Origin of the sequence: Arachnia propionica, from assembly GCF_003859805.1 — a bacterium.
Taxonomy (GTDB): Bacteria; Actinomycetota; Actinomycetes; order Propionibacteriales; family Propionibacteriaceae; genus Arachnia; species Arachnia propionica_C.
Genome location: NZ_RQZG01000003.1, coordinates 1 through 113893, shown reverse-complemented (window position 1 = coordinate 113893; position 113893 = coordinate 1). Strand labels below are relative to the sequence as shown.

General features: G+C 68.1%; 102 protein-coding genes, 3 tRNA genes, 2 pseudogenes and 1 riboswitch (1 of these 108 cut by a window edge). Of the genes and pseudogenes, 63 read left to right on the top strand and 44 right to left on the bottom strand.

The features are described 5' to 3' along the window. The 4 genes from EII34_RS16465 to EII34_RS04080 all read left to right on the top strand — a co-directional run. Positions 1 to 443, top strand: the 3' portion of a protein-coding gene (locus EII34_RS16465) for an AAA family ATPase (RefSeq protein WP_260425048.1). It extends 55 nt beyond the left edge of the window; only the last 443 of its 498 coding nucleotides appear in the window; its start codon lies beyond the left edge, outside the window; the stop codon is at positions 441 to 443. Positions 444 to 470: 27 nt separating this feature from the next. Further along, positions 471 to 1199 carry an ATP-binding protein gene (locus tag EII34_RS16460; protein ID WP_260425047.1) on the top strand — a complete coding sequence of 243 codons (729 nt, stop codon included), beginning with the start codon at positions 471 to 473 and terminating at the stop codon, positions 1197 to 1199. Between the two features lie 69 nt (positions 1200 to 1268). Then, complete coding sequence (locus EII34_RS04085; protein ID WP_124843197.1) at positions 1269 to 1598, top strand: transcriptional regulator; 330 nt, start codon at positions 1269 to 1271, stop codon at positions 1596 to 1598. Beyond that, entirely contained in the window at positions 1595 to 2257 is a 663-nt protein-coding gene (locus tag EII34_RS04080; RefSeq protein WP_124843195.1) for a nucleotidyl transferase AbiEii/AbiGii toxin family protein, read from the top strand. The genes EII34_RS04085 and EII34_RS04080 overlap by 4 nt, the downstream gene beginning before the upstream one ends. A gap of 7 nt (positions 2258 to 2264) precedes the next feature. Here EII34_RS04080 and metB read toward each other — a convergent pair whose 3' ends face one another. Then, on the bottom strand, positions 2265 to 3434 hold the full coding sequence (gene metB, locus EII34_RS04075) for a cystathionine gamma-synthase (RefSeq protein WP_260425046.1): 1170 nt from the start codon (positions 3432 to 3434) through the stop codon (positions 2265 to 2267). Positions 3435 to 3569: 135 nt separating this feature from the next. On the opposite strand from metB, the gene EII34_RS04070 reads away from it, so the two are divergent. After that, positions 3570 to 4367 carry a class I SAM-dependent methyltransferase gene (locus tag EII34_RS04070; protein WP_124843191.1) on the top strand — a complete coding sequence of 266 codons (798 nt, stop codon included), beginning with the start codon at positions 3570 to 3572 and terminating at the stop codon, positions 4365 to 4367. Further along, entirely contained in the window at positions 4367 to 4969 is a 603-nt protein-coding gene (locus tag EII34_RS04065) for a helix-turn-helix domain-containing protein (protein ID WP_124843189.1), read from the top strand. The genes EII34_RS04070 and EII34_RS04065 overlap by 1 nt, the downstream gene beginning before the upstream one ends. Here EII34_RS04065 and EII34_RS04060 read toward each other — a convergent pair whose 3' ends face one another. The 5 genes from EII34_RS04060 to EII34_RS04040 all read right to left on the bottom strand — a co-directional run bounded on the left by EII34_RS04060 (position 4970) and on the right by EII34_RS04040 (position 8295). After that, the gene (locus tag EII34_RS04060; protein WP_124843187.1) at positions 4970 to 5353 is read right to left on the bottom strand and encodes a VOC family protein; all 384 of its coding nucleotides are present in this window, start codon (positions 5351 to 5353) and stop codon (positions 4970 to 4972) included. It abuts the gene before it with no gap. A 67-nt stretch (positions 5354 to 5420) separates the two neighbouring features. After that, on the bottom strand, positions 5421 to 5810 hold the full coding sequence (locus EII34_RS04055) for a type II toxin-antitoxin system VapC family toxin (protein WP_124843185.1): 390 nt from the start codon (positions 5808 to 5810) through the stop codon (positions 5421 to 5423). Continuing rightward, complete coding sequence (locus EII34_RS04050) at positions 5807 to 6052, bottom strand: type II toxin-antitoxin system VapB family antitoxin (protein WP_124843183.1); 246 nt, start codon at positions 6050 to 6052, stop codon at positions 5807 to 5809. Before EII34_RS04050 ends, EII34_RS04055 begins: the two co-directional genes overlap by 4 nt. Before the next feature lie 289 nt (positions 6053 to 6341). Then, positions 6342 to 6869, bottom strand: coding sequence for a Panacea domain-containing protein (locus EII34_RS04045; RefSeq protein ID WP_124843181.1), 528 nt, complete (start codon positions 6867 to 6869; stop codon positions 6342 to 6344). Between the two features lie 328 nt (positions 6870 to 7197). Then, positions 7198 to 8295, bottom strand: coding sequence for an ABC transporter ATP-binding protein (locus tag EII34_RS04040; protein WP_124843179.1), 1098 nt, complete (start codon positions 8293 to 8295; stop codon positions 7198 to 7200). Positions 8296 to 8438: 143 nt separating this feature from the next. Between EII34_RS04040 and EII34_RS04035 the strand changes: the two genes are divergently transcribed. Further along, positions 8439 to 9155: a DedA family protein gene (locus EII34_RS04035; RefSeq protein WP_260425045.1), complete on the top strand. Its 717-nt coding sequence runs from the start codon at positions 8439 to 8441 to the stop codon at positions 9153 to 9155. Here EII34_RS04035 and EII34_RS04030 read toward each other — a convergent pair. Continuing rightward, a complete protein-coding gene (locus EII34_RS04030; RefSeq protein WP_124843177.1) occupies positions 9121 to 10005 on the bottom strand; it encodes a helix-turn-helix transcriptional regulator in 885 nt (294 codons plus the stop codon). The two genes, EII34_RS04035 and EII34_RS04030, sit on opposite strands and share 35 nt — an antisense overlap. A gap of 65 nt (positions 10006 to 10070) precedes the next feature. Here EII34_RS04030 and EII34_RS04025 point away from each other — a divergent pair, with 65 nt between their 5' ends. Both EII34_RS04025 and EII34_RS04020 read left to right on the top strand, forming a co-directional pair. Next, on the top strand, positions 10071 to 10667 hold the full coding sequence (locus tag EII34_RS04025) for a TIGR03086 family metal-binding protein (RefSeq protein WP_124843175.1): 597 nt from the start codon (positions 10071 to 10073) through the stop codon (positions 10665 to 10667). Between the two features lie 91 nt (positions 10668 to 10758). After that, positions 10759 to 11721 carry a restriction endonuclease gene (locus EII34_RS04020; protein WP_124843173.1) on the top strand — a complete coding sequence of 321 codons (963 nt, stop codon included), beginning with the start codon at positions 10759 to 10761 and terminating at the stop codon, positions 11719 to 11721. Here EII34_RS04020 and EII34_RS04015 read toward each other — a convergent pair. The 3 genes from EII34_RS04015 to manA form a co-directional block, all read right to left on the bottom strand. Beyond that, positions 11703 to 12326: a class I SAM-dependent methyltransferase gene (locus tag EII34_RS04015; protein WP_124843171.1), complete on the bottom strand. Its 624-nt coding sequence runs from the start codon at positions 12324 to 12326 to the stop codon at positions 11703 to 11705. The two genes, EII34_RS04020 and EII34_RS04015, sit on opposite strands and share 19 nt — an antisense overlap. A gap of 51 nt (positions 12327 to 12377) precedes the next feature. Beyond that, positions 12378 to 12453: transfer RNA gene (locus EII34_RS04010), tRNA-Thr, on the bottom strand. A 39-nt stretch (positions 12454 to 12492) separates the two neighbouring features. Next, positions 12493 to 13671, bottom strand: coding sequence for a mannose-6-phosphate isomerase, class I (gene manA, locus EII34_RS04005; protein WP_124843169.1), 1179 nt, complete (start codon positions 13669 to 13671; stop codon positions 12493 to 12495). A 139-nt stretch (positions 13672 to 13810) separates the two neighbouring features. Here manA and EII34_RS04000 point away from each other — a divergent pair, with 139 nt between their 5' ends. The 3 genes from EII34_RS04000 to EII34_RS03990 are packed head-to-tail and all read left to right on the top strand — an operon-like array spanning position 13811 to position 14939. Further along, entirely contained in the window at positions 13811 to 14077 is a 267-nt protein-coding gene (locus tag EII34_RS04000) for a DUF3263 domain-containing protein (RefSeq protein ID WP_124843167.1), read from the top strand. A 4-nt stretch (positions 14078 to 14081) separates the two neighbouring features. Continuing rightward, positions 14082 to 14474: a YchJ family protein gene (locus EII34_RS03995; protein ID WP_124843165.1), complete on the top strand. Its 393-nt coding sequence runs from the start codon at positions 14082 to 14084 to the stop codon at positions 14472 to 14474. Positions 14475 to 14480: 6 nt separating this feature from the next. Next, positions 14481 to 14939: a macro domain-containing protein gene (locus EII34_RS03990; protein ID WP_124843163.1), complete on the top strand. Its 459-nt coding sequence runs from the start codon at positions 14481 to 14483 to the stop codon at positions 14937 to 14939. Here the strand turns inward: EII34_RS03990 and EII34_RS15885 are convergent. The 4 genes from EII34_RS15885 to EII34_RS03970 are packed head-to-tail and all read right to left on the bottom strand — an operon-like array spanning position 14881 to position 16268. Beyond that, positions 14881 to 15495: a hypothetical protein gene (locus tag EII34_RS15885; protein WP_185711164.1), complete on the bottom strand. Its 615-nt coding sequence runs from the start codon at positions 15493 to 15495 to the stop codon at positions 14881 to 14883. The genes EII34_RS03990 and EII34_RS15885 overlap by 59 nt on opposite strands. Then, positions 15383 to 15727, bottom strand: a complete 345-nt coding sequence (locus EII34_RS03980) for a hypothetical protein (protein WP_124843161.1) — start codon at positions 15725 to 15727, stop codon at positions 15383 to 15385. The genes EII34_RS15885 and EII34_RS03980 overlap by 113 nt, the downstream gene beginning before the upstream one ends. A 24-nt stretch (positions 15728 to 15751) precedes the next feature. Next, positions 15752 to 16009 carry a Txe/YoeB family addiction module toxin gene (locus EII34_RS03975; RefSeq protein ID WP_124843159.1) on the bottom strand — a complete coding sequence of 86 codons (258 nt, stop codon included), beginning with the start codon at positions 16007 to 16009 and terminating at the stop codon, positions 15752 to 15754. A 1-nt stretch (position 16010) separates the two neighbouring features. Next, complete coding sequence (locus EII34_RS03970; protein WP_124843157.1) at positions 16011 to 16268, bottom strand: type II toxin-antitoxin system Phd/YefM family antitoxin; 258 nt, start codon at positions 16266 to 16268, stop codon at positions 16011 to 16013. 230 nt (positions 16269 to 16498) lie between these two features. On the opposite strand from EII34_RS03970, the gene groL reads away from it, so the two are divergent. From groL to EII34_RS03935, 9 genes and pseudogenes are all read left to right on the top strand, one after another. Then, positions 16499 to 18127 (top strand): chaperonin GroEL, encoded by a 1629-nt coding sequence (groL, locus tag EII34_RS03965; RefSeq protein WP_124843155.1) that lies wholly within the window; start codon positions 16499 to 16501, stop codon positions 18125 to 18127. Positions 18128 to 18410: 283 nt separating this feature from the next. After that, positions 18411 to 19559, top strand: coding sequence for an AAA family ATPase (locus EII34_RS03960; protein ID WP_124843153.1), 1149 nt, complete (start codon positions 18411 to 18413; stop codon positions 19557 to 19559). Positions 19560 to 19718: 159 nt separating this feature from the next. After that, positions 19719 to 19880, top strand: a pseudogene (locus EII34_RS16775) (hypothetical protein); the annotation flags it as partial. A 49-nt stretch (positions 19881 to 19929) separates the two neighbouring features. Further along, positions 19930 to 20202 (top strand): DUF4276 family protein, encoded by a 273-nt coding sequence (locus tag EII34_RS16230; protein ID WP_221620192.1) that lies wholly within the window; start codon positions 19930 to 19932, stop codon positions 20200 to 20202. An 80-nt stretch (positions 20203 to 20282) separates the two neighbouring features. Then, a complete protein-coding gene (locus EII34_RS03950; protein WP_124843151.1) occupies positions 20283 to 20480 on the top strand; it encodes an antitoxin VbhA family protein in 198 nt (65 codons plus the stop codon). Further along, a complete protein-coding gene (locus EII34_RS16455; protein WP_260425044.1) occupies positions 20473 to 20850 on the top strand; it encodes a Fic/DOC family protein in 378 nt (125 codons plus the stop codon). The genes EII34_RS03950 and EII34_RS16455 overlap by 8 nt, the downstream gene beginning before the upstream one ends. Next, positions 20828 to 21250 (top strand): Fic family protein, encoded by a 423-nt coding sequence (locus tag EII34_RS16450; protein WP_260425043.1) that lies wholly within the window; start codon positions 20828 to 20830, stop codon positions 21248 to 21250. Before EII34_RS16455 ends, EII34_RS16450 begins: the two co-directional genes overlap by 23 nt. 61 nt (positions 21251 to 21311) lie before the next feature. After that, positions 21312 to 22028: a copper homeostasis protein CutC gene (locus EII34_RS03940; protein ID WP_124843149.1), complete on the top strand. Its 717-nt coding sequence runs from the start codon at positions 21312 to 21314 to the stop codon at positions 22026 to 22028. After that, the gene (locus EII34_RS03935; RefSeq protein WP_185711163.1) at positions 22025 to 22546 is read left to right on the top strand and encodes an NUDIX hydrolase; all 522 of its coding nucleotides are present in this window, start codon (positions 22025 to 22027) and stop codon (positions 22544 to 22546) included. The genes EII34_RS03940 and EII34_RS03935 overlap by 4 nt, the downstream gene beginning before the upstream one ends. Here the strand turns inward: EII34_RS03935 and EII34_RS03930 are convergent. Then, a complete protein-coding gene (locus EII34_RS03930; RefSeq protein ID WP_124843145.1) occupies positions 22530 to 23228 on the bottom strand; it encodes a hypothetical protein in 699 nt (232 codons plus the stop codon). The genes EII34_RS03935 and EII34_RS03930 overlap by 17 nt on opposite strands. A 157-nt stretch (positions 23229 to 23385) precedes the next feature. On the opposite strand from EII34_RS03930, the gene nagB reads away from it, so the two are divergent. The 6 genes from nagB to EII34_RS03900 all read left to right on the top strand — a co-directional run bounded on the left by nagB (position 23386) and on the right by EII34_RS03900 (position 31121). After that, positions 23386 to 24174 carry a glucosamine-6-phosphate deaminase gene (nagB, locus tag EII34_RS03925; protein WP_124843143.1) on the top strand — a complete coding sequence of 263 codons (789 nt, stop codon included), beginning with the start codon at positions 23386 to 23388 and terminating at the stop codon, positions 24172 to 24174. Between the two features lie 80 nt (positions 24175 to 24254). Next, entirely contained in the window at positions 24255 to 24638 is a 384-nt protein-coding gene (locus EII34_RS03920; protein ID WP_124843141.1) for a cold-shock protein, read from the top strand. Between the two features lie 2 nt (positions 24639 to 24640). Beyond that, positions 24641 to 25408 carry a DUF3027 domain-containing protein gene (locus EII34_RS03915; RefSeq protein WP_124843139.1) on the top strand — a complete coding sequence of 256 codons (768 nt, stop codon included), beginning with the start codon at positions 24641 to 24643 and terminating at the stop codon, positions 25406 to 25408. Between the two features lie 62 nt (positions 25409 to 25470). Then, the gene (locus EII34_RS03910; protein WP_124843137.1) at positions 25471 to 27009 is read left to right on the top strand and encodes an NCS2 family permease; all 1539 of its coding nucleotides are present in this window, start codon (positions 25471 to 25473) and stop codon (positions 27007 to 27009) included. A gap of 128 nt (positions 27010 to 27137) precedes the next feature. Further along, positions 27138 to 27623 carry an aromatic ring-opening dioxygenase LigA gene (locus EII34_RS03905; RefSeq protein WP_124843135.1) on the top strand — a complete coding sequence of 162 codons (486 nt, stop codon included), beginning with the start codon at positions 27138 to 27140 and terminating at the stop codon, positions 27621 to 27623. 96 nt (positions 27624 to 27719) lie between these two features. Further along, positions 27720 to 31121 carry a pyruvate carboxylase gene (locus tag EII34_RS03900; RefSeq protein WP_124843133.1) on the top strand — a complete coding sequence of 1134 codons (3402 nt, stop codon included), beginning with the start codon at positions 27720 to 27722 and terminating at the stop codon, positions 31119 to 31121. A gap of 3 nt (positions 31122 to 31124) precedes the next feature. On the opposite strand, the gene EII34_RS03895 is transcribed toward EII34_RS03900, so the two are convergent. After that, on the bottom strand, positions 31125 to 31715 hold the full coding sequence (locus EII34_RS03895) for a hypothetical protein (RefSeq protein WP_124843131.1): 591 nt from the start codon (positions 31713 to 31715) through the stop codon (positions 31125 to 31127). Positions 31716 to 31760: 45 nt separating this feature from the next. Between EII34_RS03895 and EII34_RS03890 the strand changes: the two genes are divergently transcribed. Next, positions 31761 to 32720 (top strand): NHL repeat-containing protein, encoded by a 960-nt coding sequence (locus tag EII34_RS03890; protein WP_124843129.1) that lies wholly within the window; start codon positions 31761 to 31763, stop codon positions 32718 to 32720. A 52-nt stretch (positions 32721 to 32772) separates the two neighbouring features. Here EII34_RS03890 and serC read toward each other — a convergent pair whose 3' ends face one another. After that, positions 32773 to 33867 (bottom strand): phosphoserine transaminase, encoded by a 1095-nt coding sequence (gene serC / locus EII34_RS03885; RefSeq protein WP_124843127.1) that lies wholly within the window; start codon positions 33865 to 33867, stop codon positions 32773 to 32775. Positions 33868 to 33935: 68 nt separating this feature from the next. On the opposite strand from serC, the gene EII34_RS03880 reads away from it, so the two are divergent. The 11 genes from EII34_RS03880 (at position 33936) to EII34_RS03830 (ending at position 50637) form a co-directional block, all read left to right on the top strand. Continuing rightward, complete coding sequence (locus tag EII34_RS03880; protein WP_124843125.1) at positions 33936 to 35054, top strand: N-acetylglucosamine-6-phosphate deacetylase; 1119 nt, start codon at positions 33936 to 33938, stop codon at positions 35052 to 35054. 88 nt (positions 35055 to 35142) lie between these two features. Beyond that, on the top strand, positions 35143 to 35838 hold the full coding sequence (locus tag EII34_RS03875; RefSeq protein ID WP_124843123.1) for a metal-dependent transcriptional regulator: 696 nt from the start codon (positions 35143 to 35145) through the stop codon (positions 35836 to 35838). 88 nt (positions 35839 to 35926) lie between these two features. Then, the gene (trxA, locus tag EII34_RS03870) at positions 35927 to 36283 is read left to right on the top strand and encodes a thioredoxin (RefSeq protein WP_124843121.1); all 357 of its coding nucleotides are present in this window, start codon (positions 35927 to 35929) and stop codon (positions 36281 to 36283) included. A gap of 33 nt (positions 36284 to 36316) precedes the next feature. Continuing rightward, positions 36317 to 38008, top strand: coding sequence for an NAD(P)-binding protein (locus EII34_RS03865; RefSeq protein WP_124843119.1), 1692 nt, complete (start codon positions 36317 to 36319; stop codon positions 38006 to 38008). Next, positions 38008 to 41595, top strand: coding sequence for a pyruvate:ferredoxin (flavodoxin) oxidoreductase (gene nifJ, locus EII34_RS03860; RefSeq protein ID WP_124843117.1), 3588 nt, complete (start codon positions 38008 to 38010; stop codon positions 41593 to 41595). Before EII34_RS03865 ends, nifJ begins: the two co-directional genes overlap by 1 nt. Beyond that, on the top strand, positions 41583 to 42596 hold the full coding sequence (locus EII34_RS03855) for a dihydroorotate dehydrogenase-like protein (protein WP_124843115.1): 1014 nt from the start codon (positions 41583 to 41585) through the stop codon (positions 42594 to 42596). Before nifJ ends, EII34_RS03855 begins: the two co-directional genes overlap by 13 nt. 280 nt (positions 42597 to 42876) lie before the next feature. Further along, the gene (locus EII34_RS03850; RefSeq protein ID WP_124843113.1) at positions 42877 to 44046 is read left to right on the top strand and encodes a DUF4303 domain-containing protein; all 1170 of its coding nucleotides are present in this window, start codon (positions 42877 to 42879) and stop codon (positions 44044 to 44046) included. Between the two features lie 141 nt (positions 44047 to 44187). After that, complete coding sequence (locus EII34_RS03845) at positions 44188 to 44724, top strand: DUF4303 domain-containing protein (protein ID WP_124843111.1); 537 nt, start codon at positions 44188 to 44190, stop codon at positions 44722 to 44724. 70 nt (positions 44725 to 44794) lie between these two features. Then, a complete protein-coding gene (locus EII34_RS03840) occupies positions 44795 to 46156 on the top strand; it encodes an SWIM zinc finger family protein (protein ID WP_124843109.1) in 1362 nt (453 codons plus the stop codon). Beyond that, on the top strand, positions 46153 to 48411 hold the full coding sequence (locus tag EII34_RS03835) for a DUF6493 family protein (RefSeq protein ID WP_124843107.1): 2259 nt from the start codon (positions 46153 to 46155) through the stop codon (positions 48409 to 48411). Before EII34_RS03840 ends, EII34_RS03835 begins: the two co-directional genes overlap by 4 nt. Before the next feature lie 138 nt (positions 48412 to 48549). Continuing rightward, complete coding sequence (locus tag EII34_RS03830) at positions 48550 to 50637, top strand: DUF6493 family protein (RefSeq protein WP_185711162.1); 2088 nt, start codon at positions 48550 to 48552, stop codon at positions 50635 to 50637. A gap of 123 nt (positions 50638 to 50760) precedes the next feature. On the opposite strand, the gene EII34_RS03825 is transcribed toward EII34_RS03830, so the two are convergent. Next, the gene (locus EII34_RS03825; protein ID WP_221620190.1) at positions 50761 to 53004 is read right to left on the bottom strand and encodes an FAD-dependent oxidoreductase; all 2244 of its coding nucleotides are present in this window, start codon (positions 53002 to 53004) and stop codon (positions 50761 to 50763) included. Positions 53005 to 53244: 240 nt separating this feature from the next. Between EII34_RS03825 and EII34_RS03820 the strand changes: the two genes are divergently transcribed. The 5 genes from EII34_RS03820 to EII34_RS03800 all read left to right on the top strand — a co-directional run bounded on the left by EII34_RS03820 (position 53245) and on the right by EII34_RS03800 (position 56571). Continuing rightward, a complete protein-coding gene (locus tag EII34_RS03820; RefSeq protein ID WP_124843101.1) occupies positions 53245 to 53463 on the top strand; it encodes a CsbD family protein in 219 nt (72 codons plus the stop codon). Between the two features lie 69 nt (positions 53464 to 53532). After that, a complete protein-coding gene (locus tag EII34_RS03815; RefSeq protein ID WP_124843099.1) occupies positions 53533 to 54360 on the top strand; it encodes an ABC transporter ATP-binding protein in 828 nt (275 codons plus the stop codon). Next, positions 54357 to 54998, top strand: coding sequence for an ABC transporter permease (locus EII34_RS03810; RefSeq protein WP_124843097.1), 642 nt, complete (start codon positions 54357 to 54359; stop codon positions 54996 to 54998). The genes EII34_RS03815 and EII34_RS03810 overlap by 4 nt, the downstream gene beginning before the upstream one ends. Beyond that, positions 54995 to 55678, top strand: a complete 684-nt coding sequence (locus EII34_RS03805) for an ABC transporter permease subunit (protein ID WP_124843095.1) — start codon at positions 54995 to 54997, stop codon at positions 55676 to 55678. Before EII34_RS03810 ends, EII34_RS03805 begins: the two co-directional genes overlap by 4 nt. Next, a complete protein-coding gene (locus EII34_RS03800; RefSeq protein WP_124843093.1) occupies positions 55675 to 56571 on the top strand; it encodes an ABC transporter substrate-binding protein in 897 nt (298 codons plus the stop codon). The genes EII34_RS03805 and EII34_RS03800 overlap by 4 nt, the downstream gene beginning before the upstream one ends. Positions 56572 to 56590: 19 nt before the next feature. Here the strand turns inward: EII34_RS03800 and EII34_RS03795 are convergent, their stop codons facing one another. Beyond that, the gene (locus EII34_RS03795; protein ID WP_124843091.1) at positions 56591 to 58813 is read right to left on the bottom strand and encodes an FAD-dependent oxidoreductase; all 2223 of its coding nucleotides are present in this window, start codon (positions 58811 to 58813) and stop codon (positions 56591 to 56593) included. 82 nt (positions 58814 to 58895) lie between these two features. On the opposite strand from EII34_RS03795, the gene EII34_RS03790 reads away from it, so the two are divergent. From EII34_RS03790 to EII34_RS03780, 3 genes are read left to right on the top strand one after another with little or no spacing between them, the layout of a single operon-like run. Continuing rightward, complete coding sequence (locus EII34_RS03790) at positions 58896 to 59501, top strand: TetR/AcrR family transcriptional regulator (protein ID WP_185711161.1); 606 nt, start codon at positions 58896 to 58898, stop codon at positions 59499 to 59501. A 52-nt stretch (positions 59502 to 59553) separates the two neighbouring features. Further along, positions 59554 to 60720: an LLM class flavin-dependent oxidoreductase gene (locus EII34_RS03785; RefSeq protein ID WP_124843089.1), complete on the top strand. Its 1167-nt coding sequence runs from the start codon at positions 59554 to 59556 to the stop codon at positions 60718 to 60720. Beyond that, positions 60717 to 61307, top strand: coding sequence for a CE1759 family FMN reductase (locus tag EII34_RS03780; RefSeq protein ID WP_124843087.1), 591 nt, complete (start codon positions 60717 to 60719; stop codon positions 61305 to 61307). Before EII34_RS03785 ends, EII34_RS03780 begins: the two co-directional genes overlap by 4 nt. A 5-nt stretch (positions 61308 to 61312) precedes the next feature. Here the strand turns inward: EII34_RS03780 and EII34_RS03775 are convergent. Beyond that, positions 61313 to 61388 (bottom strand) — tRNA-Arg (locus tag EII34_RS03775). Positions 61389 to 61486: 98 nt separating this feature from the next. On the opposite strand from EII34_RS03775, the gene EII34_RS03770 reads away from it, so the two are divergent. Further along, complete coding sequence (locus EII34_RS03770) at positions 61487 to 61771, top strand: DUF2249 domain-containing protein (RefSeq protein WP_124843085.1); 285 nt, start codon at positions 61487 to 61489, stop codon at positions 61769 to 61771. A 16-nt stretch (positions 61772 to 61787) separates the two neighbouring features. Next, a complete protein-coding gene (locus EII34_RS03765) occupies positions 61788 to 64454 on the top strand; it encodes a multicopper oxidase domain-containing protein (protein ID WP_124843083.1) in 2667 nt (888 codons plus the stop codon). A gap of 7 nt (positions 64455 to 64461) precedes the next feature. Here EII34_RS03765 and EII34_RS03760 read toward each other — a convergent pair whose 3' ends face one another. Next, on the bottom strand, positions 64462 to 65826 hold the full coding sequence (locus tag EII34_RS03760) for an SH3 domain-containing protein (protein WP_185711160.1): 1365 nt from the start codon (positions 65824 to 65826) through the stop codon (positions 64462 to 64464). Between the two features lie 360 nt (positions 65827 to 66186). Here EII34_RS03760 and EII34_RS03755 point away from each other — a divergent pair, with 360 nt between their 5' ends. Together EII34_RS03755 and EII34_RS03750 are read left to right on the top strand one after the other, a co-directional pair. Then, entirely contained in the window at positions 66187 to 67632 is a 1446-nt protein-coding gene (locus EII34_RS03755) for a patatin-like phospholipase family protein (RefSeq protein WP_124843079.1), read from the top strand. A 42-nt stretch (positions 67633 to 67674) separates the two neighbouring features. Next, entirely contained in the window at positions 67675 to 69546 is a 1872-nt protein-coding gene (locus EII34_RS03750) for an amylosucrase (protein WP_124843077.1), read from the top strand. 6 nt (positions 69547 to 69552) lie between these two features. Here the strand turns inward: EII34_RS03750 and EII34_RS03745 are convergent, their stop codons facing one another. Next, positions 69553 to 71787, bottom strand: a complete 2235-nt coding sequence (locus EII34_RS03745) for a RecQ family ATP-dependent DNA helicase (protein ID WP_260425042.1) — start codon at positions 71785 to 71787, stop codon at positions 69553 to 69555. A 42-nt stretch (positions 71788 to 71829) separates the two neighbouring features. Further along, the gene (locus tag EII34_RS03740) at positions 71830 to 72204 is read right to left on the bottom strand and encodes a winged helix-turn-helix transcriptional regulator (protein WP_124843075.1); all 375 of its coding nucleotides are present in this window, start codon (positions 72202 to 72204) and stop codon (positions 71830 to 71832) included. Positions 72205 to 72300: 96 nt separating this feature from the next. Here EII34_RS03740 and EII34_RS03735 point away from each other — a divergent pair, with 96 nt between their 5' ends. Further along, entirely contained in the window at positions 72301 to 72696 is a 396-nt protein-coding gene (locus tag EII34_RS03735) for a nuclear transport factor 2 family protein (RefSeq protein ID WP_124843073.1), read from the top strand. 42 nt (positions 72697 to 72738) lie between these two features. Here the strand turns inward: EII34_RS03735 and EII34_RS03730 are convergent. Then, positions 72739 to 72811 (bottom strand) — tRNA-Lys (locus tag EII34_RS03730). A gap of 69 nt (positions 72812 to 72880) precedes the next feature. On the opposite strand from EII34_RS03730, the gene EII34_RS03725 reads away from it, so the two are divergent. Both EII34_RS03725 and EII34_RS03720 read left to right on the top strand, forming a co-directional pair. Beyond that, complete coding sequence (locus EII34_RS03725) at positions 72881 to 73459, top strand: TCP-1/cpn60 chaperonin family protein (protein ID WP_124843071.1); 579 nt, start codon at positions 72881 to 72883, stop codon at positions 73457 to 73459. Between the two features lie 69 nt (positions 73460 to 73528). Next, on the top strand, positions 73529 to 74416 hold the full coding sequence (locus tag EII34_RS03720; protein WP_124843069.1) for a cation diffusion facilitator family transporter: 888 nt from the start codon (positions 73529 to 73531) through the stop codon (positions 74414 to 74416). Here EII34_RS03720 and EII34_RS03715 read toward each other — a convergent pair whose 3' ends face one another. From EII34_RS03715 to EII34_RS03705, 3 genes are read right to left on the bottom strand one after another with little or no spacing between them, the layout of a single operon-like run. Further along, positions 74417 to 75295 (bottom strand): pyruvate, water dikinase regulatory protein, encoded by an 879-nt coding sequence (locus tag EII34_RS03715; RefSeq protein WP_124843067.1) that lies wholly within the window; start codon positions 75293 to 75295, stop codon positions 74417 to 74419. A gap of 20 nt (positions 75296 to 75315) precedes the next feature. Then, positions 75316 to 78897, bottom strand: a complete 3582-nt coding sequence (gene murJ, locus EII34_RS03710) for a murein biosynthesis integral membrane protein MurJ (protein ID WP_124843065.1) — start codon at positions 78895 to 78897, stop codon at positions 75316 to 75318. 13 nt (positions 78898 to 78910) lie between these two features. Next, complete coding sequence (locus EII34_RS03705; protein WP_124843063.1) at positions 78911 to 80833, bottom strand: DUF6049 family protein; 1923 nt, start codon at positions 80831 to 80833, stop codon at positions 78911 to 78913. A 120-nt stretch (positions 80834 to 80953) separates the two neighbouring features. Then, a riboswitch (TPP riboswitch) is annotated at positions 80954 to 81056 on the top strand. A gap of 64 nt (positions 81057 to 81120) precedes the next feature. Between EII34_RS03705 and EII34_RS03700 the strand changes: the two genes are divergently transcribed. From EII34_RS03700 to EII34_RS03695, 3 genes and pseudogenes are all read left to right on the top strand, one after another. Next, entirely contained in the window at positions 81121 to 81741 is a 621-nt protein-coding gene (locus EII34_RS03700) for an ECF transporter S component (protein ID WP_124843061.1), read from the top strand. A 77-nt stretch (positions 81742 to 81818) separates the two neighbouring features. Then, positions 81819 to 82232, top strand: a pseudogene (locus EII34_RS16880) (energy-coupling factor ABC transporter ATP-binding protein); the annotation flags it as partial. 15 nt (positions 82233 to 82247) lie between these two features. Then, on the top strand, positions 82248 to 83924 hold the full coding sequence (locus EII34_RS03695) for an ATP-binding cassette domain-containing protein (RefSeq protein ID WP_464115342.1): 1677 nt from the start codon (positions 82248 to 82250) through the stop codon (positions 83922 to 83924). A 3-nt stretch (positions 83925 to 83927) separates the two neighbouring features. On the opposite strand, the gene EII34_RS03690 is transcribed toward EII34_RS03695, so the two are convergent. The 7 genes from EII34_RS03690 to EII34_RS03665 all read right to left on the bottom strand — a co-directional run bounded on the left by EII34_RS03690 (position 83928) and on the right by EII34_RS03665 (position 91339). Then, positions 83928 to 86525 carry a LysM peptidoglycan-binding domain-containing protein gene (locus tag EII34_RS03690; protein ID WP_124843057.1) on the bottom strand — a complete coding sequence of 866 codons (2598 nt, stop codon included), beginning with the start codon at positions 86523 to 86525 and terminating at the stop codon, positions 83928 to 83930. 22 nt (positions 86526 to 86547) lie between these two features. Next, positions 86548 to 86724, bottom strand: coding sequence for a hypothetical protein (locus EII34_RS15880; RefSeq protein ID WP_185711159.1), 177 nt, complete (start codon positions 86722 to 86724; stop codon positions 86548 to 86550). 80 nt (positions 86725 to 86804) lie between these two features. After that, complete coding sequence (locus EII34_RS03685) at positions 86805 to 87689, bottom strand: hypothetical protein (protein ID WP_124843055.1); 885 nt, start codon at positions 87687 to 87689, stop codon at positions 86805 to 86807. Further along, the gene (locus EII34_RS03680) at positions 87686 to 88540 is read right to left on the bottom strand and encodes a type II secretion system F family protein (RefSeq protein WP_124843053.1); all 855 of its coding nucleotides are present in this window, start codon (positions 88538 to 88540) and stop codon (positions 87686 to 87688) included. Before EII34_RS03680 ends, EII34_RS03685 begins: the two co-directional genes overlap by 4 nt. Next, positions 88528 to 89955, bottom strand: coding sequence for a CpaF family protein (locus tag EII34_RS03675; RefSeq protein WP_124843051.1), 1428 nt, complete (start codon positions 89953 to 89955; stop codon positions 88528 to 88530). The genes EII34_RS03680 and EII34_RS03675 overlap by 13 nt, the downstream gene beginning before the upstream one ends. Before the next feature lie 5 nt (positions 89956 to 89960). After that, positions 89961 to 90740 carry a hypothetical protein gene (locus EII34_RS03670; RefSeq protein ID WP_124843049.1) on the bottom strand — a complete coding sequence of 260 codons (780 nt, stop codon included), beginning with the start codon at positions 90738 to 90740 and terminating at the stop codon, positions 89961 to 89963. Then, positions 90740 to 91339: an SAF domain-containing protein gene (locus EII34_RS03665; protein ID WP_185711158.1), complete on the bottom strand. Its 600-nt coding sequence runs from the start codon at positions 91337 to 91339 to the stop codon at positions 90740 to 90742. The genes EII34_RS03670 and EII34_RS03665 overlap by 1 nt, the downstream gene beginning before the upstream one ends. A 275-nt stretch (positions 91340 to 91614) precedes the next feature. Here EII34_RS03665 and ptsP point away from each other — a divergent pair, with 275 nt between their 5' ends. The 4 genes from ptsP (at position 91615) to EII34_RS03645 (ending at position 102858) form a co-directional block, all read left to right on the top strand. Further along, on the top strand, positions 91615 to 94200 hold the full coding sequence (ptsP, locus tag EII34_RS03660) for a phosphoenolpyruvate--protein phosphotransferase (protein WP_260425041.1): 2586 nt from the start codon (positions 91615 to 91617) through the stop codon (positions 94198 to 94200). A gap of 10 nt (positions 94201 to 94210) precedes the next feature. Continuing rightward, on the top strand, positions 94211 to 96043 hold the full coding sequence (locus tag EII34_RS03655; RefSeq protein WP_221620189.1) for a PTS transporter subunit EIIC: 1833 nt from the start codon (positions 94211 to 94213) through the stop codon (positions 96041 to 96043). 206 nt (positions 96044 to 96249) lie between these two features. Beyond that, complete coding sequence (locus EII34_RS03650; protein ID WP_185711157.1) at positions 96250 to 99489, top strand: S8 family serine peptidase; 3240 nt, start codon at positions 96250 to 96252, stop codon at positions 99487 to 99489. 174 nt (positions 99490 to 99663) lie between these two features. After that, a complete protein-coding gene (locus EII34_RS03645) occupies positions 99664 to 102858 on the top strand; it encodes a S8 family peptidase (RefSeq protein ID WP_311767281.1) in 3195 nt (1064 codons plus the stop codon). Between the two features lie 55 nt (positions 102859 to 102913). Here the strand turns inward: EII34_RS03645 and EII34_RS03640 are convergent, their stop codons facing one another. Then, a complete protein-coding gene (locus EII34_RS03640) occupies positions 102914 to 103360 on the bottom strand; it encodes a hypothetical protein (RefSeq protein ID WP_124843043.1) in 447 nt (148 codons plus the stop codon). A gap of 127 nt (positions 103361 to 103487) precedes the next feature. Between EII34_RS03640 and ppdK the strand changes: the two genes are divergently transcribed. Then, positions 103488 to 106142: a pyruvate, phosphate dikinase gene (gene ppdK / locus EII34_RS03635; RefSeq protein WP_124843041.1), complete on the top strand. Its 2655-nt coding sequence runs from the start codon at positions 103488 to 103490 to the stop codon at positions 106140 to 106142. A 50-nt stretch (positions 106143 to 106192) separates the two neighbouring features. Here the strand turns inward: ppdK and EII34_RS03630 are convergent, their stop codons facing one another. Continuing rightward, positions 106193 to 106828, bottom strand: a complete 636-nt coding sequence (locus EII34_RS03630) for an isochorismatase family protein (RefSeq protein ID WP_124843039.1) — start codon at positions 106826 to 106828, stop codon at positions 106193 to 106195. A 74-nt stretch (positions 106829 to 106902) separates the two neighbouring features. Here EII34_RS03630 and EII34_RS03625 point away from each other — a divergent pair, with 74 nt between their 5' ends. Next, positions 106903 to 107853, top strand: coding sequence for a GlxA family transcriptional regulator (locus EII34_RS03625; protein ID WP_124843037.1), 951 nt, complete (start codon positions 106903 to 106905; stop codon positions 107851 to 107853). On the opposite strand, the gene EII34_RS03620 is transcribed toward EII34_RS03625, so the two are convergent. The 8 genes from EII34_RS03620 to EII34_RS03585 form a co-directional block, all read right to left on the bottom strand. After that, a complete protein-coding gene (locus EII34_RS03620; protein WP_124843035.1) occupies positions 107843 to 109183 on the bottom strand; it encodes a DUF222 domain-containing protein in 1341 nt (446 codons plus the stop codon). The genes EII34_RS03625 and EII34_RS03620 overlap by 11 nt on opposite strands. Before the next feature lie 147 nt (positions 109184 to 109330). Then, a complete protein-coding gene (locus tag EII34_RS03615; RefSeq protein ID WP_124843033.1) occupies positions 109331 to 110458 on the bottom strand; it encodes a hypothetical protein in 1128 nt (375 codons plus the stop codon). Next, positions 110455 to 111309 carry a hypothetical protein gene (locus EII34_RS03610; protein WP_124843031.1) on the bottom strand — a complete coding sequence of 285 codons (855 nt, stop codon included), beginning with the start codon at positions 111307 to 111309 and terminating at the stop codon, positions 110455 to 110457. The genes EII34_RS03615 and EII34_RS03610 overlap by 4 nt, the downstream gene beginning before the upstream one ends. A 35-nt stretch (positions 111310 to 111344) precedes the next feature. Next, positions 111345 to 111578, bottom strand: a complete 234-nt coding sequence (locus EII34_RS03605) for a hypothetical protein (RefSeq protein ID WP_124843029.1) — start codon at positions 111576 to 111578, stop codon at positions 111345 to 111347. An 11-nt stretch (positions 111579 to 111589) separates the two neighbouring features. Continuing rightward, the gene (locus tag EII34_RS03600) at positions 111590 to 112324 is read right to left on the bottom strand and encodes a hypothetical protein (RefSeq protein WP_124843027.1); all 735 of its coding nucleotides are present in this window, start codon (positions 112322 to 112324) and stop codon (positions 111590 to 111592) included. 32 nt (positions 112325 to 112356) lie between these two features. Then, the gene (locus EII34_RS03595) at positions 112357 to 112650 is read right to left on the bottom strand and encodes a hypothetical protein (RefSeq protein ID WP_124843025.1); all 294 of its coding nucleotides are present in this window, start codon (positions 112648 to 112650) and stop codon (positions 112357 to 112359) included. Beyond that, positions 112647 to 113129 (bottom strand): hypothetical protein, encoded by a 483-nt coding sequence (locus EII34_RS03590; protein ID WP_124843023.1) that lies wholly within the window; start codon positions 113127 to 113129, stop codon positions 112647 to 112649. The genes EII34_RS03595 and EII34_RS03590 overlap by 4 nt, the downstream gene beginning before the upstream one ends. A gap of 24 nt (positions 113130 to 113153) precedes the next feature. Then, positions 113154 to 113570: a hypothetical protein gene (locus EII34_RS03585; RefSeq protein WP_124843021.1), complete on the bottom strand. Its 417-nt coding sequence runs from the start codon at positions 113568 to 113570 to the stop codon at positions 113154 to 113156. Positions 113571 to 113893: the final 323 nt, after the last annotated feature.

The following is a 113893-nucleotide window of genomic DNA, read 5'->3' as shown; positions in this document are numbered from 1 at the left end:
GCCCCGTCGTGGTGGTCGAGGGGGCAAGGCAGGTGGGCAGGTCAACGCTGGCGGCCATGCTGGGGGGCGAAGGAAACACGATGCAGGTGACCATGGATGATCCTCTTGCACGGCAGCTGGCCCGTGAGGACCCCATGGGCTTCCTGCAGCAAGCCGGGGAACGCAGACTCGTCATCGATGAGGTGCAACGGAGCCCCGAACTGGTGCTGCCGTTGAAGTACGTCGTGGACTCCGACCCGCGGCCGGGCAGGTTCATTCTCACCAGGTCGGCCAACCTGCTGCGTGTCCCCGGCACCGAGGACTCCCTTGCGGGACGGGCTCTGACCGTGCGGCTCCAGCCATTCTCGCAAGGAGAGGTGGAGCAGCGCCGTGACGACTGGGTCACCGTCGTCGCCGGTGTGCCCGAGATGCAGTCACCGGGAGACAGGGCGGAACTCGTGTGACGGGTCGCCGTGGGCGGTTGCCCCAGGGTGCAACAGCTGTCCGAATCCTCCCGTCAGACCTGGTTGAGGGACTACGTCGATCGGCTGCTCGAGCGGGATTCGGCCGATCTGGGGACGCTTCAGGTTCCCGTACTGCGTCGGCTCCTCGGGCTGATCGGGAGTTCTGTCGGTGGTGAGCTGGTCCAGGAGCGGCTCGCGGAGACACTGGGAATCTCGCGCCCAACGGTCCGCCGCTATCTGGATGTCCTGGAGTCCTTGTTCCTGATACGTCTGATCCCGGCATGGTCGCGTAGCCTGACTCGTCGTCAGGTGAGCCGCCCCAAGATTCAGGTCACCGATTCAGGACTCGCGGCCGCGCTCCTGGGGCTGGGCGCCGAACACCTGGCCGCGATGAGCGGGGCTGAGCATTTCGGGATGCTCCTGGAGTGTTTCGTCGTGAATGAGTTGCTGCGCCAACAGGGCTGGGGCACCACCACGTTTGAACTCTCCCACTACCGCGACCGGCACGGGGGCGAGGTGGACCTCATCATCGAGACCCCGACGGGGATCATCACCGTGGAGGTCAAGGCGGCTGTCAGCCCGACCCAGGCCCATTTCAGGCATCTCATCGCGCTGCGGGAGCGACTGGGGGGACGAGTTCCTGGCCGGTGTGGTGCTGAACTCCGTCACCTCGGCCAGGGCGGAGGATCGACTGTGGGCGCTGCCGGTTGCGTCGTTGTGGGAAACGGGCGGAAAGCAGAAGGGCGAAACCGGTAAACTCAACTCAGATGCGTGATCTCAAGATTGTGCTCGGTGCTGACACACTGATATTGGAGAGGAGATGACATGACGAATGAAGCTCGGGTTCACTTCCGGGACATCAAACCCTATGCGGTTCCCAAGAGCTTGGCGGATCTGCGTGGCCCCAGGAACGGGCTGGTTGAACTGCGTCACTCAGTGCTCTGGGCGCCGGGAAGTCGGCACATCGACCTGGAGGAGCCAGGCGGGGTGGGCTTGGCCTATCGGGCTGTCATATCAGAGGGTACCGTTGCGGATCAGATTGCAGTGCTCAACAAAGAGCGGCTGATCGAGGTGTGGAGTGTTCTGCTGCTTCCTCGACGTGCCAAGGACCTCTGGGAGGAGCGTTTCCCGGAACTGTGCCAGGGGGCGGCATGACCTCGGTCAGTCGGGCTCAACAGGAGGTGACCCGGATAGCGCTTCACGGCGTGAAGGAAGCCGGGTTTGCGCTGGCAGGCTCGGGTGCCATCCGTGCGCACGGACTCACAGAGCGGCCGACGGAGGATGTGGACTTGTTCACCTCAAACACGGAGCCAGAAACCTTCGACAACGCTGTGGATCAGGTCATGAGAGACCTGCGGCAGGCCGGTTGCGTGGTCGAAGTGGAGCGGCGAGCAGCAGGATTCACGCGCCTTCAACTCCGAACGCCGGATGGAGTGGACCTCGACCTTGACATGGGCATCGACTGGCGTGAACGAGAGCCTGTCGCCCTCGAAGTGGGGCCAGTGCTTGCTGTGGAGGATGCTGTCGGCAACAAAATTTCTGCCCTCTACTCACGGGCTGAGCCCCGAGACTACCTTGATGTTGACTCAATCCGTCAGGCAGGGCTTTTCACAGATCAAGAGCTGTTGGAGGCAGCAGCGGAAAGGGACCCGGGCTTCGATTCCCGGATGTTTGCCACCCAGCTGGCAGCGGTTCAGCGGGTCACCCCTCGTGATGTGGTGGCCTACGGTGTCTCAGCAACCGAACTGGAAGCACTGAAAGAGCGCATCAAGCGTTGGGTGGTGAGCTTGGAAGGGAGCGAAGAGCTCAGTTGATGGGGCCTCAACAGGGAAGTTCTTGCGCTGCCCGGTCCAAGGCCTCGCGGATGGCCCGGGCCAGGTCCTCGGGTGACTCCAGGCCGATGCTGAGGCGCACCAGCCCGTCGGTGATGCCCGCTCTCGCCCGGGCTTCGGCGGACATCCCGGCGTGGGTCATCGTCGCGGGATGACAGATCAACGACTCCACCCCGCCCAGGGACTCGGCCAGGTGGAAGATCGGCAGGCCGTCCAGGAACCGTTCGACCGCCGCGCGGCCACCGGCCAGGTCGATGCTGATGAGCGACCCGAAACCCGACTGCTGACGCCCGGCCACCTCGTGCCCGGGATGCTCCGGCAGACCGGGCCAGTGCAGGGTCGCGACCGCCGGGTGCCCGAGGGCCGCCTCGATGACCGCCTCGGTGCCGAGCGCGTGCATCCGGATCCGTGCATCAAGGGTGCGAAGCCCCCTGAGCGTGAGGTAGGAGTCGAACGCGCCTGCGGTCAGTCCCAGCACGTTCGCCAACCAGCGGAGATGCTCGGCCTGCTCCGCGTCCCCCGCGATCACCACGCCGCCCACCACGTCGGAGTGGCCGTTGATGAACTTCGTGGTGGAGTGCAGCACCAGATCGGCCCCCAGCTCCAGGGGGTGCTGCAGCAGTGGCGAACAGAACGTGTTGTCCACCGCCAGCAGAGCGCCTGCCGCGTGGGCGGCCTCGGCGGTGGCCCGGATGTCGGTGATCCGGAGCAGCGGATTCGACGGGCTCTCCGCCAGCACCAGCGACGCGCCGTCGAGAGCCCGGGTGAAGGTGGTGGGATCGCCCACGTCGACGAAACGCGCCTCCAGTCGGCCCTTCCCGGCCAGGTGGTCGAGCAGCCGCCAGGTGCCGCCGTAGCAGTCGTGCTGACACACCACCACGCCGCCGACGGGGACGACTCCCTCCACCAGCAGCGTGATGGCTGCCAACCCCGTCGCCACAGGGACCGCCCCGGCCCCACCCTCGAGCTCGGCCAGGGCCTCGGCGAGCAGGTCGCGGGTGGGGTTGCCGGCGCGTGAGTAGTCGTAGCGGCCCGGCTCATCGGGGGCGGCGAAGACGTAGTTCGTCGACAGGTGGATGGGCGGCACCACCGCCCGGTGCGCGGTGTCGGTGCCCAACCCGGTGCGCATCGCGCGTGTCCAACGTCCCAGTTCTGCCACGATTCCTCCCGAAGATCCGCTCCAATGTAGCGGCATCGATCGAGGTACGGGGTTTTCTGCCACTCCTCGGCCGTTGCTGAGCCCTTGGGCGTGAAGAATGGCAGAAAACACCGGGATTCGTCCCAAGGAGCAGAGATGACCTACACCCACGGCCACGGCGAGGCGGTGCTGGCCTCCCACGCCAGCCGCACCGCGGAGAACTCCGCCGCATACCTGCTGCCGTACCTGAGGCCCGGCCAGCGGGTGCTGGACGTCGGCTGCGGTCCAGCCACCATCACCGCCGACCTGGCCGAACTCGTCGCGCCCGGTGAGGTCATCGGGCTGGACAACGTCGAGGCGGCCCTGGATGCGGCGCGAGCCACCCTGCAGGCCCGGGGAATCGACGGGGTGAAGCTCGTCCAGGGGGATGTCCACGAGCTGCTCTGGCCCGATGAGTACTTCGATGTCGTCCACGCCCACCAGGTCCTCCAGCACCTGCCCGATCCGGTCACGGCGCTCAAGGAGATGCTATGGGTGACGAGGCCGGGTGGCATCGTCGCGGCCCGGGATGCGATCTACTCCGCCATGACCTGGTACCCCCAGTACGAGGGGATGGCTGCCTGGCAGGAGATCTACATCGCGACGGCGCGGGCCAACGGTGGGGAACCTGACGCCGGGAGTCGCCTCAAGGCCTGGTGCCACGAGGCCGGGTTCGACGAGGTCACAGCGTCGGCCAGCACCTGGTGCTACAGCACCGATGAGGAGCGGGCGTGGTGGGCGGAGACCTGGGCGGAACGCTGTGTGACCTCCTTCGGCCCGCGCGCAGTCGAACTGGGACTGGCCACCCGCGCCGATCTGGAGCAGATGGCCGCCGACTGGCGCCTCTGGGCGGAGAGCAGGGATGGCTGGTTCGCGGTCGTCCACGGCGAGGTGCTGGCGCTGGCGGGTAACTGATGAAGCCGCTCCCGTTGGCCACGGCATGGGAAACCGTTGGTGCCACACAGCCGGGCATCATCCCGGCCGATGGCTGCATGGACCTGGTCACCGACGGCGAGACGGTGATGGTGGCAGGCCCCGATTCACGGGCTCGCCGCTTCGTACCCAGGGCTCATCGCCCACTCTGGGGGGTTCGGTTCCACCCGGGGCTGCTTCCCCACCTGTTGGGGGTTCCGGCGCAGCAACTCCTGGACCAGGTCGTCCCTCTTGCGGCGGTGTCCCGGCTGGAGATCACCCCGACTCAGCTCAAAGCCCCGAAGACCTTGCTCACCCTGTATGACGCAGAGGCCGACAAGGCCATGCGAGTGGCGCGGGCACTCGCCGACGGGGAGTCCGTGGTGAGCGTCGCGGAGGGGGCCAACTGGTCCACCCGACAGCTTCGGCGGTTGTGCGCGAGCTGGTTCGGTTACGGCCCGAAGCATCTCCAGCGGGTCCTGCGTCTCAGGGAGGCGGAGGAGCGGCTTGCCCAAGGGATGTCGATGACCGATGCCGCTGCCTGCTCGGGATACGCCGATGCCTCCCACCTGTGGCGGGACCGTCGCGATCTGGGGCCGGACTGATCAGAGCGGGCAGAACAGGTCCACCTGGTTGCCGTCCATGTCGAGCACCGATGCGTAACGCTGTCCCCAGAAGGCGTTCCATGGCTGCTGTTTGGCCTTGGCCCCGAGCGTCGTCAGTGCCTCGAAGAGGGCATCGACCTCAGCGGGGGCGGAGCACTGGAAGGCCAGGGCGATGGCGTGCCCTCCCGTGGGACGTCGCCATGTGGGGTCCAGCTGCGAGATCAGGGTCTCGGTGTCGAGCATGAGCCGTACGCCCTCGCCGTCGAACTCGACGTGGTCGTCGGTCGGGCCGCCGGAGGCCAGGCGCAATCCCAGACAGGAGTAGAAGTCGATGGCCGCCGCCATGTCGTGGGTGACGACGGACACTGCTGCGAAAGAGGTCATGCCTGACATGATGCTCTCCCCGATGCGATCCTGGCATGGACGAAACGGCCATCATCAGGTGGAGGGTTCACACCGCAGGTATCAGATCCGTGTGGGTGAAGTCGTCCCCCTTGAACAGCAGCGGTTCATCCCGGTCCTTGGCCAGCGCATAGGTGATGCAGTCACCGAAGTTCAGCCTGGCGGGGTGCCCACTCCCGCGACCGAACCTCTTGTGGGCCTCCTCGGCGATCCGGACCTGTTCTGGGGTGAATGACGCGATCTCTATGCTGAGACCCGCGAGCAATGCATCAAGTGTGGCGCTCACCTCTGACACCCCTCTGTTGCGCAGCACGATCGCCAGTTCCAGGCGGCTGGGCGCTGACATGAGCGCACCGCGCTGTTCCAGCAGCGCACGGAAGTGTTCCCGCTCCGGCTCCCGGAAGAGGATGGCGGCGATGGCTGACGGATCGACGATCATCGCGGTAGTCCTGTGTCAGGGTCATAGAGCGAGTCGAAGTCCAGTGGACCGCCTGTTGCGGTCAACTCCGCATGAACCCGGTCCAGGAGCTCATCCAGCCCGTGACGCGCCTTTTCAGTCGCAAGGCGTCCCAGCAGGTCGCTGACAGCTTTCTCCACCACACGGGTCTGGCTGAGCCCGGTCCTCGAGGCAGCTTCGCGCACCATCTCATGGATGCGTTCGTCCTTGATGTTGAGACTCATGGAGTAATTCTACCCTCTGGTGCCAGTTTTCCACCTTCACGTTGAGGAATCGCTGAGGCGCACGCACCGCCCAGGCCACTGGGTCAACTCAGGCACTGTCAAGGACACCGTGTGCTCACCCTCGTGCCGCGTGCCGCTTTCTCAACGAGTGTCGGGAAGGCTTCTTGATCCCCGAAACCGGTGAAAGGCGCGGCCACGGCTGTCTCCAGCAGACCTCTGTCCCGCAAGATTCCAGCGTTGATCTCCGTCTCGTGGATCTGAAGGCAGAGATCAACGCTGATGACGACCGTCACTCGGCGAGGAGGGCCAAGGTGTGGCTCCACCGTCGACTCGCCCTGGATGCCAGCTCCAGCACTGAGTCCGAGTCCGGCTCCCGATGAGGCAGGGGAGGCTTCTTGGGGCCCTGTCCTCGCAGGGACTGCGCGGTGAACTCCCAGAGCATCGACTCCCGGGTCACCTCGGCGGTGCTTCGTGCGCCCTCGGGGAGGGGGCCCCGGGCCTCCAGCCATGGGGATTCGCGATGTGCCCTGTCGCTCAACTCACCGCCCGTCCATGCGCGGTAGTGGTCCACGACGGCATCGATCGTGGCACGCCGCTCAGGGCTCAGGTCGGAAGGTCCGTTGACGTGGCAGCTGGAACGCACCGTGGGCACGACAGGACCCATGGCCCAGGCCTCGATCCGGTCCTCGAACATCGGAGTCCCGTGCCAGGCCAGCGACCATCCCTGCACGTAGTACAGCCACTTCTGGTACTGCGCCTCGTTCAGTGGGCTGTGCTTCTCGTTGATGTACTTCAGGACGTCCAACGCCGTGGTCATGTTGGCCCACCTCCTTCATGCGGCCATGTCGGCTGGTGTCAGCATGGTACGTCGTGGATGGGCTGGGGGCCTCGTCCACCATGAGCCGTGATCAGCCGACGCTGCAGCCAGGAGGGCTGAACAGCTGCCGGGCATGAACTGGCGGGTCACTTCATTCCGAAACGTTTCAATCGGGGTTTCGTGCAACCAGAACGGCGATTCGTGCCCTGTGAGGGGTGCCTGGTGAGGGGGTGAGGGGCGGCGCGGTGGGGAGAGGGCGTCTGGTTCGTCGCTGCGCACGAAAGGGGGCTCCCGCGCCAACTGCGGGAGCCCCCTTTCGAGGAGACGATCAGGAGATGCGCTCCTGGGTCTCGTTGCTGAACACGTGCACCGACGACGGGTCGGCCGCGAGGCGGACCACGTCACCCTTGGCAGGCGACTGGCGGGCACCGATGCGGGCGACGATCTGCTGAGCGCCGACCAGCTGGTCCTCGGGCAGACCGGCCAGGGTGCCGTACAGGTAGGAGTCGGCGCCGAGCTCCTCGACCACCGCGACGTCCAGACCGATGCCGTTGCCGTCGGCCGCGATGTGCAGGGCCTCGGGACGGATGCCGAGGGTGAGGGTCTTCTCGCCCGGGGCGCGGTCCAGGATCTCACGGGCGACCGGCACCACGTAGTCACCGATCTTGACGCCACCGTCGACGACGGTGCCCTCCATGAGGTTCATGGCGGGGGAACCGATGAAGCCGGCCACGAAGAGGTTCTTCGGGGTGTCGTACAGGGCCAGCGGGGAGTCGACCTGCTGCAGGATGCCGTCCTTCATCACCGCGACGCGATCCCCCATCGTCATGGCCTCCACCTGGTCGTGGGTGACGTAGACGGTGGTGACGCCGAGGCGACGCTGCAGAGCGGCGATCTGGGTGCGGGTGGAGACGCGGAGCTTGGCGTCGAGGTTCGACAGCGGCTCATCCATGAGGAAGACCTGCGGCTGACGCACGATGGCGCGACCCATGGCCACGCGCTGACGCTGACCACCGGAGAGGGCCTTCGGCTTGCGGGACAGGAAGTCCTCCAGGCCGAGAAGGTGGGCGGCCTCCTTGACGCGCTGGTCGCGCTCGGCCTTCGGCACGTTCTGCATCTTCAGGGCGAAGCCCATGTTGTCCGCCACCGTCATGTGGGGGTACAGAGCGTAGTTCTGGAAGACCATCGCGATGTCGCGGTCCTTCGGGGGAAGGTCGGTGACGTCACGGTCGCCGATGAAGATGTTGCCGGAGTTGACCTCCTCGAGGCCGGCGAGCATGCGCAGCGAGGTGGACTTGCCGCAACCCGACGGGCCGACGAGAACCATGAACTCGCCGTCGGCGATCTCGAGGTTGAGCTTGTTGACCGCTGCACGGTCGGAACCGGGGTAGACGCGCGAGGCTTCGCGGTAGCTGACGGTGGCCATGCCACATTCCTTTCCACGGGCAGGTACGTGCCCGACGATCCGTAGTGGTGGAAGGGTCCTTCCGATTGACAAGGCTAACAGCTCGGTTTCGCTCGGCGGAAGCCCCCCGGTGAATTGTCGCGGGGTCGCGTACCATCGCTCAGGTGAGCGACGAGCAGGAACCCCGGGGCGAGGACACCGAGGCCACCGAGTGGTGGCAGGACGAGGGCATGCCCTGGAAGCAGAAGCCGGGCCGGGCCGACATCGCCTGCATGACGTGGTTCGGCCTCGTGGCGGTCTACGGCCTGGTGATGCTGCCGCTTCGGGCCTGGTTGATCGTCCGCGCCCCCGACGTCCTGGCCATGATCTCCGGCAGCCGAACCGCCATCGCCACCGTCGGGGCGCTCTCCTCCCAGGGGGCGATGCCCCATGCGCTCATCGTGTTCGCCGTCGCCGCCGTGGCCAGCATCAAACTGGACTGGATCTTCTGGTGGGCGGGCCGACTGTGGGGGCGCGGCATGATCGAGGTCTGGGCCGGGCGCAGCGCACGCGCCGCGAAGAGCTACGCCGTCGCTGAACGGTGGGCCCACAAACTGGGGCCGTTCGGGTTCCTCATCGCCTACGTCCCGATCCCGCTGCCCATCATGCAGGTGGTCTTCGTGCTCTCCGGTGCCACCGGACTCAAGCTGTGGAAGTTCCTGCTCTACGACTTCCTGGCCAGCACCGTGTGGCTGGGGCTGTACTACAACCTGGGATGGATGTTCGGGGAGCCCATCGTCCAGGCCCTGGAGTACTACGCCAAGATCGCGGGCTACATCTCCATCGCCCTGCTGATCTTCGTCGTGTTCAGCGTCTCGAGGCGGCAGGGTCGGAAGGGGTGAGCACGGTCACCGAGGCCGCATAGCGGGAGGGGGGCATCCCGATGGTGGCGGAGAACTCGCGTGACAGGTGCGCCTGGTCGGCGTAGCCGAGTTCGGCCGCCAGCTCTCCCCACGAGGGTGGATTTCCGGAGCGGGCCGCATCGGCGGCGTCGATCAACCGGTATCGACGGATCATCCACGACGGCGTGACCCCGGCATGCTGCCGGAACATCCGCTGCAGGGTACGCGGGTGGAAGGCGACGCAGCGCGCCAGGTCGGTGACCCCTCGGATGCCGCGGTCCCGTGCGATCCGTCCCGCGATCCGGGCACACTCATGGGCTGCCTGCAGGCGAGCCGCATCACGCGAGGCGAGCACGGTGCTGAGGATCTCTCCCAGCCGGGCGGCCCGCGAGGCGTTGTCGGCCATGATCTCGAGGTCACGGGTCAACCCGACAGCATCGAGGTCCAGCACCTGACCCATCGGGACGACCCGGTTCGTCAATTCAGCCGCATCCATCTCCAGGAAGGCCCCGAGAGCTCCCGGTTCGAGCTTGGCGGCGACGTTCCAGCCATGTCCCCGGAGTCGGCGGTGGTCCACCCGGGTGGCCACCCCCACGACCGTGGCCTCGACGGTGTCGTCGTCAAGGCCCCGGGTGGAACGTGGGCCGACGCTGAGGTTCCCACACGGATGGGACAGCACCGGCTGGGTGAACTCGATGCCCTTGGGCAGGTCCCACGTCACCGCCCAGAACCACTGGACGATCCCCTCCAGTGGCCTCGGCGGATCGAACCGGGTGAAGTCCACGAACTCCCGCATCCGGCCGGGATCAAGGATCCCACGGCTGTCCTGGATGATCGGGTCCGTGGTCATGCGGTCACGCTACCGTGTCGCCTTTGTTCAAGACGTGACCTCGTGGTGACGCCACGCTGGGAGGCATGAACACGACCATTCAACGGACCCTTGATCACCTGGTGCCGGTCCTCGACGCCCTGGCCGTCGTGACGCAGCGCATCGCGCCCGGGCAGGAGAGTGCGCCCACACCCTGCTCCCAGTACGACCTCACGGCTCTGCTCGGGCACGTCGTCGGTTGGCTGGAGGCCTTCGCGGTGGGCTACGCCAGCAGTGACGGTGAGGTTCCGGCCGGTGATGCCGACGAGGTGTGGGTCACGCCTGCCGAGGCTGCGCAACGGATTCGGAGGGCGTCGGTGAGGTTGGTCGATGCGGTGCGTGGTGGGGCCGCGGATCGACCGTTTCGGATCGGCGGTGAGGGGATGCCCGGGGAGATCGCGCTGGTGATGATCCTCGGCGAGTACCTGGCCCACGGCTGGGACATCGCCATCTCGACAGGACAGCAGTGGCGCCCCGACGAGACGGCGGTCAGGGCAGCCCATGAGGTCCTCCGGCAGGTGGTGACCCCCGAATCACGGGGCGGCGACTGGTTCGGTGAGGAGGTCGTCGTCGCTGACGACGCCCCGCAGCTGGACCGGTTCCTCGGGTTCACGGGCCGGGAACCTTCCTGGAGACCGATCTGACCGATGCCCTCCCGCCACCGTTGCTGCGCGGTTCTGCGTCACCGACGCCGCTGAGCACTATGCTGCCCCTGGCTGATAGGGGGACAGCAGGATGTTCAATGACGTGGTGGCGGGCATCTGGGACTCCGTGGGAGGGGTCCTGGCGCCGGTGCTGTGGGTGGGGGCGGTGCTGCTCGGTACGGTCGCAGTGGTGTGGGTGGTCACGCTGCTCGCGCGGGCGATCCGTCGTCTCCAGGCGACACGGGAGCTCGGGGTCCGGATTCCACGCGGCTTCCGGGTGCGGCGGGCGAGGCCGGAACGCGACCAGGGGACGTTCGTGCTGGCCTATCCCCGTTGGCAGGTGGCGAGGAAGGACGGGACGCGCAACCGCAGGTACCGCACCAACGAGGTCGTCGAGGACTTCTCGACGCTGGAGTTGGGGCGGTGGCGGCTGTCCTCCCGGTCGGTGATGAGGTTCTACGACCTCGTCGTGGCACTGCGTGGACGCGGTCACGTGATCGCGTTGTCCGGGGAGGAGGCGGAGAAACTCGCCCTCCTCAACGAACAGGAAGGGCTGCGGGTCTGCGGGGCGAGCCGCAACCACATCTACCACCGTTTCGCAGCCGAACCGACGCGTTTCGAGCAGTTCTGTGCGGAGCTGTACCGGGAGCTCGGACACCGGGTGGAGGTCACCCCAGCGATCGCCGATGGTGGTTTCGACCTCAGGATGTTCGGGCCCGGTGGCAAGACACTCGTGGAGTGCAAGTGCTTCCACCCGGCCCAGTCAGTGGGACGGCCGGTGCTGCAGAAACTGTTCGGGGCAGGGGCCGTCGAGGGTGCGGACCGACTGCTCGTGGTGACCACGGCGACCTTCAGCAAGGAGGCGCTGGCCTATGCCGAGGCCGTCGGGATGGACCTGGTCGACGGCGACGCCCTGGTGACGCTGTGTGACCGGGCGTGGGGGTGTCGTCCGCCGGCACAGGGCCCGACGGTCCAGGAGGTCCAGCTCACCCTCGAGGACCACCTGGCCCACATGCCTGCCGACATCCGCGAGCGTTACGCCGCGTTGGTGTGAGCAGCCCCGAAGACGGCGACCAGGAAGGTGCTGTCAGGCTGGAACGGGCGCAGGTCCCAGGTGGAGTAGGCCTGCTGCGCCACCAGACCGGCGGTCTCGGCGTCGCCCATGAACTCGGAGAAGTCGTAGCCACGTCCCGCGCCGAAACCGATCACGACGCGGCCATCGACAGCGAGATGGGCTCCCAGACGGCGCAGCACCTCGATGCGGGTCGACGGCGCGAGGAATCCCATGACGTTGCCCGCGCTGAAGATCAGGTCGAAGTCGGCTGTGATGCCGTGGCCGGCCAGGTCGAGCTCGGCCAGGTCTCCCACCACGTAGGTGGGACCCGGGTGGTCCTGCCGGGCGGCGTCGATCAGCACCGGGTCGAGGTCCACCCCCACCACCTCGTGCCCACGCTCGTGGAGCCAGCCGCAGTGCCTGCCCGGGCCGCAGCCCGCGTCCAGGATGCGTGAGCCGCGGGTGGCCATCGCGTCGATGAGCCGGGCCTCGCCGTAGAGGTCGTGCCCCGCGGCCTCCATGTTCTTGAAGCGTTGGATGTAGCGGTGGGAGTGGTCGGGGTCGGCCGCGATCATGCGGGCCCACTGGCTCGGCTCAGGCGTCATGGTCCGTCATTGTGCCCGTGCTGCCTCGCCCCTGTCGAGCACTCGCCGTCGTGGAGCCCCCGGAGGGAGTCGAACCCTCGACCACTCGCTTACAAGGCGAGCGCTCTGGCCGCTGAGCTACGGAGGCAGTCGCTACATTGTGCCCGCGGAAACGGGGGTGAACAAGTCACACCCCCGAAGCCGCGATGAACATCTGCCCGTGACCGGTGGCCCCGACCACCTCGTGGGCGGGGATGAACACCGCGTGGCCGGGGCTGAGTGTCACCTGGTGCTGTTCGGTGCGCAGCCGGAACTCGCCGGAGGTGACCAGCGCGATCCGGGCGGAGTCGTCGCGAGGCACCTGGAGCTCGTTGCAGGAGGTCGGCTGCTGCAGCCACAGCTCGAACTCCTCGAAGCGCGATGGGAACACGTAGGTGCCGTCGGAGCCGTGGGGGGTGTCGACGGTGATCGGCACCGGCTCGAAGTTCACCACCTGCAGCAGGCCGTCCACATCGATGTGCTTGGTGGTGAGCCCGCCACGCAGCACGTTGTCGGAGTTGGCCATCACCTCCACGCAGGTGCCCCTGAGGTAGCTGTGCATGATTCCCGGGGAGAGGGTCAACGACTGCCCGGGCTCCAGGCAGAAGTGGTTGAGCAGCAGGGCTGCGAGGATCCCGGGATCGGAGGGGTGGGACTCGTCGATCTCGACGGCGGTGCGGGCGAAGACCCCGAGCTCGCCGGGGGCGTCGAGGTGCTTCACGGCGGCTGCCAGGACCTCGTTGACCAGGTGCTGGCGTTCCCCGAGGCTCAGCACGTCGAGGAACACCTCCTGCAGGGCGGGGGCACCCTCCCGGTCCCGCAGCGGCCTGATCACCGAGGCCAGGGCGTCGCCCACGCCGAGGGCCTCGAACAGGTCGGCGGTCAGGTGGGGGTCACGGAAACCGACCAGTGCCTCGAACGGACTCAACGCGACGATGGTCTCCGGCTTGGGCCAGTCGTCCTTGAAGGAGCGCTCGGCTGCGGACAGCGGTACCCCCAGCAGCGACTCCCGGGCGTGCCCTTCCCGGGCCTGCTCCCGTGACGGGTGGGCCTGCAGGCTGAGTGGCGTCGCCGCTGACAGCAGCTTGATGAGGAAGGGCAGTCGCACCCCGAAGGTGTCGATGCAGGCCGTTCCCAGATGATCCGGTCGCCGGGCCAGGTGCCCGGCCAGTGTCTCGCCGTCGGCGGTCGGGGAGTCCCCGAACGGGTGCGCGCCGAACCACTGCTCCGCCCAGGGAGCACCGTCGCTCTCCTGGCCCAGCAGGTGCGCGATCCCGTCGGTGGTACCCCAGGCGTAGCTCTGGCGCACTCCGCTCAGCTCAAGCATCTGTTCCTCTCAGTGGTCGTGCCTCAAGTGAACCGGCTCCGGTGGACCTTCTCAAGCCGGACCACCGAACGGAGGACACCGAGGTCCACGGGAATGACACCGATGTGATTCGTGCCCACGGTGGCGTAGGCTTCATGGCATGACTGAGGCCGCCATCCAGACCACCCTGAGTGAACGTGACGCCGCGATGCTGGACTTCGAGGAACGCTGGTTCACCTTGGACGTGCCGAAGGACCAGGCCATCATGGAGCGGTTCGGCTGCTCCGCCACCCGCTACTACCAGCGCCTCAACGAACTGCTCGACGACCCCGCCGCGTTGGAGCACAAGCCGCTGCTCGTGAAGCGGCTGCGCAGGGTCCGTTCCCAGCGTCAGGCCGCGCGTTCGGCCCGTCGCCTCCAGGGGTGAATCCATGTCCGAGGCCTGCCACTGCGACACCGGCCGCCCCTTCGACAGGTGCTGCGGTCCGATCCTCGACGGTTCGCGTCCGGCCGCGACCGCCCTCGCCCTGATGCGTTCCCGCTACACGGCCTACGTGCTGCGTGACGAGGCGTACCTGCTGGCCAGCTGGTACCCGGAGACCCGCCCAGAGCGGATCGATTTCGGCGGGGCGAGGTGGACCGGGCTGGTCGTCAAGGATCGCACGGATGGTCGGGCCTGGGATCGCGCCGGATCGGTGGGCCTCGTCGCCCACTACGAGGAGGACGGCGAGGCCCGGGTCCTGCAGGAGGTCAGTTATTTCATCCAGGAGGATCAGCGCTGGTACTACCTTGAGGGAGTGCATGGTCCCTTCGGGGCGGAGTGAGACGACGTGAGGACCATCACGGGGGACCTGATCGGGCTCGCCCTCGCCGGGGAGTTCGACGTCATCGTGCACGGCTGCAACTGTTTCGTCACGATGGGAGCTGGCATCGCCAGGGCGATCAAGCAGCACTTCCCCGAGGCGTGGCAGGCTGATCTGGCCACCGAACGCGGCGACCGGGGGAAACTCGGCACGTACTCCAGCGCCCTCGTCGAACGCGACGGCGTGAGTTTCACCGTCGTCAATGCCTACACCCAGTTCACCTATCGGGGCAGGGGACCGAAGGTCGACCACGACGCCATGCGCTCGGTGTTCCGGGCGGTGGCGCGTGATTTCCCGGATGCTCGGATCGGCTACCCGCTGATCGGGGCCGGGTTGGCAGGCGGAGACTGGGACACGATCGCGGAGATCATCGACGAGGAGCTCGTCGGAATGCGGCACGCACTCGTCCGACTGCCCGGCTGGTGAGCCGTCGCAGCTCCCGCAGCCCGTCGCGGAGTGGCCGTGTGGGAAGCTCCCGGTAGCCGCCCTCGACCAGCCCGGCCTGCACCTCGAAGTGGTTCGCAGCCGCTCGGTCGCCGGTGCGCAGCCACGACCACGCCATCGTCATCAGGTAGGCGGGGATGAACGGCAGTCCGAGGCAGTAGGCGTACTGCCAGGCGTGCTCCGACTCGTGCCCCACCACCTCGGGGTTCCAGGCGATGAGATCGTCCAGGCCCTGACGAGGGATGAGCACCACCGAGCCGACGGTGATCGCCCCGGCGGGCAGCGGTACGTGGGCGTGCTCGGCCCAGATCAGGCCCTCTGCCCTCCGCAGCCGCCCCCGGAAGGCGACGGCGAGCACCAGCCCCAGCGGGGTGCTGAGGTTGGCCAGGTTGGCCAGGTTGCGCAGCCAGATCGTGGTGTCCCCTTCAGTGCCTCGACCTGTGCCGCCGACGGGCGGCCCGGCGGAGCCTGGTGGAAACGCTGCGACGGGGCTCAGCGGCATCCCGGGAACGACGCCGGAGTTTTCGATCGATCGCATCCGCCAGGGTCTCCCCGGCCCACTTGTGCATCGCCTCGCGACGGATCGCGCCCGGCTCGGCGTCGACCCCCAGCCGTAGCTCAGCGCTGACCCGTCGACGATGGGCCTTCTCGAGTCGCCGTCGCCTCAACGGGATGTTGCGGCGCGACGACTTCTGGTTCTCGCCCCACGAGTCGATCCGCCGTCTGCGGTCGAGAGCCTTCTTCTCAGCCGGGGCCTGCCGCTTCGTCATGCTCGGATGGTACTGCTCGGCTGCTCAGCCGTAGTGGTAACGGCAGGCGGCGATTCCCACATGGTCGGCTTCGATCCGGTACACGAGCCGGTGCTCGTCGGTGATCCGACGGGACCAGTGGCCAGTCAGTCCGTGACGCAGCGCCTCGGGTGTGCCGATGCCTTCGTTGCCGTTGCGCTGGATGTCTCGCACCAGCTGGTTGATCCGCTTCAGGACGCGGCGATCCTGCGCCTGCCACCAGAGGTAGTCCTCCCACGCGGTGTCGTCCCAAGCGAGGTCCATCTCAGTCGTCCTCGAGCAGGTCGTGCACCGTGCCACCGCCGGACTCCAGCCGCTCCACCGCATCCAGCAAGCGGCGTGCGTTCGCGGGGGAGCGGAGCAGCATGGCAGTTTCGCGGAGTGATTCGTACTCGGCCAGGGAGACGGTCACCACCGGGTCGTGAGTGGAGCGTGTGATGACGATCTCCTCGCGGTCGTCCACCACGGCGTCGAGCACCTCTGCGTACCTGGCTCGGGATTCCGTGCAGGTCAAGGTTGTCATCCTGCACCTCCTGCTGTACAGAAAAGTGTGCATGTCCTCCGGAGGTGCCATGTGTTGGCACTCTTTGGGTTGAGTGCTAACTTGGGTGCTGGCACTCATCCCACATGAGTGCCAGCGGAAGACTGGTGAGGTCCCTTGGGGCCGTCCGTCGCGGGCACCGTGCCTTCCCAGGAACTGTGAACAGGATTCCGGGGTCACCCCCGGCTGGACGGGAGGACTCCCGAAGCACCATGGCAAAGCTGATTGAATTCAACGAAGAGGCCCGCCGCGGGCTGGAGCGGGGCATGAACACCCTCGCCGACGCGGTGAAGGTCACCCTCGGCCCCAAGGGCCGCAACGTCGTGCTGGAGAAGAAGTGGGGCGCCCCCACCATCACCAACGACGGTGTCTCCATCGCCAAGGAGATCGAACTGGACGACCCCTACGAGAAGATCGGCGCCGAGCTGGTCAAGGAGGTCGCCAAGAAGACCGACGACGTGGCTGGCGACGGCACCACCACCGCCACCGTCGTGGCCCAGGCGATGGTCCGTGAGGGACTGCGCAACGTCACCGCCGGTGGCAACCCGATCGCCATCAAGAAGGGCATCGAGACCGCCGTCGCCGCCATCGCGGCCGAGCTGTCGGAGATGGCCATCGACGTGGAGACCAAGGAGCAGATCGCTGCGACCGCGTCCATCTCGGCCGCTGATCCGACCGTCGGCGAGATCATCGCCGAGGCGATGGACAAGGTCGGCAAGGAAGGCGTCATCACCGTCGAGGAGTCGAACACCTTCGGGCTGGAGCTCGAGCTGACCGAGGGCATGCGCTTCGACAAGGGCTACATCTCCCCCTACTTCGTCACCGACGCGGAGCGGATGGAGGCCACCCTCGATGACGCCTACGTGCTCATCGTCAACTCCAAGATCTCCTCGCTGAAGGACCTCCTGCCGGTGCTGGAGAAGGTCATGCAGTCCGGCAAGCCGCTGCTGGTGGTGGCCGAGGACGTCGAGGGCGAGGCCCTGGCCGGTCTGATCGTCAACAAGATCCGGGGCACCTTCAAGTCCATCGCTGTCAAGGCCCCGGGCTTCGGTGACCGCCGCAAGGCCATGCTGGCCGACATCGCCATCCTCACCGGCGGCCAGGTGGTCTCCGAGGAGGTCGGCCTGTCGCTCGACGGCGTGACCCTGGACCTGCTGGGCACCGCCCGTCAGGTCATCGTCACCAAGGACGAGTGCACCATCGTCGACGGTGGTGGCGAGCAGGCCCAGATCGAGGGCCGCGTCGCGCAGATCCGCAAGGAGATCGAGAACTCCGATTCCGAGTACGACCGCGAGAAGCTGCAGGAGCGGCTGGCCAAGCTGGCCGGTGGTGTGGCCGTCATCAAGGTCGGTGCCGCCACCGAGGTGGAGCTGAAGGAGCGCAAGCACCGCATCGAGGATGCCGTGCGCAACGCCAAGGCCGCTGTCGAGGAGGGCATCGTGCCCGGCGGTGGCGTCGCGCTGCTGCAGGCCGCGAAGGCCGCCAAGGTCGAGGGGCTGGACGACGACGAGCTGGTGGGTGCCAACATCGTCTTCGCCGCCGCCCAGGCCCCGCTGCGCCAGATCGCGCTGAACGCCGGCCTGGAGGGTGGCGTCGTCGCGGAGAAGGTCGCGGGGCTGGAGAAGGGGCACGGCCTCAACGCCGCGACCGGTGAGTACGTGGACATGGTCGACGCCGGGATCATCGATCCGGCCAAGGTGACCCGTTCCGCTCTGCAGAACGCGGCCTCCATCGCGGCCCTGTTCCTCACCACCGAGGCCGTCATCGCGGACAAGCCGGAGAAGGCTCCCGCTGCTGGCGCTCCCGGCATGGACGAGATGGGTGGCATGGGCGGCTTCTGATCCGCTGAACCCAGACGACGGGGCGGTCCCACCCGGGGCCGCCCCGTCGTCTGGGCACTCGCTGGGAGGACGCGCGAGGACACACGAGGGTGCGCGAGGACGCACGAACAGCGCCGCTAGCTGCCAACTCCCCCAGCCCCTCCCCATGGGCACGAATCGCCGTTCTGCCTGCTCGAGGCCCCCTGTGAAACGGTCCAAAATCAAGCAGAACGGCGATTCGTGCTCAGGGGTGCGCGGTGATGACAGTCCTGTGACCCATCCGCGCACCCGCTAAGGTGAGGGGATGACCACTGCGAGGTTGGGACGGCTCGTCATCGAGGGTCTGGGCTCGGTGAGGGAGCTGGACCTGGAGGTCACCACGGATGTCACGGTCCTGATCGGGGCCAACGGCTCGGGCAAGTCGAACGTGATCGGTGCCCTGGAGCTGATCTCCCGCATCTGGGACGACTCGTTCCAGCAGCAGATCCTCAACCGAGGTGGGATGGACGGGCTCATCTTCGAGGGGACCGACGGCAGGGCACCCGTCTCGCGGATCGAGGTGCACTCCACCCCTGATGAGCACAACTGCACCTGTGGTTACCGGGTGGAGCTGAGGCCCGCGGATGACGATCGGGCCATGCTGAAGGAGTGGTTCTTCCTCGATGATCGAGAGCTCAGGGTGCGTTTCCACGACGGGGTGCCCGTGGAGGCAACCAGCAGCCGGGCCCGCCGTGTGACGGAACAGGCCGAGGACGAGTGGCAGCGCAACTTCGCCCGCCACGTCACGCAGCTGTTGGCCGGGTGCCGGGTCTTCCACTTCGACGATGTCAGCGCAGGTGCCCCGGTCAAGGGCTGGTCGACGGTGGGCGACGACATCGCGCTCAGATCGGATGCCGGGAACATCGCGGCCTACCTGCTGCGCGTCAAGCAGCAGCACCCGCAGCACTACCGAGACATCGTGACCGCGGTCCGGCACGTCACCCCCTTCTTCGACGACTTCGTGCTGGAGCCCAATCCCGGCACGGAGCGGATTCGTCTGCGGTGGCGTCAGCAGGGCATGGACCGCACCTTCATGGCCCGGGAGGCCAGCGACGGCACCCTGCGTTTCATCTGCCTGGCGACCCTGCTGCTGGGGCCGGACCTGCCCAGCACCGTCGTGCTGGACGAACCGGAGCTGGGCCTGCACCCGGCCGCCATCACGGTCCTGGCCGAGATGGTGCACATCGCAGGCCGCACCGGGCACCGCGTGATACTTGCCACCCAGTCGGTTCCTCTGCTGTCCCACTTCGACCTGGCGGAGGTGGTGGTCCTGGAACGCCGGAACGGGGCCACCGTCGCCACCCGACCGAACCCTGAGGAACTCGCTGGTTTCCTGGAGGATTTCTCCGTCGGGACCATGTGGGAGATGAACCTGCTCGGCGGGCGGCCCTCGGTTCTGGAGGGGATCAGATGAGGCAGATCGCCCTGCTGGTGGAGGGGCAGACCGAGGAGCGGGTGGTGGCTCAGGTGCTGGCTCCGGCGGCCCGGGAACACGGCATCGTGCTGCAGCTCATCGTGGTGTGCACCTCAGGGACATCACGGCGGTGGGTCGTGGCGCCACTACCACGACAAGCTGCGACCGCTGCTGGAGGAGAAGCACTGGGCGGCGGTGGGCCTGCTCGTGGACCTCTACGGATACCCGAAGAGAGCTCCTGGGCGCTCAGGGGATCAGCTTCAGGATTGGGAAAAAGTGACGGAGGCCCTGCACGCTGAGTACGCCTCCTCGAGGTTCAACCCCTTGGTGGTTCCGCACGAGACGGAGGCCTGGGTGCTCGCGGCCATTGATGCCGGTGCCGGGAGGGGACTGGCTCAAGCCCAAGCAGATTGCCTCACTGCGCGCCGCCATCGACGAAGCAGGAGGGCCGGAGAAGGTGAATTCACGACCCGACCTGGCGCCGTCGAAGCGACTGCTTGCCATCCGCTCGGACTACTCCAAGGTGCTTCACGGGCCGCAGTGGATAGCAGAGGTCGGTCTGGGGGCGATCCTGGAACGATGCCCCGTCTTCGCTCACTGGTGGGGCTCACTGTTGAGCTCTGCTGAGCAGACCGAGGCGTGAGAGGGGCGGCGGTCTGGAGCCCCGAACTCCTGTCCCTGCACTCTCTAGAATGGACGTGGTACCGAGCAGGAGGAGCACCTGTGGCCACCGAATCAGCGACCACCACCACGACCGAAGCCGAGCGCGAGCGGTACGTGGCCGAGGCAATCCACAGCAATGAGATGGAAGGGCTGTCAGTGAGCCAGGCCTGTCGTGAGGATGCCCAGGAGTACATCGCTGGCCGCATCGACTCCGACGAGCTGGTGGCCCGTGCCCGGGCGCGCTACGGCCTTGACTGAGTTCGTCGACCCGTATCTCGACCCTGAGACGGGACTGCTGAGGAACAAGGTCGGCGCACGTACACAGCAGGCTCTCGACCTGATGGAGGGCGATCTTTCGTTCACTCGCCTGGTGCAACTCATGGAACACCCGGTGCCGCCGACCAGCGATCTCAACGAGTTGCGCGCGATCCACCGTCACCTGTTCCAGGACGTCTACGACTGGGCTGGTGAGCTGCGCACGGTCGACATCCGAAAGAACGTCGAGGGAGCCCAGTTCTTCCTTCCCGTGTCGATGATCGGACGCGCATCCGTGTACTGTGCGGAAGAGCTGCGCGCTGATGGCGAGCTGCGGGGTATGACGGGGTATGAACAGAGAGCAGTTCATTGAGCGTCTTGCTCATCACTACGATCAGTTCAACTACGTGCACCCGTTCCGTGAGGGGAACGGTAGAGCACAACGAGTGTTCTGGAACCGTGTCGCCCGTGACGCCGGGTGGCAACTCGACTGGCGTACCGTGCACGGCGCGACCAACGATCAGGCGAGCCGAGCGGCAGCCGAGCAGCAGGACTTCGGGCCGCTGTGTCAGATGTTCGATCAGATCGTCAGCTCGGCGGCTTCGCCGGAGGAACGAGACGCTGCGTGGCGTGCCGCAGAACGTGCCCGGTTGTCGTTCCCCACACGTGCTGCTGAAGCGGTACAAGGTGCCAAGAGCAGCCCCTCGAGTGCATCTCAGGCGCGCACCGGCATCAACAGACCGAGACAAGGGAGCCGTGGGATTGGAACATGACAGTGTGCGATGCGATCTCACCGGGTCAGCTCGGAACGGTCGTGTGAGGCAGACTTGTCCCATGAGCCTGTTGGAAGTGATTGCGCTCCATGCCGACGACGCGCGTCGGGCCGAGGAGGGCGGGGCCGACCGCGTCGAGTTGCTCGGCACCATGGACCACGACGGTCTGTCGCCCGAGCCGCGCATGGTTGCCAAGGCCAGGCGGGCCACCTCCATCCAGATCCGTCCCATGGTGCGCCTTCGGGAAGGTTTCCGCACCGACGGAGGGGAACTCACCCGCATGAAGGGGCTGATCTCCGCCTACCTGGGGGAGGGAGCCGACGGGGTGGTGTTCGGTTTCCTCAACGGTCACGCCGGGGTGGATCTGGAGGTCTGTGGCGAGCTGCTGGAGACGGGGGAGTGGCCCTGGACCTTCCACCGTGCCATCGACCACTGCCTCCAGACCGATGACGCCTGGGCCGATCTGCTGGCGATGCCCCGGCTCGACCAGGTGCTCACGGCTGGTTCGGTGCGCGGTGTCGAGCACGGCCTGGACGACCTGCTCCGGCGTGCCGGTGCCAATCCCCGGATCGCCGCCCTCACCATGGCCGGAGGAGGACTGCAACCCGAGCACGTGCCGTGGCTGGTGCGTTCCGGGGTGAGGGCCTTCCACATCGGCAGCCCGGCCAGGCCCGGCGGCAGTTACAAGGCGTGGGTGGACTCGGACCTGGTGCGGACCTGGCGTGATCTCATCGACGAACAGGTGGCCCACGAACGGGAGCGCACAGCGTGCCAGTGAGACCGATCAAGTTCCGGCACGGTGTGCGGGTACTGCTCCTGGCCGGGACGGAGGTGCTGCTCATCAACGACTCCGACCCCGGCGTCCCGACCTCCAGTTGGTGGGTGGTGCCGGGCGGCGGCATCGACGACGGCGAGCCCGCCCTGGAGGCCGCCTGCCGTGAGGTCGCCGAGGAGACCGGCTTCGAGCTCACCTCGTCACAGCTCGTGGGTCCGGTCGGTGGTGGCGTCGCCGTGCACGGCTACTCGGACCGGATCCGGGTCCAGCAGGACGTGTTCTACCGGGCGGTGGTGCCTCGCTTCGTCCCTGATCTCAGCGGCTGGACCCCGTGGGAGCGGCAACGCATGAAAGGTGCGGCCTGGCACCGGTTGGACCACCTCCCGGATGCCCTGTGGCCGAACCGACTGCCGGAGCTGGTGGCAGCGATACCCGGGTGCCCGACGGACCTCGGGACCCGGGAGGAATCGACGGTGCCACTCACCGATGCCGAGTGGCAGAGGGTCAGGGGCGACGGTTGAACGCCCACACCAGGCAGGTGATCCCGAAGCAGGCCCCCACCCAGCGCACCAGATCGGCTGCGATCGTCGCCGCACCGACGAAACTGGCGATCCAGGTCAGCAGGGCGATCCCGAAGGCCGCCCAGGCGAACTGCCGACCCTCACGGGAGGTGCGCAGCAGCATCACCCCGGCGGTGGCGAACAGGTAGGGCGCGGCGACCGGCACCAGCATCGTCAGCAGGAATGCGCACCCCGCGATCGTGATGAGTCCTCGCTGCGCATGGAGCCGCTCCGGAGTCAGTTGAGCCGGTGCGCCGTAGGGGCCGTAGGGGTGGGCCGGGGCTGCCATGAGCTCGCTGGGATCGGGGGGCATGAGGGCTGGCTGCCCCGGTGCCGAGAGGGAGGTGGTGATCTGGAACGGCGCCCGTGGATCCCGGTGGCCACCGAGGTCAGGGGTGGCGGTGAGCAGAGCGGAACGCACCTCGAAGGGCCGCCCCGGGTCGCGGGTCACGGACACCGGGACCCCGAGCTCGGCCAATGCGGGGGCGGGGGGCATCGGGGCGAAGCCGCTGGGTGGGGCGATCGCCCCGGCGGTGACGGCCGGTGTCGGCTCGGCCCGGGGCAACGGATCGGCCAGGGGCTCGGCGAAACCGTCTGGTCGTGTCAGCGGCGCGTACGCCGCACCGTCGGTCCAGGAAGCCATGGGACCTACAGTATCGCGCGCTGCGCGCACCCCGGTTGAGCATTTGTCCGTCGAACCTCCTGCTGGGGATGCTGCACAGTTTCCGGCTGCGTAGTGTTCATTTTGCGTCCCACATGAACAATTCTGTGGGTGGAACCCGTTCCCCAGGAGGCCAACGATGGAAGTTGTCATCTGTTCCGACGAGCGTCAGGTCGGCGAGATCGCGGCGGATCGGGTGATCGACTGGCTCTTCGGCCTCCCCACCCCGGTGCTCGGGCTCGCGACGGGCAGCTCACCGATCGCCCTGTACGAGGAGCTGGCGCGCCGCGCGGTCCTGGGGGACATCGACTTCTCCCACGCCATCGGGTTCGCCCTCGACGAGTACGTCGGCATCGATCCCGAGCACGAGCTGAGCTACAAGCAGACCATCCGACGCACCGTCGTCGAACCACTGCGCATGAACCCCGCCCGGGTGCACGTTCCCGACGGCAGCGCTGAGGACCTCGCAGCGGCCGCTGCCGAGTACGACCGGGCCATCAAGGACGCCGGTGGTGTCGACGTCCAGGTGCTCGGCATCGGCAGCAACGGGCACATCGGTTTCAACGAACCCACCTCCTCCTTCGCCTCCCGCACCCGGGTCAAGACCCTCACCCAGCGCACCCGCGACGACAATGCGCGTTTCTTCGCCGAGGGTGAGCAGGTTCCGACCCACTGTGTCACCCAGGGCCTCGGCACCATCATGGAGGCCAAGCACCTGGTGATGGTCGTCACAGGCGAGCACAAGGCCGATGCGGTCGAGGCGATGGTCGAGGGTCCGGTCTCGGCGATGTGCCCCGCATCCATCCTCCAGTTCCACCCGAGTGCCCTCGTGGTGCTGGACGAGGCAGCGGCCTCGAAGCTCCACTACGCGGACTACTTCCGACACATCGCGGCGAGCAAGCCGGACGTCGCCGAGCAGGGGCGCTGAGCCGAACCTCGGCCCCGTTGGTCCTGGTCGGCGGGCACGCTAGACTGGCCTGCCATCAACCAACCAGAAAGACCAGTGCCATGCCCACGGGAAAGGTCCGTTTCTTCGACGCCGACAAGGGCTTCGGTTTCATCTCCAAGGACGGCGGCGGCGACGTCTACGTCCGCGCCGGTGTGCTGCCCGACGGTGTGACCACCCTTCGGGCAGGACAGAAGGTCGAGTTCGGTGTGATGGAGGGGCGTCGTGGTGAGCAGGCCCTGTCCCTCAGACTCATCGATCCACCTGCGTCACTGTCCAAGGCCACCCGCAAGAAGCCGGAGGCCATGGCGGTGATCGTCGAGGACCTCATCAAGATGCTGGACTCGCTCGGCAACGGCTACCGGCGTGGCCGCCATCCCGATGACAAGCACGGGGCCAAGGTCGCGGCGGTGCTGCGACGTGTGGCCGACGAGCTGGAGCTGTGACCATGGCCGGGGTGAAGCTGGACTCCGTGACGGCCGCCGCGGTGGACCTGGCCCGAGCGGCCGCAGTCGAGACCGGCGGTGCGCACTCGGTCGGGGACCACATCAAGGTGGTGGCCGAGGACGAGCGAGTCGTCACGCATTTCTTCGCCTGTCTGCTGCCCGGCTATCGGGACTGGCGCTGGGCGGTCACCCTGGTCAGGGCCTCGCGTGCCAGGGTCGCCACCATCAACGAGGTGGTGCTGCTGCCGGGTGAGGATGCCCTGCTGGCCCCCGCCTGGGTGCCGTGGGAGGAGCGGATCCAGGCCGGGGACATCAGCCCCGGCATGCTCATGGCCACCCCGGACAACGACCCCAGGCTGGAGCCCGGCTTCGCCGCCACGGATCTCCCGGCCGACGCCGACCCGGCAGAGTGGTCCCAGCTCCGCACCACCGTCGCGGAACTGGGACTGGGCCGGGAACGGGTGCTGTCCCGGGCGGGGCGGGACGCCGCGGCCGAGCGCTGGCTGGCCGGTGCCCCGGGATCAGAGGACGACGGCAGCCGTCACGCCCCGGCCGGTTGTTCCTCCTGCGGTTACTTCGTGCCGCTCAGAGGATCGCTGGGCACCCTGTTCGGCGCGTGCGCCAACGAGTACTCACCCTCCGATGCCCGGGTGGTCAGCCTCGACCACGGGTGTGGTGGCCACTCCGACGTCGTCGCGGGCGAGCGGGCCCGGGAACTGCCCGCACCGGTCTTCGACACCATCGGCATCGACCAGCAGCTGTTCGACTGAGTCCTGGCCGAAGGTGGGCAGGACTGGGCCCGTGGGCAGGGTCTAGAATCCCGCTCGTGGTCATGAAATCCCCGAAAGCTGCGCGCCGCGACGACGGTGCTGACACCCCGAACAACGCGTCCTGGCTCGAGCGGCACTTCGGTGTCGCTCGACGTGGTTCCACCATCGCACGCGAGGTGCGCGGTGGTCTGGTGACGTTCTTCGCGATGGCCTACATCATCGCGCTCAACCCCCTGATCATCGGTACCGCCGCCGACCGTGACGGCATGCTGATCTCCGGCGCCCCGAAGTTCCTGGACGCGGCGATGACCCAGGAGAACGGCGCCGCGATCGCCGCCTCCATCGGCATGGTCGCGGCGGCGACGGCGCTCATCGCAGGGCTGATGACCATCCTCATGGGGGTGGTCGGACGATTCCCGATCGGCATCGCGACGGGGCTCGGACTCAATGCGCTCGTCGCCTTCGCCCTCGCCCCGCAGATGACCTGGCCCCAGGCGATGGGCCTGGTGGTCTGGGAGGGCATCATCATCGCCGTGTTGGTGCTGACCGGATTCCGCACCGCCGTGTTCAAGGCCGTGCCGAAGACCCTGCGCACCGCGATCTCGGTGGGCATCGGCCTGTTCATCGCCTTCGTCGGGCTCATCAACGCCGGGGTGGTGCGCAAGCCACTCGGTGCCCCGCCCGTCGAGCTGGGCATCGGGGGGTCCCTGTCGTCGTGGCCGATCCTCGTGTTCATCATCGGATTCTTCCTGCTGGTCGCGCTGCACGTGCTGAAGGTCAAGGGCGCGATGCTCATCTCCATCATCGCGGCCACGGTGCTGGCCGTCGTCATCGAGGCCATCGGCCATCTCGGCCCGCACATCGGCACCGAGAACCCCACCGGGTGGGCGCTCAACGTGCCGGCCCTGTCCAATTTCTCGCTGCCGGACCTCGGACTGCTGTTCCGGGTGGACATGGTCGGGGGCTTCTTCGTGGACGGGAAGTTCTCCTTCCCGACCTTCCTGGCGCTCATGGTGCTGGTGTTCTCGCTCCTGCTCGCGGACTTCTTCGACACGATGGGCACCGTCGTGGCCGTCGGCAGTGAGGGCAGGCTGCTGGACGAGCAGGGCATGCCGGAGAACGTCACCGGGATCCTGCTGGTGGACTCCTTCGGAGCCGTGGCCGGAGGGCTCGGGTCGGTGTCGTCGAACACCTGTTACATCGAGTCGACGGCGGGTGTCGGTGAGGGGGCCCGGACCGGACTCGCCTCCGTCGTGACGGGGCTGGCCTTCCTGGCCTCGGTGCTCATCGCCCCGTTGGTCAACATCGTTCCCTCGGAGGCGGCCGCCCCGGTGCTGGTCTTCGTGGGCTTCCTGATGATCGCCCAGGTGGTGGACGTGGACTGGACCGATCCGGAGGTCGGCATTCCTGCCTTCCTGACCATCATCTTGATGCCGTTCTCCTACTCCATCACCGTCGGCATCGGGATCGGCTTCCTCGCCCACGTGTTCATCAAGGTCATCCGAGGACATGCGCGGCAGGTCCACACCCTGATGTACGTCGTGGCGGGGCTGTTCATCATCTACTTCCTGCAGGGACCGTTGCTGGCCCTGATCGGGTGAGTTCTCGCGGCTGCCGTGTCGGCCGAATGGCCATGGGGGTTGCGTCAGCCCGTGATGTGCGGGACTGTTGTGGGGCAAGTACTTGAAAAATCATCCATTTCGTTCCGCCGTCGAAAGCAGGCACAGTCATGAAGTCACCGAAGATCATCGGGTTGCTCGTCCTCATCGCAGGGGTCGTCATGGTCCTCTCCGGAGCCCTGACCTGGGGGCTCACGTCCTCCCAGCTGGCCTCCGAGAGGATCACCGTGGCCCCGGATGCAGACAGCTTCGCCGGGGCCGAGGTCAAGGGGCCGTTCACCGCGTTCGCCCAGTCCGAGGCGGTCAAGAAGCACATCATGGACGCCTCCGGGGGGCGCACCTATGCGGAGCTCGGGACTGAGGTCCGCAAGGCCACGGAGGCGGGGGACACCGCCAAGGCCGAGGAGCTCCAGAAGACCCGCACGATGGTCGAGACCGGGAACTTCGTGCGTTCCTCGCTGCTCACGTCGGTGATGGCCTTCGGGGTCTCCGCCCTGGTGATGGGGGTCGGGCTGCTGTTCGCCTTGGTCGGGTGGGCGCTGACCCGGGTCAAGCTCCCTGCTGTCGCGGTCGAGGAGAGCGCCGCGAAGGCCTGATCTTCGCTGCAAACGTGCGGAGCGTTGCGGTTGGGAGCGTTCTCAGCCGCAACGCTCCGCACGTTTGCAGCGGCGGGCATGCCCTAGTCTTGGTCCATGTTTGAGAAGGTCCTTGTCGCCAACCGAGGTGAGATCGCCGTCCGTGCCTTTCGCGCCGCCTACGAGCTCGGTCACCGCACCGTCGCGGTGTTCCCCTACGAGGACCGCAACGCCGATCACCGGGTGAAGGCCCACGAGGCCTACCTCATCGGTGAGGAAGGGCATCCGGTCCGGGCCTACCTCGACATCGACGAGATCATCCGGGTGGCCCGGGAGTCCGGTGCGGACGCCATCTACCCCGGTTACGGATTCCTCTCCGAAAACCCCGACCTGGCGGCGGCCTGCGAGGCCAACGGCATCACCTTCGTCGGTCCCTCCGCCGAGGTGCTGGAGATGGCCGGGAACAAGGTGCGTGCCCTGGAGCAGGCCAAGCGGGCCGGAGTGCCCATCCTCCAGTCCACCCCGCCCTCCACCGACGTCGATGAGTTGACCCGCGGGGCGGAGCAGATCGGTTTCCCCGTGTTCATCAAGGCGGTCGCCGGTGGCGGTGGGCGCGGGATGCGCCGCGTCGACGACCCCGCACGGTTCCGCGAGGAGCTGGGATCAGCGATGCGTGAGGCCGAGGGGGCCTTCGGTGACCCGACGGTGTTCATCGAGCAGGCCGTCGCGGCACCCCGCCACATCGAGGTGCAGATCCTGGCCGACACCCAGGGGGACATCGTGCACCTGTTCGAGCGGGACTGCTCCATCCAACGCCGCCACCAGAAGGTGGTGGAGATCGCACCGGCACCACACATCTCCGACGAGCTGCGGGAGGCGCTGACCACCGATGCGGTGAAGTTCGCCCGGGCCATCAACTACACCTGTGCCGGCACCGTCGAGTTCCTGGTGGAGACCAGTGGGCCAAGAGCCGGGTCCCACGTCTTCATCGAGATGAACCCCCGCATCCAGGTGGAGCACACCGTCACCGAGGAGATCACCGACGTCGATCTGGTCCAGGCGCAGCTCAGGATCGCGGCGGGGGAGTCACTGGCCCAGATCGGCATCCGGCAGGAGGACCTGCGCATCCGCGGCGCCGCGCTGCAGTGCCGCATCACCACCGAGGACCCGGCCAACTCCTTCCGCCCCGACACCGGGGTGATCCAGGCCTACCGTTCCGCCAACGGGGCCGGCATCCGGCTCGACGGCGGCACCACCGGCACCGGGGTGGAGATCAGTCCCCACTTCGACTCCCTGCTGGTGAAACTGACCGCCCGGGGCCGCACCCTCGCCGACGCCACCGCCCGGGCACGTCGCGCACTCGCCGAGTTCCGGGTCCGGGGGATCGCCACCAACATCGCCTTCCTGCGTGCGGTGCTGGACGACCCGGACTTCGCCCGGGGTGGGGTGACCACCTCCTTCATCGATGAGCGACCCTATCTGCTCAGCGCCCGGACCCCGGCTGACCGGGGAACCCGGCTGGCCCGCTACCTGGCCGATGTCACCGTGAACCAGCCGAACGGGGTGGCCCCGACGAAGATGGAGGCCGCCACGAAGTTACCGAGGCTCAGCCTGGCCGACGAACCGCCCGCAGGATCACGTCAGAGGCTGTTGGAGCTCGGGCCCGTCGAGTTCGCCAGGGCCCTGAGACAGCAGCGGGCCGTCGGCGTCACCGACACCACCTTCCGTGACGCCCACCAGTCGCTGCTCGCCACCCGGGTCCGCACCCGCGACCTGCTGGCCGTGGCCCCGTACCAGGCACGGATGCTGCCGGGGCTGTTCTCGGTGGAGTGCTGGGGAGGCGCCACCTACGACGTCGCACTGCGGTTCCTCGGCGAGGACCCGTGGGAACGGCTCGCGAAACTCCGCGAGGCGATGCCCAACCTCAACCTGCAGATGCTGCTGCGCGGACGCAACACCGTCGGCTACACCCCGTACCCGACGGCGGTGACCCGGGCCTTCGTCGCCGAGGCGGCCTCGACCGGTATCGACATCTTCCGGATCTTCGACGCCCTCAACGACATCGAGCAGATGCGCCCGGCCATCGATGCGGTGGTCGAGGAGACCGGGTCCGTGGCGGAGGTGGCGCTGTGCTACACCGCAAACCTGCTCGACCCTGCGGAGCAGACCTACGGCCTGGACTACTACCTCCGGCTCGCGGACCAGATCGCATCGGCCGGGGCCCACATCCTGGCCATCAAGGACATGGCCGGGCTGCTGCGTCCCGCAGCCGCGAGTCGACTCGTGACCGCGCTCAGGGAGCGTTTCGACCTGCCGGTCCACCTGCACACCCACGACACCACCGGTGGCCAGCTGGCCACCCTCATGGCCGCCATCGAGGCGGGGGCGGACGCGGTGGACGTCGCGAACTCGGCGATGGCCTCCACCACCTCCCAGCCCCCGATGTCGGCGTTGCTCATGGCGCTGGAGGGCAGCGACCGCGCCCCCGAGCTGGACCCGCAGGGGGTGCTGGAGCTGGAGCCGTACTGGGAGGCCGTGCGCAAGGTCTACCAGCCGTTCGAGTCGGGGCTGCCGGCACCCACCGGGCGGGTCTACAGCCACGAGATCCCGGGCGGTCAGCTCTCCAACCTGCGCCAGCAGGCCATCGCGCTGGGGCTCGGGGACAAGTTCGAGGCCATCGAGGAGATGTACGCCGCGGCCGACAAGATCCTGGGGCGTCCGACCAAGGTCACGCCGTCGTCGAAGGTGGTGGGGGATCTGGCCCTGCACCTCGTGGCGGTGGGGGCCGACCCGGCGGAGTTCGCCGCCGATCCCAGGCGTTTCGACATCCCGGACTCGGTGATCGGGTTCCTCAACGGGGAACTCGGGACCCCGGCCGGGGGCTGGCCGGAGCCGTTCCGGACCCAGGCGCTGGAGGGGCGTCGTCAACCTCCGCGCGTCACCGATGTGGCCCCGGAGGACCTGGAGGCCCTCCAGAGTCCCGGTGTGACGCGGCAGCAGACGCTCAACCGGCTGCTCTTCCCCGGGCCGACGAAGGAGTTCCAGCAGAAGCGTGAGGACTTCGGTGATGTCTCGGTGCTGCCCACCATCCCCTACCTGTACGGCATGGAGCCCGGCCAGGAGTACCCGGTCACCCTGGAGAAAGGGGTCACGCTGCTGCTGGCCCTGGAGGCCATCGGTGCTGCTGACAAGCGCGCCAAGCGCACCGTGATGACCCTGCTCAACGGCCAGCTGCGCCCCGTGCGCGTGCAGGACCAGTCGCTGACCTCGGAGGTCGCCTCCGCCGAGAAGGCGGACCCGAACCTTCCCGGCCATGTCGCGGCCCCGTTCGCGGGGGCGGTGACCCCGACGGTGGCGGTCGGCGACGAGGTGGCGGCAGGGGAGCAGGTGGCCACCATCGAGGCGATGAAGATGGAGGCGGCCATCAACGCCCCCGTCGCGGGTGTGGTCAGCCGCGTCGTGCTGCCGGGCACCACCCAGCTCGACGGCGGGGACCTGGTGCTGGTGATCGACGCCTGAGCCTCAGACGTCGATCACGACGACGTCCGCGTCGCCCTCCAGCCCGGACAGGAAGTCCAGCAAGGGGACGACCAGCGTGCGGGTCCTCTCCTGGAGTGTGTCCTGGTCGATGCCGGTCAGGGCCGTGCGGGTGGCGACGGCGTGGGCGTGGTGGCTGTAGCCGGTGTGCATGCCCGGCTCGTTGCCGAGGGGGATGCCGAGGCTGCGTTCCCCCAGCCGCCGGATCGAGTGGGTGGACGGCAGGCCGCGCCGGGCGAGGTCGAACTCGATGTTGTCCAGTGACTCGTGGGTGATGGTGGTGTGGGTGCAGGAGAGCTCCTCCAGCCACGCCTGCAGCAGCTGCCAGCTCTGCGGCAGCCGGTCGGGGGCGACGAACTGCCCGGCGAGCAGGGCATCGACATCGCTGCTCAGCGGTCTGGTGGGGTCCACCTCGAGGGCAGGTTCCCGTTTGAACAGTCCCCATCGTCGTTTCGCGGTTGGCGCTGGGAAACGCGCGGCAGCCACTCTTCGGAGCTGCTCCGCCCTCTCGGGCGGGGCCCCGAAGATGTCGCGGACATCGTCGATGGCGATTCCGTAGAGCTGCATTGCTCGCATGGGTCAAGCCTACATTCGCGGCCCCGCGTTATGCTGACATCCACCATGAGTAGTTTTCGACGCGTCGCCGCCCTGGCCCTGGCGGGCCTGGTCGTCTCGTTGGCCGGGACCCCGGCAGCGGCCGATGACCTGGAACTGCCGGATGCCGGTGCCGCCGTCACCGGTGTGGCCTGGGACGACGACGCCAAGCACCTGTTCGCGGTCTCCGAGGCCCATGGGGCGAGCATCCTCGTCACCGACGACAAGGGTGAGAAGGTGGGCAACCTCGACTTCGGGGCGCAGCCGGAATCGGTCCAGGCGCTGGCCCTCCACAAGGGACATCTCTACGTCGGCGACATCGGGGGGAACCGCAAGGAGATCGTGGTGCACCGGGTCAAGGCCGCAGTCGGGGAGCAGAAGCACCGCAGCTACGAGTTCGCCTACCCCGATGGTTCACACGAGGCGCAGGCACTGCTCGTCTCGGGCAAGGGGCGCATCTACGTCATCACCTCCGGGGAGAACGCCGGCATCTACCACTCCGAACTGGAGTTGTCCAAGGACTCGGTGAACAAGCTGACCCGCGCCACCGATGCCCCGGCCGGGGTGACCGACGCGGTCTTCCTCGCCGATGGTTCAACCGTGGTGCTGCGCAGCGCGAAGGGGCTGGAGGTGATGGACGCCTACTCGTGGGACACCACGGCCACCGCCACCTACGTCGGGGCGCCGGAGGGGGAGTCCGTCACGGCCAGGGGCGATGACCTGCTCGTCGGGTCACAGGTGCTGCGTCAGGAGCAGGTGCCGAGTGGCGACGTCGAGCGCGTGATCGGGGCCGAGAGTCCACCGCCGTCAGAGGAGACCACCCCGGAACCGACTCCCCAGGAGACCACACCTGCCGAGGAGGCCCCCGTCGTCGAGGAGCCGGAGCCCAAGAAGTCCCCGATCTTCGGCGGCACCAAGCTTGCCCTGGGGGCCGCCGCCGTCCTGGCCCTCGGTTGTGGTGTGCTGGTGCTGCTCCGCAAGGAGTGAGGACTGGGCACCGGTTCCGGGAACCGTGTGTTCCCCCACCCGGATCCGACCTTCAGAGACGCTCCACCACGTGGTCGATGCACGCGGTCAGGGCCTTCACGTCCTCCGGGTCCACGGAGACGTAGCAGCCGATGCGCAGCTGGTTGCGCCCGAGCGCCCGGTACGGGTCGACGTCCACGATCCCGTTGGCCCGCAGCGTCGCGATGACCCGCGTGGCGTCGATCTCGTCCGCCAGGTCGACGGTGGCCACGACGGGGGAACGGTGCGCAGGCTCGGCGACGAACGGCGTGGCCCAGTCCCGCTGCCCGGCCCAGGCATGGACGTGGTCGGTCGACCGGCGGCACCTCGCCTCCGCCGCGGCCAGCCCACCCAGCTCGATGAGCCAGTTGATCTGGTCCTCCAGCAGCAGCAACGTGGCCAGCGCCGGGGTGTTGAGGGTCTGCTGCTTGCGGGAGTTCGCCGCGGCGACATCGAGGTTGAGCATCTCCGGTGTCCACCGGTCGCCCCTGGTCAGTCGCCCGGCGCGTTCCAGTGCTGCAGGCGAGACCAGCGCGATGAACAGCCCACCGTCGGAGGAGAAGTTCTTCTGCGGGGCGAAGTAGTAGACATCCGTCTCGGTGATCTCCACGTCCATGCCCCCGGCGGCGGAGGTGCCGTCGACGAGCACCAGCCCCTCACCGATCCTCCTCACCGAGGCGGCGGCCCCCGTCGAGGTCTCGTTGTGGGCCCAGGCCACCACGTCGGCGTCACCGGGGGTCGGCAGCACGACGGTGCCGGGTGCGCTCTCCGTCACCAGCGGGGGTTCCAGGAAGGGTGCCTTCCCCGCCGCGGTCGCGAACTTGCGGGTGAACTCCCCGAAGACGGCATGCGAGGAGCGTCGCTCGATGAGGGAGGCCACCGCCATGTCCCAGAACAGCGAGGCCCCGCCGTTGCCGAGCACCACCTCGTGACCGTCCGGCAGCCGGTACAGCTCCGCCAGTCCCTCCTGCACCGCACCGACGAGCTGCTTGACCGGGGCCTGTCGGTGCGAGGTGCCGAGCAGGTCGCTGCGCATCGACAGGTACTCCAGGGCCTCGGCGCGCACCTTGGCAGGGCCGGAACCGAACCGGCCGTCAGCGGGCAGCAACTCTTGCGGGATCACGATCACGTGAGCATTCTTCCATCCCGGGTGCAGGCTGCTCGCCCGTGTCCGAGCCCTGGTGGTTGGATGTCCCCATGACGCAGTTGCAGGTGGGGCGGGCAGTGACACCGAGCGGGATCGTGGACGATGCCGTGATCGAGATGGAGGGCGGCCGGATCACCGCCATCACGGAGGGCGGGCAGGAGAGGACGGGCTGGGCCGTGCCCGGTTTCGTCGACACCCACTGCCACGGGGCCGTCGGGGTGAGTTTCGGGGTACCGGATCGTGAGGCCAACCTCCGTGCCATCGCGTACCACCGCTCCCAGGGCAGCACCACCTTGTTCGCCTCCACCGTCACCGAACCCATCGAGAGGCTGGAGGAGCAGTGTGCGGTGCTCCGGGAACTGGTGGAGGCCGGGGAACTCGACGGCATCCATCTGGAGGGCCCCTTCCTGGCGGAGGCCCGGAAGGGGGCCCACGACGCGGCCCTGCTGCGGGACCCGGAACCGGAGCTGGTGGAGCGGCTCATCGCGGCCGGTGGTCCGGCACTCAGGATGATCACCCTCGCCGTCGAGCGGACCCACGGTGAGGCCGCCACCCGTCGTCTCACCGAGGCCGGGGTCAAGGTGGCCTTCGGGCACTCCGACGCCGACGAGGCGACGACGGCGGAATCGATCGGTTGGGGGGCCTGCATCGCCACGCACCTGTTCTCGGCGATGCGCTCCATCCACCACCGTGAACCCGGACCGGTCCCGGTGCTGCTGTCCGATGAACGGGTGATGAGCGAGCTCATCTGCGACGGCATCCACCACCGCCCGATCATCGCCCGCATGGCCATCGATGCCGCCACGCCACAGCGGATCTGTCTGGTCACCGACGCGATGAGCGCCACCGGGCAGGGCAATGGTCGCTACCTGTTGGGAGAGCTCGAGGTGGAGGTCGAGGACGGCACCGCACGGCTGGTCACCGCCGACGGCTCCCCCGGCGCGATCGCCGGCTCCACCCTGACCATGGCCAAGGCCTTCGAGTTCGTCGTCGGTGAGGTCGGCTGCTCCATCGAGGAGGCGGCCCTTATGGCGGCGACCACCCCTGCGCGGTGGCACGGCCTGACCGAGGTGGGCACCCTCGAGGTGGGCAAACTGGCCGATGTCTGTGTCGTCGACGACACGGGTCGGTTGCAGCAGGTGTGGCGCAGGGGAGTGCGGGTCGCGTGAGCCCCCTTGACACGCTGCGACGAGCTGTCCCCAAAACGCTCCTCGGGCTGAAGGAGCGCACTACGATTGACCCGGAGGAGGAATCCGCATGAGCGAGCTGATCGACACCACAGAGATGTACCTGAGGACCATCTACGAGCTGATCGAGGAGGGGGTGCCACCGCTGCGCGCCCGCATCGCCGAGCGTCTCCACCAGTCCGGACCGACCGTTTCCCAGACCGTGGCGCGGATGGAGCGTGACGAGCTGCTCATGGTCTCACCCGACCGGATCATCAAACTGACCCCGAAGGGGGCGAAGCTGGCGCGGGACGTCATGCGCAAGCACCGGCTCGCCGAGTGCCTCCTCACCGAGGTGATCGGCCTGGAGTGGGACAAGGTGCACGAGGAGGCCTGCCGCTGGGAGCACGTCATCTCGGAGGACGTGGAACAGCGGTTGGTCCAGATCCTCGGTGAGCCCACGTCGTCGCCCTACGGCAACCCGATCCCGGGGCTCACCGACCTCGGGGCCAAGCGGGACGGCGAACCGTTCCGCGACGGCGTGGTCCCGTTGTCCCAGGTGGTGCCGAACCGGGGTGAGGTGACGGCCACCCTGCAGCGGATGAGTGAGAACCTCCAGGCCGATCCGGAGATCCTCTCCGCCATCGCGGCGCTCGGGCTGCGGCCCGGCATGGAGTTCACGGTGCGACGTGCTGGGGTGGATCTGCGGCTCGTCGTGGGCAAGGAGGCCGTGACCCTCGACGAGGCGGTGGGAGAGTTGCTGTTCGTCACGACGCCCGGGGACTGAATCCGGAGATACCCCCGGGGGAATATCTCCGGGATGGTTGACGTTGGTGACGGTGAAAGCATTTCAGCCGACGACCAAGGAGAACGCTGTGTCCACGATCGATCTCTCAAAGGAAACCTTCGCCTCGACCATCGACGACAACGACATCGTCCTGGTGGACTTCTGGGCCGCCTGGTGCGGGCCCTGCCGTCGGTTCTCCCCGATCTTCGACGAGGCCTCGGAGCGCCACGAGGGCGTCGTCTTCGCCAAGGTGGACACCGAGGCGGAGCAGGATCTGGCCTACGGGCTGCAGATCCAGTCCATCCCCACCCTGATGGCCTTCCGCTCCGGGGTGCTGGTGTTCCGCCAGGCGGGACTGCTCAACGGCTCGCAGCTGGATGACCTCGTCGCCCAGGTGAAGGCTCTCGACCCGGAGGAAGTCAAGGCGGCCTCCAAGGAGTCCTGATTTGGCCATGATCGTGTAGCGCATTTGTGCGACATGGCGTCCGGGGATCGGCCTACTATGGCTCGTAGTGGCCGCATCCAAGGAGGGGACGCCATGCTCGAGCGCAACGACGTGACCGGTCTGCCGGATCTGAGGACGACGACGGGCCGAGTGGCCCCTGTCCGGTCCCGCAGACCCATCTACCTGGACATGCTCCCGCCCTGCAACGCCGGGTGCCCGGCTGGGGAGAACATCCAGGAGTGGCTGCGGCTCATCAAGGTCGGGCAGCAGGAGGCGGCATGGCGGCAGCTGACCGCCGACAACCCGTTCCCCGCCATCCACGGCCGCGTCTGCTACCACCCGTGTGAGACGGCCTGCAACCGCAAGGATCTGGATGCGGCCGTCTCCATCCACTCCGTCGAGCGCCATCTCGGCGACCTGGCCCTGGAACAGGGGTGGGCCTTCGAGGCACCGTCGTACCGTTCCGGGCGACGGGTGCTCATCGTCGGTGCAGGGCCGTCCGGACTGTCCGCGGCCTACCACCTCAGAAGGCTCGGCCACGAGGTGGAGATCCATGACTCGGCGGAGCTGCCGGGCGGGATGATGCGCTACGGCATCCCGGAGTACCGGCTGCCCCGCGACGTGCTGGACGGTGAGATCCAGCGGTTGATCGACCTGGGGGTGGTGATCCGGGGAGGGACCACCGTCACCGATCTGTTGGCCACCCAGGCCGAGGGCAACTTCGACGCGGTCTTCGTGGCGGTGGGAGCACACCTGTCCAAACGGGTGGACATCCCCTCCGCCGACGCCTCCCGCATGGTGGATGCGGTCTCCTTCCTCCGGGACGTGGCGAAGGGGGAGCGGCCGGTGATCGGCCGCCGCGTGGCGATCTACGGCGGCGGCAACACGGCCATGGATGCGGCCCGCGTGGCCAGGCGGCTCGGGGCCGAGGAGTCCGTCATCGTCTACCGACGCACCATCGAGCAGATGCCCGCGCACCAGGAGGAACGCGAGGGGGCCGAGCGTGAGGGTGTGAGGATGAACTGGCTGCGCACCATCACCGAGATGGGCTCGCAGGACCTCACCGTCGAGATCATGGAGCTCGACGAGGACGGTCGGGCCCGTGGCACCGGGCGGTTCGAGAAACTCGCCGCCGACACCGTGATCCTCGCCGTCGGGCAGGAGGCCGACACCAGTTTCCTCAAGGCGATCCCCGGAATGACCTTCGACGACGACGTCGTGCGGGTCGACCCCGTCACCCTCATGACGGACGTCGAGGGGATCTTCGCGGGCGGCGACATGGTCCCCTCGGAACGCACCGTCACCGTCGGGGTGGGACATGGCAAGAAGGCGGCCCGCTGCATCGACAAGTGGCTCAACCAGGATCGCAGTCGACGCCCCGCCAAGCACCCCGTCGTCCACCTCGAGGACATGAACCTGTGGTACTTCGGGGGCCATGCGCGTCGCCAGCAGCAGGAACAGGCCCCTGAGGAACGCATCAGTGACTTCGGGGAGATCGTCGCGGGACTGAGCCCTGAGGAGGCGGCCTTCGAGGCCAGACGATGCCTGTCGTGCGGCAACTGTTTCGAGTGCGACGGCTGCCTCGGTGCCTGTCCGGAGGATGCCGTGATCAAACTCGGCCCGGGCAACCGCTACCGCTTCGACTACGAACGGTGCACCGGTTGCGCGACCTGCTTCGAGCAGTGCCCCGTGCACGCCATCGAGATGATCCAGGAGAACCAGTGATGAGCCAGCGCACCATCATCGACGGCAACGAGGCCGCAGCGGATGTCGCCTACCGGTTGAGTGAGCTGTGCTCGATCTACCCGATCACCCCCAGCTCCACGATGGCGGAGCTCGCCGACGAGTGGTCCTCACACCAGCGTCGCAACATCTTCGGCACCGTTCCCACCGTCATCGAGATGCAGTCGGAGGGCGGGGCCGCGGGTGCCATGCACGGCGCGCTCCAGGGTGGGGCACTGTCCACCACCTTCACCGCGTCGCAGGGCCTGCTGCTGATGATCCCGAACATGTACCGGATCGCCGGGGAGCTGACCTCGACGGTGTTCCACGTCGCCGCGCGGTCGCTGGCCACCCAGGGGTTGTCCATCTTCGGTGACCACCAGGACGTGATGGCCGTGCGCCAGACGGGATGCTGTCTCATCAGCTCGGCCTCGGTGCAGGAGGCCCACGACATCGCGGCGATCTCCCACCTGGCCACGCTGCGCACCAGGCTGCCGTTCGTGCACTTCTTCGACGGGTTCCGGACCAGCCACGAGCTCAACACCCTGACGAAGCTGAGTGATGACCAGTTGCGGGAGCTCGTCCCGGCCAGCCTGGTGCGGGAACATCGCGCCCGGGCCCTGTCCCCGGCCAACCCGTTCATCCGTGGTACCGCCCAGAACCCGGACACCTACTTCCAGTCACGGGAGACCGCGAACCCGTTCTACGACGCCGTGCCCGGCATCCTCACCGAGGTGATGGAGCGTTTCGCGGAGATCTCGGGGCGGGCCTACCGGCTCGTCGAGTACCACGGCGACCCGGAGGCGGAACGTGTCGTGGTCATCATGGGGTCGGGGATCGAGACCGTGGTCCCGGTCGTCGAGCACCTGCGGGCCTCCGGTGAGAAGGTGGGGGCGCTGTTCGTGCGGCTCTACCGGCCGTTCCCGAAGGAGGCCCTGCTCGCAGCGCTGCCGCCGACCGTGCGTCGGGTGGCGGTGCTGGACCGCACGAAGGAGCCGGGTGCCGGGGGAGAGCCGCTGTTCCTGGACGTCTCCTCGGCCATCGCGGAGGCGGTCGCCACCGGGCGGCTGGATCGGATGCCGGTGATCATCGGGGGACGCTACGGCCTGTCCAGCAAGGAGTTCACCCCGGCGATGGCCAAGGCCGTCCTCGACGAGCTGGCCCTGCCGGAGCCCCGTCCACGCTTCACCGTCGGCATCAACGACGACGTGACGCACCTGTCGCTGCCGGTCGATCCGGCCTTCGAGCTGCTGGACGAGAGAACCCACCGGGCCGTGTTCTACGGGTTGGGCTCGGACGGCACCGTGGGTGCCAACAAGAACACCATCAAGATCATCGGGTCCGACCCTGAGACCTACGCGCAGGGTTACTTCGTCTATGACTCGAAGAAGTCCGGGTCGCGCACCGTCAGCCACCTGCGGTTCGGTCCCAATCCGATCAGGGCCCCGTACCTGGTGACCAGGTCCAACTTCATCGGATGCCACCACTGGTCGATCCTGGAGCGGGTGGACGTGCTGGAGTTCGCCCGGCCTGGCACCACCCTGCTCCTCAACTCGCCGTATCCGGCGGATGAGGTGTGGCACCAGCTGCCGCGTTCCATGCAGCAGCGGATCGTGGAGCTGGGCATCGACCTGTACGTCATCGACGCCACCGCCGTCGCCCGGGCCGCGGGGCTCGGATCGAGGACGAACACCATCCTGCAGACCTGTTTCTTCGCCATCTCGGGGGTGCTGCCCCGTGAGGTGGCCGTCGAGAAGGTGAAGGAGGCGATCACCAAGACCTACGCCCGCAAGTCGATGGCGATCGTGAAGAAGAACCACGACGCGGTGGATGCCTCCCTGGCCCATCTGCACCGGGTGACGGTGCCTGACCGGGCAACGGGGGAGCGCGAGCTCATCGCGCCGGTCCCCTCCGATGCGCCCGACTTCGTCCGAGACGTCACCGCGTTGATGCTGGCGGGCCGGGGCGACGAGCTGCCGGTCTCCGCGATGCCCGTCGATGGCTCCTACCCGTCGGGCACAACCCGGTTCGAGAAGCGCAACATCTCCGAGATCATCGCGGTGTGGGACAACGAGGCGTGCATCCAGTGCGGCAACTGCTCCTTCGTCTGCCCGCATGCCGTGCTGCGGGCGAAGTACTACCCGAGCGAGTTGGCCGATGGTGCGCCGGAAGGATTCCTCACCCAGCCCATCGACGCGGCGGGGCTGCCGGAGACCAGTTACACGCTGCAGGTCTACGCGGAGGACTGCACCGGCTGCGGGCTCTGTGTGGAGGCGTGCCCCGTCAAGCCGATCGGGCAGCCGAATCGTCGCGCCATCAACCTGGAACCGGTGCTGGAGAGGTCCAGGGAGAAGGAGGCGGTGAAGTTCTTCGAGACCATCCCGTTGAACGACCGGCGCGACGTCGATTTCGGGACGGTGCGTGGCACCCAGTTCCTGGAGCCGCTGTTCGAGTTCTCCGGGGCCTGCTCGGGGTGCGGCGAGACCCCCTACCTCAAGTTGCTGACGCAGCTGTTCGGGGATCGCGCCACCGTCGCCAATGCCACGGGTTGCTCGTCGATCTACGGTGGCAACCTGCCGACCACCCCGTGGGCCCGGAACGCCCAGGGGAGAGGACCGGCGTGGTCGAACTCCCTGTTCGAGGACAACGCCGAGTTCGGGCTGGGGCTGCGACTCGCCGCCGATCTGCACCGTGACATGGCCCGTGCTCTGCTGGAGGAGCTGCGTTCCGAGATCGCCGACGACGAGCTGGTCGACTCACTGCTCGCGGCGAAGCAACGCATGGAGTCCGGGCTGGCGCGGCAGGCGTTGCGAGTCCAGCGGCTGAAGGATCGGTTGGAGCAGCTGAGTGGCCCGAAGGTCGAGGACCTGAAGAGCGTGTGCGATCACCTGCTGCGTCGCTCGGTGTGGATCGTCGGCGGGGACGGCTGGGCCTACGACATCGGGTCGGCCGGTGTGGATCACGTGCTGGCCTCGGGGCGCAACGTCAACGTGCTGGTGCTGGACACCGAGGTGTACTCCAACACCGGCGGGCAGGCCTCGAAGTCCACTCCGCTCGGGGCCGTCGCGAAGTTCGCCGCTGCGGGCAAGCACACGAACAAGAAGGACATGGCGATGCAGGCCATGGCCTACGGGTCGGTCTACGTGGCGCGCGTCGCGATGGGGGCGGACCCGCAGCAGACCCTCAAGGCGTTCCGCGAGGCGGAGGCCTACGAGGGGCCGAGCCTCATCATCGCCTACAGCCACTGCATCGCCCACGGCATCGACATCCGCAGGGGGCTGGAGCAGCAGTACAAGGCGGTGAACTCGGGGCACTGGCCGTTGATGCGCTACAACCCGGTGATCCGGGAACGCGGGGGCAACCCGTTCCTGCTGGACTCGCCCCGGCCGAGGGTGACGCTGAAGGAGTACCAGAGTGCCGAGCTACGCTACAAGGTGCTGCACGCAGCGGACCCTGAGGAGGCGGAGCGGATCCTGGAGATCGCCCAGGCGCAGGTGGATCGCCGCTGGGCCGAGTACGAGGAGTTGGCGCTGCGTGGGGCGGAGAAGTTCGCAGCTGACCCGCGCAAGGAGGAGTCATGGCAGATCTGAGCACCCGGTACCTGGGGCTGGAGCTGAGGAACCCGGTCATCGCCTCGGCGGGGCCGCTGTCCCAGCGGTTGGAGGACATCCGGGCCCTGGCCGACGCGGGTGTGGGTGCCGTGACGATGTTCTCCCTGTTCGAGGAGCAGGTGGCCCGTGAGGCCGAACGGCAGATCATGCTGGAGGAGAGCTACGAGGAACTGTTCCTGGAGGCGACGAGTTTCTTCCCGAACGTGCCGCAGGCGACGGGTGATGCGGTCTCCAGCTATCTGCGGCTGGTGGAGGAGGCGGCCTCCAGCATCGACGTGCCGCTCATCGCGTCGCTGAACGGGGCCTCGCACGGTGGGTGGACCCGGTCGGCGAAGCGGATCCAGGACGCGGGGGCCTCGGCGATCGAGCTGAACATCTACTACGTGCCGGGTGATCTCACCACCACGGGGCAGCAGGTGGAGCAGCGGCACCTGGACATCCTGGGTGCGGTGAAGCGGGAGGTGAGCATTCCGGTGACGGTGAAGCTCAGCCCCTACTTCTCGTCGGTGGGGGCGATGTGTCGGCACCTCGACGAGGCAGGGGCCGACGGTCTGGTGCTGTTCAACCGGTTCCTCCAGCCGGACATCGACCTGGAGCGGGTGGAGGTGACCAGTGGGGTCACGCTCAGTCATCCGGATGATGCCCGCCTGCCCCGCACGTGGATCGCGGTGCTGCACGAGCACCTGAGGGCCTCGCTCGCTGCCAGCTCCGGGGTCGACCAGGCGGGGGACGTGGTGAAGTACATCCTGGCCGGGGCGGATGTCGTCGGCACCACCTCGGCGTTGGTGCGGCACGGCATCCCGCACGCCACGACGCTCATCGACGGGCTGGACCAGTGGCTCGACGGGCACCAGCTGACCCTCGCCGAGGCGCGAGGCATGCTGGCGGTCCCCGCCGAGGCGCACGCCGCGGCCTACGAGAGGGCGGGCTACGTCTCGGCCCTGGAGAAGGCGAAGACCACCTACGGCTCGCTGGTCTGAGGCCCCTGGCCGAGCTTCAGCGTCCGACGGTCGAGACCACCCCTGTTCTCTGCTGGTCGTGAGCCGTCGTTTCCCCGGCGGTTCACGACCCTTCAACCCGCCCTGCCCCAGCGCGCTCATGTGGGCACGAATCGCCGTTCTGCTTGCTCGAGGCCCACTGTGAAACGTTCTAAAATCGAGCAAGCCGGCGATTCGTGCTCGCATCTGTGCCCCCAGCCTGGACTTGCCGAGCCGGGAGGTTCTGGCAAGGATGGCCTGAACGGCGTCGTGAGGAGTGAGCATGGCCAAGGTGGACCTGGGGTCGGTGGAGCAGGCTGCTGTGGAGCAGGTGCTGCGGGAGGTGCGTCGGGTGCGTGCCGAGCATCCCGATGAGCGGATCTACGCAGCGATGTTCCACGTGTTCTACGGTGACGGGGAGGACATCTATTGGCCGTGTCTCTCGGTGGGCACCGAGGAATCCCTGAAAACGGTTGAGGCCAGATATCTGGAGAGGGACCCCGACGACGATGTCTCCAGCCTGCGGTTCTCCGGGGCGGATCTGCCCTACATGGTGGAGGCCACTGAAGCGGAGATGGCTGTGGCTGAGGGAGTCAATGAGTACGGCCTGTCGTTGGGTGGCGAAGATGCCTGGGACGAGGTGTATCAGCAGTTCCTGGAGGTGTTCCCGAGGGCGGCGAGGAAGGCGCGGAAGGCCGCGATTGATGAGGGACTGGTGGGCGAGGAGTTCATCGTCGTGGCGCTGGACGAGGCGATGGAGCTGGTGCCCGCCTGCCTGACGAGGGAACAGTTGGAGCGGCACTTTCCGGAGTTGGTGGCCGGGCAGCGGGAGGAGCAGCGCATCCTGGCCCTGCCGGAGGCGGAGCGGGTGCAGGCATTGCTGGACATCTCCTTCAGAAGGATCGAGGGGTCGCCGCTGTGGTGGGAGCGGACCGACCCGTTGCTGTTCCGGGAGGGCGCGGCTGCGGTGCCCGGTCTGGTGGCGGTGCTGGAGGGCCGCGCCGAGGGGGAACGCTGGACGGCGGCGAGGCTGGCGGCCGGCGTGAACCACGCCACCCCGGAACTCATCGCCGCGTTGGAGCGGGTGCTCGACGATGAGCAGGGGGAGGAGGCCACCAAGGGCTGGGCCGCCTCCGCGCTGTGTGCCCTGGGACGGATGGAGCTGCTGGCAGGGCGGATCGGCAGCCTTCCCGAGGCGACCATCATCCAAGGCCTGAGCCATCCCTTCGGGCCGTTCCGGGACCAGGGCAATCATGCTCCGTTGGATTACCGGCCCTTGGAGGCGGTGCTCGAGGTGCACCCGGAGTTCGACGAGAAACTGCTCAACCACAGCGGTGGTACCTGCGAGATCGACGAGGCCGAGGTGGCGGAGGCCGAACGCGGTACAGCGTCGAAATGGAAGTTCATCCGCGACCACGCTGAGGACGTGCTGGAGCGATACCGCGCAAGGTGATCCCCCGCTACCGCCGCTGGTCGAGCTGAGGGCGCTGTGCGCCCGATTGTCGAGACCCGGCGAGAGTTCGCTGGGACTGTTGCGCGAGGTCCCGACACGGACGGCTCGACCAGCGGGAAGAGAGTCGTGAAGAATGCCCTCATGATTGACCTCGCATCAGTGAAGTGTCTTGCTGAGGAACAGATGGTGCGGGAACTGCGTCGGGTGCGTGCCGAGTATCCGCAGGAGCACATCTACGCGGGTATGTTCTTCCTGTTCTACGGTGACGGGGAACGCCTCTACTGGCCGTGTGTGGCCGTCGGCACGGAGGAGTCGCTGGCGAAGGTGCAGGAACAGTACCTGGCCCGGGGAGGCGACGGCGACCCGGCGACTCTGCGGTTCTCGGCCGCGGACCTGCCCCACATGGCAGAACCCGACGAGAAGGAGGCCGGACTCGCCGTCGAGGCATCCAACGAGGCAGCTGCCCTGGGTGATGAAGACGCCTGGGGTGAGTACTACGACCGGTTCGTCGCGGTCTTCCCGGAGGCCGCCCGCGCGGCCAGGCGTCGCGCCGTCGCCGAGGGGCTCATCGATGAGGAGTGCGTGCTGCTCGCTCTCGACGAGGACCTGGAACTGCTCAGGGCCAGCCTGACCCGGGAGCAACTGGCCAGCCACTTCCCGGAGCTGCTGGACGCCTGAGTGACAGATCGGCAGGGAGAAATGTCGGTTCCACCCGATAGCGTTGCGGCACTGGAACGAGGAGGCCCTGATGACTGAGCTTGCCTACGACTACGCCGGGCAGTCCGAGCTGCACACCGTGGCCGGGAGGTCCGATCTGGACCTGGCCACCAGCGGTGGCCTGACGCCTGAGGGGCGGGTGGCCCATCCGCACTTCTTCTCCGGTTTCGTGGAGCACCCGCCCGCCGTGGCGGCCGCCCTTCTCGTCCTGGCGCGGGTGGCCAGGACCCGGTTCTACGTGCCACCCGGCATGCTCGCGGCCATCCTTCGCGCCGCCGACCCAGTGGTCACCTCCAGCCAGGAGGGCCTGCGCTTCGAGTCGTTCAGCGCCTGCTGCGGGGTCTATGCCCGGCTCGACCTCGATGCGACCTCCCTCGACGCCGAACATCTCGGCATCGGCGTCACCAACGTGGACTTCAACCCTCCGGTCCGTCAGGCCCTGTCCGGGCTGAACGCCGTCGACCCGCTGCACCTGAGTGTCGGTCACGATCACGTGAGGGTCCGCACCCTCGACCACGACGTGGTGGAGGAGAAGGTGAAGCTGCCGTCCCGGTGGTTGCGCAGCTTCGCCGAGACCCAGGCCATCCTCGCCGGGATGGAGCCGCAACTCGACGTGGACAGGCTCGGCGCCACCCGCCTCATCCAGGCCCTGCCGAGGAACTCCGCCACCAAGTCGGTGTCCTGGGTGACGCCGACCGGGCGGGGACACCGGCTGGCCACCCGCCCCACGACGGGGTCGGTGTGCCTGGCGGGGCCGGAGCGGCTCCGGGTGCTGGAGCCGATGCTTAGACACGCCACCCGGCTGCGGGCCTGGTGCGCCCCCGTCGACGCCACATCCACCCCGAGGGCCAGCGCCTGGGCCCTCGACATCCCCGGGGGCCGCATCAGCGTCGTGCTGAGCCCGGACAAGTCACGCGGCTTCTCGGGGGAGGGCGCCACCCTCGACGATCTGCGTCGCGACCAGGTGGAGGCCGATGCCGACCTCATCAGCGCTCTGCTGGCCTTCGAGCCGCGGATCGACGTCGCGGCCCTCGCAGCAGGCGCGGGGTTGCAGCGCGACAAGGTGCTGGGCGCCCTGTCGCTGCTGGCGGCGTCCGGGCAGGTCGGCTACGACCTCCACGCGGACGCCTACTTCCACCGGCCGCTACCGATGATCGACGGTGTGCTGAAGGCCCACCATCCGAGGCTGGTCAAGGCCCGGGAGCTGGCCGCGGCCGGGGCCGTTGAGATCGTGGCCCCCGGGCTGGCGCAGGTCACCTCGAAGGACACCCGGCACGAGGTCCGCTTGAAGGATGGTGAGAGCTGCAGCTGCCCCTGGTACGCCCGACACAGATTGGACCGTGGCCCCTGCGCCCACATCCTGGCCGTGCGCATCGTGAAGGAGGAACGATGAGTTTGTTCTGGTGGAATCGGAGGCAGGAGCTGCAGCAGCTCTTGGCTGATCCGGCCCTCACCTTGGAAGGCCTTCACCGGGCTGAACAGGAGTACGTCCCGGCGGAGGACCCGCAGCCCATCACCCGTGAGACGGTGGAGTGGATGGCGCAGGCTTGGCCGCAGAGCGCGGACTTCGTGCCGCTGCGGCTCGCCGAGCTGTTCGAGGGGCTGGAGCTGGACCACGACGACACCTACGTGCTGGCGATGGTCTCCGCGCTGGGGGAACGCTATGAAACCAATATCCGGGAGTTCATGCTCCGCCACGACCACGATCTCAGGGAGAACGTCTTCTGGCGGGTCTTCGAGGTGGAGGGCGGCGGGGAGGTCTCGCTGGCCAACGTCGACAAGTTCTCCCGCGAGGAGGCGGGCTGGCAGGCCAGCGTGCTGACCCTCGTGGGTGAGGGGACTCTGGATCGTGCCCGGGTGTTGCGATGCTGCCTGGAGGCGCTCACCCGGGATTTCTCGTCGTATCGGGCGGGATGGTTCTCCAGGACCTGGGTGGCGCTGACGCCGAGCATCGAGGAGGCGGCTCAGGATCAGGACCTGTTGCTCAGGTGTCTGGGGACGGGGATCACGGCGACGGTGTCGCTGGCGATCAAGCAGCTGGCCCGGCTGGCCAAGGCCGGGCTGCTGGATGGTTCGGGTTTCGTAGCGGCTGCTGCTCCGGCGCTGACGGCGGGGAAGGGGACGGCCCTGACGGTGGTGAAGCTGCTGGAGCCGCTGCCGGACGCGGCCGAGGTGCTGGCCCAGGGGCTGACCCATGAGCACGTGGATGTGCAGCGGGCGGTGGTGACGGCCCTGAAGCGCCTGGGGCGGGACGACCTGGTGGCCGCGGACCTGGTGAGCCCCTCACTGGCGGCGGAACTCGGCCTGTCCCGCGAGCGGGTGGAGGCGACGCCTCAGATGGAGCTGCCGGACCGGTCGGCCCGCCCGGTGGTGCCATTCACCGACGAGGACGCCCTGGAGCGGGTCGCGTGGCTGCTGGAGGATGGCCGCGACCCGGTGGAGCTGGAGCTGCTGTTGGCGTGGCTCGCCACGGCTGAGAACCCCGCGGAGCGGCTGGCCTCGCTGCTCAAGCGCGTGAAGAAGGCGTCGGAGCCGGACAGGGACCCTGACATCCTGGGGCCGCTGCTCCGGGCGGTGTTCGCGCTCCCGGAGGACAAACGGAGAGGGAAGCCCAAGCAGTGGCGCTTCAAGGAGGTGCCAGCGGGTGCCCCCGAGGATGCCGAGGGGCTCTGGCGTCACCGTGTGCTCGAGGTGACGGAGATCCTGACCGGACAAGCGCCGAGGCGTGTGCTGCTGGCCACCCCGACCGACAGCCACGGACATCTCCCGGGCGAGGTGTTCCTGACGCGCGTGGCCGAGGCGCAGGAACGGTTCGGCGTCGACGCGGCGGAGCTGAAGGAACGCTGCCCCGGCGATCTGGTCCAGGCCGCGATGCGGCTGAGCGTCCCGGATCGGGGGCAGGCGGAGCAGGTCCTCGGGTTCAGCCTCCCGCAGCCCTCCGAGCGGGTGCAGCTGGAGTGGTACCGGGTGGACAGCGACGAGAAGAAACCGAATGGGCAGCCCAGGTGGGTCTGGTGGCGCTCAGAGGTGCTGTGTGTCCCGAACCCGGGCCAGAAGATCTCGGGAGGACGGCGCAGGGGACTGTACGGTCCTGAATCGACACCTGTGTTGTTGATGGACCCTCATGGCACCGCCTACATCGTTGCGCAGGGGATCCGCACCGCCGAGTGGGCCGTGGAGGACACCTGCCACCGGGAGATCGACGACGTCCTCAAGGCCTTGAGCGAGCTGGGCGGCACCTGGACCCCGGAGACCGCGCAGCTCGTCGGGATGGGGCTGTCGGGGAGCCGTCAGGAGACCCGCTCGCTGGCCGCCGAACTCCTCGCCGAGGCGGTTCCGGCCCGGCTCTCCGTCCAGCAAACGGCCGAGGGAATGGCCGCCTGCGTGGTGGGCTGCAAGGTGAACCGCTGGGTCTCGTCGCTGACCGATGCGGCTGGGTTGAATCCGGGGATGGTCGTCGATCTGCTGACCGCGCTGTTGCCCAGGGTGGATCGGGGGCTGCGTGGCATCGGTGGGCTCATGCAGCTGTTGTTGGACGAGCAGCTGCGTGTGGGGCGTGTCATCGAGGACGGGGCGCTCAGGGCATGGCTGGCGGGTTTCACCGGTTCCTCGGCTGCGGCGAAGACCGCGAAGAAACTGCTGGGGTGAGGGATGCAGGATTTCAACCACACGCACATCGATGAACTCAGCCGGATCGTCTCACGGCCTGGCGGCACCTTACGAGACCTGTACGACCTGCTGTTGCTCCGGGAAGCCGAACCATGGCAGACACACTCCGCGCGGGAGATGATCGAGTGGCAGGCCACCCGGTTCAGCTCGTGGGACCACTTCACCCCGATCCGGCTGGCGGAGTTGTTCGACGGCCTGCAGGTTCCTCACGATGAGGCCTACGTGCTGGCGATGGTCTCGGCGACGGGTGCGTCGCACACTCCCGGCCTCAGGGAGTTCCTGCTCCGCCACGACGAGGATCTGAGGGAGAACGTCTTCTGGCGGATATTCGAGGTGGAGGGTGGCGGTGAGGTGTCGCTGACCAACGTGGACAAGTTCTCACCGGAGCCGATGCGCTGGCGCACCACCGTTGTCACCCTCGCCGGAGAGGGGGTCCTGGACCGAACCAGGCTGCTGCGCAGCTGCGTGGCAGCGCTGAACCGCGACTTCTCGTCCTATCGGGCCGGATGGTTCACCGGCACCTGGACCGCGCTGGCGCCGACCCCCGTAGAGGTCGCGGCCAACCAGGACCTGCTGCTTCGGGCCCTGGGTTCGACGGTCGCGGCCACGGTGTCCTTCGCCATGAAGAACCTGGGGATCATCCACCGGGCGGGACAGTTGGATGTCAGCGCCTTCGTCGATGCCGCGGGTCCTGCTCTGGCCGGAGGGAAGGCAACCGCGGCCGCCGCGCTGAAGGTGCTTGCCTCACTTTCCGGCACGAGCGAGGTCATCGCCCACGCGCTCACCCACCCCCATGAGGACATCCAGCTGATCGCGGCTCGCATCCTGGCAGGACAAGGGCGTGGTGACCTCATCGACCCTGCTCAGCTCAGCCCGTCGGTGGCCGAGGAGCTGGGGCTGCGCCGTGAGCCTGAACCGGACGCGCCGCCCATCAAGCCCACCGCCGGCATCCGGGCCCCTGAGGCCATCCTGCCCGTCACCGATGACGACGCCCTGACACGCGTCGCAGCCCTCATGGAGGACCCCGGCGATCCGTTGGAGCTTGAACTCGCGCTGTCGTGGCTCGCCAGTACTCCTGACGCCGCGACTGTGCTGGAGCCCCTACGACAACGCGCCCGCAGCCTGGGGCGTCCGAACAGGCAGGACCTGTTTCCCCAGCTGATCCTGGCAGCTCTGAGCCCCACCCAGGAGAGGGATGCCTCGTGGAACGAACCGTCCAGACGGTGGGAATTCGGATGGCTACCCGCCAGCAGCATGAGACATCTCGACTGGTTCCTGCTGTCACGCCTCGCCGAGGTCGCCGACATCCTCACGGGGCGGGTCCCGCACCACGAACTGCTGGCCACACCCACTGACAGCCACGGAAATCTGGATGCAGACGCCTTGCTGAGGCGACTCGACATGGCAGCAGCGGCGTTGGGGGTAGCCACGCGAGAGCTGCCAGCGCATCGTCCCGCCGACCTCACCCAGGCGGCGATGCGGTTGAACGAGGCGGATCGGAAGCGGGTCTCCCAGGTCGTCGGAGTGGAGCTGCCTGCTCCCACCCGGCGGGTGCGTATCGACTGGGAGGTGAGACAACAGGAGGTGGTTCGTCCCGATGACGACCGTGAGCTTCCGAATCCACCGCCCTGGTATCAGATTCTCGTGCCGAGCCGTTACTCGGCACTGACAGCTCTCATGGACCCGGCTGGCACCTGTTACCTGGTGGCCAGAGGGTTGGCCCCGCATGAGCTGATCGACTACGGCAGCCACCTCGCGGAGGTTCTGCCACAGCTGCTGGGGCATCCGGGAGCCTGGACCCCGGAGACCGCCCAACTGCTGGCCTTCGCCCTCGGCGGAAAGTCCGAGATCCAGGCACTCGCGGTGGAACTGCTCGTCGCCGTGGTACCCGGTCGGCTGGGTGTCGAGGACACGGCAGCGGGTATGGCGGCGGCTGCGCCGGTGTGTGTCCTGAACCGCTGGACCTCGTCGTTGACGGATGCGGCGGCGTTGAACCCGGGGATGGTGGTGGATCTGCTGACCGTGTTGTTGCCCAGGGTGGATCGGGGGCAGCGTGGCATCGGCGGGTTGCTGCAGCTGTTGTTGGACGAGCAGCTCCGGCTGGGGCGCAACTCCCAGGACCCGGCCCTGCGGGAATGGTTGGCGGGGTTCACGGGGTCGTCGGCTGCGGCGAAGACCGCGAAGAAACTGCTCGCAGCGTCCTGAGGTGAGCATGAACTTGCGGGTTGCTTGCACGAGCCGACGGTGCTGACGCTGCCGGACAACCAACACAGCGGTTCGTGCCCACAAGGGGCGGCGACGGTGGGCAGTCAGGGCGAGCGGGCCCGGTCAGTACGGCTCGGTTCGTAGGAACGTGACCCCCTTCTGGTGCAGCAGCCGGGTGGCGTCGACGATCATCGCGTCCGAGCCCGACAGGTACACCTCAGTCCTCCGCCAGTCCAGGTCCAGCTTCGACAGCTCCGTGGTCACCCGGCCGTGGCGGGCACCCGGTACCGCCTCCCGGCTGATGCAACGGATGGTGCTCGGCAACGGATCGGTCAGCAGCGTCGTCAGGTCCTCCGCCGCCGTCCGGCACCCGAAGACCAGCAGGTCGTCCTCCTGCATCAGGTCTGCGAACATCGGCAGGAACGGGGCCAGGCCCGTCCCCGTCGCGACGAAGAGTCGTCGTCGGTTCGAGGGAAATGCCTGGAACCGGCCCAGGGGCAGCTCCACCCGCAACGGGGTCCCCGGCCTCGCCGAGGCGGCGAACCGCGAACCGAGCCCTCCCGTGGCAGTGCTGATGAGCAACCGCAGCCGCCCTTCCTCGAGCCCGACGATGGAGTAGTCACGCCACTCGTGAGGGGCCACCAGCAGCCGGGCGAACTGGCCGGGCACCCAGGTGCCCACCTCGCCGTCGATCTCGACGGTGAGCTCCTGCACGCTCGGCGTCAGCTCCCGGCTCAGGACGACCCGGGCACGGAACCTGCCCTGTGGCAGCGGCCCGTCCGTGCGCAACGGAGCCCGCCCGGCCCTCACCGCCTTCATGATGCGGGGGTAGCCCCTCGATCCCAGCACCTGGCTGGCCGCAGCCACCCCTCCCATCATCGCGCCGACGACACCCAGGCTCATCGCGTCCTGCCCGGCCAGGTACAGCCCCGGAATCGGGGTCCGCGGCCCCAGCGGTTTCATCCGCAACCGGTCAGGGGTGGCCGGGAGCCCGAAGAACGCACCCCACGGATGGGAGGTGTAGTGCTCGGCCGTCAAGGGGGTGGAGACCTCCACGTGCTCCACGAGATCCCTGAAGCCCGGGAGCACCCGGTCCGCCAGCGCCACCAGACCATCCCCGATCCGCTGCTTCAACGCGTCGTAGTCCGCGCCCCGGTTGCGGACCCCCCTCTTCCGCCACTGCTGGAACGCCGCATACGGGGCACTCGTGACGATCTCGGCGGTGTGGACGGGCTGCCCGGCCTTCACCGACGGGAACGAGATGAACCCCTCCGTGGCGCGCCCGTCGAGGAGGTTCTGGACATGCGTGGGCGTGTCGTCGTGGTGGTGATCCCCGAAGACCCGGATGCTGGACCCGTCCACCCCGATCACGCGGGGGTCCTCCCGGAACCGGATGTAGGCCACCACGGCGGAATCGCCCACCCCCAGCTGATCCACCTGGTCGCGCAGCGGGGCCGTCAGGTGCTTGGTGTCGTGGGTGCTCGGCATCAGCTTGTTGAAGGTGTTCCTCGCCCCGACGGCGGAGATGACGACCGGCGCCAGGTAGGTCTGCTCGTGATCATGGGTGTTGCTGCGCAGATCCCGCACGTGGACACCCGTGACCCGGCCATTCTCGACGCGGATGTCGATCACCTCCTGCTCCACCCTGACCGCGCCGCCCGCCGCCTCGATCCCGGCCTCGAAGGTCCGGGCGATCCGGGAACTGCCCCCGGCGGGGAACCACGCCCCCTTGAGGTAGTGGTCGAAGATCAGGGCGTGCATCGCGAAGGCACTCTTGGCGGGCGGCACCCCGTAGTCACCCCACTGACTGGCCAACAGCGCCTTGAGTCGCACGTCACGGACATGCTGGTCCAGCCACCCCCTGGTCGTCATCGTGCCCAGTCGGCCCGTCAGCCGCTGCGCCAGTCGCATCTTGGCCGCCGCCCGGGCGGGCAGCATCTGGGAGACGAAACCGAGCTGCAGCCACCGACGTGCCTTCTTGACGTCGGTGAACCAGCGTTCAATGGCCTGCTTCTCCGCGGGGAACAGCTCCACCAGGCGGGAGAAGTACTCGGTCTCGTCCGCGATGGGCCGCAGTTCGAAGTCCGGGTAGACGTAGCGGTCGAACTCCTCGGGCATCCGGTTCCACCCCAACTCGCCTGCCGACAAAAAGTCCGACAACAGCCGAGGATCCTCCCCGGGGGACATCGCCCCCACGTAGTGGACCCCGACATCCCACGACGCACCACCACGTCGGAAGGTGTGCGTCTGACCACCGGGTTCACTGTGTTTCTCCAGCACCAGCACCCGCTTGCCCGCCACCCCTGCCAGGAGTCCTGCCGCTGTCAGGCCGCCGATGCCGGAGCCGATCACAATCACGTCATACATCACGGGACCTCCTTGTTCAGCCCGGCACCGCCCGGCCCACTTGAGTCGGCAGGTATCGTTGCACCATCTGCTGAGGGCAACCTAGTGAGGTTCCGGGATGGGAATCAAGACCCAGACCGTGGCCGCCGGGGACCAGCAGGGGCGAGCACCGCTCACATGACGGTGTCAGCTTCGGGCCATCGGTCCGCGCCCACGTCATCAGGGAACTCGCCCTGGTGGTCAGCTTGTGAGGAGCAGAACATGGGTATCGAGAACAACATCCAGGAAGGCGTCGGCAAGGCCAAGGAAGCCGTCGGCGAGGCCATCGGCAACGAGGAGCTGCGCAGGGACGGTGCCGCTGATCGTGCCGAGGGCGGCCTCGGGCAGATCGTCGACAAGGCCAAGGAGGGTCTGGGTGACCTCGCCTCCGGCGTTGCTGACAAGGTCGAGGACATCAAGGACAAGTTCACCAACAAGTGATCCCCAGATGGGGTGGCGCCACGAGGTGGCTGCCACCCCATCCCTCGGACCTCTCATGAGGGGGATGAGATGATCCAGTTCGACACAGTCACCAAGACCTACCCGGACGGCACCGTCGCCGTCGGGGGAATCAGTCTCGACATCCCCGCAGGCTCCACCACCGTGCTGCTCGGCTCCTCGGGATCCGGCAAGAGCACCCTGCTGCGCATGGTCAACGCCATGGTCCGCCCCACCTCGGGTCGTGTCCTCGTCGACGGCGACGACGTCGCCGACCGCGATCCGGTGGCTCTCAGACGCTCGATCGGTTACGTGCTGCAGGATGGTGGCCTGTTCCCGCACCGCCGCATCATCGACAACATCGCCACCGTGCCGCTCCTGGAGGGGACCCCCAGGGCCGCCGCCCATGCCCGTGCCATGGAGGTGCTCGAGGTGGTGGGCCTCGACCCGGCGCTGGCGAGGCGATTCCCCTCCCAGCTCTCCGGTGGGCAACGGCAACGTGTCGGGGTGGCGCGGGCACTGGCCAACAACCCCCGCATCCTGCTCATGGACGAACCCTTCGGGGCGCTCGACCCGCTGGTCCGTGCCGACCTGCAGCAGGAACTGATCGCCCTGCAACAGCGGATCGGTGCCACCATCGTGTTCGTCACCCACGACGTCGACGAGGCCTTCCTGCTGGGTGACCAGGTGGCGGTGCTCCGGCCCGGCGGGATCCTGGCCGCGGTCGGCACCCCGGCCGAGCTGCTGCTCTGCGACGACGAGTTCGTCTCCCGCTTCGTCGGCACCCATGCCCGTCACCGTCGCCTCACCACGGTGGAACGTGACGGCCGGGTGCTGGTCCTCGACGGTGGCGGGCGGGCCATCGGGACCCTGGCGCCCGACAGTGAGGTGCGCCCTTGAGGTGGCTGCCCCAGAACTGGACGTTGACCGCCGAGCTGCTCGGTGCTCACGTCCTCCTCGCGGGAGCGGCCATCGTCGCTGCCGCCCTCATCGCCGTCCCGCTGGGACGGCTGGCCGTCGCAGGCGGGCGGGCCGGTGGGGTGCTGCTGACCCTGCTGTCGCTGATCTACGCGGTGCCCTCCCTGCCCCTGCTCGTCATCGTGCCCGTGCTCATCGGCATCCCGGTGCGTTCCCCCCTCAACATGGTGATCGTGCTGACCCTCTACGGCATCGCGGTGCTCGTCGCCCAGGCGGCCGAGGCCTTCCGGGGACTGCCCCGGGACATCACCTGGTCCGCTGACGCGTTGGGGCTCGGGCGATGGCGACGCTTCTGGGGGGTCGAGCTGCCCCTGGCGGTGCCGGTGCTGGTGGCAGGGCTGCGCGTGGTCTCGGCCTCCACCGTCTCGCTGGTCACCGTCGGAGCCCTGGTCGGGGTCCGCTCCCTGGGATTCCTGTTCACCGACGGGTTCCAGCGCCGCATCGTCGAGGAGCAGGTCGTCGGCGTGGTGGCGACCCTGCTGCTCGCGCTGGTGTTCGACCTCGTCATCGTCCAGGTCGGGCACCTGCTGACCCCGTGGAACCGGAAGGCGACGACGTGAGCATCATCCTCGACGCCCTGCGGTGGCTGCTGGCTCCCGACCACACCCCGGTGATCGTGCGACGGCTCTGGGAGCACCTGCTGTTCACCCTCGCCGTCGTGGGCGCGGCGGCCGTGATGGCGCTGCCTGCCGGGATCGCCATCGGCCACACCCGTCGTCTCGCCGTCGTGATGCCACTGGTGACCTCCTCGGCGAGGGCCCTGCCGACGCTCGGTCTGCTCACCCTGGCCGGGTTGTGGCTGGGCATCGGGGTCCAGGCACCCTTCCTGGCCCTGCTCGTGCTCGCGTTGCCCCCGATGCTGGCCGGGGCCTATGCGGGAATCGCCTCGGCGAACCCGATCACGGTGGATGCGGCCCGGGCCATCGGGTTGAACGGCCGCCAGCTCCTGACCCAGGTGGAGCTGCCCGTGGCGGCCCCATTGATCGTCGAGGGGATCCGCTCCACCACACTCCAGGTCGTCGCCACCGCGACGCTGGCCGCCTACACCGCTGACGTGGGACTCGGCCGATTCCTGTTCACCGGGCTCAAGACCCGGGACTACGCGCAGATGCTCGCCGGAGCGGTGCTCGTGGTCGCGCTGGCGCTCGTGCTGGATCTGCTGCTGATCCTGGTCAAACGCGCTGCCATCCGCCTGGCTGACCCCAGCTCGGCGACCCAACCGGAAGGGGGACCCCGATGAAGACCACCACCTGGCTGACCAGTCTGGCCGTCGTCCTCGCGATGACCGCCTGCGGAACGGCCGCCGACCTGGAGGGAGAGGGAGGAGACGAGGCGCCGCAGCGACTCGTCATCGGCTCCCAGGACTACTACTCCAACGAGATCCTCGCCGAGGTCTACGCCCAGGCCCTCGAGGCGGCAGGCCACCCCGTGGATCGGCAGCTGCGGATCGGGCAGCGCGAGGTCTACATCCCGGACCTGCAGGTCGGCAGGATCGACGTCTTCCCCGAGTACAGCGGGAACCTGCTCCAACACCACATTCCCGGCACGACGGCCCGGCTCCCGCAGGACGTGGCGACCGAGCTCGCCGTGGCGCTGCCCGAGGGGCTGCGGGCCCTGGAGTTCGCACCTGCCACCGATCAGGACTCCTACGTGGTGACCAAGGAGTTCGCCGAGCAGCACGGGCTCAGCAGCATCGCCGACCTGGCCGATGTCGACGGCGTGGTGCTCGGTGGCAACTCCGAGTTGGAGACCCGACCCTACGGACCGAAGGGACTGGCCGAGCTCTACGGGGTGGAGGTGACCTTCACCCCCGTCGAGGACTCCGGCGGGGCACTGACGGTCAAGGCGTTGCGCTCCGGGACGGTGAACCTGGTGGACATCTACTCCGCCGACCCGGTGTTGACCGATCCCGACCTCGTCGTGCTGGAGGACCCGAAGGGGTTGTTCCTCACCTCGAACGTCGTCCCCGTCGTCTCCGACAAGGTCGACGCGAAGGCCGAGGCGGTGCTGAACAAGGTCTCGGCGGCCATGTCCCCGGAGGACCTGCGCGGGATGAACCAGCGTTCGGTCACCGACCAGGCCCCTGCCGCCACCATCGCGGCCGACTGGCTGAAGTCGGAGGGGCTGGCCTAGAACTGCCCGACGGTGCCGTTCAGTAGGGCTCACTCAAGATGTGGAGTGCACCTCGCCGTCTCAGCACGGCGGAGGCGTCGGCGACCATCGCGGCCGAGCCGCACAGGTAGAACTCGGTTGCATCGACCTCGAGTCCGGCCAGGACCTCGGTGACCCTGCCCCGCCGCGCGCCCGCGGCCTCCTCGCCCGTGATGCAGCGGATGGTCTCGGGCAGTGGGTCGTCCAGCAGCCGGGTGAGGTCCTCGGACGTGTGACGGCAGCCGAACAGCAGCAGGTCACGGGGGTCGTTCCTGGCCGCCATCATGGGCAGCAGTGGGGCCAGCCCCGTCCCCGTCGCGACGAACACCCGACGCCTGTCTGAACCGGTACTGGTGAACTGTCCCAGCGGCAGCTCCACCACGACCGAGGTTCCCGGCGCCGTGGTGGCGACGAGCCGGGAACCCGATCCGCCGGTTCGGGTGCTGATGAGGAACCGCACCTCGTTGCCCTGGACAGCGACGATGGAGTAGTCGCGCCAGATGGTCGGTGCGACCTCCAGCCTGGCGAACTGACCCGGTGCGAAGGCTCCGACGCCAGGTACGTCGAGCACCAGCTCCCACACCGTGGGGGTGAGTTGCCGGGTGCGTTTCACACTCGCCTGGTGCTTGCCCTCCGGCAGCCTCGCGGACAGGGGCTGGGGGGCCTGGCCGAGCGCGGCCTGGATGCTCGGGAAGCCACGCGGCCCGAGCACCTGACTGGCTGCCGCCACCCCAGCCATGAGGGAGCCCCCGATGCCACTGCACACCACGTCCTGCCCCGTCAGGAACAACCCGGGCACCGGGGTGGCAGGACCGATCGGACCGCCCTTCAGCCGCTCCGGGGTCCCGGGCAGGCCGTAGCAGGTGCCGCCGGGTTGGGAGATGTAGTGCTCGATGGTCAACGGGGTGGACACGTCGATGTGACAGATGTGCTGCCGCAGCCCGGGCAGCACCGTCTCGGTCAGGGAGATCAGTCCCTCGGCGATCTGCTGCTTGAGCTCGTCGTAGTCGCGTCCCCGGTTGTGCAGTGGCCGCCCCGCCCAGTGCTCGAAGGCCGCAGCCTGGGTGAAGGAGACGATCTCCAGGGTGTGCGCTTTCTCCCCGGACTTCACGGAGGAGAAGGAGACGAAGGCGTCGCGGGGTTCGCCGCGCAGCAGGGAGTTGTCGCCGATGCCGGAGTCGTGGTCCTGGTTGCGGTAGATCCACAGGTTCCCGCCACCGGCCCCGATGACGTCGGGGCGCTGGTCCAGTTCCAGGTGCACCGAGACCGCCGAGGTGCTGCGACCCAACCCGAGCACGTGCTCCCGCAGCCTGGCGGTGGCCTGAGCGACAGCGTCGTCGGTGGGCAGCAGCCGGGTGAGGGTGTTCTCTGCCCCGGCGTCGGAGATGATGACGGGGGCGAGGAATTCGCGTTCCTCAGGCAGCGGAGCACGCCGGTCGATCACCCTGACCCCGACGGCCCGGCCCTGCTCGACGAGGATCCCGGTCACCTCCTGGGCGACACGCACCGCCCCGCCCCGATCCTCGATGACCTTCTCGATGGTTCGGGCGATCCGGGCACTTCCCCCAGCCGGGAACCAGGCGCCGTCGAGGTAGTGCTCGACGATGGTGGCGTGGTTGGCGAAGGCGCTCTGCGACGGCGGCAGCCCGTGGTCCCCCCACTGGCTGGCCAGCAGCGCCTTCAGCTCCTCGCTACGGAACCGGGCATCCAGCTGGGAGCGGAGGGTGGATGTGGCCAGCCCGCGGGTGAGCCGCTGGAACCCCCGGATCAGTGGCGCCAGCGGCCGCGGCACCAAGGTCTGGACGTAGCTGAGGGTGAGCCAACGGGCCGCTCGACGGGTGTCGCGGAACCACCTGCGGATCGCCCGCTCCTCGGCGGGGAACAAGGCGCTCAACCGGGCGATGTACGCCTCGCGTCCGGTCGGAACCGGGAAGTCCAGGCCGGGGTAGCAGAACCGGTCGTAGGGTTCGGGCAGCGGGTTCCAGTCGAGTTCACCGTTGCTGAGCAGGTCGAAGTAGCGACGCAGGGTGGTGCCCTCCGCCATCTGCCCGATGTAGTGGACCCCGGTGTCCCAGGTGGCGCCGTCACGGCTGAAGCTGTGGGTGAGCCCACCGGGTTCGGTGTGTTTCTCCAGCACCAGCACCCGCTGCCCCGCGACCTTGGCGAGCAGCCCGGCGGCGGTGAGCCCGCCGATTCCTGATCCGATGACGATGGCGTCGTACATCCATTCCTCCTGACAGTGTCAAATAACTATGGGCCAGAAAATGGACGCTGTCAAGTAATGGGGGGTCCGCTACAGTGGGGTGATGGCAACCAGGGGGAGGGGAAGGCCGCGGGCGGCCGAGGGGCGGGACCTGCGGGCGGAACTGCTGCGCGTCAGTCGCCAGGTGCTCGACGAGGGAGGGCCTGCGCTGCTCAGCCTGCGCGAGGTGGCGCGCCGTGCCGACTGCACCCACCAGGCCCCCTATCACCACTTCCCGAATCGAGAGGCCCTGCTGGCGGCCCTCGTGGCCGAGGGCTTCGACCAGCTGGCCGCCATGCTGCGTCGGGCCCGCGTCGAGGCCGAAGGGGACGTGTTGGAGGCCAGCGCCAACGCCTATGTCGAGTTCGCCCTGCGCAACCCCGGGGTGTTCCGGGTGATGTTCCGGGTGGATGTCTGTGACCCGAAGCGGTATCCCGAGGTGCAGGCGTCCGGGGGACTCGCGCGCGAGGAGCTGCGGCTCGTCGTGGCGGCGGATGGCGCGGCCGGGGGTGACCTCGCGGAGTCGGCGTGCTGGGCCCACGTGCACGGCCTGGCCACGTTGCTGCTGGACGGGCCGCTGGGCCTGGAGCACGTGACGCTGGACCAGCGGCTGAGTCATGCCGGGCGGGTGAACCGGGCCTTGCGGCGCCCCGAGGAGCGCGTGGAATAAACGGGACGGTAAAGTAGTTTACTGTTCAAACACTTTGTCTCAGGAGGACATCATGCAGTTCGGCATCTTCAGCGTCGGTGACGTCACCACCGACCCGACGACGGGCCGTACCCCGACGGAGCACGAGCGGATCAAGGCCACCGTCGAGGTCGCCAAGCTCGCCGAGGAGGTGGGCCTCGACGTCGTCGCCCTCGGGCAGCACCACAACCCGCCCTTCGTGGCCAGCTCGCCCACCACCACCCTGGCCTACATCGGTGCGCAGACCAAGAAGATCCTGCTGTCCACCGCCACCACGCTGATCACCACCACCGATCCGGTGCGCATCGCAGAGGACTACGGCACCCTCCAGCACCTGGTCGACGGACGCATGGACCTCATGCTCGGCCGCGGCAACACCGGCCCCGTCTACCCCTGGTTCGGCAAGGACATCCGCGACGGCATCCAGCTGGCGGTGGAGAACTACGCCCTGCTGCGTCGCCTGTGGGACGAGGAGGTCGTGAACTGGGAGGGACGCTTCCGCACCCCGCTCCACGGCTTCACCACCACCCCGCAGCCGCTCGACGGCGTCGCCCCGTTCGTGTGGCACGGCTCCATCCGCAGCCCCGAGATCGCGGAGCAGGCCGCCTACTACGGTGACGGCTTCTTCTCCAACCACATCTTCTGGGGACCCGGCCACACCCAGCGGATGGTCGAGCTCTACCGCCGCCGGTTCGCCCACTACGGCCACGGCACCGAGCAGGAGGCCATCGTCGGGCTCGGCGGTCAGGTGTTCATGCGCAAGAACTCCCAGGACGCCGTGCGCGAGTTCCGCCCCTACTTCGACAACGCCCCGGTCTACGGTGGTGGCCCTTCGCTCGAGGAGTTCACCGAGCAGACCCCGCTGACCGTCGGCAGCCCCGAGCAGGTCATCGAGAAGACCCTCCACTTCCGCGACTACGTCGGCGACTACCAGCGCCAGCTGTTCCTCATGGACCACGCCGGACTGCCGCTCAAGACGGTGCTGGAGCAGGTCGAGATGCTCGGCACCGAGGTGGTTCCCGTGCTGCGTCGTGAGTTCGCGGCGCTGCGTGCGGACGGTGTCCCGGACGCCCCCACCCACGCCGCTCGGGTCGCCGCCAAGGGTGGCTCCGACGAGCCCAAGGAGGGCACCCCCGCCGTCGACAAGTGGACCGGCACCCGGGCCGAAGAGGACAACGCATCCGCAGCGGGGCGACTGTGACCCGCATCGTCGTCGTCCACGCCGGACTGAGGGTTCCCTCGACCACCAAGTTGCTGGCGGACAGCTTCACCAAGGCGCTGGCGGGGGACGAGGTCCAGGTGGTCGCCCTGCGTGACCATGCCCACGCCATCGTCGACGCGATGCTCACCGGTTTCCCGGCCGGTGAGCTGGTCGACGCGATCAAGGCCGTCACGGAGGCCGAGGCCCTCGTGGTGATCACCCCCACCTTCTCCGCCTCCTACTCGGGGCTGTTCAAGAGCTTCGCCGACATCCTGGAGCCAGGGGTGCTGAAGGGGCGTCCCGTGGTGCTCGCCGCCACGGGGGGCACCTCCCGGCACTCGCTCATGCTGGACTTCGCGATGCGACCCCTGCTGTCCTACCTGGGGGCCCTGCCCGCCCGGACCGCCGTGTTCGCCGCGACGGAGGACTTCGGCGGGTCAGGAGGTGCCGAGGTGCAGCGACGTGTCGAGGAGGCGGTGGCCGAGCTGCGCTCGATGCTGACCTGCGCACCAGAGCGCAGCAATCGCGACGAGTTCGACGAGGTCACACCCTTCGAGAACCTGCTGCGGGACCTGGGGGGCAACTGAACAACTGGCGACCCCGGTTGGATTCGAACCAACGACACCCGCTTTAGGAGAGCGGTGCTCTATCCCCTGAGCTACGGGGCCAGCTGTGACAGCCTATCTCATTCCGGCCGTCACGGCTGCATCCCGTGGGGGACAGGGCGTCGCCTTCCAAGGGCGGTCATGTGACGTAGGCTTCCCGCATGAACGAACTGCCGATCACCGAGAAGTCCTCCTGCGGATGTGGCGAGCACGACGCCGCCCTACCGGAACTCGACGTTCGGGTGATCCCGCACGCCATCCGACACGCCGCCATCCACGGTGTGGTCAACTCGTTGCAGACGGGGGCGGCCTTCGTCCTCATCGCCCCGCACAACCCCCTGCCCCTGCTGGCCGAGATCCAGCAGGGGCACGGTGATGCCATCCGGGTGACCTACCTCGAGGAAGGTCCACAGTCCTGGCGGCTCAAGCTCGAACGCGTCCGATGAGTCGTCCGAGGTGAGGATGGGATCACGACGCACCGGCGGTCAGGACAAGGGCAGGGCACGCGGCTCACGGGGTCCGGGGGCCGGCAGGCGCTCGGCGCGTGACCACACCATCGTCGTGTGGCTGCTCGGGGCGCTTGTCGTCGCCGCCGCGCACCGGGTGGTCCCGGAGGCCACGTGGCTCATGGTGCACCTCGTGCTGCTCGGAGCCCTCACCCACTCGGTGTTCGTGTGGAGCCAGCACTTCGCGGCCGCACTCCTCAAGACCCGTCCCGACGAGACCGCGACCCGGCAGCAGGGCCGGCGACTCAGCCTGCTGGGCATCGGCTCACTCGCGGTCTTCATCGGCGTGCCCGCCACCTGGTGGTGGCTCGTCGTCACCGGAGCCGGACTCGTCTGTGTGGCGGTGGTCTGGCACGGCTGGTCGCTCTGGAGGCAACTCCGCGTGGCCCTGCCCGGCCGGTTCCGGATCTCGGTGTGGTACTACGTCCTCGCCGCGGCCTTCCTTCCCGTCGGTGCCGGTCTCGGGGCAGCACTGGCCCTCGGGCTGGACAGCACCTGGCACTGGCGGGTGCTCGTCGCCCACACCATGGCCAACCTGCTCGGCTGGATCGGGTTGACGGTGGTCGGCACGCTGGTCACCTTCTGGCCGACGGTGCTGCGCACCCGCATGGACGATCGTGCCGAGTCCCTCGCCAGGGCGGCCCTGCCCTGGTTCGTCGGAGCCATCGCCGTGGTCATCACCGGCGCCCTGACCGGGGTCCGGGCGGTGGCCGTCGCCGGACTCGTCGGTCACCTGGCAGTCCTGCTGTTCTGGGGGCGGAGCCTGATCCGGCCACTGCGCACCCGGCCACCCCGGGAGTTCGCCGCCGCCTCCATCCTCGCGGCCATGGCCTGGGGGGTGATCGCGCTGACCGTCACCGGATGGGTGGTGCTCTTCACGCCGGTCTCGGGATGGAGCGCCTCGGCGACGCTCCTGGCAGCCGTGTGGGCGGGAGGCTTCGCGGTGCAGCTCCTCACCGGGGCGCTCAGCTACCTGCTGCCCTCGGTGCTCGGTGGCGGACCTCGCGTGGTCCGCGCCGGAGCCGCCTGGTTCGACAGATGGGCCACCTTCCGGCTCGTGGTCATCAACGGTGGTCTCCTGCTGTTCCTGGCACCCGTCACCCAGTGGGTGAAGATCCTGGCCGCCGGATGCGGCCTGCTCGGGGCGGCGATGTTCCTGCCCCTGATGTTCCGGGGCATCCGGGCCAGCATCACCGAGCGGCGTGCCGTGGCGGCTGAGGCGGCGGGTGGTCCCGGGGCGACGACGGGCAGGAACACCGAACGGCCCTCGGCCATCACGATGAACGGTCTGTTGGCCGGGGTCGTGGCCCTGACCGTCGCGATCTCGCTCGGGGTGGGTCTGGAGCCCGCCGGAGATGGCTCCCGGGCAACCCGGACGGTGAGTCCGACCGGAAACACCGTGCGGGTCCAGGTCAAGGCCGAGGGCATGCGATTCGTCCCCGACTCCGTGGCGGTGACGGCGGGGGACCGGGTGATCATCGAACTGGTCAACACCGATCCCACCATGATCCACGACCTCACCCTCGCCGGGCGGACCACACCCCGGCTGGCAGTCGGCGAGACGGCGGAGCTCGACCTCGGCGTGGTCGCCGAGTCGAGTCAGGGTTGGTGCACCGTCGTCGGGCATCGGCAGGCCGGGATGGTCCTCGCACTCGAGGTGGCGGGCAGCACGCCGACGGGTCAGGAACAACCGGCACCGACCGGGCACAACCATGCCCCGGCGCAGGCAGACTCGGCCCGGCTGCAGAACGTGGTGGACCCGGTCGCCCCACCACTGAGTGACGAGAAGGTCCACCACATCGAGATGCGGGTGACGGAGGTGCCGCTGGAGGTGGCACCCGGGGTGTGGCAGCGTCGTTGGACCTTCAACGGCAACGCCGTCGGGCCCACACTGCGTGGTCGCGTGGGTGACGTGTTCGAGGTCACACTGGTCAACGACGGCACCATGGGGCACTCCATCGACTTCCACGCCAGCAACCTGGCCCCCGACGAGCCGATGCGCACCATCGCCCCGGGCGAGAGCCTGGTCTACCGGTTCACCGCGATGCGGGCCGGGATCTGGATGTACCACTGCGGGACACCACCCGTCAGCTCACACATCGCGGCCGGGATGCACGGCGCGGTCATCATCGAACCCGAGGAGGGGTTCCCGGCGGTGGACCGCGAGTACGTCGTGGTGGCCTCCGAGATCTACCTCGCCGACGGCACCGGGGACAGTCCCGGGACCGCCGCCGACGTGGACTCGGCCCAGGCCCAGACCGAGATCCCGGACCACTCGACCTTCAACGGGATCGCCTACCAGTACGTGCAGCAGCCGTTCCGGGCGAAGGTGGGGGAGAGGGTGCGGTTCTGGGTGCTCGCGGCAGGTCCGAACCTCAGCACCAGCTTCCACGTCGTCGGGGCCCAGTTCGACACGGTCCACCTCGAGGGCGCGTACCTCCTGAAGGACCGCACTGACCCCTTCGGGAACACCTCGGGCGGCTCCCAGGCTCTCGGTCTGGAAGCCGCCCAGGGGGGATTCGTCGAGATGACCTTCCCCGAGGCGGGGCACTACACCGCGGTCGACCACGCCTTCCTCGATGCGGAGCGTGGCGCCATCGGCATCGTCGAGGTCACGCCGTGACGGTGCCTCAGTTGTCGTAGCAGGTGATGTGGACGTGGTCCTTGTGGTTGGCCGTGTCACTGCCACGGCTGGCCATGTTCCGCCAACCCTCCTTGTCGCGGGAGATGTTCCAGATCTGCTGGTTCCAGATGATGTAGTGCACCCGGAACTCCTTGTGGTTCGCCTTGAAGAACTCCGCGATCCGCTGGCCGAGAGCGTGGTTCGAGCGGTAGTTGGGAATCATGATGTCCACCGCGCGTCCAGCCGGGTGATCCGGGGTGACGTCGCGACGCCAGCCGTACATCGTCTTGATCTCCGGGATGTTCGCCCAGACGTGGCGGACGATCTTCTTGATGTTGGCATTGGTCTGGTCGAGCCCGCTGGACCAGCCCTTGTTGAGGGTGCCGCCGCTGTCCCCGGAACCTGATGAGTTGGGTGGTGTGGCACTGACGTACCGCGCGGTCACCCAGCGTGCCGCTCCCTTGTGCATGATCTGGGCACGGGCGTTCTCCACCACCCCGGTCACCTGGAGCTCACTGCCCTTGCTGATCGTGCCGGTGTAGTTCTTGCCGGTGGAGGAGTGCCAGATGTTGAGCTCCGCGGTGGCGTACTTCGTGGTCGTCGCGGGTTGGGGCGACGGCGCCGGGGCCGCGGTGGCATTGACCTCCACGAGGAATTTCCCGTTGAACCACCGCACGTTGCCCTGATGGATGGCCTGGACCATGCCATTGGTCACGACGTGGGTGCAGTCCAGGATGGTGCCCCGGGGCACGTCACCCAGCGACTTGTAGGAACGGTCGGGTGTGGTGCGGATCATCAGGGCCGTGGTGGCCCGCATCCTGCGGGTCGGTGTCGGCAGGTCGGCGGGTGCACTCGCCGCCTGCTCCGAGAGGTATCGGGTGGCCGCCCACAGGTTCTCGCCGTGCCAGGTGACCTGGGTGAAGTCGCCACTCCTGCTGCCGGTCAACGACAACTTGGTGCCCTTGCGGGCGATGGTGCGCACCCGGGAACTCAGGTTCGGGGCGGTGCGGAGGTTGAGGTTCACCGTCGTGAAGGCCGTTCCGGCGGAACCGGGGACGGGAGCGGTGGCCTCGTCCCCACCGACGGGGGTGAGGTAGCGGGAGAACACGAAGGCCGGGGCCCCCTTGTACTCCACCTTGGTCCAGCTCCCCTCGGTGCCGGTGGCGACGATCCGGTCCCCCTTGCGCAGCATGCCGAGCCGGGTATGTCTGGTGCCCGGCCCCTTGCGTACGTTGACTGAGGTGGTGGCCTGCATGGTCACGTTTGCTGCGTCTGCCCCCGCGACGAAAGCCAGGGAGCCCACCGTCTGCAGAATGCCTGCGGCCATGCCGGCAGCCAGGACCACCCGCCTGGTTTGCACGATCCGGTTCACGATTCCTCCGAGTTGTTCTTTCATCCATGCCGGTGGGCCGCTTCCCCAAGGTTTCTCAACCTCCGGCCGCACCGACGTCCTCGAGACTAAGAAGTCCAAATCGACTCCCACAAGCCTTGTGATCGCCGATCTCATCGGCCGGGTGGAGAAATTCGGGAATGGCCAAGGCCGAACGACAAAGGTGTAATTCCAGGCCTGTGATTCCGGTGAGGGCACTCTGACAAGGGGCGATGTCTGTCGTACTTCTGGTTGACGGGCTCGCACGATGTTCCTGAGTGCAGCCTGAAAAAACCACGGTCGCGAGGGGGCCAACTCACCTCAAGTGTCACTTCAGGTTCAGGGTCCCTAGACTTTCCCTCCATGGCAGGCAGAGGGTGGTTCGGGATCCCGTTCTTCGACCGCCAGCCCCAGGCGACGACCACCGGGTGCGTGCTCTCGGGTGGTGGCTCGAGGGCGAGTTTCCAGATCGGTGCCCTGGGCTACCTCTACGCCAATGACCCCGATTTCGTGCCGACGACCTTCATCGGCACCTCTGCCGGGGCGATCCTCGCAGCAGGTCTGGCCCAGTACGGTGACGTGGCCGGACAACGACGCTTCCTGGCCCGCATCGATGAACTCTGGTGCGGGATGCGTGACTTCGAGGAGATGTTCACCCCGCGCCCCTGGCTCGCACGTATCCTGGCCGAGGCCCCCGCCTGGATGGAACTGGTGGGGCAGAACGGCAGGACACAGGAACCCCAGCGTTCCTGGTTGCCCCTGCGCCGTCGCCGGAGTGGGACCGTGGAGCCGGAAGGCGCCGAGGATCCTGTGACGGAGGCACTCACCCCCGATGAGGAGCCGGAGTCGGCCTCCTCACTCGGCCTCATCGCCCAACTGGCCGGGAACCTCGGACGCCTCCCGAAACTGGGTGGCGACCTCGTGGCGGCCCGGGCCGGGCTGGAGCAGTCCCGTTCGATGTACCGGCCGGGGCCGGTCCTGGCACAACTCCTCGACCCCGAGACCTTCGACCCCGAGCGGGTCCGGAGCTCCGGGATGGAACTGCGCATCGCGATGGTGGCGCTGGAGTCCGGTCACCTGCACTTCATGCGGCAGGACGGCGCGATGCTGAACCGGGAGAACCAACTCCTCGACCCCGGACCCCACCACCTGACCCGCGGGGTGCTCGCCTCCTGCGCCCTGCCCGGGGTGTTCCGGCCGGTCCCGATCGGGGCCGAGACCTACATCGACGGCGGGGCCCGGGAGAACCTCCCGGCGGAGATGGCGATCGGGCACCTCCAGCTGGGACGCACCTACGTGGTGTCCTCGCAGCTGGACGGAGTGCCCCGTCGGGCCTCGATGGCCGAGTCCGACATCTTCCAGGTGGTGATGAGGGCCACGGAGATCCTCATGGACGAGTCCTGCCGTGATGAGCAGGCCTATGCGCACTCCGCAGGGGCCATCGTCATCGCGCCCGAGGTGGACGTCCACGATGCGATGACGGTGGAGCCGGGGCTGCTGCGGATCTTCCGGGACCACGGCTGGTCCCGTGCCGCCGCGGTGATCCAAGGAGTCGGACCGGAGGACGCGATGCGGGCCAACCGGGTCACCGAACTCAGGGTGCAGGCCCTGCGCCGTGAGGAGGACTGGCTGGAGCAGCCCGGTGAGCGGCGTCGCCTGGTGGAACTGAGCAGCGCCAAGTTGGAGCTCAGGGACGCCATCGCCCGGTGCCCTGCAGACCTGCTGAACCAGGATGCGGTGTGCAGCTGGCGGGAGTTCGAGGCTCACCGACAGTCCCCGGGGGTCCCCGCCCCGTGGCTCGATCGATGAGGCGCCGATCCACCGGTGACCGGCTCCCTCTATGCTGATCGCATGGGTGAGATCGAGGAGCTGCTGGAGCTTCGCTGGGAACGCTATGGGGACGAGCTGAGATCGGCACTGAACGATGTCTACCCCGAACATCGTCACCTGCCTGAGCGGGTGCGTGACCTGATCCGACAGGCGATGGAACAGCGCCCTGCGGAGCTGCGTCGGCTGGACGAGGCCCGACTGCTGCGTCCCGACTGGCTGCAGCGTCCCGAGATGACCGGCTACGTCTGCTACACCGACCGGTTCGCAGGAACCCTCACAGGCATCGCCGACCACCTCGACCACCTGCAGGACCTCGGGGTCACCTACCTCCACCTGATGCCACTGCTGCAGCCCCGCGACGGGGCGAACGACGGCGGTTACGCCGTCGTCGACTACCGGGCCGTACGCAGGGACCTCGGCACGATGGCGGATCTCGCCGCTCTGGCAGGAAAACTCCGAGACCGGGGCATCTCGCTGGTGGTCGACCTGGTGCTCAACCATGTCGCGAAGGAGCACGAGTGGGCGATGCGGGCGCGTGCCGGGGAACAGCGGTACCGCGACTACTTCCTCATCCATCCGGACCGGACCGTCCCGGACCGTTACGAGCAGAGCCTGCCCGAGGTGTTCCCGGACTTCGCGCCCGGCAACTTCACCTGGGACGACGAGGTGAACGGGTGGGTCTGGACCACGTTCAACGACTACCAGTGGGATCTCAACTGGGCCAACCCCGACGTCTTCTGCGAGTTCCTGGAGATCATCTTCAACCTCGCGAACCATGGTGTGGAGGTGCTGCGGCTGGACGCCATCGCCTTCATCTGGAAGGTCATGGGCACCGACTGCCAGAACGAGCCGCCGGTCCATGACATCGCGGCCGCGCTGCGAGCCGCACTGCGCATCGTCGCCCCGGCCTGCGCGTTCAAGGCGGAGGCCATCGTCGGCCCGCGTGATCTCATCGCCTACTTCGGGCAGGGGCGCCACCACGGCACGTTGTCGGACCTGGCCTACCACAACTCGCTCATGGCACAGCTGTGGTCGTCGCTGGCCAGCAGGGATGTGACCCTGCTCCGGCAGGCCCTGGACGGTTTTCCCGCCAAACCCGGCAACGCCACCTGGGGCACCTACATCCGGTGCCACGACGACATCGGCTGGGCCATCGACGACCGTGACGCGGAGGCCGTCGGCATCAGCGGGGCCGAACACCGTCGTTTCCTCTCCGACTTCTACTCCGGTGAGTTCCCGTTGTCCTTCGCGAAGGGGCTGGTGTTCCAGGCCAATCCGGTGACCGGTGACCGCCGCATCTCGGGGACCCTGGCCTCCCTCGCCGGTCTGGAACAGGCCCTGGAATCGGGCGATGAGGTGGCCACCCGGCTGGCGGTGCGACGTGTCGGACTGCTGCACGCGGTGATCTGTGGTTTCGGTGGGGTCCCGCTGATCTACATGGGTGACGAGATCGGGATGCTCAACGACTACGCCTTCGACCAGGATCCGGATCACGCGGCCGACAACCGTTGGGTGCATCGCCCGAGGATGGACTGGGATGCCGTGGCCGCACTGGCCTGGCGGCCCACCAGTCCGGCGGCCGAGATCAATGCCTGGCTGCGGCACGTGCTGCAGGTGCGCAGGCGCACCCCGCACCTGCACGCCAGCATCGAGTCCAGGACCCTCGACGTGGGGGACCGCAGGGTGTTGGCGCTGCGTCGTGACCATCCCATGGGTCCCATGATCCAGCTGTACAACATGTCGGAGGAGCATGTCACCCTCCCCATGGGAGTGCTTCGGACCCCGTTCGGGATGACGGCTCGTGAGTTGCTCGACGATGCCGTCTGGGATCTCACCCCATCCGGCCTCGAGCTGCCGCCCTACGCGGTCAGATGGTTCACGCACGGCTCCTGAGACGGCTCAGCCGACCAGCCCCAGCGCGAAGGGAAGGACCGCCGTGGCACCGTGACGCCGGAGCAGCCGTCCGGCGACGGTGAGGCTCCACCGGGAGTCGACCAGGTCGTCGACCAGCAGCACCGGCCCCGTCAGTCCCGGCAGGCGTGCCGAGAGGTCCGGTGGTATCTCGAAACGTGACCAGACGTCGCGAAGCCGGTAGGCGCTGTTGGTGGAGCGGTCGAGGGGGCGCGCGTCGCCCGCCAGGGACAAGGGAGGCAGCAGCTCCAGCCGCCCGGCAGAGGCGATGCCCGCAGCCAACGAGGAGACCAGGGTGGGCCGGCCCAGGCTCGGCAGCCGGGTCACGGCAACGGGGCGGCTCTGCCAGTCCCACTCCTTGAGGGTCCGCAGGCAGGCGTTGACCAAGGAGGAGGGCACGGGGGCATCCACGGCCCGGCCATCGTCGTCGACAGCGAACAGCTGCCGCAGTGAGGTGCCGTGCCCGAGATCGCTCAGCCGAGCGACGACACGCCCCGGCTCACAACGCTCCGGGACGGGGATGCGACCCGTGAGGGGGACCCCCAGGCTCGACATCCCGGTCGGCCACTGGGACCGGGGCTCGATGACCACCCCGACCCGGTGCAGCGCGGTGCGGGCCGCTGCTGTGCTCTCCGGCGTGACCTCGGTGGGATACCAGGCGTCGGTGCAGGTGTCGCAGCGACCACAGGGACTCGAGGAGGGGTCGTCCAGTGCGGTGGTGAGGAAGGCCATCCGGCACTGCCCCGGCTGCAGTGACTCATACCGGAGCATCGCCTCCTGCTCGGCGAGCCGGGCGGCCTCGATCCGGTCGTAGCGCTGCTCGTCATGGATCCACGGCTCACCGGTGCTGACCCAGCCCCCCGCGACCTGCCGGACGGCGCCCTCCACCGCGAGCACCTTCAGCAGCAGCTCGAGCTGGCCCCGTCTCAGGTCGACCCGGGCACCCAGGGCGGGAATCGACAGTGCGACATCGGACAGCTCGGCCAGCACGGCCTCCGCACGTGCCCTGGTGGGCATCGCGTTGGTGGCGAAGAAGTGCCAGATCTCCGGATCCTCGTGGCCGGGGAGCAGCAGGACGTCGGCCCGGTCCGTCGCCCGACCGGCTCGACCGACCTGTTGGTAGTAGGCGACGGGGGAACCGGGCGCTCCCAGATGGATGACGAAACCCAGGTCCGGTTTGTCGAAACCCATGCCCAGCGCCGAGGTGGCCACCAGGGCCTTCACCTCGTTGCGTTTCAACGCCTGCTCGGCACGTTGTCGGTCATCGGGGTCGGTGCGGCCGGTGTAGGGGAGCACCGGGTACCCCGCCTCGGCCAGGAAGGCAGCGGTGTCCTCGGCGGCCGAGACGGTCAGGCAGTAGATGATGCCGCTGCCGGGCAGGGAGCCCAGGTGTTGACGGAGCCAGGCCAGGCGTTGTGAGGAGGAACCCAGGTGCAGCACCCCGAGCCGCAGTGATTCCCGGGTGAGCGGGCCGCGCAGGGTGAACACCTCGTGCCCGCCGGTCCCCAGCTGCTCCACCACGTCGGTGACCACACGCTGATTGGCGGTGGCGGTCGTCGCCAGGACGGGGACCCCGGCGGGGAGATCAGCGATGAGCGAACGGATCCGACGGTAGTCGGGACGGAAGTCATGTCCCCAGTCGCTGATGCAGTGTGCCTCGTCGATGACCAGCAGCCCCAGCCGTGGGATGAGCCGCGGCAGCTGTTCGGCCTGGAAGCGTGCATTGACCAACCGCTCCGGGGAGATCAGGAGCACGTCCACCTCGTCGCGCTCCAACGCCTCGGCCACCGTCGCCCACTCGGTGGCGTTGGCGGAGTTGATGCTCTCCGCCCGCACCCCGGCCCGGGCGGCGGCCTGCACCTGGTCCCGCATCAGTGCCAGCAGGGGAGAGACGATGAGGGTCACTCCGGCACCGAGCCGACGACGCAGCAGGGCAGCGATGAAGTACACCGCGGACTTGCCCCATCCCGTGCGCTGCACCACCAGTGCACGTCGCCGGTCGGCAACCAGCGCCTCGATGGCCTCGAACTGGCCCGGGTGGAACCGCGCATCAGCCCGCCCGGTGAGTTCTCGGAGCACCCCGAGTGCGGCGTCGTGCAGGGACTCCCCTGCCGATCTGCCCGGCTGCGGTTCCGGGGCAGGGCGTGCCAGGTGGAGGTCCTCCGGAGGTTCCCACATCGGATCAGGGGGTGGCTCCCGGTCCGCGACGTGCCGATCACTCATGACGCCACGATGCCAGATGACACTGACATCTTCTGTCGGGACTCATCGGGCAGCCCGACGGTCGTAGTCGTCCCGGGCGCGTTCGACCTCCACGACGTGGGCCTCGGCCCATCTGGCCAGGGCGGTCAGGGGTTCGCGCAGGGTCTGCCCGAGTGGGGTCAGCTCGTAGACCACCCGGGGTGGGATCTCGGCGTGGGCGGTTCGCAGGACGAGCCCGTCACGTTCGAGGGCACGCAGCGTCTCGGTGAGGACCTTCCCGCTGATGCCGTCGACGTGCTGCCGGATCTCGACGAACCTGAGCGGTCCGCTGCTGAGCGCGATGACGATCATCGCGGTCCACTTGTTCGCGATCCGGGCCAGCGATGTGCGCGACGGGCAGGAGGCCACCATCACGTCCCATCTCGGAGCGGACGTCATCACACCACCTTCCAGTTACGTTGAGGTAACAGGTTACCAATTGAAACCATTGTCCCGGGTGGCGATCCACGCTGCCCGGAAAGGCAAGGAGAAGAGATGAGCGAGCAGACTCCGGCAACCGTGGCCGAGAACTGGTTCGAGGCGCTGGGACGAGGCGACGTCCCGGCCGCGATGGCCCTGCTGGACCCCGAGGTCGTGTGGCACCAGCCGGGGGCCAACCGGTTCAGTGGGAAGCACACCGGCATCGCGGGTGTGGGGAACCTGATCAGCGGGATGATGGAGGTCAGCCAGGGCAGTTTCCGGCTCACCGTCACCGGGCCGTCGATGGTCAACGGCGACCTGGTCGCCGTACCCGTCCGCTTCAGTGGTGAGCGTGCAGGTGAGTCGATGGACATGGCAGGGATCGACCTGCTGACCGTGGTGGGAGGGCGGATCACCGAGTTCCACCTGTTCTCCGAGGATGCGGCCACCGAGGACAGGTTCTGGGGCTGAGGTCCCCTGCTCGGACCGAGCGACGGCACCCCTCGTCAGCTGTGCCCCCAGCGGGGATCGAACCCGCGACCCGAGGATTAAAAGTCCACTGCTCTGCCAGCTGAGCTATAGGGGCGGAAGAAGTCTAGTACGGCCTCGTGTGGACTGGCCAGTGGAGACCACGGTTGCGTGGCAGGCTTGAGGGGTGGGTGACTGGATCGGACTCGTCGTGGCACTCGTGGTGGGGCTGCCGTTGCTCGGTGCCGCGGTGTGGCTCGACGTGCGCCGTCGTCGCCGTCTGGAGGGGCCGACCACGGGGCAGGAGGGCTACGTGACGGCCTCGGAGGTCGATGCGATGCCTGCCCCACCCGCTGAATCGCCCCGGGAGCAGGAGGGGGCGACGGTGGTGCCGTTCGGTCTCGCCGATCCCGGGTTCGCCAGCGCGGACGGGAGTGCGGAACTGGTGGATGCGCGGGTGCTCGTGGTCGAGGGCCGGGGGGCGACGATGCGCGAGCTGATGATCCCCATCGCCAGGCACAAGCCCTTGGTCGTCGTCGCCAAGGATCTGGACCGTGAGGTGATCGATACCCTGGTGGCCAACCGCAAGGCGCTGCGACTCCCGGTGCTGGCGGTGCTCACCCCGGACATCGAGGAGATCGCGGAGCTGACCGGGGCCGAACCCCTCGACGTCACGGACCTCAAGGCGGGCCACGTTCCCGAGGCGGCCCTCGGCCGGGTGACCAGATGGGTCAGCGATGCCACACGCAGCCATGTCCTCACATGAGGGGCACGATCAGGGTCGGGGCTTGCCACGAAGCAGCCCAGGCGCGACGATGGGTCGGTGAGCCAAGGGATGCATCAGGACCTGAGTCGGTACGGGTGGATCGCCGTCGGTGCGGCGCTGGCCACCATCACCCTCAAGGCCGGGGCCTGGCTGGTCACCGGGTCCGTGGGTCTGCTGGCGGATGCCGCCGAGTCCATCGTGAACCTGGTGGCCGCCGTCGTGGCCCTCATCGCCCTCAAGGTGGCGGCGAAACCCGCCGACAAGAACCACCACTTCGGACACACCAAGGCCGAGTACTTCTCCGCCGGCGTGGAGGGTCTGATGATCTTCATCGCGGCGGCCTCCATCATCTTCTTCGCGGTGCAACGCTTGCTCGCCCCCCAACCGTTGGAACAGGTGGGCATCGGTCTGGCGATCTCCCTGGTGGCCTCCGCCATCAACGGTGGGGTGGCGCTCGTGCTGCTGCGGGCCGGGGCCAGGCACAACTCCATCACGCTCAGGGCCGACGGCAAACACCTCATGACCGATGTCTACACCTCCGCGGGGGTGCTGGTCGGGATCGTCCTGGTGTGGGTGACGAAGTGGAACTGGCTCGACCCGGTGGTGGCCATCGCGGTCGGGATCAACATCCTCATCGCGGGCTACGGGTTGGTCAAGGAATCCACCGAGGGACTGATGGACATCTCCCTGCCGAAGGAGGACAACGACCGACTCCGTCAGCTGTTGGCCTCCCGCCTCGACGAAGGCATCGACTTCCACCAGATGCGCACCCGTGAATCCGGCACCCTCCAGTTCATGGAGTTCCACCTGCTGGTCCCGGGTTCCTGGACCGTCAAGCAGGGGCACGACTTCCTGGAGGACCTGGTGGACGAGATCGTCGCCGAGTTCCCACGGATGAGCGTCACCGGGCACCTGGAACCCATCGAGGACCCCCGCAGCTACGAACACCCGCTGTGACTAGGGCGTGATCCGCAGCTGTCCGGCTGGACGACGCAGCTGGGAGCCGGCCTTGCGGGCCCGTTCGTCCACGATGTCGATGATCCGGGCCGCCGCCTCCTCCAGGGCCAGGCCCGTGGTGTCGATGATGGGGGCACCCAGCCGACGCTGGATCTTGCCCACCTCGTCCAGCTCGTCGTAGATCTGCACCAGGTCGGCATAGCCGTCGCGGGTACCGAACCCGCCGAGCCCCTGCACCCGGCGGGAGCGGATCTGGAGCAGCCGCTCCGCATCGATGGTGAGCCCGACGATGCGCCACCGATCGATCCCGAACAGCTCCTCCGGAGGCTCGATGCCGGGTACCAGCGGCACGTTGACGGTCTTGTAACCGAGATAGCCCAGGTAGATCGACAACGGGGTCTTGCCGGAACGTGACGCCCCGATCAGGCAGATGTCGCACTCCCGCAGCGCCGCCGGCATCGCACCGTCGTCGTTGCGGATGGCGAACTCCATCGCCGAGATCCGCACGAAGTAGTCGGCCTCCACCCCGACGGGACGCATCGGCACCTCATCGGCGGTGTGACCGGAGATCTTCTCCAGTGCCGCCAGCGCGTCTCCCATCAGGTCGGTGTAGGGAAGTCCCAGATCAGTGCAGGCGTTGATGACCAGGCTCCGCAGCTCCGCGTTGACCAGGGTGAAGAACACCGCGATGGGGCGGTCCGAGCGTTCCTTGAGCGTGTTGAGGGCCTTGACCATCGCGTCCATCCGCCCGAGCCTCGGATGACGGATGATCTCGAACGGGGCGTCGGGGAACTGCGCACGGGCCGCCCGCGCCAGCCGTACCGCCGTCTCTCCCGTCGAATCGGCCAGGACATGGATCTCCAGATCGCCTTTGGTCATGACCCAACGGTACTGGGGGTTCAGCCCTGGTGCACGACCACCTCGTTGACGGTGGCGAGGAAGCGGGACTGCTCCACCTTCGGCAACTTGGTGAGATACAGCAGGACGAAACGGGTCCTCACCGGCTGATCCGGGGTGAGGTTCACCACGGTGTCCGTGTCGGTGGCCGAGGCGACGACCTGCCACTGGTCCTGACGCTCCATCGGGGCCTCCTCGAGCCCTTCCTGGAGGGGGACCCGCAGCTCCACGTTCTCGCCGCCATCCGCGAACGTGACCTCCACCGAGGCGACGCTGGCCTCCACCCCCAGATCCAGCACCAGGCCGACCCCGGGTTTCTGACCACCCAGCTCGGGATTGTTACGGTACCGGGCCGTCGACCACCCGGTGCCGGGGTCGCCGTCGACGGCGAAGGCGGTCTCCTCCGGGTTCTCGTCCCCGGAGCCGTTGTCGCTCTTCGGGTCGAACGACGTGGCCGTGATGGTCAGCTCCACGGGTGCTTCCCGGCCGGACGCCTCGCCGACGGGTGAGGCACCCGTCGACTCCTCGCCGGGAGAGGTGACAGGTGTGGACTGTGTGCCACGCAGCGCCGCGATCACCAGACACACGATGAGGGTGCAGATCGACAACGCCAGGACCGTCAGCACCAACGGCCGTCCGGTCCGGGAGTTGGTGGGATTGTCCTCGTGGTCGCGGGAGGAGGAACGCGGCGAGCGGGGCGACGGGGAGGGCACCGGCACCGGGTTCGAGGGCAGGGGCGGTTCCGGTTCGGCCTCCTCACGCGGCGCAACGGCCAGCACCACCGGGGGTGAGGCGGGTTCGGGATTCTGCATCGCCAGCTGGACCCGGGCCTCGAGGTTCGCGGACGCCTCAGCCCCACCGAGCACCTCGTCGAGGCGCTCCGCCAACTGCGACGTCGTCGTGATGCGAGGATCCGAGGCGGCACCACGATCGGTCAACGTGGCCGAGCAGATCCGGTCGAGCGCCGGGGAGATCCCCACCCCGACGGTGTGGGCGGCAGCGGTCTCCCCGGCCACGATCGGAGCTGCCGGGAGCCCCCAGCCCTCCGCCCCGGGCCAGTGCCGCACCACCATCGCGTACAGGAGGCTGGCCAGCCCCTTGACGTCGTTGGCCTCGCGATCGCTCCAGCGTGTGCTCTGTGCACTGTTGATGGCCGCCTCGATGCCGAAGCCGACGAGCTTGACCGCGCCGAGGGTGGTGATCACCACGTTGTCCGGGTTCAACTGCTCGTGGAACAGACCTTGGGCGTGCAGGGAGGTCAGGGCATCGGCCAGTTCACGCACCACCCACGCCGCCTCCAGCGTGCTGAAGTTCCCGAACCGCAGCAGATCGGTCAGGGAACTGCCGTGGGCGAACTCACAGACCACGTAGCCGCCGAGCCCGCGGGGCTCATGCTCCAGACGCACCGCGTCGAGGACCCGCAGGAACCGTGAATCCGTGGCGGTGGCACCGTTGCGGGCGGACTGGAGCAGGACCTCGACGTGGGGACTGTCGGCGGGGATGACATGCGCGGCGACGTCACGGGACAACACCATGTCGTGGGCCCGCCACGTCTCGATGCCCTGCCGGACCGCCAGCAACTCCTCCAACCGGAACCGGGTCGACAGCAGATCCCCGGTCTCCATGAGCGAATGCTCCACGGGAGCGTCGGTCACCGCGCGAGGCGCCGTGCTCTCGTCGGTGACGGCGGGCAGGACGGTGGTCTCCCGGGAGTCCTCGGCCTCCTGGCCGCTGGAGACGGCAGGCAGCACCGGGGACGGAGGTACGGCCTGGTGGTGCTCCGGCAGTCGAGCCATGTCCCAACCGTGGAAGCCGCCGTCGGCGATGATCGCATGGATGCTCGTCGGCATCATGTCGTCGACCAGGGCAGCGGCACTGGCGGGCTCCGGGCCCACCGTGGGCCGGATGCTCTCGGAGTCCTCGTCCTGGGTCTGCGAGACCTCCGCGGGGCGCCGCCGCCCGAGCCGGGAACGCAGCAGGTCCGACATGCTGCGCAGCTCACGCACCTTCAGCAACTTCGCGACGGTGACGTAGACACCACCGAGCACGGCCCCTCCCACCAGGAGCGCGAGCAGTGGTCCGACCACGCTGCCCGGCAGCGCCCGCATGATCCAGTCGGCCAGGAACCAGGAACAGACGGCGCCGAGACCCGACCCCAGGGAGAGCCGTGCGACGTGCAGCAGCAACTCACGCCCGGACAACTCCGGGACGCGCTGCTTGAGCGCACGCCAACTGAGCTGGACCCCGATGAGGTAGGACAAGGAGTAGGCCAGCGCCAGGGCGGCGGCCGTCCACGCCGGATCGTTGAACAGGGTGACCAGACTCAGGGCGCTCACGGCATTGACGGTGGCGATGACGCACTGGAGCAGGAACGGGGTGCGGGTGTTCTCCAACGCGTAGAAGGTGCGCAGACACACGAACTGGACCGTGAAGGGGATCAGGCCGACGGCGAAGGCCATCAGGGTCCAGGCGATCAGCACGGCGTCGCGGGAGCCCTGCCCGTGACCGAACAGCAGCACCGCCATCGGACCCGACAACCCGATGAACGCCATCGAGGAGGGCACCAACGCGATCAATGCCAGACGCATGGTCTTCCGGGCCTCCGCGGCCACCCCCGTCAGATCCCCGGCCGCGGCCAGTCGGGAGGCGTTCGGCAGCATCGCGGTGGCCAGGGACACCGTGATGAGGGAGTGCGGCAGGATCCACATCAGGTGGGCATTGGCGTAGACGTTGGAGCCACCACCCGCGCCGGTCGCGGTGGCCGAGGTCGCCAACCGGTTCACCAGCACCAGGACCAGCTGGTTCACCGCGACGAAGCCGAGGGTCCACTTCGCCAGGTGGAAGGTGTGGGACAGGCCGGCTCCTCTGAGGTCGAACCGGGGACGGAACCGGAAGCCCACCTTCCTGAGGAAGGGGATCAGCATCGCGGTCTGGATGACGATGCCGATGGTGGAACCGAGCCCCAGGAGCAGCACCTGCTGGGTGGTGAACGCGGAACCGTGGTCCCCACCCGTGCCCCAGACCACCAGGTAGATGCCGAGCACCATGATGGAGACCACGTTGTTGGCGATCGGGGCCCACATCATCGGGCCGAACTGGTCCCGGGCGTTGAGCACCTGCCCGAGGAGGAAGAACAGCCCGTAGAAGAAGATCTGGGGCAGCGTGAAGTAGGCCAGGCCCACCATGGAGCCGAACTGTGCGCTCAGCTCCGGGGTGCGCCACGCGGAGTCCGAGTAGAGACTCGTCACCAGGGGAGCGCACACCGTCATCAGGATCGCGACGACCCCGATCACCAGCATGAACGCCGTCATGATCCGGTTGGTGTAGGCCTCACCGCCGTCCTCGTCGTGCCTGATGGCGCGCACGATCTGCGGCACGAGCACCGTGTTGAGCGCCCCACCGGCGAAGAGGATGTACAAGGCGTTGGGGATCGTGGTGGCGATCGAGAGCATGTCGGCCTGGCGGGTGCCGTTGCCCAGGATGAAGGCGATCAACATCACCCGGATGATCCCGAGGGCGCGTGAGATCAGGGTGCCGCCAGCCATCAGGGCACTGGCGGAGAGCAGTTTGCGGGTACTGCTCACGGCCCCCTTGCCATTACTGCTCACGACTCTCCCTGGCCTGTTCCCTCTGCGCGGTTTCCTTCTGCACCGTCCTGATCCTCAGGAGGGTACCGCCGAGCACTACTGCACCCGAGACGATGATGATGATCCAGCCGACTCGCCCGAAACCCGTGGCGGTGACCTCCACAGGGATGACAGGTCCGAAGGCGGTGCCGTCGGGGCTGGTGAGCTGGGCACGCACCGTGACCACACCGTTGGCCTTCGCGATGGGGGTGACACTGACGGTCTGCTGCTCCCCGGGAGCGATGGTGACGATCTCCGAGGCCGGGATGTCCAGTCGGTTCGGGGAGTCGCTGTTGAACTGCACCCGCACCCTGACCGGGAGCGGCAGCGGATTGCTGATCGTCATGGGGAACACGTTGCGGTCCGACCCCATCACGAACTGACTGGCCGATGACAGCCGTACCTGGGAGGCATCCGGACGTTCCCCGGCCCAGGCGCCGAGGAAGGCCAGTGCCTCCGGTTCCCGGTCGAAGTCGGCACTCGAGGCCAGGGCGGCGATGGTGGCGTTGGTGCTCTCCCGGTTGGTGCCGGTCAGTTCCTCCAGCAGCGCCGATTCGGTGAACAACCCTTTGGAGCGGGCCAGGAGGGCCGACCACTGGGGCGCCGCCACGGGCGTCGCCGGGAAGACCGCGGGTTCCCGCAGCGTGGGCAACGCCGCCGGGGTCTCGGCCTCCTCGATGAGGGGAAGCTGTGGCAACGCCGCGGCGTTGCGGGCCATGTGAACCCGGACGTTCCCGGCCAGCAGCCCCTCCGCCAGGCGACGCTGTGTCACCTGGATCGGGGATGTGGTGGTACCCGGTCCGATCCCCGGACGGCCGAGAGGTTCCACGTCGTACCCGATGGTGTTGCTGGAACCGATGCTGCCGTTGCGTTCCAGACGGTCGGTGAAGATCGTGGTGTAGCCCGACTTGGCCAGGATGAGCGCGAGATCCTCGTCGGAGTGCTCGCCCAGATCCGCGACCAGGGGCAGTTCCGCCACCTCCGGTAGATCGGCACTGTTGAGAGCGGTCGCGGACCAGGTGACCGCGGCCTCGAAGTCGTGGAGGTTTCCCGAGGCGTGCAGCCGTGCCAGGTCCGGGTTGCCGAACGGCAGCCGCAGCACCCGGCGTTCCCGGATCAGCACAGACATCCGCTCCAGGAACCGTTGGGCCGTGGCATTGGGGGCCGCCTCCGCACCCGCGATCCGGTGGGGCCCGCTCAGGGCCTTGAGGTCGACGAGGAGGGCCGGGTCCAGCAGGGCCAGCCGACGGGGCTCCTCCGCGGCGGTCAGCAGTTCCTCCAGGTCGGACTCGAGAGCACGCGGGAGCGAGTCGTCGTGGAACTCGTCGTCGCTGATCCTCGTCGGTCGGTGGGTGAGCTTGACCAACGAGGCCACCGGCGTCCGAGTGGTGGTGGCGGGGACGAGGATGCGTCCCCGCCCGACCGTGCTGCGGGGGCTGTCGAGGCGGGAGGCCCGGACATGCACCCCCAGCAGGTAGACGGCATCCATGGTGTCCAGGGTCAGGTCGGCGACCGTGGCGCTGACCTGGAAGGCGGCGCTCCCGCCCGGGGCCAGATCCGGCAGCGACACCAGGTTCGACTCACTGGTGAGACGACGTCCCAACGGTTCATCCAGGGGGGACTCGAGGACCGAGGTCAACTCCTCGTCGGAGAGGATCGGGGTGGTGGAACGCCAGAAGTGGATGTTGACCGCGGTCAGGGGGTCGGGGGTGTCGTTGCGGATCGTCCCGCTGAGGGTCACCACCCGGGTGGGGTCGTTCAGGTCCAACAGATTGGGGGACAGGGAGTCGAAGGTGACGGTGACCTCCCCCTCGGCGCGTGCGACCTGGGGCGGGACAAGGCTGAACCCGAGCGCTGCCGCCACCAGCAGCACGCACCACATCAGCCGTCTCATCACTCCACCATCGTAGGGCGTGTCCGTGGTGGGGTCGTCGTGGTGGTGCCACGAGGGCGGACGGTGAGCAGTCGCACTGCCGAGCTCTCGCCCGGTCGGCGCCGATGGGGTAGAGTCCTGCCGCATCGACAGGGGAGCGCATGAGCGCTGAGAGTGCGGATCACCGCAGACCCTCGAACCTGATCCGGTCAGCACCGGCGTAGGGAGTCGGGAATCTCATGTCGACGTGTTCCGTCGCGTCGGCGTCCCTGAGGCATCCGGGAGACCGGGCGACCACAGGAGTCATCATGACCATCACGACACGACCACAGCTGGCCACGGGGGGACCCTGGGGGTGGCGTTCCATCGACATCGTCACCGTCGCGATCCTCGGCGTCGCCCTCGGCGTCGCGTTCTGGGGGTGGGACGCGGTGTACGGGATCCTCAGCCCGGTCTTCGCGGTCTACCCGCCCAGCAGCAGCCTGGCCCTCGGGGTGTGGCTCCTGCCGGCCGTGGTGGGTGGGCTCGTCATCCGGCGACCGGGGGCTGCGCTGTTCTGTGAGTTCATCGCGGCCACGGTGGAGGCCCTCCTCGGCAACCAGTGGGGGTTCAACGTCCTGGTCTCCGGTTTCCTGCAGGGGCTCGGTGTCGAGATCGCCATGGCCGTCCTGGTCTGGCGCAACTGGACGGTGGTGGTGGCCGTCCTCGGAGGGCTGCTCGCCGCCTTCCTGGAGCTGACGGTGTGGGAGTGGTGGGTCTACCAACCCAACCACAGCTGGCCGCAGCGTCTCGCCGCGCTCGGGTTCGCCCTCCTCTCCGGGGCACTCATCGCCGGGATCGGTGGTTGGCTGCTGGTGAGGGCACTCGCCCGGACCGGGGCACTCGAGGCCTTCCCGCCGGGACGGGAGCGTCTGGCCGGACAGGCATGACGGCTCCCGCCGCCCTCGAGGCGACAGATCTCACATGGCATCCGCTCGGGGCCGGGGCACCGGTGCTGCAGGACCTCAACCTCACCGTGGCTCCCGGGGAACGGGTGCTCGTGACAGGGGTGAGTGGGGCCGGCAAGTCCACCCTGCTCCGGGCTCTGGCCGGGGTGCTGGAGGAGCACGGTCCCGGCGATCTCACGGGGTCGCTGCTGGTGGGAGGAACCCCTGCCCGAAGCGGCCGTCCGGACGTCGGTTTCGTCCAGCAGCAGCCGTTCGACTCGATCGTCGCGGACACCGTGGGGCGGGACGTCGCCTTCGGGCCGGAGAACCTTGGGTGTCCGCCCGAGGAGATCCGTGCCCGGGTGGCGGAGGCGCTTGACCTGGTGGGGTTCCCGTTCGGGGAGCGGCACGGCACCGGGGCGCTGTCCGGCGGTCAGGCGCAGCGTCTGGCGATGGCCGGTGCACTGGCGCTGCGTCCCTCGGTCCTGCTCCTCGACGAACCGGCGGCCATGCTGGACGCCTCGGCGGCCCGGGAGGTGCGCGAGGCCGTGCGCCGGGTCGTCGAACGGAACCGGGCGACCCTCGTCGTGGTGGACCACGACATCGCGGGCTGGGTCGGGATCGCACGACGGCTCGTCGTGCTCGAGCGGGGAAGGGTGCGTCTTGACGGTCCGCTGGACGACGTCGTGGCGACGCACCGCACCGAGTTGTTGGAGCTCGGCCTGTGGGTTCCCGGGGCTGAGGCGCCCGAGCCACGACGGATCGAGCTGGCGGCCCCATCCACCCCTCGGGCCCTGACGGCCCATGACCTGCGGGTCCTGCGTCGGCCTGCGCTCAGTTTCCACACCACTCGACGTCCCGCCCGGCTCGTGCTCGATCGCGTGGATCTCCGCCTGGATCCCGGTGAGCTGGTCGCCCTGCGCGGTGAGAGCGGCTCGGGCAAGAGCACCCTCCTGGCAGCGCTGATCGGGCTGGTGCCGCTCGAGGCGGGGGAGATCCGCCTCCAAGGAGTGTCAGGGGAGCCGAGACGGTGGTCCTCCGTCGAGTTGGCCTCACGGATGAGCTGGGTGCCCCAGTTCCCGGAGGCCCTCGCGGTGGGGGAGACCGTCCTGGACTCCCTGTTGGCGAGCGTTGACAGGTTCGGGTGGCCGCGCCAGGAGACGGAGGTGCAGGCCCGGGCCCTGCTCGCCGCCCTGGGGTTGGCGGACCTGGCCGGACGGGCCCCGCTGAGCCTCTCCGGCGGGGAGCAGCGGCGGCTCGCCGTGGCCTGTGCGGTGCTCCACGCGCCAGCCGTGCTGGCCCTCGACGAACCGACGGTGGGGCTGGACCGGCATTCCTGGGCAGCCGTGGTCGGGCTCATCCGCTCCGCCACGAAGGCCGGGACCGCAACCGTCGTCGCCACGCACGACGAGGCCCTGGCGCATCGCGCCGACCGGGAGCACCACCTGACACCGGTGCCGACGTCCGGGGAGGGCGACGTGACCCCCACCCGTGGTCTGCTGGGACGCGCCGGACCGCTGTCCCTGCTGGCAGGGGCCGTGCTCGTCACCGTGTCGGGGCTTGCCGCCTCAGGGGTGGTCCCGCTGCTCGCCGCCTGCACGGTGATGGTGGTGCTCGGGGCGGTCATGACGGGGTTCCGCTTCCACCCGGCCCGATTGCTCCCGGCCGTGGTCGCCGTGTTGTCGGTGGCCTGGTCGAACTGGGTCCTGGCCTCCCCGCCCGATGTCGTCCCCGCGCTGGAGGCGGCTCTGCGGGTGGCCTTCATCGTGGTGCCCGGAGTGGTGGTCGCGAGTTTCCTCGACCCGACGGGCCTCGGTGACCACCTGGGGCGACGGCTCGGGCTTCCTGCCCGCCCGGTGCTGGCCATGACGGCGGCGTTGCGCAGGCTCGACGAGTTCGCAGCCCTGTGGCAGGAGTTGGCCGGGGCGCGTCGGGTCCGGGGGCTCGGGCCGACCCGGGGGCTCGTCAGCCGTGGCAGGTACTGGGCCGGTCTCTGCTTCACCCTGCTGGTGGAGTCACTGCGCAGGGCCGGACGGCTCACCGTGGCGATGGACTGCCGTGGCTACTCGGCACCGGGTCCCAGGACCTGGCTCGGTGAAGCGCCCTGGACCCGCTCGGACACCGCCGTGGTGCTGTGTGCGGTGACCATGGCGGTGGTTCCTCATCTGGTACGTGCCCTCGGTTGAGGATCACGACGAGGTGGTCAGGCACTGGCTGAGGGCCTGCTGGATGATCCGTACCGTGGACTCGGCGAGGTCGCGGCCCTCGGCCCGGGCCGTCCGCGTCAGGTGCAGCACCTCCTGGTCGACTGCCGTCCGGTCCCCCTGCGCGGCCCGCAGCAGGATCCGTCGGGCGGTCAGTGCCTCGTTGTCCGGCCCGACGAGTGATCCCTGCGCCAGTGCCCACTCAGCCGCCTGCAGATCCCGCTTCGCCAGGCAACGCTCCGCCAGCACCACTGCCGCGTCGGTGATCATCGCCACCATGTCGCAACGCAGGGACTCCGCCCATCCCCACTGGAACTCGTACCCCGCGAGAGGGGCTCCCCGGACCAGGGCAAGCGCCTCGGTGAGCGCTGCTTCGCTGGCCTGGTTCACCCCACCGGCCAGCAGTGACTGGAACCTCTCCCAGTCGCTCGAGACGGTGCTTGCCAGTTGTATCCTCCCGGAGTAGGCGTCCGGCAGATGCTCTCCGCCGGAGGAGCGTCCCAACCAACCGCGCAGGCGTGACATCACCGACCGGCGGGTTCCCTCGGCGATCATCAGCCCCTCCCGCATCTGGGTGGGGGTGCATCCGGGATGGGCCAACAGCCAGGCACAGACCTCGAGGCAGCGTCCGATGCTGCGGGAGGGTGGCTCGCCGTCACAGGCCACCAACTGGGCCTCCCCCAGGAGCAGCAGGGTTGGGGAAGACGGTTTCGGGGGCATCCTCAGCTCCTCCGAGATCGGGCTGCTCAGCAGCGGGGCGATGTTGTGGGGGCTCCACCAAGGAGCGGGCTCGGTCCCGGGGTCGTTGCTCGCCGCGAACAGACCGACGAGGGCGTGTCGTGCAGGTGCCTGCAGCAGCTGGGGGGTGAAGGCCCCGCCGGGTACCGCTTCGGCCCTCGTGCCGGAGAGCAGGTTCACCAGGCGTCCCGGTCCGCTGTTGCCGCCATCGTCACTCCCGCGGGCCGCGACCACGCCCACCCCGGCCCGGCCACGGGCGTACAGGGTGCTGATCGTCGCGCACTCGGCCGAGGAGAGGGGGACACAGAACAGGAAGACGGTCGGGGCGAATCCCGGGGCACGGTCCGGGTCCTGACGGGCCGAGGAGAGCGGTTCGCCATCGAGGGCGGCCAGTCGGTTGCCCACCAACCGTTCGAGCCGCTCCAGACCCGCTGTGGTGTCCTTGACATCCGTCAGGCGTGGATCATCGAGCGCAGTCGCCCAGGCCTCGTCGGCCATCACCATCACCACCTCGACGTCGTGCGACCACTCAGCGCACAGCAGGCTGGTCAGGAGAGCCGCGGACAGGGACTGGAGCTCCTCGGCGCGACCCTCCAACCACAACGGTTCCGACTCGAGGTCGCACCACAGCTCCTCCTGCTCGGTGTCCCATCCCAGGAGCACGGCGGTGGGAGCCAATTCCTCCGCCGGGGCCTCGGGTTCCTCGGCGGCCAGCAGTCCCAGGGCGGCCCAGTGCCTGGACAACTCGCCGGCCGTGCTGGGGACACGGCGCCCCACCTCACGTTGTGCCAGCGAGATGCGGCGTCGTGAGGCCAGTGCGACGGCCAGGCCGGCCCCGAGCAGGGCGCCGACCGGGCCGAGCACCTCGAGGGCAGGGGAGGCCGGGGACGGTGCGGTCGAGACATCCGCATGCCGGGGGGAGTCCTCCACGCCGGGGCTGACCTCCGTCGTCTGAGCCGACGCCTGAGGCGGGACCGGGGGGGAAGGACTGGCCTGCGGGATCTCCGGAGGGGCCTGTGGTCCAGGTGGCACGGGTGGTTCCGGAGCGGTCGGGGCACCGGCACCCGGCAGGGTGAGGGTCCAACCCACGTCGATCTCATCCGGGTCGGCCACCAGATCCCGGTTGGCCTCGTGCAACCTCGGCCACTGCTCGGGATCACCCAGGTGCTCCTCGGCGAGTTCCCACAGGGTGTCACCCGGCACCACGGTGACCGTGGTCGGCAGCAACAGGACGCTGTCGGGGACCAACTCGGCCTCGGGGTCGAGCCCCGGGTTCGCCGCGACGATCTCCCGCCAACGCTCACCACCGCCCAGCTCACGGGTGGCGATGTCCCACAGTTCATCCCCCGGTGCCACCGTGTACTGCCGCCACCGCTGGGGTGCCCCGGTCCTCTCGATGGCACCCCGGTCGTTCGTGGTTCGGTCGTCACGAGGTGCCGGAGGTGGTGCCGTCGGGGAGGTCTCAGGAGCCACGACGGCCGTGGGGCCGGGAGCCCCAGGTGTCGTGGCATGTGCGGTGGCGAGTGGGGCCAGCGCGGCGGCGACCAGCACCGAGACGACGGGGGCCAACCAGGAGGTGCCGGGGAGCCGGAGCCGGACCCGCCCCTTCGAGAGCTGACGAGCCGCCTCGGCGACGACACTCCACGCGAACACCGCCCAGGCGAGCCAACCGACCAGGGTGAGCAGGGTCATGGTCAAGGTGCCGTCGTCGGGCTGCAACCAGCGATTCCACAGGGCAGGTGACAGCCCCGCCAGCTGTCCCCACCGGAGCAGCAACCACGGCACACCCACCACGATCCCCGTGAGACAGAGGATGGCTGCGAGTGAGGCCACCAGGCGCTTCAACTCAGCTCCTTTCGTGCGTGCCCTACGGCAGGCGGGACTTGACGTAGGCAGTGACCGCGGTGACGATCAGGGCCGCGATGGTCACGGCGCCGGCCAACAGGATCGCGTTCTCCGTGGACTGGGACAGGCCGCGCTCATCGCGGCTGGGCAACCGCAGGCGGCTGAGCAGGTGCTCCAGGAGGATGTCAACGGGGGTCATGGTTCTCTTCCTTTCACTCACATCATGGGCACGTCCCGGCCCGGATGTTCTTTTTCCACAGGGTCATCTCCCATGCCTTCTCATGGGCCGATCAAGGCCAACAGAGGAGGGATGATGAACGACAGCCCGAGGGCCAGGGCCGGTATCGTCATCCAGATCGTCAAGCCCTCGGCCTCCTGCTGGGCACGCATCAGGAGGCGGGCGTTGTGCCCCTCCCGCAACTCGGCCACCCGGGCCAGCAGGGTGTCGGCAAGGGCCGCACCCTGCTCCTCCAGACGCATCACGTCAGCGAAGTCACGCAACTCGGGCAGCTCCCACTCCACCGCGATGCGTTCGAGCTCCCGCCACGGCGACGACTGCTCGAGCCGAGCCTTCTCCAACCCGGTGCCGATGCGTCGGAACAGAGGTGCCGAGGACAGCCCGGCGGCACTCGTGGCCGCCTGGCTCGCAGAGGCGTTGGCGAGCCGCTCCAGCACCACCAGGTCGAAGAAGGTGTACAAGGATTCCGCCGTGGCCCGGTTGGCATCCCGCTCCCCACGGGCCAGCCGCCAGTCGGCGATGAAGTAGCCGGCCACCGCCAGGAACGGACCGAGCAGCATCGGCATCACGGGCGGTGGACTGCCCATCGCCGCCGACGTGGCCGCCCACACCAGTGGGAGCAGCAACCCCGTGGTCGCCCACACCAACTTCTCGGTGAAGAAATCCGCCACGCTGCGTCCGGAACGCGCCAGCAGCCGCTCCTGTGTGGGGGTCACGGGCATCCTCAGGGTGCGATGGAACCAACTCCCCACCGTCTCGAGTCCCTGCGGTGTGGTGCTCGGTTCCCCCGAGGTCTCGGGCCACTGCGTGAGATGGGACAGCGCACTGGCCAGGCTCACGGGTCGGCGCATCAGACCCAGACCGGTGAGGAACAGCCCGGACCCGACGAGCATGCCGATGCAGCACGCCAGTGCCCACGTCGTCATGTCCGACCTCCGAGGAAGCGGGGCCCACGGCTGGGACGCATCCGATGGCGCAGGAGCACCAGGGAGCCGACGTAGAGCGTCGTGACGCCGAGGGCCAGCGCCTGCCCCAGCGGGGTTGAGTAGGGTGCGAAGTAGCCCGGCGAGAACAGCGCCATCCCCGCCAGGATCACCGTGGTGATGGCCACCACCTGACGCACCACCGTCAGGGGCTTCGCACGTTCCGTCGCCATGGTCCGGGCGTCCCGGAGTCGCGCCCGGGTGTTGTCCGTCAAGGCCTCCAGCAGTGCCCGGGAACCCGTGCCGCCCCGGTCCGAGGCCATCGCGAGCGCAGCCAGGGGAGCATCGGTGTCAGGGGAGCCGAGCTCGTCGGCCATGGCCAGCAGGGCATCGCGGGTGTTCCACCCCAGGTCGATCCGCTGGGTCAGCCGTTGCAGTGGCACCTGCAACCTCTCCGGGGCCTGTCGGGCCGTGGAGAGGATGGCGTCCCGCACGGACTTCCCCGTCCCGATGGAGGGCCCGAGCAGTCGCAGCCAACGGTCGATGGCGGCCAGGTCGGCCACCTCGTCGTCGTGTGGAGCGCTCAGGGCGAAGGGCACCCCGATGCCGATCGCCGGAACGACGAGTGCCATGACCGGCCACCCGGAGAGCACCGCCGTTGCCAGCCCGAGCCCCGAGACCAGGCCGACCCACAGTCGCATCCGACGACCGATCCGGGACCAGCGCCGGGCCAGGCCGCCACCCTCGGAGGGCTGCCGGGGCGATGGTGGCGCACTGCGTCGCGCCCCGGTGACCACGAGCAGCACTCCCGCCGTCACGAGCACCCCACACCCGGCCGCGGTCAGCGCTCCCATGACGGCCTCGCATAGCGGGAGAGTTCCCGGGCCAGTTCCGCTTCAGGGGAGAACCGGGCGGGTGGTCCGCTGGTGTAGACCAGGTGCGTGCTGGGCCGTCCTGCCTCGACCGCCCCGGTCAGGTGCCGGATCTCGCTGACGAATCGCTGCCGGAGTCCGCCACGCCAGGTGTCGTCCTCCAACCGGACGTGAACGATGAGATCGATGTGGTGGGCGATCTGTCGCATCGCCTCGGCCACACCGAGCACACCACCCTGGGCCACGCGTGCGGCCAGCCGGTCGATGGTGGATGACGCCGAGTGGGAGTGGGTGGTGGACAGGGTCCCCGCGCCGGAGACCATCGCCTCCATCATCGCCCCGGCCTCCGCGCCCCGCACCTCGCCGACCACCAGGCGCGACAGGTTCTGGCGGAGGGCCTCGGGGATGAGATCCGCGACGCTCCAGTCGCCGACCCTCCTGCCACCGATCTGCTCGCCCATCCCGGAACGCGCCTGCAACGCCAGCATGTTGCGTCGGTTCGGCTGCAGATGGGTGAGCAGCTCGAAGTCGGTCTCCAGGGTGCCGAAACGCTCGTTGTCAGGGATCTCCGCGATGAGTGCCCGCAGCAACGTCGTCTTGCCCGCGCCCTGGTCCCCGGAGATCACGATCGACTTGCGTGCCAGAACGGCCCGGGACAGGAAATGTGCCACCTCCAGGGGCAGCATCCCTCGCAGGGAGAGGCCGTGGAGATCGACGGAGGTGAAGGTGTGCTGCCGGATGATCACGCTCGGCCGATGACTGAGACCGAACCCGATCGCATGGAGCCGGAACTGGCTCCCCAGGGCCAGGGTCATCGTGGGATGGGCGTCGTCGAAGGGGCGGGGCGGCGATGCGGTCTCACCCAGGAAACGCACGATCTCGATGAGTTCCTCGTCCGATTCCGCCACGGGTGGGTGAGTCACGCGACGACCATCGGGGTACTGCACGACGACGCTGTCCCAGCCCGAGATCTCGATGTTCTCCGCCTCCGGGATGGACAGCACCGGGGTGAGTCTGCCGTAACCGAAGATCGCATCAGCGATGGCCTCGGCGTAGCGCCCTTCCAGCTCGAGGGACCACAGGGCCGAGCCCTGTCTACCGAGCTGTTCGACGTGGGAGCGCACCACGGCACGGATGATGGAGCGACCCTGGATGCGCCGGTCCTCCTCCGGCATGGGAACCCCGTGCTGCTTCCCCCATTCCTCGCGGGCCTCGGTGATCTGTTCCACGGCCTGACGTCGCAACGCCACGACCAGCTTCCAGTCGATCTCCTCCTTCACCGACGGTGGCAGGGGCGGGGCTCCTCGCCGGGGCTGGTTCGGGCTGCCTCCGCCGGGATCCCCGAGATCCGCGAACGCCCCGGCCAGGGTGGGCAGTTCCGTGACGTGGTTCGACATCGGTCTCACCGCCTCACCGCCGGGAGCTCGACGTCGGTCTCCCGGCTGATCAGGGCGGCGGCATCGGTGAAGGCCTGCATCAGCCGTGATCGGTGGAACCCACGAGGTGTGGGTTCGCCGTCGCTCAGGACAGCGGCCTCCCTCGGTTGCCAGGGCAGGCAGACCACGGGGAGCTGGAACTCGGCTGCCACCTCCGTCGCCACGTAGGGGCGGCCGGGGCCCACCAGAGCGAGCAGGAGGGGGCGTTGCCGCGGGGTGCGCTCCAGGTCCGCCTGCAGTGAGGGCAGGTACAACCGCGAGGCGGCGAGGGAGCGCAGTGAACTGCGGCTGACGAACAGCACTGCGTCCGCGGCGTCCACCAGATCCGGGGGCAGGCCGTCGGCCCCCACCCGTCCGGCATCGACGACGACGGTCACCTGGTTGTCCCCCAACCAGCGGAAGCCGTTGGCGAGGTCGGCCCACACGTGGTCGAACAGCCGGACCGCCTCGGGGCGGTTGAACCCCGGCAGGAAGCGGCGTTCCGGAGGTGGGTCAGGGATCAGCGGAAGGCTGAGGGGAAGGAGCTTCGGTCCGAGGACCTCGGCGTGTCGTACCGCGAGTGCGACGGCTGACAGCCCGGTGTTGCCGAGGGGTACACCTTGCAGGTGTCCGGCGGAGATGCTCTGGGACGGGTCGCGGTCGCAGTCGGCCAGCAGCACGGCGCCGGGCCAGGTCAGGGCCAACCCCAGGGCGGTTGTCGTGACCCCCGGTGCCCCGGGGCCACCGGTGACCAGGATGATCGACATCAGCCGCCCTCCACCGTGTAGAGGGCGACCTGCTCCTGGGCGGACAGGGAGGCCACCCGTGCGGCCCGGTCCCGGGACACGGCGATGTCGAGCACCTTGGTGGAGTGGTCCTCCAGCAGCTGCGGTGCGGTGACGACCACGGCATCAGCCACCACGGTGCCGTCGTTCAGGTCGACCAGTTGCACGCCCTGCCCCGGGACCAGTTCCTTGGACGGGACGCGTCCGGGGCCGAGCACCAGACCGACGACGGCGGAGTCCTCCGGGACGGGAAGGGCGCCGAGCAGACGGGGTGCGGGGAAGGCGCCTGCCGGAAGGTCGTACCTCGCGGTCCTGCCGATGAGGGAATCCAGGTCGGAGGCGGGGAAGAACTCGCCCAGGCCCACCGGGGCCTCGGCCACCTTGAGATCGGTGGCGTCGATGACGTCACCGCGCACCACGTCCGTGGTCATCACCACCGCAGGGCGGCTCTCGTGCGTGGCGTTGTACAGTGCCGCAGCTCCGAGACCGCCCAGCACCACGAACAGCAGGCCGAGGGCGATGAGCCGTGGGCGACGCTGCCGACCGGCATGGCTGGGTGGTTTCACCACTGGATTCGACATCTCTGTCTCCTGTCTGAGGTGGCAGTAAGGTAAGCGCAGTCCGGGACGAGGCACGCTGGTAGCCGAAAAGGTCGGCCAAACGGCCGACGGATCTGAAGGTCTGTGGAGTCGATCCGGGTCTGTCCACAAGATGTCTTCCGCCCGGGGTTGAAGACGGCTAGGGTGGCACCAACTCGCGGGAAGTGCTGGGCGGCCTCTCCTGCACGCAGGCACCGGGTCCATCAGCCCTTCCTGAGGGAAGTACAGCGTCGTTGCTCTCCTGGAAGGAAGCTGTCGTGACTGAAGACCAAGCCCCTCGGGTGGTCCTCCTGGCACCCATGACCGGTGTCATGGTGCGTATCGAGGACGTGCCTGACCCCGTGTTCGCCCGCAGGATGGTGGGTGACGGGTTCTCGATCGACCCGTTGGAGGGGCGGCTGTGCTCGCCCGTCGCCGGTGAGGTCGTGAACGTCCAGCCATCACGTCATGCCCTCACCGTGAGGAGTCCCGAGGGCCTGGAGATCCTCATGCACATCGGTCTCGACACCGTTCAGCTCGGTGGCGACGGGTTCACGGCCAAGGTCTCGGCCGGGGAACGGGTCGAGGCCGGGCAGACGCTGATCGAGTTCGATCTCGACCAGGTCGCCCGCAGTGCCAAGTCCCTGCTCACCCAGGTGGTGGTCAGCAACGTCGAGCTCGTCGAGGCCATCACCCCGGCCACAGGGCTGGTCACGGCGGGTCGGTCCGAGGCGGCCACCGTGACGTTGGCCGCGGTCGAGGGTGAGGGTGGCCCTGCGGTCGGTGGGGTCCAGGCCTCCTCCGAGGCCCTGCTGGTGCCGAACCCGACCGGCCTGCACGCCCGCCCCACCGCCACCCTCGTCGCGATGGCGAAGAAGTACCGCTCGGACATCCGGCTGAGAAGGGGTGAGGACTCCGCCAACGCCAAGTCCATCGTCGGGATCATGGCGCTGGCCGTCGCCTGTGGCGAGAAGGTGGTCGTCACCGCACACGGCCCCGACGCGCACGAGGCGGTCGAGGAGCTCTCCCAGGGCATCCAGGAGGGCCTCGGTGAGGAGATCCCACTGCTGCCGAGCGGCGGTGTGGTCGGTACCGACGACACCACGGCGATGCCCGCCATCACCGAGCCCGTGGCGGAGCCGGTCGGCCCTCGGTCCGGGGACTGGAACCTGCTGCTGGGGGCCTCGGCCTCCCCGGGACTCGGGATCGGGCGTGTGGTGCAGCTGCGTCACGAGGACATCCAGGTGGAGGAGACCGCGGAGGACCGGCACAAGGAACGGCGCAAGCTCAACGCCGCCATCGACCGGGCCCTGCTCGACCTGTCCGCCCTGGAGAAGCGGCTGGCCGACGAGGCGTCGCAGGACAAGGCCGACATCTTCGCGGCCCACCAGGAGATCCTGGGCGACCCGGAGCTGCTCGACCTGGCCGCATCCGGCATCGACAAGGGCAAGTCCGCCGCCTTCGCCTGGCGGGCCGCCTTCAACACCTTCGCCGACCAGCTGGCCGGGCTGAAGAACGAGATCCTGGCCGGCCGGGCCGGGGACGTGCGGGACGTCGGTCAGCGTGTGCTGGAGGAACTCACCGGTCAGCGTTCGAAGCGGCAGGAACTGCCGGAGAACACCATCCTCATCGCCGAGGACCTCACCCCCTCCGACACCGCCCAGCTGGACCGCAGTCGCGTCGTCGGGTTCGCGACCACCGGCGGCGGGGCCTCGAGCCACGTGGCCATCATCGCCCGTTCCCTGGACATCCCCGCCGTCGCCGGCATCGAGGGACGCGCCCTGGACATCGCCGACGGGATCCTGGTGGTCCTCGACGGCACGAAGGGCACCCTGCGCACCGGGGTCTCCGACGAGGAGGTGGCCCAGCTGCGGGAGCGGCAGGCCAGGATGGCCGAACGCAAGGCGGTCGAGGAGGCCGCCAAGGACGAGCCCGCCATCACCAGGGACGGTCATCGGGTCGCCGTCGTCGCCAACATCGGCGGGGTGGAGGATGCCGTCCAGGCCATGGGCAAGGGCGCGGAGGGCGTCGGCCTGCTGCGCTCCGAGTTCGTGTTCATGGGTCGCGGCACTGCGCCGAGCGAGAGTGAACAGGAGCAGATCTACACCGACTGTGCCCGGGCGTTGCAGCCGGGACAGCCCCTGGTGATCCGCACCCTCGACGTCGGCGGGGACAAGCCGCTCGCCTACCTGCCGATCCCCGCGGAGGAGAACCCGTTCCTCGGTGTGCGGGGCATCCGGGTCGGACTGGAGCAGCCGGAGGTGCTGCGCACCCAGATCCGGGCCGTCCTCAAGGCCTCAGGAGCCGGGGCGAAGCTGCACGTCATGTTCCCGATGATCGCCACCATCGAGGACTGGCGCGCCACCAAGCAGATCTTCGACGAGGAGCGACAGAGGACGGCCCCGGTGGCCGATGTCAGCGTCGGCATCATGATGGAGGTGCCCTCTGTCGCGGTGATGGCGAGGCAGTTCGCGGCCGAGGACGGCTGCGACTTCTTCAGCGTCGGCACCAACGACCTGACCAGCTACACCCTGGCCATGGACCGGGGACATCCCAAGCTGGCCAGCCAGGTGGATCCCTGCAACCCGGCCGTGCTGAGCCTGATCGGTCAGGCAGCCGAGGCCCTGCACGCCCACGGCAAGTGGCTGGGGGTCTGCGGTGGGGTCGCCTCCGACCCGCAGGCCGTCCCGATCCTCGTCGGCCTGGGTGTCGATGAGCTCAGTTGTTCCATCCCGGCGATCCCTGCCGTCAAGGCAGCGGTTCGTGCCTGGGACCTCGCGACGTGCCGTCAGCTGGCCGCACAGGCCATCGGCTGTGGCACACCGGCCGAGGTCCGCGCCCTGGTCCCCGTCGATGAGTTCTGAAGAGGCTGACATGAGCACTGCATCCGAGATCGTCGCCGCCGTCGGCGGTGCCGACAACATCAAGTCACTGACGCACTGCGCCACCAGGCTCCGTTTCGAGTTGGTCGATGCCAGTGGCGTCGACCAGGACCAGGTGGAGTCCATCAAGGGGGTGATGGGGGCCGTCCCCCAGTCCGGTGACCGCTTCCAGGTCATCATCGGTGGCGCGGTGGCCACCGTCTTCCAGGAGATCAACGCGCTGCCGGAGATGGCCGACCGCACACCGATGAGCGATGCCGACGTCAAGGCCGCGGCCCGTGCCAAGGCGCGCGGCAAGGTGGCGTGGCTGGACGCCTTCTTCGAGTACCTCTCGGACAGCTTCCGTCCCCTGCTGGGCGTGCTGCTCGGGGCCTCCCTGATCCTCGCTGCCGGCGCGGTGCTGGACGCCTTCGGGGTCTTCGACTTCCAGTCCCCCGACAAGGCCGCGCCGTGGGTGTTCCTCGATGTGATGTGGCGGGGCGTGTTCTACTTCCTGCCCATCGCGGTGGCCTACAACGCCGCGAAGAAGCTCGACGTGGACCCGTGGCTGGGTGCGGTCATCATGGGGTCGTTGCTCACCCCTGAGTTCATCCAGCTCGGTTCGAAGATCTACCCCGAGACCGGGGAGGGCACCGGGTTGTTCACCCAGATGATCCGTTACGCGGAGACGACCTGCACCGAGAACCTCACCCTCGGCAAGGAGTTCTGCACCGTCAACATCTTCGGCCTGCCCCTGCAGCTCAACGACTACGGCGGCCAGGTCTTCGTGCCCCTCCTCATGGCGGCCCTGCTCGCGGTGGTGTACCGCTTCCTGAAGCGGATCTTCCCGGAGAACGTCCAGATGGTCTTCGTGCCGTTCTTCTCGATGATCATCATGGTCCCACTGACCGCCTTCCTGCTCGGCCCCATCGGGGTCTGGGCGGGCAACGGCATCGGTGACGGCCTGGCCTGGCTCAACACCCACGCCCCGATCGTGTTCGCGATCCTGATCCCGATGGTCTACCCGTTCCTGGTGCCGCTGGGCCTGCACTGGCCGCTCAACGCGCTGATGCTGCTCAACATCGACAACCTGGGCTACGACTTCATCCAGGGTCCGATGGGAACGTGGAACTTCGCCTGCTTCGGGGCGACCGCCGGTGTGCTCTACCTGGCCACGAGGGACAAGGACGCCACGATGAAGCAGACCGCGACGGGTGCATTGGCCGCCGGTCTGTTCGGCGGCATCTCCGAGCCCAGCCTCTACGGCATCCACCTGCGTTACAAGCGGATCTACCCCCGGATGCTCGTCGGCTGTCTGGTCGGTGGCATCACCATCGGAACGCTCAGCATGCTGTTCACCACCGGTGAGGTGCGTGGGGTCACCACGGAGGCCTTCGCCTTCACCTCGCTGTTCACCATCCCGGTGTTCAATCCGATGTGGATCTACGTCATCTCGATCGCCGCGGCCTTCGTCGTCGCGATGGTGCTGGTCATCATCTCCGACTACCGCACGCCGGAGCAGCGTGAGGCCACGAGGCGGGCCGCCGAGAAGACCAGTGGCGAGCCCGAGCCCCGGGTCATCGTCGTCAGTGACGTGGAGACCAACCAGGCCCGGCAGTGGCTCACCGCACTCGGTGGCGAGGCCAATGTCCGCGCCGTCGAGCCGATCGCCGAGACCCGTCTGCGGGTGGAGGTGGCCGACGACTCCCTCGTCGACGCCGAGGCGCTGTCGCGTGCCGGTCTGCCCGGGCTGGTCCAGGTGGGGGAGAACACCTGGCACCTCGTGGCGGGGCTGGAGGCCGCGCAGTACGCCGAGGGCATGAGACGACGCCTGGCCTCGGTCTGAACAGGACATGCAGGGGGACCCGTCACGGCGGGTCCCCCACCTGTGTCCATTGACTTTTGGACGACGTCAACTTCTGGGCACATGTCTTGATAGGTTGAGCAGGGCTGCGGTGCCGGTTGGGCGTCACAGCCAACAGATCGCCGAGGGGAAACGGCGATCTGTCAGGGCCAGGTGGGCCCGCACAACTACAACCCTTTGAGGACAACATGTTGAGAAGCACCCAACTTCTGGCCGTGGCGAGCGCGCTGGCGCTGTTCGTCCCGGCCGCAACAGCTCAGGCCGATGAGGCGAATGAACCCGGTTCCACGTCATTGGCGGCGCAGGTGCAGGGAGCCTCGCTCCAGTCGGTCCCCGGTTCGGCGGCCGCCCGGTACTTCCGGACGGAGGGGCCCGTGACCGTCATGGTCGAGCTCACCCGGGATCCGGTGGCCGTGGCCGACGGTGACAAGGACGATGCCGAGAATGCGGTGAAGGCACAGCAGGCCGAGGTGGCCAGCAGCATCGAGGGCAAGGGTGGCAAGGTCATCACCCAGATGCACTCCGCCATCAACGCGATGCGGGTGGAGATCGACGCGGACAAGCTCTCCGCGATCGAGCAGCTGGAGGGCGTCAAGGCGGTGCTGGACATCCCCGTCCACGACCGGGTCAACGTCGCCGGGGACATCCTGGTCGACGCGCCGGGCGCCTGGGGCGGGGCCGGGGGCAACGGCTTCACCGGTGAGGGTGTGAAGGTGGCGGTGCTCGACAGCGGCATCGACTACACGCACGCCACCTTCGGCGGAGCGGGCACCAAGGAGGCCTTCGACCAGGCGACGGCGGCCTCTGACGCCGCACCGTTCTACGGGGCTCACGTCAAGGGTGGCATCGACCTGGTGGGGGATGCCTACACCGGACGCAACACCCCGGTCCCGGATGCCAACCCCATCGACTGCATCACCAACGGCCACGGCACCCACGTCGCCGGGACCGTGGGTGGCGCCGGGGTGACCCCCGACGGCAGGACCTATGAGGGCAGCTACGACGCGGACACCCTGAAGCAGGAGTTCAAGATCGGTCCCGGGGCCGCCCCGAAGAGTGAGCTGTACGCGGTCAAGGTCTTCGGCTGCAAGGGCAGCACCAGCATGGTGACCGAGGCCATCGACTGGGCGGTGAAGAACGACATGGACGTCATCAACATGTCGCTGGGATCCCCGTTCGGTCGTGCGACGGACAGTGACTCGGTGGCGGCGACGAACGCCGTCTCCGCCGGTGTCGTCGTCGTCGCCTCGGCGGGCAACAGTGGCCCGGCACCGTATCTGACGGGCTCTCCCGCATCCGGGGCCGGTGTGATCTCGGTGTCCGCGGTGGATGCCGTGAAGAACCTGCCCGGTGCCGTCCTCAAGTCCGAGGGCACCACCATCAACGGCATCAACGCCAACAACGGCCCGCTGCCGCTCGATGCACCGGTCCATGTCCTCAAGGATGCCGCCGGAGAGGTCTCGCTCGGCTGCAAGGAGGAGGACTACGCAGGGATCCCGCAGGGCTCCGTCGTGGTCACCAAGCGCGGCAGCTGCGCGCGGGTCGCTCGTGCCGTGCACGCTCAGAAGGCCGGTGCCGCGGCCGTCATCATGATCAACAGCACCGCTGCCCTGCCCCCGTTCGAGGGGCCGATCACGTCCAACCCGGACACCGGGGAGGCGTTCAACGTCACCATCCCGTTCCTCGGTGTCACCTCCGGTGACGCGGCAACGGTGGTCAACCTGGACGGCAAGGCCCTCCAGGTGAGCGGATCCGAGATCCCCAACTCCAGCTACCGCAACTACACCAACTTCACCTCCAGCGGCCCGCGCTCGGGTGATGCGTGGATGCGCCCCAGCCTGAGTGCCCCGGGTGAGTCGACCTTCTCCGCCGCCGTGGGTGGTGGCACCGAGGGCATCCGGAAGTCCGGCACCTCCATGGCCGCCCCCGTCGTCGCGGGCGTGGCCGCCCTGGCCCGCCAGGCCCACCCGGACTGGAGCGCCGAGGAGATCTCCTCCGCCCTGCTCACCACCGCTGACCCCGACGGGGTCAACGGCTACCAGCCCAGTCGCGGCGGTGCGCTGGTCAACGCCTCGGCCGCGGTCTCGGCCTCGGTGGTGGCCTACGGTGACTCCAGCCAGTTCGACGGCCAGAAGCAGGCCGTGCGTGATGCGACGCTCAGCTTCGGGTTCGACCAGTTCGCGGACGCCCACGAGGAGACCCGCACCGTCACCCTGGAGAACAAGGGTGCCGAGGCCGTGACCTACAGCCTGAAGGACACCGCCTCCGAGGCCTCCCGGAAGGGAAGCATCTCGTTCAGCTCGAAGCAGGTCACGGTTCCGGCCGGTGGCACGGCCACCGTCGACGTCACCTTGAAGGTCAACGCCGGTGATGTGCCCACCTCCTACGGGGAGAGCAAGAACCGCCCCTGGTTCCACGAGGTCTCCGGCCGGATCGCCTTCACCTCCGACAAGGGCACCCTGAGCGTGCCGTACCTGCTGGTGCCGCGTTCCCTGTCGGAGATCTCCGCGACGGCTGAGGCCACCGGGGACTCCAGCGCCGAGATCAGGCTTGCCAACCAGGCCGGGCTCGAGGGGGAGAGCATGCTCTTCCTCTGGGGGCAGCAGGATGCGCAGGACGTCGCGACCGGCAAGGACAGTGGCTTCGACCTGTCCCAGGTGGGGGTCTCCACCTTCCAGGTCGGCAACGAGCGTTACCTGGCCTTCGCCACGGCCTTCCATGGCCGGTACTCGAATGCGGCGAACAACATCTTCGGGGTGAACATCGATGTCGATGGGGACGGCAGCACGGACCACCGCGTGTTCAGCGCGGATTCCGGCGCCATCATCGACAACTACAGCAACGGCGTCCCGCAGGTGTTCGTGGCGCATCCCAAGGAGACCGACGACGCGAAGAAGCTGCAGGCGACCAGGCTCCACACGGTGGCACCGACCGACTCGGCCGTCGCCATCCTGCTGGTTCCCGCCTCGGCCATCGGTGTGACCGGGCAGTTCTCGTACACCGGTTTCGCCGAGGGACGTGACAGCGAGGTCGCCGCGGACACCATCGACGGGTGGGCCACCTACGACCCGACGAACGAGCCCTTCGCCACCGACCGGTCCGTGAAGGTCCCCGCGGGTGGGAAGGCCACGTTCCCGTTGGCGGTCAACAAGACCGCCCTTGAGCAGCAGAAGCCGCTCGGCTGGCAGGTGGTCGTCTTCGACAACGTCACCGGGAACGAGTCCCTGACCGGCCCGGTGCCGCTGGAGAACCAGCCGACGCCGACGCCAACCCCGGCTCCGAGCCCGACCCCGACGCAGGCTCCCACGTCGGCCCCGACGACGCCCGCGCCGAGCAGCCCGGCTCCGAGTACGCCGGCTCCGAGCGCGCCGGTCAAGCCGACGAAACCGCCGGTTGCGCCGGGTCTGCCCAAGACCGGCCTGAACTGACACCCGCCGTGGCCCCCGGATCGATCCGGGGGCCACGGTTCTTCTCAACTTTGCGACAACAGCGCAGTGGTGTCGGTGCGACGGGGTAGGGTGCCGTCGGAACATCTGAGGCCGTCACCTGACATGCAGCGGCCGATGCGTTCATGAACCGGATCCCGAGTAGAAGGGCAACACGTGCAACGAGGCAGACTCCTGGCGGTGGTGGGGGCACTCTCGCTCGTCATCCCGACGACGATCGCCCACGCCGATGAGTCAGCGGATTCCACGACATTGAAGGACCTGGTGGCCACGGCCTCCCCGCAGGCGGTTCGCTCGGGAGCGGCTGACCTGCTGTCCGTGAACCAGGGAAGGGTCACGGTGATGGTGGAGGTCGAGGGCGACCCGGTCGCCGTCGTCGAGGCTGAACAGGGCCACCTCACGAAGGCCGAGGAGACCTCGGTCGAGGAGCGGCTCAAGAAACTTCAGGACACATTGACCGGCCGCATCGAGAAGTTGGGCGGTGTCGTCGAGAGCCGGATGCAGTCCGCCTACAACGGGATGCGGGTCACCATCGACGGCAGCAACCTCGACGCCCTGCGTGAGCTGCCCGGGGTCAAGGCCGTCCACGCCGTTCCCACCTACGAGCGCACCAATGTCAAGGGCTCAGAGCTCACAGGAGTCCCCATGGCCTGGCAGGGGACCGGTGCCGGTGGCCACACGGGCAAGGGTGTCAAGGTCGCCGTCATCGACACCGGCGTCGACTACACCCATGCCACCTTCGGGGGGCCCGGCACCAAGGAGGCCTTCGACCAGGCGACAGCGGCCTCGGACGGGTCGGCGCTGTACGGGCCACGGTTCAAGGGCGGGATCGACCTGGTGGGTGATGCCTACACCGGCGACAACACCCCGGTCCCGGATGCCAACCCCATCGACTGCATCGCCAACGGTCACGGCACCCACGTCGCCGGGACGGCGGCCGGTTCCGGTGTGACCGTCGATGGTCGGACCTACACCGGCAGCTACGACGCGGAGACGCTGAAGCAGGACTTCCTGGTGGGGCCCGGTAGCGCCCCGGAGGCGGATCTGTACGCCGTCAAGGTCTTCGGTTGTTCAGGCAGCACGAACGTGGTGGTCGAGGCCATCGACTGGGCCGTGAAGAACGACATGGACGTCATCAACATGTCGCTCGGTTCCGACTACGGCCGTGAGGATGAACCGGACGCTGTTGCCGCCGCCAACGCCGTCGCCTCCGGTGTGGTGGTCGTGACGGCCTCCGGCAACTCCGGGCACCAGCCCTACCTGACCGGTTCGCCTGCGGTGGCCCCGGGGGTGGTCGGGGTCGCTGCGAGTGATGCCCGCAGGACCATCCTGGCCACCGAGGTCACCGTTGGTGGGGAGAAGATCGACGCGATCAACGCCAACGGTGTCCCGCTGGCCAACCCCGCACCACTGCACGTGCTCAAGGACGCCCAGGGCGGAATCTCCCTGGGATGCAAGGCGGAGGACTACGCCGGGATCCCGCAGGGTGCCGTCGTGGTCACCCGACGGGGAGACTGTGCCCGGGTGGTCCGGGCGATCCTGGGGCAGCAGGCCGGTGCCGCCGCGGTGATCATGGTCAACACCGAGTCCAAGCTGCCCCCGTTCGAGGGTCCGATCACGTCGAACCCGGACACCGGTGAGGCCTTCAACGTCACCATCCCGTTCATCGGCGTCGCGAAGGAAGCCGGAGGGGTGCTGCTCGGTCTCGAGGGGCAGAGCGTCACCGCTTCTGACAAGGAGGTGCCGAATCCCACCTACACCGCCTACGCCGACTTCACCTCGTCCGGACCCCGCACCGGCGACTCGTGGCTTCGGCCCAATGTGACTGCGCCGGGGGTTTCCGTCCTGTCGGCCGCAGTCGGTGCGGGAACCCACGGCTTGTCGGTCTCCGGCACCTCGATGGCCACGCCGCACGTGGCCGGGATCGCGGCCTTGGCCGTGCAGGCCCATCCTGACTGGGATGCCCAGCAGATCGCGGCCGCCCTGGTCTCGACCACCGACTCCTCCAAGGTGTCGGACTACGACACCGTGATCGGTGGCGGGCTGGTGAACCCCGCTGCTGCCGTCGCCACCTCGGTCTACGCCTACGGGGATGCCACGAAGGTGGGGGACAAGGTCGTGCGGGACGCGTCGGTCAGCTTCGGTTACGCCGAGGTGGCCGGAACCCACTCCGACTCCCGCACCATCACGGTGGAGAACAAGGGCGACTCGGACGCCACGTTCAAGGTCTCGGTGGATCAGGCCGAGAAATCCCTCAAGGGCAAGGTCTCGGTCACCCCGTCGACGGTGACCGTCCCGGCCGGAGGGCAGGCCGAGGTGACGCTCGCCATCTCCGTCGACGCGGGCGATGTGCCGGCGATCAGCGAGAGCGACGAGGGCGGGAACCTGCACCATCTCTCGGGCAATGTCCGTTTCACCCGGGACGAGGGGCCGAACCTCGCCGTGCCGTACCTGCTGGTGACACGGTCGTTGTCGGAGGTGACCGCGACGGCGACGAGCACCGGCACCGACACCGGTCGGATCGAGCTGAGCAATGCCAGTTCCGCCCATGCCGGTGACGCGATGCTGTTCACCTGGGGGCTGACCGATCCCGAGGACATCGATGATGTCCAGGACACCGGTACGGACCTGGCATCGGTGGGTGTGCAGTCCTTCGAGGACGGGGGCAAACGCTACCTGGCCTTCGCGACCAACATGCACTCCCGGTTCTCCAACCCGGCCAGCATCATCGTCGAGACGCACATCGACGTCGATGGCGACAAGCAGGCGGACCACGTGTTGTTCTCCGCCGACCAGGGCAAGATGCACAGCCCTGAGGCCAATGGCATCGCCGAGACCTTCCTGCTCGACCTGAAGACCAAGCAGGTCAAGCAGACCGGTTTCATGACCTTGGCCCCAACCGACTCCAGCACGCTGATCACCATGGTCGATGCCGCTGACCTCGGATCCCCCGCGAGGATCAGCTACAACAGCGTCGCCTACCGGCCCGATGGCTCCGGCCAGGACACCTTCGCGGCGAGCGCTGATCACGAACTGGGCAACCGGCCGTTCGAGGATGCCCGTTCGGTCGCGGTGCCGAAGGGTGGTCAGGCCGGGTTCGATCTGACGATCAACCGGCCCGCCGTCGAGGCACAGCAGCCCCTGGGGTGGATGGTGGTCGTCCTCGACAACGCCCAAGGGGTCTCCGAGGCCTTGACCGGGGTGCTCCCGAAGGGTGCCGATCCAGAGCCCAGCCCGACCCCGACGACGCCGCCCAGCCCGGCTCCGTCAAGCCCGGCGCCGACCGTCCCGGTGAGGCCGACGCCACCTCCGGTGGCACCCGGTCTGCCGTCGACCGGCACGGCCAGATGATGCAGCTGCGGCCTAGGGAACTCCCTGGGCCGCAGTGCTGTCTCGACCCACGGGGTCAGGAGTTGGTGGAGGAGTCCGAGGGGATGCTGGGACGCTCGCACAGGGTCGGGACGGTGTCCTTGCCGAAGCGGTAGTCGTAGGTCTGGTCACCGACGGTGACGACGATGTGCCAGCCCTCGATCTGGGCCTGTGTGTAGTTGACCCCGGGCTCGCCGCAGCCCAGGGACCCGTCGGGCCAGGTGACCTGTCGGGCGGAGGTGACGGTGACGTCGCTGCTGTCGACACCGCGGCCGTCCAGGTCTGCCCTGATGGCCTCCAGGTGGGCGTCGGGAGCGTTGCTGGCCGGGGTCTCACCGGGCGTGGGGGCGGCCGTGGACTCGGGCACCATCCGGGTCAGTGGGGAACTGGGTGAGGGGGTTCCTGCTGGCTCGGCCGTGCCTCCGGCACAGGCTGCGAGGGAGGTGGTGAGGGCAACCAGGGCGATTCGAGTCACGGCTTTCATGCATCGAGCCTACCCCTCACCTCGACAGGCCGACTGCTCACGGGGTCCTCCCTCGTCATCGCTGTTTAGTAAGGTGGTCCGCGGACGATGCAGTTCCATCGCGAATTTCAAAGAAGAAGGGTGCGACATGACCGACAAGCGCTACATCTACGACCTCTCGGAAGGTGACGCCACGATGCGTAACCTCCTCGGCGGCAAGGGCGCCGGGGTTGCCGAGATGGCCCGGATCGGGGTGCCGGTTCCTGATGCGTTCACCGTCACCACGACGGCGTGTGTCGAGACCATGAACCTCGGTGGCCAGTGGCCGGACGGCCTGGCCGACGAGATCAACGCTGGACTGGCGAGGCTGGAGGAGCGGACCGGCCGCAAGCTCGGGGGGACGGAGAAACCGTTGCTGGTCTCGGTGCGTTCGGGTGCGGTGTACTCGATGCCCGGCATGATGGACACGATCCTCAACCTCGGCATCTCCGACGAGTCGGTGGCGGCCGTCGCGGCGGAGTCCGGGAACGAGCGGTTCGCGTGGGACTGCTACCGACGGTTCATCCAGATGTACGGCGAGGTGGTGGAGGGGGTTCCCCCGCACGCCTACGAGGACGCGCTCACCGAGCTGAAGCGCAGCCGGGGAGTGGAGTTGGACACCGATCTCAGCGCTGAGGACCTCAAGGAACTCGTGGGCACCTTCAAGGAGATCAGCAACGAACACCTGGGCGGGGAGTGGACCACCGATCCCGTCGAGCAGCTGCACCGCGCGGTGAACGCGGTGTTCAAGTCGTGGCTCAACCCGCGTGCCGAGGTGTACCGCCGCGCCAACAACATCCCGGCGGACCTGGGCACGGCCGTGAACATCATGCAGATGGTCTTCGGCAACCGTGGTGACACCTCCGCGACGGGGGTGTGCTTCACCCGCAACCCCTCCACCGGCGAGAAGGAGCTCTACGGCGAGTTCCTGGTCAACGCGCAGGGTGAGGACGTCGTGGCGGGTATCCGCACCCCACGTCCGTTGGAGGAGATGCGTGAGGTGCTGCCGGAGGCCTACGACCAGCTCATCGCCACCATGAAGCGGATGGAGGAGCACTACCGTGACATGCAGGACATGGAGTTCACCATCGAGAACGGCCAGTTGTTCCTGCTGCAGACCCGCAACGGCAAGCGCACCGCGGCTGCGGCGTTGAAGGTGGCCTCCGATCTGGTGGACGAGGGACTCATCACCAAGGAGGAGGCACTGTTGCGGATCGAGCCGGAGCAGCTGGATCAACTGCTGCACCCGGCCATCGACCCGAAGCACGGGAAGACGCCCATCGCGAAGGGCCTGCCGGCCTCTCCGGGTGCGGCCGTGGGTGAGGTGGTCTTCGACGCCGACACCGCGGCTGAGCGGGGTGGCAGGGGAGAGGCCGTGGTGCTGGTGCGCTACGAGACCACCCCGGACGACATCCACGGGGTGATCGTGGCCCAGGGGGTGCTGACCGCGCACGGTGGCATGACCTCGCACGCCGCCGTCGTGGCACGTGGCATGGGCAAACCCTGTGTCGCGGGGGCCTCCGGCATCCACATCGACGTCAAGGCCCGGACCCTCACCGTCGGGGACCGGGTCATCAAGGAAGGCGAGGTCGTCACCCTCGACGGCTCCACGGGCGATGTCTTCGGCGAGGCCCTGGAACTCATCCCGCCGCGCATCAACGAGGACTTCCAGCGGCTGGTGACCTGGGCCGACGAGGTGCGTCAGCTGGGGGTGCGCGCCAATGCGGACAACTTCGAGGACGCCTCGAAGGCCCGTGAACTGGGGGCCCAGGGCATCGGGTTGTGCCGCACCGAGCACATGTTCATGGCGCAGGATCGGCTGCCTGCGGTGCGACGCATGATCCTGGCGGAGACCCACTCGTCCAGGGCCGAGGCCCTGTCGGAGATCCTGCCGATGCAGCAGGCCGACTTCGAGGGCATCTTCACCGCGATGAAGGGGCTGCCGGTCACGGTGCGGTTGCTGGATCCGCCGCTGCACGAGTTCCTGCCGAACCTGGTGGAGCAGTCGTTGCTGGTGCAGAGGCTGGAGCTGACCGACGGGGATCCGGCGGAGCTGGAGGCAGCACGCGGCACCCTGGCCCAGGTCAAGCGGCTGCACGAGCTCAACCCGATGCTCGGTACCCGTGGCTGTCGACTGGCGATGCTGTACCCGGAGATCCCGGAGATGCAGGCCCGCGCCATCATCCGGGCCGCGCTCGCGGTGCGCCAGCGTGAGGGCGAGACGGTGGGCGTCGAGATCATGATCCCGCTGGTGGCGTTGTCCAAGGAGCTCCAGGTGCAACGCGAGATCGTGGAGCGGGCGGTCAAGGAGGAGTTGGATGCGGCTGGCGAGGAGCTGGACGTCACCGTCGGCACCATGATCGAACTGCCGCGTGCGGCCCTGGTGGCCGACCAGATCGCCGAGTACGCTGACTTCTTCAGCTTCGGCACCAACGACCTGACCCAGACCGGGATCGGGATCAGCCGTGACGACGCGGAGAACGGCTTCCTCACCCAGTACGTCATGGACCGGGTGCTGGAACGCAACCCGTTCGAGTCCATCGATGTCGACGGCGTGGGCCAGCTGGTGGAGATCGGCGTGGCGAAGGGTCGCTCGGTCAAGCCCACCCTCAAGACCGGGGTCTGCGGTGAGCACGGTGGTGACCCGGATTCCGTCGAGTTCTTCCAGCAGGTGGGTCTGGACTACGTCTCCTGTTCCCCGTACCGGGTCCCGATCGCCCGCTTCGCTGCGGCCAAGGCGGTGCTGAAGCAGCGCGAGGACTGAGCGTCGGTGGTGGCCCAGCCTGCTGGGCCACCACCACCGGCTGCTCGTGCTCAGGACGTCCCGGACGGGACCCACCGGCCGGCTGATGCGACGAGGTTGCTCTTCGGTGAGGTGACTCCGGTGGCCACCGCGTGTGCCCACTCCTCAACGGTGGTGACCGCGGCCAGGTTCGATTGGAGCAGGACCATCAGGTCGTGGTGCAACTGCTGGGCCGCAACGGAACCGGCCTCGTTGCTGAGATGGACGGTGCCGATGGCATCGGACAGAACCTCGACGGCGAGACCCCGCGGGGCAGCTGAAGCCGCCGTGGCGAGGACGCAGTTGTTGGCCATGTGGCCCACGATCGTGAGGGTGCTGAGCCGGTGTTGTGAGCACCAGGCGGCAAGGTCGGTGTCGTCGAACGCGCTGGCGAACCGTTTGGTGATCCGATGCCAGGTCGCGTCACCACGTCCGGCCACCTCGGGATGCAGTTCGGCCCCCTCGGAGCCGGAAGCGAAGACGGCCGAACCGGCAGGGTTCTCGTGGCGTACGACCACGACAGGGAGGTGGTGAGCCCGGGCCACGTCGATGGCGTGGAGGATCTGGGGCAGGGAGTCCTCGGGTACCGGGTGTTGGATGCGCAACGGTCCGAAGAAGTACTCCTGCTGGACGTCGAGGACGACGAGGGCACGGCGTGGTGTGGTCATGGAGCCATCGTCGTCGGGCCGGGTACAGTGGCGTGAGTGGCTGGAATGACCATCTTCGATGGAATCGAGACATCATGCGGATCGCGATCCATGCCTTCGACGGTGTTGCGATGTTCCACCTCGCGGCACCACTGACGGTCTTCGGGGAGGTGTCCCGCCTCGGACTGGGGGACTGGGAGACCAGGGTGTGGAGTGAGGACGGTGATCCGATCACCACCACGGAAGGTCTGGTGCTCTCGTCCCTGTCCGGCCCACCAGGCGCCTCTGAGGTGGACATGGTGGTGTTTCCCTCCTGGCCTGGGCAACTGCCGCCTGCCGGTGAGCGGTTGGTCGAGTTGATCCGGCAGGCCCATCGGGCAGGGGCCGTGATCGTCGGGCTGTGTCTGGGGGCGTTCCCCGTCGCGCAGAGCGGTCTGCTGGATGGCCGCAGTGCAGTCACGCACTGGGTGGCGGTGGACCGTCTCGCCGGGACACATCCTGATGTCGACGTCGAGAGCGCGGCTCTCTACATCGACCACGGCGATGTGCTGACCTCAGCCGGGACCGCATCGGCCCTCGACGCCTGTCTGCACCTGGTGCGGACCCGCCTCGGTGCGTTGGCGGCTTCGACGGTGGCCCGACGCATGGTGATCGCCCCGCACCGTGAAGGGGACCAGGCCCAGTACATCGTCCGTCCAGTGGCTCCGAGCCCGGGGAAGGGACTGGCTCCGGTGGTGGAGTGGGCGCGCCGACACCTCGACCAGCCGATCACGGTCGCGGACCTGGCGACGGTGGCGAGCATGAGTCCCCGGCACCTCAGCCGTAGGTTCCGGGAGGAGATGGGAGCCAGCCCGGCCGCGTGGTTGGGGGCGCTCAGGCTGGACGAGGCCCGCCGCCTGCTCGAGACAACGGACTGGTCCGTCAGTCGCATCGCCCGGGAGTGCGGGTACTCCAGCCCCGTGACCTTCCGGCAGCGTTTCGTCGCGGCCTTTGCGACCACCCCCACGGCCTACCGGAGACGATTCACCGGGGAGGTCAGGTGGTGAGGGTGTGTTGGATCCACTCCCACGCGGTCGTCTCGACGCGAGGATCATCGGGTGGGCCAGGTGGTTCGAGCCACGGCGGTGGCGGCTCCTCGACCCGGATGGGGCGTTCCGGTCTGCTGATACGACACGTGCCCTTCGAGGTGACCAGGTACTGGAATCCACCCGGGGAGGTCCACAGCACCACCCCGGGCTCGGGCTGGGACATGGTCCAGCCGCCGAAGGTCTTCGCCCGGTGCGCCCGCCGTGACAGGGGAGCGAGGTTGCCCCACCGGGTCTGACCCGCGACGCCTTCCCGGTGGGGGAGGGTGTGGTCGATGTCGCAGTTCCTGGCCGGGACGCTGCCGTAGGGGAACATGTCGACCGGCATCAACGCCATGACCGCAGTGCGGAGAGCGACGGATGGATCATGCTGGTCCTCGGCGGGGAGCCGCCACGGGTCGATCACGGGACGGACGGTGACCTTGGAGTCCTTCAAGAACTCCGGCAACCGGGAGGTGAGCAACGGACCCCATTTCTCCACCTCGGCAACACCGCTGCTCCCACTGTGGGTGAGGGCGGGGTCGTCGGCGTCGATGTGCACCACCAGGGTGACATCGGGCAGGGTGTCCTGTCCCGCGGACTGGCGGGACAGGATCCCGACCGCTGCGGCCCGCCGCTGATCCATCGAGCCCTGTTCGGTGGGCAGGGTGTGGGCGATGCTGGTCAGGGCGTGATCGAAGTCCACGGCGTCGCGGGGAGAAAGCCGACCGTAGAGGGTGCAGTGGCCATCCTTGACCCCATCGACCCACACGTAGCGCTGCTCACGCACGTGTTGTTCCCGCTCCGCCGCGGCGACCGGGTCGGCCTCGATCGCCCAGCGTTCGATGTGTGACCTGATCCGTTGCCAGGGCCAGGTGTGCATCGCCACGCTGATTCGGTGATCCAGCCACGATGCTGCCTCGTCGGTGAGGTGGGTGACTGCTGGCCGGGTGATCACCTGGGTGATCTGCCACCAGCGGAGCTCACCACGGAGGAAGGTTGCCCACAGCGTCGGGAAACGGTCACGCACGGCAAGGACCTCCCCGATCGTGCAGATCGCCGACGAGGGTGACACCCCGAGGATCGCCCCGATCTCATGCGCCAGGAATTCCCCCACGGACCCCGTGGCGTCGCTGGCGGGGGACAGACAGTCGTCCATCGCATCCCACACGCCGGCTTGGTCGACCCGGTACAGATCAGCGGCCCGGGCAACGGCCACGATCCGCGCCACCTCGGCGGCACGGATGTGCGCCTCGGCATCGGCCAAGGCGTCGAGGGCCTCGGCGTAGGTGGCGGGGAGTGGCTGGTTCATGCCCCCATTTTAATCGACAACACAGTCGAACGCAAGGGTTTTTCGGGAAGATGTCCAATAATTTGTGGGCCGGTGCGGGCGATCCCCGCCAGTCGAGCCGAGCCCTGTGCCCCAGCCCCTCGATCACGGATCGCCGCGCTGCTCAGGTCACAGCCATTCTGGAGCAGTTGGGGCCCCGGTGAAGGTGCCGTTGGGTAGTTGCATGACCCACGGGGTCAGGGGATCGCGGGAGAAGACCTCCAGCCATCGGTCGTCGGACAGGCGCAACGCAGGATCAGCCATGGTGACACGGCTCTGAGGGGTGACCTCAGCCACGGACAGGCCTACCAGATCGGTCACCTGCTCCTCCACGCCTGGGGTGGACCACGCATAGGCGAGTGTCTCATCCGGGTTCAGTACCCGCCAGCCCCGCCCAGCGTTGAACCCCCAGCCCCTGCCCACCAGGCTGATCCCCTTCCAGGCAGCCCCCGCGCCGAGGATCTCCAGCTCACCTGCTTCCTTGACCCGTTCAGCCAGTTGCAGCACCACGGGGGTGCCCGGTTGTGGTCCCGATGCCGCCGCCTCGCGCAGGGATCGGTTCTTCCGTGCCAACTGATCGAACCTCATGTCGAAGGTCCACGATCGTTCCGGCTCCCAGCCCATCGATGGGGCGAGGCGACGCAGCCAGGCCGCGAACTCATGGAACTCGGCCTCGTTGTGGGGAGTCAACCCGTACATGCCACCGCGTGAACTGCCGTGTGAGCCGTCCAGTCGTTCCACGATCTCGACGAACTCGTCGCGGTGTGCGACGAGTCGGTCGACCGGTATCGCCCTGAGCGCTCGGATCACCGCCAGCTCCACGGATGCGCTCATCTCCCTTGGCATGTACCAGAATGCCTGCAGCTCCTTGGCTGCTTCCGCGTCCCGTCTCATGGCGTTCGGACCGTCGGGGTTGTCCTCGGCGTCGAGGGCCCGCAGTTGAGGGTAGGTCTCCAGCAGGTCCTCGTAGGTGATGCGGAAGGCGTCCGCGGTGTGACCCACGGGCACCCTGAGCTGCGGGAGGATCACCTCCAGCCAGTCCGCGAATGCCAGGAGTGCCCCTTCGTTCGCGGGTCTGATCTCGAAGTATCCGCTGTCGTGGTGCGACAGGATGAGGTCGTCGATCAGGGTGCAGAACTTCGTCACATGCTCCGCAAGGTGCTCCACGGGCATGTTCATGAGTGCCGTCATGACCTCGATCTCCTGTGTGAGGTCCATGATGGTGGGGAGATTCCTGAAGTCCTCGAACCCGGTCATCTGCTGACCGCCGACGTGAGGCCCAGGACTAGCGGAACGCTGTCCTCGGACAAGTATGGATGACCGGGATAGTGCTCGACATGCATCCCCACCCATTCACGACCATCGGCCAACAGGAACTCGACCATCTCCGCCAGCCAGGCACGAGCCTCCTCTGCTCCCTTGAAGCAGAGCGTGCCATCACGGACCTCGACGGTGAGCCCGCTGGCAGTTGTCTCACGCCACACGAACGCCGTGATCGGCGGCACGCCCTCCTGATCCACACCCTGGCACGGATGCCTGCCCACAGGGTTGCCCAGCCAGTCGAGCAGTTCCGTGAAACCATCCCGTGTGCCGTTGATGAGCACCTCCGAACTGGCCGCACACTGCTCAACGACGAGTGGTGGCGTTGAAAAGTCCGAGCCCACGTCCTTGATCGCAGGGTCCTTCGAGGTGCGGGCCGCTTCGACGAGCCTCGCGAGGGCCTCGGCCATCCCGGTCTCGTCCAAGAACTCGGCCAGGCGACGGTACGCCTCGTCATCGGCATCCCGGTCCGTGATGACCTTGTCGGTGAGGGCTGTGAGGAACTGGCGTTGCACCTCCGCAGGAAGCCGCCTCACCAGATCGCGACAGTGGAACAGGTACGCGTGTGACACCAGCAGCAGGGGCTCCAACGCAGGGAACACCCGAACGGTGAGGTGGGGATTCGCCCCGAACAGGATTCTGAGAGCCACACGTCGTGACGCCAAGGATCCAAGAGCCTCCTCAAGGAGAGACTCCACCTCGCTGTTCGGGATCGCGTACACGGCCTCCGTGAACCGCGCTTCGGCCTCCTCGACGGCTCTCCAGTGCGGGTTGTCGAGTGAACTCATCTTCCTCCCTTCGTCCTTGTGCGGGATGTTGCAGCTCAGGTGTCCAGAGCTTGGGTGATGTGAGCAAGGACCTCACCCACCTCCGCCTTCAGCTCAAGCGATTCCGCAGTCAGCAGGAACTGTGAGAGCACATGACGAACGCCCATCAGGATCTCGGTACCTGTCGCCCCGGCCCCCATCATGCCGGTGACCTGAGCTGCAACCTCGGCGTGGCCCGCAGCGATGAGTGCCACCGCCACGTCGTTGATCTGCTGATACAGCTCCCTCATCGCCTGGTTCCTCACAGGGTGGCGAGCCAGCCTGCCCGGTGCCAGAGCTTGACGACCTCCTCGCCCTGGCTTTCCCGGATTCCGCCCACCGATGCGGCCGCCTCGTGGATGGCGTCGGGGGTGCCGAAGATCACCACACCGCTGACGGGGTGGTTGTTCAGCGGCACCACGGACATCAAACCGATCTGGGGCAGCAACCCGAGCAGGGCCTCGATCACCGAGTCATCGGCGATCTCGGCATCCCGGTAGGGCAGGTGGGCCTTCACGGTCCACCAGAGCAGGCCGGTGGTGGCCTTCACGAAGCGCCAGCCTGCGTTCGTATCTGCTGAGGCTGCCAGCCACCAGCCTGACCGTGGCTGGAGCAGCGGCCCCTGCAGGAGATGGTGAAGGGCCGGTGCATCAGGGGCGATCTGCCACCACTCCACGTGCCAGACCTCGGGGGAGTCGTCCTCACAGGTCAGCTGACCCAGCCGGGTGACGGTCGAGATGGGGCACCGGGTGGTCCAACTCGATGGTTCCACACCAAGCTGGTGGCGGCTCGTGCCCGCGATGAACCAGTCCAGTGCCTCGCCCCACTCCGCGATCAGGTCGCCGAACACCCCCTCCGGTGTGGCGTCCCGACCCAGCAGCCACAGGGCATCGATGACGCCGTCGACGGGGCGGTACGGCCACCACGGTGTGTGTTGGATGTCACGGACGACGAAGGTCCCGTCGAGCGGGTTCTCGGGATGAGTGTCGCAATCCATCGCTGTTCCTTCCCTGCCGTGCATCCGATTCCCTACAGTGTGACGAGCCATCCCGCACGGTTCCAGATCCTGACGACCTCCTCGCCCTGACTCTCCCGGACTCCGCCCACCGACGCTGCCGCCTCCTGGATCGCCTCGGGGGTGCCGAAGATGACCACGCCGCTGACCGGATGGTTGTTGAGCGGCACCACCGACATCAACCCGACCTGTGGCAGCAGGCCGAGGAGGGCTTCCTTGACCGAGTCGCCGACCACTTCCAGGGTCGGTCCCTCGTAGGGCTCGTAGTCCTTCAGCGCCCACCACAACAGGCTGGTGGTGGCCTTCACGAAGGTGGATCCGGCGTCCGGATCGGGGGAGGCCGCCAACCACCACCCTTCGCGTGGGCGCCACAACGGACCTTGCAACAGGCCATGAAGGCCTTCGGCCTCAGGGGGATCTGCCAGCACTCCAGGTGCCGATGGAAGAGGAAGATGCCCTGAAGCGCCTCGTACCTCACTCTCCCCACTCGATGTCCGTTGAACGCCTCATCCGTGAAGGGCCAGCTGATCTTCTCCTCATCGAGGTGAGGGTCACTCAGGCCTGCGAGGAACCAGCCCACTGTCCTGCCCCACGTCTTGATCAGTGTGCCGAACAGGCCGTCCGGTGCGGCGTCGTCGCCGAGTAACCACAGGGCATCGACGACGCCGTCGATGGGCCGGTAGGGCCACCAGTCCTTGCGTTGGATGTCATGGATGATGAAGGCGCCGTCCCACGGGAAGTCCTCGGGATAGAACTTGGCGTAGTCGTTTTTGGCGTTGTCGGTCATGTCACAACCATTCTGGTGCTGCTGTCAGTGCGCCTGTGGGTCGAGCGTCAGGACCAGTGGAACGCTGTCCTCGGACAAGTAGGGGTGACCGGGGTAGTGCTCGACATGCATTCCCACATACTCTCGGCCGTCGTCCAGCAGGAACTGGACCGTGTCCACGAGCCAAGACCGAGCTTTTTCTGGCCCCTTGAAACAGAGCGTTTCATCACGGACCTCGACGATCAGTTTGTCGAACGATGCTGAACGCCACGCCAGTGCGTATATCGGAGGAAAGTCCCCCTGTGTCGTGGGGTTGCATCGAAGTTTGTCGACAGGATTGTTCAGCCAGTCCAGCATTTCCAAGAAGCTTTCACGATCTCCGTCGATGAGTACCTGGGGGAACGTGGATTCCTGGGTGAGGGCAAGCTGGCTCTTCGTGTGTCTCTCAGTGGTCACGAGCATTGTCCGATGTGAATTGGGAATTGCCGTCAGGTGTATTGCTCGCCTCGGCGCTGCACGCCCATGTCATGGCCATTCGGGTACGGTGCATCCGGTGCTGGAATCTCTTTGTCATCTCGGCTGTCCTGTAGCTGTGTCGTCTCTCGGTGGGTGGGGTGCGTGTGGTGCAAGATGTCGGAAATGGGGGTTGCTCAGCATGTCGATGAAGAAGTTTCGCATGGTCATTCGCAACTCTCCGTCCGGCCAGACGCCAAGACAGGCGACGCGAACTCGTTCCCCCACCTTTGGCCAGTGCTCCTCGCCGCACAGCTCAGGGTCGTTGTTCA

What these genes read in the sequence shown, in the direction of transcription:
- EII34_RS04085 (WP_124843197.1), top strand. Translation starts at nt 1,269, where the DNA reads ATGACGAATGAAGCTCGGGTTCACTTCCGGGACATCAAACCCTATGCG.
- EII34_RS04080 (WP_124843195.1), top strand. Translation starts at nt 1,595, where the DNA reads ATGACCTCGGTCAGTCGGGCTCAACAGGAGGTGACCCGGATAGCGCTT.
- EII34_RS04070 (WP_124843191.1), top strand. Translation starts at nt 3,570, where the DNA reads ATGACCTACACCCACGGCCACGGCGAGGCGGTGCTGGCCTCCCACGCC.
- EII34_RS04065 (WP_124843189.1), top strand. Translation starts at nt 4,367, where the DNA reads ATGAAGCCGCTCCCGTTGGCCACGGCATGGGAAACCGTTGGTGCCACA.
- EII34_RS04060 (WP_124843187.1), bottom strand. Translation starts at nt 5,353, where the DNA reads ATGACCTCTTTCGCAGCAGTGTCCGTCGTCACCCACGACATGGCGGCG.
- EII34_RS04055 (WP_124843185.1), bottom strand. Translation starts at nt 5,810, where the DNA reads ATGATCGTCGATCCGTCAGCCATCGCCGCCATCCTCTTCCGGGAGCCG.
- EII34_RS04050 (WP_124843183.1), bottom strand. Translation starts at nt 6,052, where the DNA reads ATGAGTCTCAACATCAAGGACGAACGCATCCATGAGATGGTGCGCGAA.
- EII34_RS04045 (WP_124843181.1), bottom strand. Translation starts at nt 6,869, where the DNA reads ATGACCACGGCGTTGGACGTCCTGAAGTACATCAACGAGAAGCACAGC.
- EII34_RS04040 (WP_124843179.1), bottom strand. Translation starts at nt 8,295, where the DNA reads ATGGCCACCGTCAGCTACCGCGAAGCCTCGCGCGTCTACCCCGGTTCC.
- EII34_RS04030 (WP_124843177.1), bottom strand. Translation starts at nt 10,005, where the DNA reads ATGACCACGGACCCGATCATCCAGGACAGCCGTGGGATCCTTGATCCC.
- EII34_RS04025 (WP_124843175.1), top strand. Translation starts at nt 10,071, where the DNA reads ATGAACACGACCATTCAACGGACCCTTGATCACCTGGTGCCGGTCCTC.
- EII34_RS04020 (WP_124843173.1), top strand. Translation starts at nt 10,759, where the DNA reads ATGTTCAATGACGTGGTGGCGGGCATCTGGGACTCCGTGGGAGGGGTC.
- EII34_RS04015 (WP_124843171.1), bottom strand. Translation starts at nt 12,326, where the DNA reads ATGACGCCTGAGCCGAGCCAGTGGGCCCGCATGATCGCGGCCGACCCC.
- manA (WP_124843169.1), bottom strand. Translation starts at nt 13,671, where the DNA reads ATGCTTGAGCTGAGCGGAGTGCGCCAGAGCTACGCCTGGGGTACCACC.
- EII34_RS04000 (WP_124843167.1), top strand. Translation starts at nt 13,811, where the DNA reads ATGACTGAGGCCGCCATCCAGACCACCCTGAGTGAACGTGACGCCGCG.
- EII34_RS03995 (WP_124843165.1), top strand. Translation starts at nt 14,082, where the DNA reads ATGTCCGAGGCCTGCCACTGCGACACCGGCCGCCCCTTCGACAGGTGC.
- EII34_RS15885 (WP_185711164.1), bottom strand. Translation starts at nt 15,495, where the DNA reads ATGCGATCGATCGAAAACTCCGGCGTCGTTCCCGGGATGCCGCTGAGC.
- EII34_RS03980 (WP_124843161.1), bottom strand. Translation starts at nt 15,727, where the DNA reads ATGACGAAGCGGCAGGCCCCGGCTGAGAAGAAGGCTCTCGACCGCAGA.
- EII34_RS03975 (WP_124843159.1), bottom strand. Translation starts at nt 16,009, where the DNA reads ATGGACCTCGCTTGGGACGACACCGCGTGGGAGGACTACCTCTGGTGG.
- EII34_RS03970 (WP_124843157.1), bottom strand. Translation starts at nt 16,268, where the DNA reads ATGACAACCTTGACCTGCACGGAATCCCGAGCCAGGTACGCAGAGGTG.
- groL (WP_124843155.1), top strand. Translation starts at nt 16,499, where the DNA reads ATGGCAAAGCTGATTGAATTCAACGAAGAGGCCCGCCGCGGGCTGGAG.
- EII34_RS03960 (WP_124843153.1), top strand. Translation starts at nt 18,411, where the DNA reads ATGACCACTGCGAGGTTGGGACGGCTCGTCATCGAGGGTCTGGGCTCG.
- EII34_RS16230 (WP_221620192.1), top strand. Translation starts at nt 19,930, where the DNA reads ATGCCGGTGCCGGGAGGGGACTGGCTCAAGCCCAAGCAGATTGCCTCA.
- EII34_RS16450 (WP_260425043.1), top strand. Translation starts at nt 20,828, where the DNA reads ATGAACAGAGAGCAGTTCATTGAGCGTCTTGCTCATCACTACGATCAG.
- EII34_RS03940 (WP_124843149.1), top strand. Translation starts at nt 21,312, where the DNA reads ATGAGCCTGTTGGAAGTGATTGCGCTCCATGCCGACGACGCGCGTCGG.
- EII34_RS03930 (WP_124843145.1), bottom strand. Translation starts at nt 23,228, where the DNA reads ATGGCTTCCTGGACCGACGGTGCGGCGTACGCGCCGCTGACACGACCA.
- nagB (WP_124843143.1), top strand. Translation starts at nt 23,386, where the DNA reads ATGGAAGTTGTCATCTGTTCCGACGAGCGTCAGGTCGGCGAGATCGCG.
- EII34_RS03920 (WP_124843141.1), top strand. Translation starts at nt 24,255, where the DNA reads ATGCCCACGGGAAAGGTCCGTTTCTTCGACGCCGACAAGGGCTTCGGT.
- EII34_RS03915 (WP_124843139.1), top strand. Translation starts at nt 24,641, where the DNA reads ATGGCCGGGGTGAAGCTGGACTCCGTGACGGCCGCCGCGGTGGACCTG.
- EII34_RS03910 (WP_124843137.1), top strand. Translation starts at nt 25,471, where the DNA reads ATGAAATCCCCGAAAGCTGCGCGCCGCGACGACGGTGCTGACACCCCG.
- EII34_RS03905 (WP_124843135.1), top strand. Translation starts at nt 27,138, where the DNA reads ATGAAGTCACCGAAGATCATCGGGTTGCTCGTCCTCATCGCAGGGGTC.
- EII34_RS03900 (WP_124843133.1), top strand. Translation starts at nt 27,720, where the DNA reads ATGTTTGAGAAGGTCCTTGTCGCCAACCGAGGTGAGATCGCCGTCCGT.
- EII34_RS03895 (WP_124843131.1), bottom strand. Translation starts at nt 31,715, where the DNA reads ATGCGAGCAATGCAGCTCTACGGAATCGCCATCGACGATGTCCGCGAC.
- EII34_RS03890 (WP_124843129.1), top strand. Translation starts at nt 31,761, where the DNA reads ATGAGTAGTTTTCGACGCGTCGCCGCCCTGGCCCTGGCGGGCCTGGTC.
- EII34_RS03880 (WP_124843125.1), top strand. Translation starts at nt 33,936, where the DNA reads ATGACGCAGTTGCAGGTGGGGCGGGCAGTGACACCGAGCGGGATCGTG.
- EII34_RS03875 (WP_124843123.1), top strand. Translation starts at nt 35,143, where the DNA reads ATGAGCGAGCTGATCGACACCACAGAGATGTACCTGAGGACCATCTAC.
- EII34_RS03865 (WP_124843119.1), top strand. Translation starts at nt 36,317, where the DNA reads ATGGCGTCCGGGGATCGGCCTACTATGGCTCGTAGTGGCCGCATCCAA.
- nifJ (WP_124843117.1), top strand. Translation starts at nt 38,008, where the DNA reads ATGAGCCAGCGCACCATCATCGACGGCAACGAGGCCGCAGCGGATGTC.
- EII34_RS03855 (WP_124843115.1), top strand. Translation starts at nt 41,583, where the DNA reads ATGGCAGATCTGAGCACCCGGTACCTGGGGCTGGAGCTGAGGAACCCG.
- EII34_RS03850 (WP_124843113.1), top strand. Translation starts at nt 42,877, where the DNA reads ATGGCCAAGGTGGACCTGGGGTCGGTGGAGCAGGCTGCTGTGGAGCAG.
- EII34_RS03845 (WP_124843111.1), top strand. Translation starts at nt 44,188, where the DNA reads ATGATTGACCTCGCATCAGTGAAGTGTCTTGCTGAGGAACAGATGGTG.
- EII34_RS03840 (WP_124843109.1), top strand. Translation starts at nt 44,795, where the DNA reads ATGACTGAGCTTGCCTACGACTACGCCGGGCAGTCCGAGCTGCACACC.
- EII34_RS03835 (WP_124843107.1), top strand. Translation starts at nt 46,153, where the DNA reads ATGAGTTTGTTCTGGTGGAATCGGAGGCAGGAGCTGCAGCAGCTCTTG.
- EII34_RS03830 (WP_185711162.1), top strand. Translation starts at nt 48,550, where the DNA reads ATGATCGAGTGGCAGGCCACCCGGTTCAGCTCGTGGGACCACTTCACC.
- EII34_RS03825 (WP_221620190.1), bottom strand. Translation starts at nt 53,004, where the DNA reads ATGTATGACGTGATTGTGATCGGCTCCGGCATCGGCGGCCTGACAGCG.
- EII34_RS03820 (WP_124843101.1), top strand. Translation starts at nt 53,245, where the DNA reads ATGGGTATCGAGAACAACATCCAGGAAGGCGTCGGCAAGGCCAAGGAA.
- EII34_RS03815 (WP_124843099.1), top strand. Translation starts at nt 53,533, where the DNA reads ATGATCCAGTTCGACACAGTCACCAAGACCTACCCGGACGGCACCGTC.
- EII34_RS03800 (WP_124843093.1), top strand. Translation starts at nt 55,675, where the DNA reads ATGAAGACCACCACCTGGCTGACCAGTCTGGCCGTCGTCCTCGCGATG.
- EII34_RS03795 (WP_124843091.1), bottom strand. Translation starts at nt 58,813, where the DNA reads ATGTACGACGCCATCGTCATCGGATCAGGAATCGGCGGGCTCACCGCC.
- EII34_RS03790 (WP_185711161.1), top strand. Translation starts at nt 58,896, where the DNA reads ATGGCAACCAGGGGGAGGGGAAGGCCGCGGGCGGCCGAGGGGCGGGAC.
- EII34_RS03785 (WP_124843089.1), top strand. Translation starts at nt 59,554, where the DNA reads ATGCAGTTCGGCATCTTCAGCGTCGGTGACGTCACCACCGACCCGACG.
- EII34_RS03770 (WP_124843085.1), top strand. Translation starts at nt 61,487, where the DNA reads ATGAACGAACTGCCGATCACCGAGAAGTCCTCCTGCGGATGTGGCGAG.
- EII34_RS03765 (WP_124843083.1), top strand. Translation starts at nt 61,788, where the DNA reads ATGGGATCACGACGCACCGGCGGTCAGGACAAGGGCAGGGCACGCGGC.
- EII34_RS03755 (WP_124843079.1), top strand. Translation starts at nt 66,187, where the DNA reads ATGGCAGGCAGAGGGTGGTTCGGGATCCCGTTCTTCGACCGCCAGCCC.
- EII34_RS03750 (WP_124843077.1), top strand. Translation starts at nt 67,675, where the DNA reads ATGGGTGAGATCGAGGAGCTGCTGGAGCTTCGCTGGGAACGCTATGGG.
- EII34_RS03745 (WP_260425042.1), bottom strand. Translation starts at nt 71,787, where the DNA reads ATGAGTGATCGGCACGTCGCGGACCGGGAGCCACCCCCTGATCCGATG.
- EII34_RS03740 (WP_124843075.1), bottom strand. Translation starts at nt 72,204, where the DNA reads ATGACGTCCGCTCCGAGATGGGACGTGATGGTGGCCTCCTGCCCGTCG.
- EII34_RS03735 (WP_124843073.1), top strand. Translation starts at nt 72,301, where the DNA reads ATGAGCGAGCAGACTCCGGCAACCGTGGCCGAGAACTGGTTCGAGGCG.
- EII34_RS03720 (WP_124843069.1), top strand. Translation starts at nt 73,529, where the DNA reads ATGCATCAGGACCTGAGTCGGTACGGGTGGATCGCCGTCGGTGCGGCG.
- EII34_RS03715 (WP_124843067.1), bottom strand. Translation starts at nt 75,295, where the DNA reads ATGACCAAAGGCGATCTGGAGATCCATGTCCTGGCCGATTCGACGGGA.
- EII34_RS03705 (WP_124843063.1), bottom strand. Translation starts at nt 80,833, where the DNA reads ATGAGACGGCTGATGTGGTGCGTGCTGCTGGTGGCGGCAGCGCTCGGG.
- EII34_RS03700 (WP_124843061.1), top strand. Translation starts at nt 81,121, where the DNA reads ATGACCATCACGACACGACCACAGCTGGCCACGGGGGGACCCTGGGGG.
- EII34_RS03695 (WP_464115342.1), top strand. Translation starts at nt 82,248, where the DNA reads ATGCTGGACGCCTCGGCGGCCCGGGAGGTGCGCGAGGCCGTGCGCCGG.
- EII34_RS15880 (WP_185711159.1), bottom strand. Translation starts at nt 86,724, where the DNA reads ATGACCCCCGTTGACATCCTCCTGGAGCACCTGCTCAGCCGCCTGCGG.
- EII34_RS03685 (WP_124843055.1), bottom strand. Translation starts at nt 87,689, where the DNA reads ATGACGACGTGGGCACTGGCGTGCTGCATCGGCATGCTCGTCGGGTCC.
- EII34_RS03680 (WP_124843053.1), bottom strand. Translation starts at nt 88,540, where the DNA reads ATGGGAGCGCTGACCGCGGCCGGGTGTGGGGTGCTCGTGACGGCGGGA.
- EII34_RS03675 (WP_124843051.1), bottom strand. Translation starts at nt 89,955, where the DNA reads ATGTCGAACCACGTCACGGAACTGCCCACCCTGGCCGGGGCGTTCGCG.
- EII34_RS03670 (WP_124843049.1), bottom strand. Translation starts at nt 90,740, where the DNA reads ATGTCGATCATCCTGGTCACCGGTGGCCCCGGGGCACCGGGGGTCACG.
- EII34_RS03665 (WP_185711158.1), bottom strand. Translation starts at nt 91,339, where the DNA reads ATGTCGAATCCAGTGGTGAAACCACCCAGCCATGCCGGTCGGCAGCGT.
- EII34_RS03655 (WP_221620189.1), top strand. Translation starts at nt 94,211, where the DNA reads ATGAGCACTGCATCCGAGATCGTCGCCGCCGTCGGCGGTGCCGACAAC.
- EII34_RS03650 (WP_185711157.1), top strand. Translation starts at nt 96,250, where the DNA reads ATGTTGAGAAGCACCCAACTTCTGGCCGTGGCGAGCGCGCTGGCGCTG.
- EII34_RS03640 (WP_124843043.1), bottom strand. Translation starts at nt 103,360, where the DNA reads ATGAAAGCCGTGACTCGAATCGCCCTGGTTGCCCTCACCACCTCCCTC.
- ppdK (WP_124843041.1), top strand. Translation starts at nt 103,488, where the DNA reads ATGACCGACAAGCGCTACATCTACGACCTCTCGGAAGGTGACGCCACG.
- EII34_RS03630 (WP_124843039.1), bottom strand. Translation starts at nt 106,828, where the DNA reads ATGACCACACCACGCCGTGCCCTCGTCGTCCTCGACGTCCAGCAGGAG.
- EII34_RS03625 (WP_124843037.1), top strand. Translation starts at nt 106,903, where the DNA reads ATGCGGATCGCGATCCATGCCTTCGACGGTGTTGCGATGTTCCACCTC.
- EII34_RS03620 (WP_124843035.1), bottom strand. Translation starts at nt 109,183, where the DNA reads ATGAACCAGCCACTCCCCGCCACCTACGCCGAGGCCCTCGACGCCTTG.
- EII34_RS03615 (WP_124843033.1), bottom strand. Translation starts at nt 110,458, where the DNA reads ATGACCGGGTTCGAGGACTTCAGGAATCTCCCCACCATCATGGACCTC.
- EII34_RS03610 (WP_124843031.1), bottom strand. Translation starts at nt 111,309, where the DNA reads ATGAGTTCACTCGACAACCCGCACTGGAGAGCCGTCGAGGAGGCCGAA.
- EII34_RS03605 (WP_124843029.1), bottom strand. Translation starts at nt 111,578, where the DNA reads ATGAGGGAGCTGTATCAGCAGATCAACGACGTGGCGGTGGCACTCATC.
- EII34_RS03600 (WP_124843027.1), bottom strand. Translation starts at nt 112,324, where the DNA reads ATGGATTGCGACACTCATCCCGAGAACCCGCTCGACGGGACCTTCGTC.
- EII34_RS03590 (WP_124843023.1), bottom strand. Translation starts at nt 113,129, where the DNA reads ATGACCGACAACGCCAAAAACGACTACGCCAAGTTCTATCCCGAGGAC.
- EII34_RS03585 (WP_124843021.1), bottom strand. Translation starts at nt 113,570, where the DNA reads ATGCTCGTGACCACTGAGAGACACACGAAGAGCCAGCTTGCCCTCACC.